This window comes from Lentzea alba, assembly GCF_011067745.1.
In the GTDB taxonomy this organism is placed as follows: Bacteria; Actinomycetota; Actinomycetes; order Mycobacteriales; family Pseudonocardiaceae; genus Lentzea; species Lentzea alba.
In genome coordinates this window covers 1-115,343 of the sequence record NZ_JAAMPJ010000021.1, presented here as the reverse complement: position 1 = coordinate 115,343, position 115,343 = coordinate 1, and the positions used below count along the sequence as shown (strand labels likewise).

Annotated in this window: 98 protein-coding genes (1 of these 98 running past the window's edge); 53 read left to right on the top strand and 45 right to left on the bottom strand. The window is 69.6% G+C overall.

Annotated elements, in window-relative coordinates; all coding sequences use genetic code 11:
• Window positions 1-525: the start of an alpha-amylase family glycosyl hydrolase gene (locus tag G7043_RS46420; protein ID WP_166056000.1), read on the bottom strand. 858 nt of this gene lie to the left of the window's left edge; only the first 525 of its 1,383 coding nucleotides appear in the window; the start codon lies at window positions 523-525; its stop codon lies beyond the left edge, outside the window.
• Window positions 522-3,062 carry an MGH1-like glycoside hydrolase domain-containing protein gene (locus G7043_RS46415; RefSeq protein ID WP_166055998.1) on the bottom strand — a complete coding sequence of 847 codons (2,541 nt, stop codon included), beginning with the start codon at window positions 3,060-3,062 and terminating at the stop codon, window positions 522-524. The genes G7043_RS46420 and G7043_RS46415 overlap by 4 nt, the downstream gene beginning before the upstream one ends.
• A 152-nt stretch (window positions 3,063-3,214) precedes the next feature.
• Here G7043_RS46415 and G7043_RS46410 point away from each other — a divergent pair, with 152 nt between their 5' ends.
• The gene (locus G7043_RS46410; RefSeq protein ID WP_166055996.1) at window positions 3,215-4,093 is read left to right on the top strand and encodes a patatin-like phospholipase family protein; all 879 of its coding nucleotides are present in this window, start codon (window positions 3,215-3,217) and stop codon (window positions 4,091-4,093) included.
• Here the strand turns inward: G7043_RS46410 and G7043_RS46405 are convergent.
• Together G7043_RS46405 and G7043_RS50285 are read right to left on the bottom strand one after the other, a co-directional pair.
• The gene (locus tag G7043_RS46405; protein WP_166055994.1) at window positions 4,087-5,007 is read right to left on the bottom strand and encodes a peptidoglycan-binding protein; all 921 of its coding nucleotides are present in this window, start codon (window positions 5,005-5,007) and stop codon (window positions 4,087-4,089) included. The genes G7043_RS46410 and G7043_RS46405 overlap by 7 nt on opposite strands.
• Before the next feature lie 10 nt (window positions 5,008-5,017).
• Window positions 5,018-5,542 (bottom strand): helix-turn-helix transcriptional regulator, encoded by a 525-nt coding sequence (locus G7043_RS50285; protein ID WP_166055992.1) that lies wholly within the window; start codon window positions 5,540-5,542, stop codon window positions 5,018-5,020.
• A 97-nt stretch (window positions 5,543-5,639) separates the two neighbouring features.
• On the opposite strand from G7043_RS50285, the gene G7043_RS46395 reads away from it, so the two are divergent.
• Entirely contained in the window at window positions 5,640-9,758 is a 4,119-nt protein-coding gene (locus G7043_RS46395; RefSeq protein WP_166055990.1) for an nSTAND1 domain-containing NTPase, read from the top strand.
• Here G7043_RS46395 and G7043_RS46390 read toward each other — a convergent pair.
• Together G7043_RS46390 and G7043_RS46385 are read right to left on the bottom strand one after the other, a co-directional pair.
• Window positions 9,713-10,378, bottom strand: coding sequence for a response regulator (locus tag G7043_RS46390; protein ID WP_166055988.1), 666 nt, complete (start codon window positions 10,376-10,378; stop codon window positions 9,713-9,715). The genes G7043_RS46395 and G7043_RS46390 overlap by 46 nt on opposite strands.
• Window positions 10,375-11,454, bottom strand: coding sequence for a sensor histidine kinase (locus tag G7043_RS46385; protein ID WP_166055986.1), 1,080 nt, complete (start codon window positions 11,452-11,454; stop codon window positions 10,375-10,377). Before G7043_RS46385 ends, G7043_RS46390 begins: the two co-directional genes overlap by 4 nt.
• A gap of 132 nt (window positions 11,455-11,586) precedes the next feature.
• Between G7043_RS46385 and G7043_RS46380 the strand changes: the two genes are divergently transcribed.
• Window positions 11,587-11,898, top strand: coding sequence for a DUF6223 family protein (locus tag G7043_RS46380; RefSeq protein WP_166055984.1), 312 nt, complete (start codon window positions 11,587-11,589; stop codon window positions 11,896-11,898).
• On the opposite strand, the gene G7043_RS46375 is transcribed toward G7043_RS46380, so the two are convergent.
• The 4 genes from G7043_RS46375 to G7043_RS46360 form a co-directional block, all read right to left on the bottom strand.
• The gene (locus G7043_RS46375; RefSeq protein WP_166055982.1) at window positions 11,855-12,994 is read right to left on the bottom strand and encodes an ROK family protein; all 1,140 of its coding nucleotides are present in this window, start codon (window positions 12,992-12,994) and stop codon (window positions 11,855-11,857) included. The genes G7043_RS46380 and G7043_RS46375 overlap by 44 nt on opposite strands.
• A gap of 91 nt (window positions 12,995-13,085) precedes the next feature.
• On the bottom strand, window positions 13,086-14,462 hold the full coding sequence (gene xylB / locus G7043_RS46370) for a xylulokinase (RefSeq protein WP_166055980.1): 1,377 nt from the start codon (window positions 14,460-14,462) through the stop codon (window positions 13,086-13,088).
• Window position 14,463: 1 nt separating this feature from the next.
• Window positions 14,464-15,615 carry a xylose isomerase gene (gene xylA, locus G7043_RS46365; protein ID WP_166056067.1) on the bottom strand — a complete coding sequence of 384 codons (1,152 nt, stop codon included), beginning with the start codon at window positions 15,613-15,615 and terminating at the stop codon, window positions 14,464-14,466.
• A 68-nt stretch (window positions 15,616-15,683) separates the two neighbouring features.
• On the bottom strand, window positions 15,684-16,280 hold the full coding sequence (locus G7043_RS46360) for an SGNH/GDSL hydrolase family protein (RefSeq protein WP_166055978.1): 597 nt from the start codon (window positions 16,278-16,280) through the stop codon (window positions 15,684-15,686).
• Window positions 16,281-16,330: 50 nt separating this feature from the next.
• On the opposite strand from G7043_RS46360, the gene G7043_RS46355 reads away from it, so the two are divergent.
• On the top strand, window positions 16,331-16,963 hold the full coding sequence (locus G7043_RS46355) for a hypothetical protein (protein WP_166055975.1): 633 nt from the start codon (window positions 16,331-16,333) through the stop codon (window positions 16,961-16,963).
• Here the strand turns inward: G7043_RS46355 and G7043_RS46350 are convergent.
• Window positions 16,960-18,321, bottom strand: coding sequence for an aspartate aminotransferase family protein (locus tag G7043_RS46350; protein ID WP_166055973.1), 1,362 nt, complete (start codon window positions 18,319-18,321; stop codon window positions 16,960-16,962). The genes G7043_RS46355 and G7043_RS46350 overlap by 4 nt on opposite strands.
• A 60-nt stretch (window positions 18,322-18,381) precedes the next feature.
• Window positions 18,382-18,864 (bottom strand): Lrp/AsnC family transcriptional regulator, encoded by a 483-nt coding sequence (locus tag G7043_RS46345; protein ID WP_198680641.1) that lies wholly within the window; start codon window positions 18,862-18,864, stop codon window positions 18,382-18,384.
• Between the two features lie 126 nt (window positions 18,865-18,990).
• Here G7043_RS46345 and G7043_RS46340 point away from each other — a divergent pair, with 126 nt between their 5' ends.
• Window positions 18,991-20,436, top strand: coding sequence for an aminobutyraldehyde dehydrogenase (locus tag G7043_RS46340; protein WP_166055969.1), 1,446 nt, complete (start codon window positions 18,991-18,993; stop codon window positions 20,434-20,436).
• 204 nt (window positions 20,437-20,640) lie between these two features.
• Here the strand turns inward: G7043_RS46340 and G7043_RS46335 are convergent, their stop codons facing one another.
• Together G7043_RS46335 and G7043_RS46330 are read right to left on the bottom strand one after the other, a co-directional pair.
• Complete coding sequence (locus G7043_RS46335) at window positions 20,641-22,260, bottom strand: amidohydrolase (RefSeq protein ID WP_166055967.1); 1,620 nt, start codon at window positions 22,258-22,260, stop codon at window positions 20,641-20,643.
• Entirely contained in the window at window positions 22,257-23,738 is a 1,482-nt protein-coding gene (locus G7043_RS46330; RefSeq protein WP_166055965.1) for an APC family permease, read from the bottom strand. Before G7043_RS46330 ends, G7043_RS46335 begins: the two co-directional genes overlap by 4 nt.
• Window positions 23,739-24,151: 413 nt before the next feature.
• Here G7043_RS46330 and fusA point away from each other — a divergent pair, with 413 nt between their 5' ends.
• On the top strand, window positions 24,152-26,137 hold the full coding sequence (gene fusA, locus G7043_RS46325; protein ID WP_166055962.1) for an elongation factor G: 1,986 nt from the start codon (window positions 24,152-24,154) through the stop codon (window positions 26,135-26,137).
• 52 nt (window positions 26,138-26,189) lie between these two features.
• Window positions 26,190-26,951, top strand: a complete 762-nt coding sequence (locus tag G7043_RS46320) for an endonuclease/exonuclease/phosphatase family protein (protein ID WP_313888434.1) — start codon at window positions 26,190-26,192, stop codon at window positions 26,949-26,951.
• Here the strand turns inward: G7043_RS46320 and G7043_RS46315 are convergent.
• A complete protein-coding gene (locus G7043_RS46315) occupies window positions 26,941-28,398 on the bottom strand; it encodes a PA domain-containing protein (protein ID WP_166055957.1) in 1,458 nt (485 codons plus the stop codon). The genes G7043_RS46320 and G7043_RS46315 overlap by 11 nt on opposite strands.
• 108 nt (window positions 28,399-28,506) lie before the next feature.
• Between G7043_RS46315 and G7043_RS46310 the strand changes: the two genes are divergently transcribed.
• Window positions 28,507-29,115, top strand: coding sequence for a hypothetical protein (locus G7043_RS46310; RefSeq protein WP_390829795.1), 609 nt, complete (start codon window positions 28,507-28,509; stop codon window positions 29,113-29,115).
• Between the two features lie 22 nt (window positions 29,116-29,137).
• Window positions 29,138-31,435, top strand: a complete 2,298-nt coding sequence (locus G7043_RS46305; protein ID WP_313888433.1) for a GH92 family glycosyl hydrolase — start codon at window positions 29,138-29,140, stop codon at window positions 31,433-31,435.
• Here the strand turns inward: G7043_RS46305 and G7043_RS46300 are convergent.
• Window positions 31,418-32,908 (bottom strand): MFS transporter, encoded by a 1,491-nt coding sequence (locus G7043_RS46300; RefSeq protein ID WP_313888432.1) that lies wholly within the window; start codon window positions 32,906-32,908, stop codon window positions 31,418-31,420. The genes G7043_RS46305 and G7043_RS46300 overlap by 18 nt on opposite strands.
• A 206-nt stretch (window positions 32,909-33,114) precedes the next feature.
• On the opposite strand from G7043_RS46300, the gene G7043_RS50280 reads away from it, so the two are divergent.
• Genes G7043_RS50280 through G7043_RS46270 form a run of 6 tightly spaced genes read left to right on the top strand, consistent with a single transcriptional unit; the run spans window position 33,115 to window position 39,757 of the window.
• Entirely contained in the window at window positions 33,115-34,248 is a 1,134-nt protein-coding gene (locus tag G7043_RS50280) for a zinc-dependent alcohol dehydrogenase (RefSeq protein WP_166055953.1), read from the top strand.
• A complete protein-coding gene (locus tag G7043_RS46290) occupies window positions 34,238-35,155 on the top strand; it encodes an NAD-dependent epimerase/dehydratase family protein (RefSeq protein WP_166055951.1) in 918 nt (305 codons plus the stop codon). The genes G7043_RS50280 and G7043_RS46290 overlap by 11 nt, the downstream gene beginning before the upstream one ends.
• Window positions 35,156-35,164: 9 nt before the next feature.
• Window positions 35,165-36,760 (top strand): carbamoyltransferase family protein, encoded by a 1,596-nt coding sequence (locus G7043_RS46285; protein ID WP_166055949.1) that lies wholly within the window; start codon window positions 35,165-35,167, stop codon window positions 36,758-36,760.
• On the top strand, window positions 36,757-37,656 hold the full coding sequence (locus tag G7043_RS46280; RefSeq protein ID WP_166055946.1) for a glycosyltransferase: 900 nt from the start codon (window positions 36,757-36,759) through the stop codon (window positions 37,654-37,656). Before G7043_RS46285 ends, G7043_RS46280 begins: the two co-directional genes overlap by 4 nt.
• The gene (locus tag G7043_RS46275; protein ID WP_313888431.1) at window positions 37,653-38,540 is read left to right on the top strand and encodes a glycosyltransferase family 9 protein; all 888 of its coding nucleotides are present in this window, start codon (window positions 37,653-37,655) and stop codon (window positions 38,538-38,540) included. Before G7043_RS46280 ends, G7043_RS46275 begins: the two co-directional genes overlap by 4 nt.
• Window positions 38,492-39,757 carry a UDP-glucose dehydrogenase family protein gene (locus tag G7043_RS46270; RefSeq protein WP_166055943.1) on the top strand — a complete coding sequence of 422 codons (1,266 nt, stop codon included), beginning with the start codon at window positions 38,492-38,494 and terminating at the stop codon, window positions 39,755-39,757. Before G7043_RS46275 ends, G7043_RS46270 begins: the two co-directional genes overlap by 49 nt.
• Window positions 39,758-39,773: 16 nt before the next feature.
• Here G7043_RS46270 and G7043_RS46265 read toward each other — a convergent pair whose 3' ends face one another.
• Window positions 39,774-41,126 (bottom strand): aldehyde dehydrogenase family protein, encoded by a 1,353-nt coding sequence (locus G7043_RS46265; RefSeq protein ID WP_166055941.1) that lies wholly within the window; start codon window positions 41,124-41,126, stop codon window positions 39,774-39,776.
• Between the two features lie 45 nt (window positions 41,127-41,171).
• Between G7043_RS46265 and G7043_RS46260 the strand changes: the two genes are divergently transcribed.
• The 10 genes from G7043_RS46260 to G7043_RS46215 are packed head-to-tail and all read left to right on the top strand — an operon-like array spanning window position 41,172 to window position 49,216.
• Entirely contained in the window at window positions 41,172-41,567 is a 396-nt protein-coding gene (locus G7043_RS46260) for a ChaB family protein (protein ID WP_166055939.1), read from the top strand.
• A complete protein-coding gene (locus G7043_RS46255; protein WP_166055937.1) occupies window positions 41,564-42,556 on the top strand; it encodes an NAD-dependent epimerase/dehydratase family protein in 993 nt (330 codons plus the stop codon). The genes G7043_RS46260 and G7043_RS46255 overlap by 4 nt, the downstream gene beginning before the upstream one ends.
• A gap of 52 nt (window positions 42,557-42,608) precedes the next feature.
• Window positions 42,609-43,124, top strand: coding sequence for a D-glycero-alpha-D-manno-heptose-1,7-bisphosphate 7-phosphatase (locus G7043_RS46250; RefSeq protein WP_166055935.1), 516 nt, complete (start codon window positions 42,609-42,611; stop codon window positions 43,122-43,124).
• On the top strand, window positions 43,121-44,095 hold the full coding sequence (locus G7043_RS46245) for a glycosyltransferase family 9 protein (RefSeq protein ID WP_166055933.1): 975 nt from the start codon (window positions 43,121-43,123) through the stop codon (window positions 44,093-44,095). The genes G7043_RS46250 and G7043_RS46245 overlap by 4 nt, the downstream gene beginning before the upstream one ends.
• The gene (locus G7043_RS46240) at window positions 44,092-44,952 is read left to right on the top strand and encodes a glycosyltransferase (RefSeq protein ID WP_166055931.1); all 861 of its coding nucleotides are present in this window, start codon (window positions 44,092-44,094) and stop codon (window positions 44,950-44,952) included. Before G7043_RS46245 ends, G7043_RS46240 begins: the two co-directional genes overlap by 4 nt.
• Window positions 44,949-46,148 carry a glycosyltransferase gene (locus G7043_RS46235; RefSeq protein WP_166055929.1) on the top strand — a complete coding sequence of 400 codons (1,200 nt, stop codon included), beginning with the start codon at window positions 44,949-44,951 and terminating at the stop codon, window positions 46,146-46,148. Before G7043_RS46240 ends, G7043_RS46235 begins: the two co-directional genes overlap by 4 nt.
• 2 nt (window positions 46,149-46,150) lie before the next feature.
• Entirely contained in the window at window positions 46,151-46,720 is a 570-nt protein-coding gene (locus tag G7043_RS46230) for a D-sedoheptulose-7-phosphate isomerase (RefSeq protein WP_390829816.1), read from the top strand.
• Complete coding sequence (rfaE2, locus tag G7043_RS46225; protein ID WP_166055925.1) at window positions 46,717-47,991, top strand: D-glycero-beta-D-manno-heptose 1-phosphate adenylyltransferase; 1,275 nt, start codon at window positions 46,717-46,719, stop codon at window positions 47,989-47,991. The genes G7043_RS46230 and rfaE2 overlap by 4 nt, the downstream gene beginning before the upstream one ends.
• Entirely contained in the window at window positions 47,991-48,662 is a 672-nt protein-coding gene (locus G7043_RS46220; protein ID WP_166055923.1) for an SDR family oxidoreductase, read from the top strand. Before rfaE2 ends, G7043_RS46220 begins: the two co-directional genes overlap by 1 nt.
• Window positions 48,659-49,216, top strand: coding sequence for a phosphatase PAP2 family protein (locus tag G7043_RS46215; RefSeq protein WP_313888430.1), 558 nt, complete (start codon window positions 48,659-48,661; stop codon window positions 49,214-49,216). The genes G7043_RS46220 and G7043_RS46215 overlap by 4 nt, the downstream gene beginning before the upstream one ends.
• Here G7043_RS46215 and G7043_RS46210 read toward each other — a convergent pair.
• From G7043_RS46210 to G7043_RS46200, 3 genes are read right to left on the bottom strand one after another with little or no spacing between them, the layout of a single operon-like run.
• Complete coding sequence (locus G7043_RS46210; RefSeq protein WP_166055919.1) at window positions 49,126-49,722, bottom strand: flavodoxin family protein; 597 nt, start codon at window positions 49,720-49,722, stop codon at window positions 49,126-49,128. The genes G7043_RS46215 and G7043_RS46210 overlap by 91 nt on opposite strands.
• A complete protein-coding gene (locus tag G7043_RS46205) occupies window positions 49,722-50,516 on the bottom strand; it encodes an SDR family oxidoreductase (protein ID WP_166055918.1) in 795 nt (264 codons plus the stop codon). Before G7043_RS46205 ends, G7043_RS46210 begins: the two co-directional genes overlap by 1 nt.
• Window positions 50,513-51,661, bottom strand: a complete 1,149-nt coding sequence (locus tag G7043_RS46200; RefSeq protein WP_166055916.1) for a cytochrome P450 — start codon at window positions 51,659-51,661, stop codon at window positions 50,513-50,515. Before G7043_RS46200 ends, G7043_RS46205 begins: the two co-directional genes overlap by 4 nt.
• Window positions 51,662-51,741: 80 nt before the next feature.
• Here G7043_RS46200 and G7043_RS46195 point away from each other — a divergent pair, with 80 nt between their 5' ends.
• From G7043_RS46195 to G7043_RS49140, 4 genes are all read left to right on the top strand, one after another.
• Window positions 51,742-52,068, top strand: coding sequence for a plasmid stabilization protein (locus G7043_RS46195; protein ID WP_166055914.1), 327 nt, complete (start codon window positions 51,742-51,744; stop codon window positions 52,066-52,068).
• Window positions 52,069-52,078: 10 nt separating this feature from the next.
• A complete protein-coding gene (locus G7043_RS46190) occupies window positions 52,079-52,729 on the top strand; it encodes a hypothetical protein (RefSeq protein ID WP_166055912.1) in 651 nt (216 codons plus the stop codon).
• Between the two features lie 10 nt (window positions 52,730-52,739).
• Window positions 52,740-53,294: a hemerythrin domain-containing protein gene (locus tag G7043_RS46185; protein ID WP_166055910.1), complete on the top strand. Its 555-nt coding sequence runs from the start codon at window positions 52,740-52,742 to the stop codon at window positions 53,292-53,294.
• Window positions 53,295-53,528: 234 nt separating this feature from the next.
• Complete coding sequence (locus tag G7043_RS49140) at window positions 53,529-54,887, top strand: alpha-lytic protease prodomain-containing protein (RefSeq protein ID WP_166055908.1); 1,359 nt, start codon at window positions 53,529-53,531, stop codon at window positions 54,885-54,887.
• Here the strand turns inward: G7043_RS49140 and G7043_RS46175 are convergent.
• Together G7043_RS46175 and G7043_RS46170 are read right to left on the bottom strand one after the other, a co-directional pair.
• A complete protein-coding gene (locus G7043_RS46175; RefSeq protein WP_166056059.1) occupies window positions 54,871-56,088 on the bottom strand; it encodes an MFS transporter in 1,218 nt (405 codons plus the stop codon). The two genes, G7043_RS49140 and G7043_RS46175, sit on opposite strands and share 17 nt — an antisense overlap.
• 84 nt (window positions 56,089-56,172) lie before the next feature.
• Window positions 56,173-56,346: a DUF3040 domain-containing protein gene (locus G7043_RS46170; protein WP_166055906.1), complete on the bottom strand. Its 174-nt coding sequence runs from the start codon at window positions 56,344-56,346 to the stop codon at window positions 56,173-56,175.
• A 138-nt stretch (window positions 56,347-56,484) separates the two neighbouring features.
• Between G7043_RS46170 and tal the strand changes: the two genes are divergently transcribed.
• Both tal and G7043_RS46160 read left to right on the top strand, forming a co-directional pair.
• The gene (gene tal / locus G7043_RS46165) at window positions 56,485-57,582 is read left to right on the top strand and encodes a transaldolase (protein WP_166055904.1); all 1,098 of its coding nucleotides are present in this window, start codon (window positions 56,485-56,487) and stop codon (window positions 57,580-57,582) included.
• Between the two features lie 3 nt (window positions 57,583-57,585).
• Window positions 57,586-59,415 carry a transketolase gene (locus G7043_RS46160; protein WP_166055902.1) on the top strand — a complete coding sequence of 610 codons (1,830 nt, stop codon included), beginning with the start codon at window positions 57,586-57,588 and terminating at the stop codon, window positions 59,413-59,415.
• A 281-nt stretch (window positions 59,416-59,696) separates the two neighbouring features.
• Here G7043_RS46160 and tsaA read toward each other — a convergent pair whose 3' ends face one another.
• Window positions 59,697-60,092, bottom strand: a complete 396-nt coding sequence (gene tsaA / locus G7043_RS46155; RefSeq protein WP_207312636.1) for a tRNA (N6-threonylcarbamoyladenosine(37)-N6)-methyltransferase TrmO — start codon at window positions 60,090-60,092, stop codon at window positions 59,697-59,699.
• Window positions 60,092-61,498: a protein adenylyltransferase SelO gene (locus tag G7043_RS46150; protein ID WP_313888429.1), complete on the bottom strand. Its 1,407-nt coding sequence runs from the start codon at window positions 61,496-61,498 to the stop codon at window positions 60,092-60,094. The genes tsaA and G7043_RS46150 overlap by 1 nt, the downstream gene beginning before the upstream one ends.
• Window positions 61,499-61,645: 147 nt before the next feature.
• Here G7043_RS46150 and G7043_RS46145 point away from each other — a divergent pair, with 147 nt between their 5' ends.
• The 3 genes from G7043_RS46145 to G7043_RS46135 all read left to right on the top strand — a co-directional run bounded on the left by G7043_RS46145 (window position 61,646) and on the right by G7043_RS46135 (window position 63,086).
• On the top strand, window positions 61,646-62,092 hold the full coding sequence (locus G7043_RS46145; RefSeq protein ID WP_166055898.1) for a hypothetical protein: 447 nt from the start codon (window positions 61,646-61,648) through the stop codon (window positions 62,090-62,092).
• The gene (locus G7043_RS46140) at window positions 62,082-62,366 is read left to right on the top strand and encodes a hypothetical protein (protein ID WP_166055896.1); all 285 of its coding nucleotides are present in this window, start codon (window positions 62,082-62,084) and stop codon (window positions 62,364-62,366) included. The genes G7043_RS46145 and G7043_RS46140 overlap by 11 nt, the downstream gene beginning before the upstream one ends.
• A 129-nt stretch (window positions 62,367-62,495) precedes the next feature.
• Complete coding sequence (locus G7043_RS46135; protein ID WP_166055894.1) at window positions 62,496-63,086, top strand: hypothetical protein; 591 nt, start codon at window positions 62,496-62,498, stop codon at window positions 63,084-63,086.
• Here the strand turns inward: G7043_RS46135 and G7043_RS46130 are convergent.
• Window positions 63,043-63,435 (bottom strand): HNH endonuclease, encoded by a 393-nt coding sequence (locus G7043_RS46130; RefSeq protein WP_313888428.1) that lies wholly within the window; start codon window positions 63,433-63,435, stop codon window positions 63,043-63,045. The two genes, G7043_RS46135 and G7043_RS46130, sit on opposite strands and share 44 nt — an antisense overlap.
• Complete coding sequence (locus G7043_RS46125; protein WP_166055892.1) at window positions 63,419-64,348, bottom strand: LysR family transcriptional regulator; 930 nt, start codon at window positions 64,346-64,348, stop codon at window positions 63,419-63,421. The genes G7043_RS46130 and G7043_RS46125 overlap by 17 nt, the downstream gene beginning before the upstream one ends.
• A gap of 70 nt (window positions 64,349-64,418) precedes the next feature.
• Here G7043_RS46125 and G7043_RS46120 point away from each other — a divergent pair, with 70 nt between their 5' ends.
• The 4 genes from G7043_RS46120 (at window position 64,419) to G7043_RS46105 (ending at window position 66,684) form a co-directional block, all read left to right on the top strand.
• Window positions 64,419-65,438, top strand: a complete 1,020-nt coding sequence (locus G7043_RS46120; protein WP_313888427.1) for a TDT family transporter — start codon at window positions 64,419-64,421, stop codon at window positions 65,436-65,438.
• Window positions 65,439-65,462: 24 nt separating this feature from the next.
• Entirely contained in the window at window positions 65,463-65,684 is a 222-nt protein-coding gene (locus G7043_RS46115; protein ID WP_166055888.1) for a nuclear transport factor 2 family protein, read from the top strand.
• A gap of 52 nt (window positions 65,685-65,736) precedes the next feature.
• Complete coding sequence (locus G7043_RS46110) at window positions 65,737-66,126, top strand: hypothetical protein (RefSeq protein ID WP_166055886.1); 390 nt, start codon at window positions 65,737-65,739, stop codon at window positions 66,124-66,126.
• A gap of 90 nt (window positions 66,127-66,216) precedes the next feature.
• Window positions 66,217-66,684 (top strand): DUF6292 family protein, encoded by a 468-nt coding sequence (locus tag G7043_RS46105; RefSeq protein WP_166055884.1) that lies wholly within the window; start codon window positions 66,217-66,219, stop codon window positions 66,682-66,684.
• Window positions 66,685-66,745: 61 nt separating this feature from the next.
• Here the strand turns inward: G7043_RS46105 and G7043_RS46100 are convergent, their stop codons facing one another.
• Together G7043_RS46100 and G7043_RS46095 are read right to left on the bottom strand one after the other, a co-directional pair.
• On the bottom strand, window positions 66,746-67,186 hold the full coding sequence (locus tag G7043_RS46100) for a hypothetical protein (RefSeq protein WP_166055881.1): 441 nt from the start codon (window positions 67,184-67,186) through the stop codon (window positions 66,746-66,748).
• Window positions 67,187-67,226: 40 nt separating this feature from the next.
• Complete coding sequence (locus G7043_RS46095) at window positions 67,227-68,819, bottom strand: PucR family transcriptional regulator (protein WP_166055879.1); 1,593 nt, start codon at window positions 68,817-68,819, stop codon at window positions 67,227-67,229.
• A gap of 146 nt (window positions 68,820-68,965) precedes the next feature.
• Here G7043_RS46095 and G7043_RS46090 point away from each other — a divergent pair, with 146 nt between their 5' ends.
• Window positions 68,966-69,901 (top strand): alpha/beta hydrolase, encoded by a 936-nt coding sequence (locus tag G7043_RS46090; protein WP_166055877.1) that lies wholly within the window; start codon window positions 68,966-68,968, stop codon window positions 69,899-69,901.
• A 2-nt stretch (window positions 69,902-69,903) separates the two neighbouring features.
• On the opposite strand, the gene G7043_RS46085 is transcribed toward G7043_RS46090, so the two are convergent.
• The 7 genes from G7043_RS46085 to G7043_RS46055 form a co-directional block, all read right to left on the bottom strand.
• Window positions 69,904-70,731 carry a hydrolase gene (locus G7043_RS46085; RefSeq protein ID WP_166055875.1) on the bottom strand — a complete coding sequence of 276 codons (828 nt, stop codon included), beginning with the start codon at window positions 70,729-70,731 and terminating at the stop codon, window positions 69,904-69,906.
• 43 nt (window positions 70,732-70,774) lie between these two features.
• Window positions 70,775-71,185, bottom strand: a complete 411-nt coding sequence (locus G7043_RS46080) for a hypothetical protein (RefSeq protein ID WP_166055873.1) — start codon at window positions 71,183-71,185, stop codon at window positions 70,775-70,777.
• 4 nt (window positions 71,186-71,189) lie between these two features.
• Entirely contained in the window at window positions 71,190-72,041 is an 852-nt protein-coding gene (locus tag G7043_RS46075) for a universal stress protein (RefSeq protein WP_166055871.1), read from the bottom strand.
• Window positions 72,042-72,095: 54 nt separating this feature from the next.
• Window positions 72,096-75,425, bottom strand: coding sequence for a CARDB domain-containing protein (locus tag G7043_RS46070; RefSeq protein WP_166055868.1), 3,330 nt, complete (start codon window positions 75,423-75,425; stop codon window positions 72,096-72,098).
• A 25-nt stretch (window positions 75,426-75,450) separates the two neighbouring features.
• The gene (locus G7043_RS46065; RefSeq protein ID WP_313888426.1) at window positions 75,451-78,957 is read right to left on the bottom strand and encodes a discoidin domain-containing protein; all 3,507 of its coding nucleotides are present in this window, start codon (window positions 78,955-78,957) and stop codon (window positions 75,451-75,453) included.
• 362 nt (window positions 78,958-79,319) lie between these two features.
• The gene (locus G7043_RS46060) at window positions 79,320-80,576 is read right to left on the bottom strand and encodes an alpha/beta hydrolase family protein (RefSeq protein ID WP_166055864.1); all 1,257 of its coding nucleotides are present in this window, start codon (window positions 80,574-80,576) and stop codon (window positions 79,320-79,322) included.
• 24 nt (window positions 80,577-80,600) lie between these two features.
• On the bottom strand, window positions 80,601-83,669 hold the full coding sequence (locus G7043_RS46055; RefSeq protein WP_166055862.1) for a S8 family peptidase: 3,069 nt from the start codon (window positions 83,667-83,669) through the stop codon (window positions 80,601-80,603).
• Between the two features lie 103 nt (window positions 83,670-83,772).
• On the opposite strand from G7043_RS46055, the gene G7043_RS46050 reads away from it, so the two are divergent.
• On the top strand, window positions 83,773-84,363 hold the full coding sequence (locus G7043_RS46050) for a TetR/AcrR family transcriptional regulator (RefSeq protein ID WP_166055860.1): 591 nt from the start codon (window positions 83,773-83,775) through the stop codon (window positions 84,361-84,363).
• A gap of 6 nt (window positions 84,364-84,369) precedes the next feature.
• Here G7043_RS46050 and G7043_RS46045 read toward each other — a convergent pair whose 3' ends face one another.
• Window positions 84,370-85,614 carry a cytochrome P450 gene (locus G7043_RS46045; protein WP_166055858.1) on the bottom strand — a complete coding sequence of 415 codons (1,245 nt, stop codon included), beginning with the start codon at window positions 85,612-85,614 and terminating at the stop codon, window positions 84,370-84,372.
• A 111-nt stretch (window positions 85,615-85,725) separates the two neighbouring features.
• Window positions 85,726-86,142 carry a VOC family protein gene (locus G7043_RS46040; protein ID WP_166055855.1) on the bottom strand — a complete coding sequence of 139 codons (417 nt, stop codon included), beginning with the start codon at window positions 86,140-86,142 and terminating at the stop codon, window positions 85,726-85,728.
• Window positions 86,143-86,235: 93 nt separating this feature from the next.
• Here G7043_RS46040 and G7043_RS46035 point away from each other — a divergent pair, with 93 nt between their 5' ends.
• Window positions 86,236-86,880: a GntR family transcriptional regulator gene (locus G7043_RS46035; RefSeq protein ID WP_166056053.1), complete on the top strand. Its 645-nt coding sequence runs from the start codon at window positions 86,236-86,238 to the stop codon at window positions 86,878-86,880.
• Window positions 86,881-87,018: 138 nt separating this feature from the next.
• On the opposite strand, the gene G7043_RS46030 is transcribed toward G7043_RS46035, so the two are convergent.
• From G7043_RS46030 to G7043_RS46015, 4 genes are all read right to left on the bottom strand, one after another.
• A complete protein-coding gene (locus G7043_RS46030) occupies window positions 87,019-87,624 on the bottom strand; it encodes a response regulator transcription factor (protein WP_166055853.1) in 606 nt (201 codons plus the stop codon).
• Complete coding sequence (locus G7043_RS46025; RefSeq protein ID WP_207312634.1) at window positions 87,621-88,685, bottom strand: sensor histidine kinase; 1,065 nt, start codon at window positions 88,683-88,685, stop codon at window positions 87,621-87,623. Before G7043_RS46025 ends, G7043_RS46030 begins: the two co-directional genes overlap by 4 nt.
• Window positions 88,686-88,690: 5 nt before the next feature.
• Window positions 88,691-89,113, bottom strand: a complete 423-nt coding sequence (locus G7043_RS46020; protein ID WP_166055851.1) for a hypothetical protein — start codon at window positions 89,111-89,113, stop codon at window positions 88,691-88,693.
• A 79-nt stretch (window positions 89,114-89,192) separates the two neighbouring features.
• A complete protein-coding gene (locus G7043_RS46015; protein ID WP_166055849.1) occupies window positions 89,193-89,588 on the bottom strand; it encodes an ATP-binding protein in 396 nt (131 codons plus the stop codon).
• A gap of 92 nt (window positions 89,589-89,680) precedes the next feature.
• On the opposite strand from G7043_RS46015, the gene G7043_RS46010 reads away from it, so the two are divergent.
• The 4 genes from G7043_RS46010 (at window position 89,681) to G7043_RS45995 (ending at window position 96,775) form a co-directional block, all read left to right on the top strand.
• Window positions 89,681-90,964 (top strand): hemolysin family protein, encoded by a 1,284-nt coding sequence (locus G7043_RS46010; protein ID WP_166055847.1) that lies wholly within the window; start codon window positions 89,681-89,683, stop codon window positions 90,962-90,964.
• A gap of 65 nt (window positions 90,965-91,029) precedes the next feature.
• Window positions 91,030-91,968, top strand: a complete 939-nt coding sequence (locus G7043_RS46005; RefSeq protein ID WP_166055845.1) for a sigma-70 family RNA polymerase sigma factor — start codon at window positions 91,030-91,032, stop codon at window positions 91,966-91,968.
• A 163-nt stretch (window positions 91,969-92,131) separates the two neighbouring features.
• Window positions 92,132-93,943 (top strand): S8 family peptidase, encoded by a 1,812-nt coding sequence (locus G7043_RS46000; RefSeq protein ID WP_166055843.1) that lies wholly within the window; start codon window positions 92,132-92,134, stop codon window positions 93,941-93,943.
• Window positions 93,944-94,012: 69 nt separating this feature from the next.
• Window positions 94,013-96,775, top strand: a complete 2,763-nt coding sequence (locus tag G7043_RS45995) for an AAA domain-containing protein (RefSeq protein ID WP_166055841.1) — start codon at window positions 94,013-94,015, stop codon at window positions 96,773-96,775.
• A gap of 132 nt (window positions 96,776-96,907) precedes the next feature.
• Here G7043_RS45995 and G7043_RS45990 read toward each other — a convergent pair whose 3' ends face one another.
• Both G7043_RS45990 and G7043_RS45985 read right to left on the bottom strand, forming a co-directional pair.
• Complete coding sequence (locus G7043_RS45990; protein WP_166055839.1) at window positions 96,908-98,398, bottom strand: alpha/beta hydrolase; 1,491 nt, start codon at window positions 98,396-98,398, stop codon at window positions 96,908-96,910.
• A 36-nt stretch (window positions 98,399-98,434) separates the two neighbouring features.
• Window positions 98,435-99,919, bottom strand: a complete 1,485-nt coding sequence (locus G7043_RS45985; RefSeq protein WP_166055837.1) for an alpha/beta hydrolase — start codon at window positions 99,917-99,919, stop codon at window positions 98,435-98,437.
• A gap of 421 nt (window positions 99,920-100,340) precedes the next feature.
• Between G7043_RS45985 and G7043_RS45980 the strand changes: the two genes are divergently transcribed.
• From G7043_RS45980 to G7043_RS45965, 4 genes are all read left to right on the top strand, one after another.
• Window positions 100,341-101,324, top strand: coding sequence for a ribose-phosphate diphosphokinase (locus tag G7043_RS45980; RefSeq protein ID WP_166056049.1), 984 nt, complete (start codon window positions 100,341-100,343; stop codon window positions 101,322-101,324).
• A 40-nt stretch (window positions 101,325-101,364) separates the two neighbouring features.
• On the top strand, window positions 101,365-102,117 hold the full coding sequence (locus G7043_RS45975) for a DUF427 domain-containing protein (protein WP_166055834.1): 753 nt from the start codon (window positions 101,365-101,367) through the stop codon (window positions 102,115-102,117).
• Between the two features lie 73 nt (window positions 102,118-102,190).
• Window positions 102,191-102,817 (top strand): TetR/AcrR family transcriptional regulator, encoded by a 627-nt coding sequence (locus G7043_RS45970; protein WP_166055832.1) that lies wholly within the window; start codon window positions 102,191-102,193, stop codon window positions 102,815-102,817.
• A complete protein-coding gene (locus G7043_RS45965; RefSeq protein ID WP_166055830.1) occupies window positions 102,814-104,361 on the top strand; it encodes an MDR family MFS transporter in 1,548 nt (515 codons plus the stop codon). The genes G7043_RS45970 and G7043_RS45965 overlap by 4 nt, the downstream gene beginning before the upstream one ends.
• Before the next feature lie 50 nt (window positions 104,362-104,411).
• Here the strand turns inward: G7043_RS45965 and G7043_RS45960 are convergent, their stop codons facing one another.
• Window positions 104,412-104,819, bottom strand: a complete 408-nt coding sequence (locus G7043_RS45960) for a hypothetical protein (RefSeq protein WP_166055828.1) — start codon at window positions 104,817-104,819, stop codon at window positions 104,412-104,414.
• A gap of 29 nt (window positions 104,820-104,848) precedes the next feature.
• Window positions 104,849-110,758 carry a golvesin C-terminal-like domain-containing protein gene (locus G7043_RS45955; protein ID WP_166055826.1) on the bottom strand — a complete coding sequence of 1,970 codons (5,910 nt, stop codon included), beginning with the start codon at window positions 110,756-110,758 and terminating at the stop codon, window positions 104,849-104,851.
• A gap of 292 nt (window positions 110,759-111,050) precedes the next feature.
• Here G7043_RS45955 and G7043_RS45950 point away from each other — a divergent pair, with 292 nt between their 5' ends.
• The 4 genes from G7043_RS45950 to G7043_RS45935 all read left to right on the top strand — a co-directional run bounded on the left by G7043_RS45950 (window position 111,051) and on the right by G7043_RS45935 (window position 114,845).
• On the top strand, window positions 111,051-112,064 hold the full coding sequence (locus G7043_RS45950; protein ID WP_166055825.1) for a hypothetical protein: 1,014 nt from the start codon (window positions 111,051-111,053) through the stop codon (window positions 112,062-112,064).
• Window positions 112,065-112,150: 86 nt separating this feature from the next.
• On the top strand, window positions 112,151-113,359 hold the full coding sequence (locus tag G7043_RS45945; protein ID WP_166055823.1) for a serine hydrolase domain-containing protein: 1,209 nt from the start codon (window positions 112,151-112,153) through the stop codon (window positions 113,357-113,359).
• Window positions 113,356-114,219, top strand: a complete 864-nt coding sequence (locus G7043_RS45940) for a sensor histidine kinase (RefSeq protein ID WP_166055820.1) — start codon at window positions 113,356-113,358, stop codon at window positions 114,217-114,219. The genes G7043_RS45945 and G7043_RS45940 overlap by 4 nt, the downstream gene beginning before the upstream one ends.
• The gene (locus G7043_RS45935; RefSeq protein WP_166055818.1) at window positions 114,216-114,845 is read left to right on the top strand and encodes a response regulator; all 630 of its coding nucleotides are present in this window, start codon (window positions 114,216-114,218) and stop codon (window positions 114,843-114,845) included. The genes G7043_RS45940 and G7043_RS45935 overlap by 4 nt, the downstream gene beginning before the upstream one ends.
• Window positions 114,846-115,343: the final 498 nt, after the last annotated feature.

Genomic DNA, 115,343 nt, shown 5'->3' with positions numbered 1-115,343 from the left:
GAACGCGTCGAGCTGCACGACGTCCGGCCACGCGGGGAAGTACGGGTCGCGCCCGAGTTCGATTTCGCCGTTCTCCTTGCGCACGAAGAACTCCGGGTGCTCCACCACCCACGGATGGTCCGGTGCCACGTGGTTCGGCACGTAGTCGAGGATCAACCGCACGCCGCGCGCGGCCAGTTCGGCGCGGGCCTTCGCGAGACCCTCGTCGCCGCCGAACTCCTCGGCCACGACGTAGCGGTGCACGCAGTACGGCGACCCGGCGACGTCCTCCGGCCGCAGGTCCGGCAGCGCCTCGCGGAACGACGCCCGCAGGCCCGGTTGCGCGTTCGCCATCGCCAGCCCCAGCAGGCTGCGTTCCCACACGCCCATCAGCCACACCGCGTCGACCCCGGCAGGGGTGACCGCGTGCCAGGCGGACGCGGGCACGTCGCCGAGGGTGATCTCGCGACCGGCCTGGTGGGACAGCTCGGTCAGCCACACGGCGGTGTTGATCTCGTAGACGACCGGTTGCTGTGGCCAGCTCATCGCGTCACCTCCCGCGGCAGCAGGGCGACCAGCGCTGTCCACCCGGTCTGATGGCTCGCGCCGATGCCCGCGCCGTTGTCCCCGTGCAGGTACTCGTAGAACAACGGCAGGTCGCGCCAGTGCGGGTCCCGGTACCTCATCTGTCCACCGTGGACCGGACGTCCGTCCACGCCGAACAGGAACGCGTCCAACAGCCGTTCGCCGATGTCCTGCGCCACCTCGCGGAGGTTCAGTTGCCGTCCGGAGCCGGTCGGGCACTCGACGGTGAACCCGTCGCCGAAGTACTCGTGCAGGTGCCGCAACGCCCTGATGAACAGCACGTTGATCGGGAACCACACGGGTCCGCGCCAGTTGGAGTTGCCGCCGAACATGCCGCTGTCGGACTCGGCCGGCAGGTAGCCGACGCGGTGCTCGACCCCGTCGACAGTGAGCGCGTACGGGTGCTCGGCGTGCCAGCGGGACAGCGAGCGGATCCCGTGCGGGCTCAGGAACTCCGCGGGGTCGAGCATTCGCGCGAGGATCCGGCGCAACCGGCTCTCGTCGAACAACGAGAACAGCACCGGACCGCTCGCGTCCGCCTGTGCGCCGTGCCCCCACAACGCCGCCCGCACGGCCGGATGCCGGTCGAGGAACTCGCGCATGCCGTCGACCAGCTCGGGATGCTCCTGCCGCACGTCCGGCCCGAGCACCGTCGCGGCGGCGAGCGGCAGCAACCCGACGGCGGAGCGGACCTTCAACGCCGTGGAGCTCCCGTCCGGATGCCGCAGCACGTCGTGGAAGAAGCCGTCCTCCTCGTCCCACAACCCGCTGCCGACGTGACCGGTGGCCGCCGCGATCCACGCGAGGTTCTCCAGCAGTGTGGCGGCCTGCTCCACCTCACCGAGTTCGAGCGCCATCTGGATGAGGTTCTGGCAGTACAGGGCCATCCACGCGGTGCCGTCGGCCTGGTCGATCCGCCCGCCGGTGGGCAGGGGAGCGCTGCGGTCGAACACCCCGATGTTGTCCAGCCCGAGAAACCCGCCCTGGAACAGGTTGCGGCCGTCGGCGTCCTTGCGGTTGAGCCACCAGCCGAACGCGCGCAGCAGCGGCGGGAACACGCGCGCCAGGAACTCCTTGTCGCGGTCGTACTGGTAGACGAACCACGCGGCCCACGCGTGCGCCGGCGGGTTCACGTCGCTGAAGTTCCACTCGTAGGCTGGAATCTGGCCGTTGGGGTGCAGGTAACGGCGGCCGAGCAACAGTTCTATCTGCTGTTTGGCGAGCTCCGGGTCGACGATCACCAGCGGCACCGCGTGGAAGGCCAGGTCCCACGCGGCGAACCACGGGTACTCCCACTTGTCGGGCATGACGATGACGTCCTCGGCGATGAGGTGCCGCCAGTTCTGGTCGCCCTCCAGAGGATCCGTGCCCCGTTCGGTCAGCCAGCGCTCGACGTCGAACGCGTAGTACTGCTGCGACCACAGCAGCCCCGCGAGCGCCTGCCGGCACACCAGCCGTTCGTCACTGCGCGGATCGCCGCCGAGCACCTCGTCGTAGAAGTCGTCGGCCTCGTCCCGCCTGGTGGTGATCGTCGCGTCGAAGTCCGCGAACGGGTCGTGGAGGCTGTGGTCGCTGAGCCGGACCCTGACCTGGGCACTGCGCCCTGCGGGGATGCGGAGTTCGTGGTGCGCGGCGGCTTTCGTGCCGACGCCGTCCGGGGCGACCGCGGTGAGATCACCGTGCAGCACAGCGCGTTCGATGCCGTCCTTCACGTACGGGGTGACGTTGGGCGAGCCGAACACGTGCTCGTTGTCGGTCTCGTTCTCCGTCACGAGGATCGGGGCCGGCGGCGAGACGTACCACCACCTGGCGCCCAGATCCGGGTGCTCGGCGCGGACGGTCCCCGGCTCGCAGGTGTGCAGCGTCGGCACGCGGACATCGCCCGCCCACGACCACGTGTGCCGGAACCACAGCGTGGGCAACAGGTGCAGCGTGGCGTCCTCCGGGCCGCGGTTGTGGGCCGTGACGCGCATCAGCACGTCCTCGGGACCTGCTTTCGCGTACTCCACCACGACGTCGAAGTAGCGGTCGTCGTCGAACACGCCCGTGTCGAGCAGTTCGTACTCGGGGTCCTGCCGCGTGCGTGCGGCGTTGACTGCGACGAGTTCCTCGTACGGAAATTTCGCCTGCGGGTACTTGTAGAGCATCCGCAGGTACGAGGAAGTCGGTGTGGCGTCGAGGTAGTAGTAACACTCCTTCACGTCCTCGCCGTGGTTGCCCTCGCCGTTGGTGAGCCCGAACAACCGCTCCTTGAGGATCGTGTCGGCGCCGTTCCACAACGCCAGCGCGAGGCAGACGCGCTGCCGGTCGTCGCTGAACCCGGCCAGCCCGTCCTCACCCCACCGGTACGCCCGATACCTGGCCTGGTCGTGGGTGAACTCCGTCCAGGCGTTGTCGCCACCTTCGCGGACCGTGCCCCACTGCCGTTCGCTCAGATACGGTCCCCACTTCCGCCACGGACCGGCTTCCTGCAGCCTCTGCTTCTCCGCACTGACCACGTCGCCCACCTCTCGTCGCTCGAAAGCCCAGGCTGGCTGGGAGTTCGGGCGTGCCGGTTCACCTCGCGCGGATGGTTCGCAGGCCCGCGCCCACCCGTGCCGGAGGAGTTGGCCCCTCGCGCGGCCGGGCGCCGGGCGAGCAGGATGAGCGCATGGCGACTGCGTTCGTGCTCGCAGGCGGTGGGAGCTTGGGCGCGACAGAGGTCGGCATGCTGGCCGCGCTCGTCGAGGCCGACGTCCACCCGGACTTCGTCGTCGGCACCTCGGTGGGCGCGGCCAACGCCGTGTGGTTCGCCCAGCATCCGTCCGATGTGGACTCTCTGGCCGACATCTGGGTGTCGTTGAAGCGAACCGACGTCTTCCCGATCCGCCCGGTGCGCGGACTGCTGGGCCTGCTGGGGTTCCGCGACCACCTGGTGCCTCAGTCGGGGTTGCGGCGGCTGCTGGAACGTTCGCTGGGCTCGGTGGACCTGACCGGCACGGTGGTTCCCGTCCACGTCGGTGCGACGGACGTGTTGTCCGGTGAGGAAGTCCTGCTGTCCAGCGGAAACGCGGTCGACGCCGTGCTGGCCTCGACCGCGATCCCAGCGGTGTTCCCGCCGTTGCACCTCGGTGGCCGCTACCTGGTGGACGGCGGCGCGGTGAACAACACTCCGGTGTCGCACGCCGTCGATCTCGGCGCCGATCGCGTGTGGGTGCTGCCGACCGGCTACGCGTGCGCGCTGACCTCACCGCCGCGCAGTGCGATCGGGATCGCGCTGCAGGCGTTGACGTTGCTGGTCAACCACCGGCTGGAGCTGGACGTCGAACGTTATCGGGACCAGGTCGAGCTGCGGGTGGTACCGCCGCTCTGCCCGTTGCGGGTGTCGCCCGGCGACTTCAGCAGGGCACGGGAGCTGATCGATGCCGCGTTCGCGAGCACCCGTGAGTGGCTGGCGGCGGGCTGTCCGGCCGGTGCCGTGCATCAGGTCTGCGGGTCGGCGCCCCGGAAGCCGTTCGGTTCCGGGGCGCCACCTGTCGTCGGTCAGTAGAAGCAGCCGGTCCTCGGCAGCGAGGACGGCGCCGGCGGCGTGCGGCCGTCGTAGATCGCGAGCAGGAAGTTCTGCGGGCAGTACGACGTTCCGCTGATCTTGATCGCGAAGTGCAGGTGCGGGCCGGTCGAGTTGCCGGTGTTGCCGGTCGTGCCCACGCGGTCGCCCGCCCTCACGGCGGCACCGTTCGCGACCGACCACGACAAGAAGTGGCAGTAGATGTAGTCGACGCCGCTCTTGACGATCCGCACGCCGTTGCCGCAGCCGCTGGGCTCGTTGATGCGGTAGGCGGTGCCGGTGACGGCCGCGTACGCAGGAACGTTGTTCACCGGCAGGTCGATGGCGGGATAGTCGTGGTGCGGGTCGTCGTACTCGCTGCGCGGCAGGGCGCTCTTGGCCAGCGGCAGGCTGTAGGAGCCGCCACCACCGCCGCCACCGCTCCCGCCGACCAGGGTCTGCCAGGTGTTCGGGCCGACGACGCCATCGGCGGTGAGGCCCTTCGAGCTCTGGAACGCGACCGCGGCGTTGTGGGTGCCGCCGCCGAAGTCGCCGTCCTCGGCGAGGCCGTAGCCGTAGCGGTTGAGCTGGACCTGGGCGGCCCGGACCGCGTTGCTGTTGGTGCCGCGCTGGACGCTGACGATCAGCTTCGGCCAGGTGTTCGGGCCGATCTCGCCGTCCGCGGACAGGCCGTTGGCGCTCTGGAACTGCTTGACCGCGGACTCGGTGGCCGGGCCGAACTCGCCGTCGGCGCCGATGTTGTAGCCGCGGTGGCGCAGCAGGTGCTGGGCCGTCAGCACGTTCGAGCCGGACTGGCCTTCCTTGACGTTCGGCCACGCGGGCAGGGCGGCCTGAGCGGGGCTGACGACACCTATCAGCACCCCGAACGAGATCAGGGCGGCAACGAGGATTCTCATGCCCAGCACGCTAGGAACGCACCAGCAGCGGGCGCCCTAGTCGCGAGACCAGTTGCGTGCGGTCGCGACAACCGAACTTCCGCAGCAGGTTCGAGACGTGGTACTTGACCGCGCTCACCGTGATGAACATGGCGGCTGCGATCTCCGCGTTCTCCCGCCCCTCGGCGACCAGCCGCAACGTCTCCCGTTCGCGATCGGTCAGCGACGCGGGCGGGGGAGGGGGCAGCAGCGTCGACACGAGCCGGGGCGACACCCAGCCGCCGAACCGGTGCACGTCGTGGATCGCCCGCACCATGTCGTCCAGCGGGTCGTCGGCGAGTACGAGCCCTGTCACGCCGGCTCTCACGAGGTCGTCGACGGCGTGCACGAACGGCAGCACCGCGACGGTTCGAGGACCGAGGGCGTCCGCGGCGTCGGTGACGGTCACGTCGGCGGGAGTGCCTGGGACAGCCCACGACAGGGCGGCGAGGCGCGAGGAGATCTGGTCGGCCAGCAAGGCGCTGCGCAGCGAGAGCGCGACATGGATTTTCCGCACGGTGCGAAACCGTCCGTCCAGGACCGTATTTCTCCGTATCGGCTGCGTATAACGCCTGGTCGTTGTTACCGTTCCGCCGATCTTGGGGGGAGGGCGCGTGGAGTTCCGGGTACTCGGTCCGCTCGTCGTCATGGCGGAGAACGGCGAGACGCCGTTGCGCTCGGCGAAGCAACGGATCCTGCTGGCGATGCTGCTGCGGCACGCGAACACGCCCGTCTCGTCCCAGCGGTTGATCGAGGTGCTGTGGGAGGTCCCGCCGGCATCCGCGCAGGAGAACGTCCGGCTGTACGTCTACCAGCTCAAGCGCGCGCTCGGCCTCGGCGAGCGGATCACCCGCAAACCGGCGGGGTACGAGCTCACGATCCTCGCCGGCGAACTGGACGCCGACCGGTTCGAGCAGCTGACCGAGGACGGCGAACAGGCGCTCGCGCACGGCGACCCGGCCAAGGCGGCCGACCTGCTGACCGAGGCGCTGGGCAAGTGGCGCGGACCGGCCTACCCGGACCTGCCCGGCCAGTTCGCCGCCAGACTCGACGAGACACGGCTGCGCGCGACCGAAGCGCGGGTGACCGCCGAGCTGGCGTTGGGCCGGCACGCCGAGGTCATCGGTGAGCTGGCTGAGTTGGCCGAGGCCAACCCGTACCGGGAACCCTTGCACGCCAAGCTGATGACCGCCCTGTACGGGGTGAACCGGCAGGCCGAGGCGCTGGAGGTGTTCCGCCGCACGCGTGACCGGCTGGTCGCGGACCTCGGCATCGAACCCGGCCCCGACCTGCGCGGACTGCACGAGACCATGCTGCGGGGCGAGCAGCTGGACGAACCCGTGCCGCCCAGGACCACCCGCGGCGACTGCCCGTACCGCGGCCTGATGGCCTACCAGCCGGAGCACCACCCGTGGTTCTTCGGCCGCGACCACCTGATCGAACTGGTCACCCGCCGGATCGAGCGCTATCCCGTCGTGGGCGTGTTCGGTGCGTCCGGCAGCGGGAAGTCCTCGCTGCTCAGAGCAGGTGTCGTCGGCAGGCTCCCTGCTGTGTGGCGGCTGGTGGTGATCACCCCGACCGCGCACCCGATGGCAGCGCTCACCACCGCGTTGGCGTCGATCACCGGCAAGAAGGCTGACCTGGGCGAAGACCCAGCGGCGTTCGACGTTGGCGTGCGCAACGCGCTCGCTTGTGGTCCGGACGACGTGCGAGTACTGCTCGTCGTGGATCAGCTGGAAGAGCTGTTCACCTTGTGCGCCGATGAAAGTGAGCGCTCACAGTTCCTCGCGGTGTTGCTGGACGCGGCCCAGGGACCGCATCGGCGCACACGGGTCGTGCTCGGCATCAGAGCGGACTTCCTCGCCCACGTGACACAGCACCCCGGACTGGTGACGGCGCTGGCCGACGAGGCGACCGTGCTGGTCGGGCCGCCGTCCACCGCCGACCTGCGGGACATCGTGCTGCGGCCGGCCGCGATGAGCGGTCTGTCCGTCACGGCCGACCTGCTCGCCACCATCCTCGCCGACGTGGATGCCGAGCCCGGCGCGCTGCCGTTGCTGTCGCACGCGCTCGTCGAGACATGGCAACGGTCCGGTGCGGAACTGACGCTGGCCGCGTACCGGGCCGGCGGCGGGGTGCACGGCGCGATCGCCCAGACTGCCGAGCGCGCCTACGACGAACTCGGCGAGTCCGAACAGCAGGCCATGCGCCGGGTCCTGGTGCGTCTCACCGCGTTCGGCGACGGCACCGAAGACACCCGCAGGCCGATCCGCCGTGCGGAGCTCGACGGCATCGCCGAGCCTGCCGTGATCGACGGTGTGCTCGCCCGGCTGGTCGCCGAACGGTTGATCGTGCTCGACGAGGACACCGCCGAGATCGCGCACGAAGCCCTGATCCGGGCGTGGCCGCGGTTGCAGCGCTGGCTTTCCGACGGCCGCTCGACCCTGCTGGTCCACCGCAGGCTCACGGCGGCCGCCCACACGTGGACCGAGCTCGACCAGGACGACGGCGCGCTCTACCGGGGTTCGCAGCTGATCACCGCCTCAGCCTGGGCCCAGGACCACCCCGGTGAGCTGAACGCGGCCGAGGAGTCGTTCCTGCGCGCGAGCCGGGACCGGGACGAGGCCGAGCAGGTGACGGTGAAGCGCCGCAACAGGTTGCTCACCAAGCTCGTCGCGATCATGGGCGTGCTGCTGGTGCTCGCCGCGGGCGGTGGTGGCGTCGCGTGGTGGCAGTCGCGCGAAGCCCAGCTGCGCCAACGGGTCGACCGGGCACATCAGCTCGCGTTGTCCGCGCGTGGCCTCGTCGACACGGCACCCGACCTGGCAGGGCAGCTCGCGATCTCGGCGTTCCGGCTGCACGAGGACGACGACACCCGAGGCGCGCTGCTCAGCACCGCCTCCGCACCCCGGCGCCGCGTCGACCTGAACACCGACGGCCCGCCCGTGCTGGACGTGAGCGTGTCGCACAAGGGTGACGTGATCGCGACCGCGGACCGGGACGGCAATGTCACGTTGTGGGAGCCAAAGACGCGCGAACGAACGCTGTTGTTGTCCGACCACAATGGACTGACCGACGGCGGCTACGCCCGTCAGGTCGAGTTCAGCGCGGACGACAGGTTCATCGCCTCGAACGCCACCATGCCGACGCTGGCCGGCAGTCCCGGTGACGTGGTGATCTGGGATCTCTCGACGCGCAAACCCGTGTTCTCGCAACGGTTCGCGGTGCTCACCACCGGCCTCGCATTCCACCCTGAGGGAACGTCCTTCGCGGTCGGTGTCGCGGGCGGTGACGTCGAGGTGTGGGACGTCGGCGCGAAGACCCGCCGGGTGTTGAAGGGCCACGCGCACGAGGTGAACTCGCTGGCGTTCAGCCCGGACGGCGCGCTGCTCGTCACCGCGAACGACAAGGAGCACCCGCTGGTGTGGGACGCCGGGTCCGGGGCGAAGGTCGGCGAAATCCCGTCGCTGGGGGTCGGCACCGTCGGTTTCGACGGTCCCGCGAAGATCACCACGGCGACCCTCCGCAACGGCGTGAGCTTCTGGGACGTGACCGGAAAGCTGTTGTCCGCGCTGCCGAAGCAGGGCCCGTACGCGTGGGAGGCGTCCGCGCCGGTCGGCGGCCGGATGGCGGTGGCGGACGAGGACGGCCTGATCACGATCTGGGACATCCGCACCGGCCGGCCGATCACGACCTACCGCGACCGCGGCCGCACCGAGTCCAGGTCGCTCGCGCTGGGCCGGGACGGCACGCTGCTGGTGTCCGGTGGTTTCGGCCGGACCGTCGCGGTGCGCGAGGACGCCGTGCCCGCGTTCACCGGACACGCCGGCGACGTCAACGACATCGACGTCTTCGGGGACACGGTCGCGTCCGCCGGTGACGACGGAACCGTGCGGCTGTGGGGACTCGACGGCACCGCTCTGGCCACTTTGGACGGTCATCCGGACCGGGTCGAGGCCGTGTCGTTCAGCCCGGACGGCGCGCGGCTGGCCGCGCTGACCCGCGACCACACCATCACGATCTGGGACGTGGCGCGGCGCGCGCGGCTGTCGTCGTTCTCCTACAGCGGTTTGGGCGCGTCGACCGACATCGCCTTCCAACCGGACGGGCGCGGGATCGTCGCGGCGTCGCTCGGGCGGTTCCGCTGGTCGTTGCCCGACCTCGTGCGGGGCTCGTTCTCCGGCGGCCCGTACATCGCGAGCGCAGTGGAGTTCACGCCGGACGGCAGGCTGCTGATCTCCACCGATCCGGCCGGTGGCGCGATGCTGTGGAACATGGCCACCGACAGGCTGGAACGGCGCGTCAGCACCGGTCAGGGCGACGTGCGCGACGTGGCGATCAGCCCGGACGGCACGCGGTTCGCCACGGCGGGCGCGAACCGGACGGTGAAGGTCTGGGACGTGGCCACGGGCGCCGAGCTGATGACGTTGAGCGGCCACTCCGCGCCGGTCGTGACGCTGGCGTTCAGCCCGTCCGGTGACGCGCTGGCGTCCGGGGGAGAGGACCACTCGGTCGTCGTGTGGAACCTCGGCACGCACACCGGCGCCACCCTGACCGGGCACACGGGGCCGGTGCAGGCCGTGGCGTTCACCCGCGACGACGAACTGGTGTCCGGTGCGAACGACTCGCGGATCATCCGCTGGTCTCTGTCCGTTGTGGACGCCGAGAAGCGGATCTGCGCGGAGACCTATCCGCGTTCCGAGGTGTGCGGGACGACCAGGCCCGACTCGTAGGCGATGACGACGAGCTGGGCGCGGTCGCGCGCGTACAGCTTGGTCATCGCGCGGTTGACGTGGGTCTTCGCCGTGAGCGGGCTGATCACCATGCTCGCGGCGATCTCGTCGTTCGACAGGCCTCGCGCGACCAGGACGACGGCCTCGCGCTCGCGGTTGGTGAGCTGGGCCAGGTCACTGCTGGGTTTGAGCGGCTGGCTCACGTACCGGTCGATCAGCCGGCGGGTGATCGACGGGGCGAGCAGCGCGTCGCCGCGGGCCGCGACCCGGACGGCGTGCAGGAAGTCCTCCGGCTGGACGTCCTTGACCAGGAACCCCGCCGCGCCGGCTTTCAGGGCGTGGAAGACGTACTCGTCCAGGCCGTAGTTGGTGAGGATCACGACGTGGGTTTGTGACAGGGCGGGGTCGGCGGCGATGCGCCTGGTCGCCTCGATGCCGTCGACCTCCGGCATCTGGATGTCGACCAGGGCGATGTCCGGGAGGTGTTTGCGGGCTTCTTGCAGGCCTTCCGCGCCGTTCGCGGCCTCCGCCACCACCTCGATGTCGTCCTCCGCGTCGAGCAGCGCGCGGAAACCGCTGCGGATCAGGGGCTGGTCGTCGACCAGCAGGACGCGGATCACGGCTGTGCCACGGGGAGTTCGGCCTGGACGGTGAAGCCGCCTTCGTCGCGGGGTGCGGCTTTCAGGCTGCCGCCGAGTGCGGTGACGCGTTCACGCATGCCGAGCAGTCCTACTCCGGGATCGCCGCTGGGGATTGCCGTGCCGTCGTCGTCGACGCGGATGAGCAGCGCGTCCGGCCGGTAGTCGATGCTGATCTTCGCGGTCGCGGCGGCGGCGTGCCTGGCGATGTTGGTCAACGACTCCTGCACGATCCGGTACGCGGTTCGTGCCACCGCGGCGGGGACGTCCTTGTGCTGCCCCTCGATCGTGAGCTGGGCGTCGAGGCCGGTGGCTCGTGCGCGTTGGACGAGGTCCGGGACGTCGTCGAGGCCGTGCGGTGGGTTCTTGTCGTCGTCTCTGAGCGCTTCCAGCGTCGCGCGCAGCTCTCGGGCCGCTTCTCGTCCCGCGTCGCGGATCGCCACCAGGGATTCGGGGACCTGCTCGCCGCGCTTCTGGGCCAGGTGGACCGCGACCTCGGCCTGCAGCTTGATCACCGAGATCTGGTGGGTGAGCGAGTCGTGCAGTTCGCGGGCGATGTGCAGGCGTTCCTCGTTGGCCCGCCTCCGAGCGGCTTCTTCCTTGGTGCGCTCGGCTTCGTCGGCTCGTCTTTCCGCCTGCCGCAGCGCTTCTCCGGCGGCCGCGGCGGCGATGAGCCAGGCGATCTGCAGGACGTCCCGGGTCTGCGCGAACGCCTCGACGGTCGTGAGGTCGCGCGGCGAGAGGAGCGCGGCGAGCGGGAGTGCGGCGATCATCAGCACCGAACCGACGAGCGTGACGATCCGGTGGCCCGCCCGCATCGTCGAGTAGACGGCGAACAGGAACGCGATCACCGGCACGTCGGCGCCGGTCGCCTGGTAGCCCAGCGCGAGGAGTCCCGTGGCGACCAGCACGGCTGTCGGCGCTGTTCTGCGCGCGGCCAGTGCGAGCCCGCTCGCGGCCAGGAGGAGGTAACCCGTCGTGGTGGCGGGCTGCCCGGCCAGCACGAGGCTCGCCGCCACTCCGGCGGCGATCGCCCAGTCCAGCCAGCGCCTGCTCATACGTGCACCTTAAACCGATGGTCGTACTGGTAGATCGTGCGCTGGGAGGACCTTCCGGGTACTGCCGGCGCAGTAGTCGCTGTCTGCGCTCGCACGACGACCTGCGGCGCGCGCTTGACCAAGCTTGTGCCCATGTTCCTTTCTGCATACGAAATGACGGCGGGGCGTGCGTGGTCCCTGGTGGGCGCGGTGCTCGGCTTGGTGGGTGTGGTGTTCGGCGTGCTGGCGCTGCGGCGTCTTCGGGGTGCCGTGGTAGCCGTTGCCGGTGGCTTGGCCGGGATGGTGATCGGCGCGCTGGTCGTGGTGATGGCGAAGGGCGGTCCCGGCACCGGCTACGGCATCGTCGGCGGATATCTCTCGCTCGTGGTGGGCGTGGCCGCGTTGGTGCTGGGCGTTGTGGCTATGCGAAAAGGCGTTCGGGCTGCTGCACGGCGCGCCGGGTGATGAGCCCCGCCGCACCCCGCACCACGGCGAACTCGCCGAGCGGGGACGCCGTCAGCCGCGTGTGCCGTTCCCCGCCCGCGAGCACCCTGCTGTCCATTTCGGACTGAACGGCGGCTCTGAGATGTTCGTGCAGCACGGCATAGCTGCCGCCGAGCACGACCGTCGGCACGTCGAAGAGGTTCATCAGCGTCGCCAGCCCGACCCCGAGCGCCTTGCCGGCTTCGTGCACGGACTTCTTGGCTTTGGGGTCGCCCGCTTCGAGTGCTTTGTGGAGCGAGTCGAGCCTGCGCCTGCCTGCCTCGCGCAGGATGACGTCGAGCCCCGCGTACCGCTCCACACACCCGCGGCTGCCGCAGGTGCACTTGATGCCGTCGCGTTCGATCACCACGTGCCCGAGCTCGCCCGCGAACCCGCTGGCACCCCGGTAAACCTCACCGTTGAGCACGACGCCCGCACCGATGCCGACGTCCGCGGACACGTGCACGAAGTCCTCACCCGCCAGGTGCCTGGGCCACAGGTGGGCCAGCGCGGCGAGGTTCGCCTCGTTGTCCAGCTCGACGTCCAGGTTCAGCCTGCGGCTCAGACCTCGTGCCAGTGGCGCGCCGACGAGTGCGGGCAGGTTCGGCGCCCTGACCACGACGCCGTCGTGCACGACCCCGGGAATCGCGAGCCCGGCGCCGAGCAGCGTGCGTTCGCCGGCGATCTCGCGAATCAGCGCGGCGACCCGGTCGAGCACCTCGTCCTCGGTGGCCTTGCGCATGTCGGCGGGCACGAGATGGCGGCGAATGGTCTCGCCGTCGAGCCCGAGCGTCTCGACGGCGAGGTGGCTGACGTTGATCTCCGCGCCGACCGCGACCGGTCCGTCGGGGTGGAAGCGCAGCGGCTTGGACGGCCTGCCGACGCTCGGCGACGTGGCGGGCTCCTCGAGGAGGATTCCGTTGGCCAGCAACGGCTCGGTGAGGTTGGACAGGGTCGCCTTGGTCAGGCCGGTGCGGGCCGCGAGGTCGGCCCGCGAGCCGGGGCGGTCGACCAGGGCGAGCAGGACCGTCCGCAGGTTGCCCAGGCGAACCTGGCGCAGGTGGTCGACGGTGGTCATCGCGCCCAGTATCGCTGGGTGGGCACGCCGGGTCGCGTGCTGCCTCCAACCGCGGTCGGAGGCAGCACGAACCCTGCCGGTCGCCGACCAGTCATCGGCTCAGGTACCGCTCTGCCGCTTCCCCGTACCGCGCCCGGATCTCCGGCACCGCGTCCGCCTCGTGACGAGTGCTCTCCGCCAGCGTCCACTCCGGCGGCGCCGAGTCGCCGGTGAGCGTCCAGGCCGCCTGCCGAGCAGCGCCGTCCGCCACGTACTCACCCGGTGCGGGAACCGTCACGGGCACGCCGAACACCACGGGCGCGATCTCCCGCACCGCCGGAGACGCCGCCGCCCCGCCCACGAGCCGCACACCGCTGACGTCCGCACCCTGCGCGGCGAGTGCGTCCAGCCCGACGGCGAGACCGCACAACATGCCCTCCACAGCGGCACGGGCGATGTTCGCCGGGGTTGCGTTGGTCAGCGTCAGGCCGTGCAGTGCTCCCGTCGCATCCGGCAGGTTCGGCGTCCGTTCGCCCTCGAAGTAAGGCACCAGGACGACACCTTCGGCTCCGGGCTTGGCGGACAGCGCCAGCGCGCTCAGCCGCGCCAGGTCCACGCCCAGCATGCGGGCGGTGGCGTCCAGCACGCGGGCGGCGTTCAAGGTGCACGCCAGCGGCAGGTAGCGGCCCGTGGCGTCGGCGAACCCCGCCACGATGCCGGACGCATCCGCCGCGCGCACGTCACTGGTCGCCGTGACGACGCCGGAAGTGCCCAGTGACACCACGACGCCGCCGCCCACGCCGAGCATCGCCGCCGCGTTGTCGCCGGCTCCCGCGCCGAGCCGCACCGGGCCGGAAACGGACTCCGACGGGCCGAGCACGCGCGGCAGCACCACGTCGGACCGGCCCAGGCCGAGCGAGACCAGGTCCGGCACGTACTCGCCTGCCACCGAGTCGAAGTAGCCGGTGCCGGACGCGTCCGAGCGGTCGGTGACCAGGTCGGCCAGGTCACCAGTGCCGCGCAGCCGCCACGTCAGCCAGTCGTGCGGCAGGCAGACGGCGGCGGTGCGCTTGGCGTTGGCCGGTTCGTGCTGGGCGAGCCAGCGCAGCTTGGTGATCGTGAACGACGCGACCGGCACCAGGCCGATGCGCGACGCCCACGACGAAGCGCCCAGCTCGTCGGTGAGGGCGGCCGCCGCGGCCGCGGACCTGGTGTCGTTCCACAGCAACGCCTCCCGCACGACGTCGCCGTCCTCGTCGAGGCACACCATGCCGTGCTGCTGGCCCGCCACGCTGAGCGCCGCGACGTCGTCGAGCCCGCCGGCGTCGGACAACGCGGACTGCAGCGCGGTCCACCAGTGCGACGGGTGCACCTCGGTGCCGTCCGGGTGAGCCGCGCGGCCCTCCCGGACGAGCTTGCCGGTCTCCGCCTCGCGCACCACGACCTTGCACGACTGCGTCGAGGAGTCGACGCCCGCGACGAGCGTCATGTCAGCGCGCTCCGGCGAGGTGCTCGAGCGCGAGCTGGTTCAGGCGCACGAAACCGTAGCCGCGTTCGCCGGCCTTGTCCGGGTCGAAGCTGTCGTCGTTGATCAGGTCCTCGTAGGACTCGCCGGCACCGAGCGTCGGCTTGCCCAGGTCGGCGACACCGGCGATGGCCAGCGCCTCCTGCACCTCGGGGTCGGCCCGGAACGCCTTCGCGCGGTCGCGCAGCAGCAGGTAGGTGGCCATGTTCGCGCGAGCCGAGTCCCAGACGCCGGTGATGTCCTCGGTCCGCGACGGCTTGTAGTCGAAGTGCCGCGGCCCGTCGTAGCCCGCGGTCTCCAGCAGGTCGACCAGCGCGAACGCGTTCATCAGGTCGCCGTGCCCGAACACCAGGTCCTGGTCGTACTTGATGCTGCGCTGCCCGTTGAGGTCGATGTGGAAGAGCTTGTCGTGCCACAACGCCTGCGCGATGCCGTGCACGAAGTTCAGCCCGGCCATCTGCTCGTGCCCGACCTCGGGGTTGAGCCCGACCAGGTCGGGGCGGTCCAGCGTCGTGATGAACGCCAGCGCGTGCCCGACCGTGGGCAGCAGAATGTCGCCGCGCGGCTCGTTCGGCTTCGGCTCGAGGGCGAACCGCAGGTCGTAGCCCCGGTCCGTGACGAACTGGGTCAGCAGGTTCATGGCCTCGCGGTACCGGTCGAGCGCCGCGCGGACGTCCTTCGCCGTGTCGTACTCCGAGCCCTCGCGCCCGCCCCACAGCACGTAGGTCTGCGCGCCGAGCTCAGCCGCCAGCTCGATGTTGCGCAGCACCTTCTTCAACGCGAACCGCCGCACCCCGCGGTCGTTGCTGGTGAAGCCGCCGTCCTTGAACACCGGGTGGCTGAACAGGTTCGTCGTGACCATCGGGATGACGAGCCCGGTCTCCTGCAGCGCGCCCTGGAGCCGGCCGATCTGCTTCTCGCGCTCGGTGGCCGCGAACCCGAACAGGTCGTCGTCGTGGAACGACAACCCGTACGCACCCAGCTCGGCCAGCCGGTGCACCGCCTCGACGACGTCCAGCTCAGGCCGCGTGGCCTCGCCGAACGGGTCGCGACCCTGCCAGCCCACGGTCCAGAGACCGAAGGAGAACTTGTCCGCCGGAGTGGGCGCGCTCATCATCCACCTCATTCGTTCAATGCTTGAACTTAATGCGGACAGTACGACGCCCGGCCCGTGATCGCAATCGGTCAGGCGTGGTTCCGCGCGGCGACCGCCTCGACCGCGGGAGCGAGCGCCGCGGCGATGGCGCGGTACCCGGCGCCGGACGGGTGGAAGCGGTCCGGCGCGAAGAGCGACGGATCGGCGGCGAACTGCGGTGAGACGACCTGCTCGACGTGTGCGACCACGCCGCCCGCCCGGATGACGGCCTGCTGCTGCGCCAGGGCGTAGTCGCGGCTGACCGTCGACACGATGTCGCGCAGCGCGGGCGGCACGTGCGCGACGACGCTCAGGTCCGGCGCCGTGGCGACGACGACTCCGGCACCCGCGCGGCGCAGGTCCGCGACCGCGTCGTGCAGCTGCTGCGCGCCGATGTGCGCGGGGACGAACCGAGTCAGGTCGTTCGCGCCGATCACGATCACGGCGACGTCCACCCCGCTCGCCACCGCGGCCCGCACCTGCGTGCTCAGTCCGGACGAGCGGGCACCGGGTACGGCGTGCACCCTCAGGTCGACCTCGTGGCCGGCCGCACGCAGGCGCGCGGCGAGCAGCGGGCCGAGGGTGTCCTCACGACGTGTGCTGCCGACGCCCGCCGCGATGGAGTCACCGAGCAAACGCAGACGCATGCCCGTAAAACGGCGAGCGTCGTGGCGGTGTTCCGGGTGAGACTGTGACGGTGGACGAGCTGCTGGGGTGGTGCGTGGTCGCGAACGTGGCCGCCACCGATCTGAAGCACTTCTCGCAGGGCACGAAAATGTGGGTGCTGCCGCCGCAGTGGGGTGACGGCGGGCAGGACGTCATCGTGGTCGGCCGGCACCGCGGCAGCCCGGGGCCGGTGTCCCAGATGGTCGTGCCGCGCGTGCACCTGACGAACTTCCGGGTGCGCGGGATCTACCAGCCGACCGTGCACCGCCAGCTCACCAAGGAGTTTCAACGGCGGGTGCCGAGCCAGTGGGAGTCGCGGGAGGAAGCGGAGAAGGTCGTCGAGTGGTGGGCTCACGAGGCGACCATCTACGCGGGAGTGCGCCGACCGCTGAAGCGCGCCGACTTCTACTACCGGCTCGCGGACGTGCTGCCGGGACGCGTTCTCCAGCAGTGGGCCGTCCAGGACGTCATGAACCCCAAGCTCTCGTTCGAACTCGGTGAGGTGTTCCGCGACCAGCAGGAGGTGGACGCGGTCCACGAGCTGCGCGAACTCCTGGACACCATCGAGACCGCCGGTGTGGCCAACTGGCTGAACAACGAGCTGTGGCCGGTGGTCGGGGCGGTCGCGGACAAGATCCAGGCGCTCCTGAGCCGCGCCCACTAGACCAGCTTCCAGGCGCCCTCCAGCGTGTGCCGGATGATCTGCTCCATCTCGTCGAAGTGGGACTGGTCGCAGATCAGCGGTGGGGAGAGCTGGATGACCGGCTCGGCGCGGTCGTCGGCACGGCAGTACAGACCGCTGTCGAACAGGGTCGTGGACACGTGTCCCTTGAGGATGCGTTCGGACTCCTCCGCGGTGAAGGTCGTCCTGGTCGCCTTGTCCTTGACCAGTTCGATGCCGTAGAAGAAGCCCGCGCCGCGGACGTCGCCGACGATCGGCAGGTCGAGCAGCTTGTCCAAAGTGGACTTGAAAGCGTCCTGTTCGGACAGCACGTGGCCGTAGAGGTCGTCCCGTTCGATCAGGTCGAGGTTGGCGAGCGCCACCGCGCACGACACCGGATGTCCGCCGTAGGTGGAGCCGTGCATGAACACCGTGCCGTCCTTGCGGAACGGTTCCATCAGCCGCTCGTCGATCAGAACGGCGCCGAGCGGTGCGTAGCCGGAGGTGAGCCCCTTGGCGGTGGTGATCATGTCGGGCTGGTACCCGTAGCGCTGGGCGCCGAACGTGTGCCCGAGGCGGCCGATCGCGCAGACCACCTCGTCGGACACCAGCAGCACGTCGTGCCGGTCGCAGATCTCGCGCACCCGCTGGAAGTAACCGGGGGGCGGAGGGAAGCAGCCGCCGGTGTTCTGCACCGGTTCGAGGAACACGGCGGCCACGGTGTCCGCGCCCTCGAACAGGATGGCCTGCTCGATCTGGTCCGCGGCCCACCTGCCGAACGCCTCGTAGTCGCCGGCGTGCTCGGGCGCGCGGTAGAAGTTGGTGTTGGGGACCCGGATCGTGCTGGGCACGAGCGGTTCGAAGTCCTTCTTCAGGCCGGGCAGGCCGGTGATCGACAGGGCGCCCTGCGAGGTGCCGTGGTAGGCGAGCGACCGGCTGACGACCTTGTGCTTGGTCGGCTTGCCGGTGAGCTTGAAGTACTGCTTCGCGAGCTTCCACGCCGTTTCGACCGACTCGCCGCCGCTGACGGTGAAGAAGACCCGGTTGAGCGCGCCCGGCGCCTCCGCGACCAGTCGTTCGGCCAGCTCGATCGCCCTGGGATGGGCGGCCGACCACAGCGGGAAGTAGGCGAGCTCCCGCGTCTGCCGCGCGGCGGCCTCGGCGAGCTCCTCGCGTCCGTGGCCCACCTGCACGGTGAACAGACCGGCGAGCCCGTCGAGGTACCGCCTGCCGTCGGTGTCCCAGACGTACACGCCCTCGCCGCGCTCGATGACCGGCACGGCGTGGTCGTCGTCGGCGGCGGAGTGACGAGTGAAGTGCAACCAGAGATTGTCAAGCGGCATGCCACGTTTATCGCACATGGCGAGCGCGATTACAAGGGAATCAGTAGCTCAAGTGGTAAAGAGCAACGAAATCCGCAGTCAGCGGGTGCCCCACTGGTAGGACTGCTTGCGCAGGGACAGGTAGACGAGCACCTCGGTGTCGGCCACGCCCGGAAGCGTGCGCACGCGACGGGAGATCAGATCGAGCAGGGCGGCGTCGTCCTCGCACACGACCTCGCACAGCACGTCGAACCGACCGGCGCAGATCACGACGTACGCGACCTCGTCGATCTCGGCGAGTGCGTCGGCCACCGGCTCGATGGGGCCCTGCACGTTGACCGCGACGAGCGCCTGCCGGAACAATCCGACCTGCAGTGGGTCGGTGACCGCGACGATCTGGATGACGCCGGCGTCCGACAGGCGTTGCACCCGCTGGCGCACGGCGGCCTCGGACAGCCCCACTGCCTTGCCGATCGTCGCGTACGCCCGCCGGCCGTCCTGCTGGAGCTGCTCGATGATCGCCTTCGACACGTCGTCGATGATCAGCTGGTTGCGGTCGTCCGCAGGGCTCGTCCTCTTCACGGGCACAGTATGACCACGCGCGATCACTGGTCGCACCATCGCAATACGTCTGCGGTTCCGGTAGCTTGAGCGCATCTTGGCCACTAAATCCGTTGCCAACTCGCTCGATTACCGAGGAGAAGTACCGTGACCGACAGGCTGGAACTACGCAACTTCGTCGGCGGCGAGCACACCGGCACGGTCGAGGGCAGGCGCGCGGACCTGATCGACCCCGCCAGCGGTGAGACGTTCGGCAGCGCCCCGGTCTCCGGCGCCGAGGACGTCGACCACGCCTGCCGGACCGCCGCCGCGGCGTTCGAGACGTGGCGGGACGTGCCGCCGGCCGGGCGGCAACGGGCGCTGCTGGCGTTCGCCGACCTGGTGGAGGAACACGCCGACGACCTGGTGCGGGCCGAGAGCCGCAACACCGGCAAGCCGCTCGGGCTGGCCGCGAGCGAGGAACTGCCGGCCGCGGTGGACCACCTCCGGTTCTTCGCCGGTGCCGCCCGCGTGCTCGAGGGCAAGGCCGCCGCCGAGTACCTGCCCGGTCACACGAGCTTCGTCCGGCGCGAGCCGATCGGCGTCGTCGGTCAGGTCACGCCGTGGAACTACCCGCTGCTGATGGCGGTCTGGAAGATCGCTCCCGCACTCGCGGCGGGCAACACGATCGTGCTCAAGCCGTCCGACACGACCCCGGTGACCACGCTGCGGCTGGCCGAGCTCGCGGCCGAGGTCCTGCCGGCCGGGGTGTTCAACGTCGTGTGCGGCGGCCCGGAGACCGGGCGTGCGCTGGTCGAGCACGAGATCCCGCAGCTCGTGGCGATCACCGGCTCGGTGCGCGCGGGCAGTGCCGTGGCGTCCTCGGCCGCCCGCGACCTCAAGCGCGTGCACCTGGAACTGGGCGGCAAGGCGCCGGTCGTGGTCTTCGACGACGCCGATGTCGAGGCCGCTGCCGCCGGGATCGCCACGGCGGGGTATTTCAACGCGGGCCAGGACTGCACGGCCGCCACCCGTGTGCTCGTCGGACCGCGCGTCCACGACGACTTCGTGGCCGCACTCACCGAACAGGCCAAACGCACGACCACCACGTACGAGAAGGGCGCCGAGGACCCCGACGCGCTAGTTCCACCGGTGAACAACGCCAGGCAACTCGCCCACGTCACCGGGTTCCTCGACCGCGTCCCGGGCCACGCCGAGATCACCGCGGGCGGCCGCCGCCAGGGTGACCGGGGCTTCTTCGTCGAACCGACCGTCGTCGCGGGACTGCGGCAGGACGACGAGATGGTGCAGCGGGAGATCTTCGGTCCGGTGATCACCGTGCAGCGGTTCACCGGCGAGGACCAAGCGGTCACCTGGGCCAACGGCGTGGACTACGGCCTCGCGTCCAGCGTGTGGACCCGCGACTTCGGGACCGCGATGCGGATGAGCAAGCGGCTGGACTTCGGGTGCGTGTGGATCAACGCGCACATTCCGCTCGTGGCCGAGATGCCGCACGGAGGCTTCAAGAAGTCCGGCTACGGCAAGGACCTTTCGCTGTACGGGTTCGAGGAGTACACCCGAGTCAAGCACGTCATGGCCAACATCGAGTCCTGAGAGGACAGACGCCGTGAGCCGCTACGGCGCCCAGTTCGGGGCGCCAGCTGCTCGACTCGATCCGCCGGATCTGCCTGGAACTACCGGTCGTCGATGTCGGCGCTGTCCGCGATCGCCCGCCGCCCCCACTCTCGAACCGTCCCCATGAGTGATGAGGGGAGCTTTCATAAACCTCAGGTTTATGAAAGCTCCCCTCATCAAGGTTCAGCGGGCGAGGGTTTCGGCGGCCCGATGCGCCACTGCGCCGTCGACGACGGTGAGCGCGATCGGGGCTTCGGCCAGCTCGTCGGGATCGGCCCGCAGCGGGTCGACGGTGAACGCGGTGAGGTCGGCACGTCCGCCGACCGCGATCCGGCCGCCACCGGGTTCGCCCGCGGCCAGGGCGGCGTGGGAGGTGTAGCCCTCCAGGGCCATCCGGGCGGTCAGCCCCTGCGTCGGCCCCACGGGTGGCACGTCCGGTTCGAGGGCCGGGCGGCGCAGGATCGCCTCCGCGAGGCCATGACGTGCGTCGAACGGCGCGACCGGCCAGTCCGAGCCGAGCACGACCGGCACGCCGGCGTCACGCAGGTCGCGGCAGCGCCAGGCGCGGTCCGCCCGCCTCGTTCCCAGGCGCACCGACCAGTTGTCGGTGTGGTCGGCCTTCGTGAAGTGGCTGCAGTGCGTGGGTTGCATGCTCGCCACCACGCCCTGCCGGAGGAACCGGCCGATCAGCGTGCCCGGCAACGTCTCGACGTGCTCGACGCGGTGAGGAGTGAAAGCTGACTGCTCGATCCCGTCGAGCGCGTCCAGGACGTGCCGCACCGCGGCGTCGCCGATGGCGTGGGTCGCGGTCGGGACGCCCGCCCCGGCGAGCTTGCGCAGGGCCGCGGTGTAGTCGTGGACGTCGGGCCACAGCGCGGACGTCGACTCTCCCAGCGCGTCCGGCGCCTCCAGCCAGGCGGTGCCGTTGTCGATCGTCCCGTCGAGCATGAACTTGACCGCGCCGACCTGCCAGCGGCGCCCGCCGCGGCCTTGCAACGCCACCAGCTCGGCGATGCCGTCGGAGTCCACGCCGGGGTCGCACCAGGGGGCGAACCGCAACCGCAGCGGCAGGTCGCCGAGTTCCTCCGCGGCGGCGAGGACGTCCTGGCTGTCGCCGAGCAGGTCCATGACGTGGCCACCGGTGAGCCCGGTGGCGGCCATCTCGGCCAGCAGCCCGTGCAGCCTGGCCGCACGGGCCGCGACCGGCTCCACCGGGGCGTGGCGGAGCACGAGCTCCATGGCCGCCGACTCGTGCAGCAGCCCGGTCGGGCGCCCGTCCGCGTCGCAGACCACGGTCGAACGCTGGTCGAACTCCCTGGGCCCGGCCACGCCCGCGATGCGCAGCGCGGCCGGGGTCACGAGCGCCGAGTGCGCGTCGAAGAGCCGGACGAACGCCGGCCTGCCACCCACCGCGTCCTCGATCAGGGCGCTGGTGAGAGGTCTGCCGCCGAACACGTTCGGGTCGAGGCCCCAAGCCTGCACCCAGGCGTCGGGGGCGCGGGTGCCGGCGGCCTCGGCGAGCCGCCGGTGGACCTCCTCCGGTGCCCGCACGCCGGACAGGTCGACGTCGGCGGTCAGCTCCAGTCCGGACACCGGGTGGAAGTGACCGTCGACCAGGCCTGGTGTCAGCACGGCCCGGCCGAGATCGACGACCTCGGTGCCCGGACCGCGCCAGTCCCGCACGTCCCGCCTGGTGCCGACCGCGCGGATCACCCCGCCGGTCACGGCGACCGCCTCCACCGGACGGTCACCGCCAGCCAACGTGTGCACGGTGTCGGCGCACAGGACGAGGTCCGCGTTCACGCGGCGACCTCCTGTGCGGCCGCGGGTTCCGCACCCTCACCGACACGCGCGTACGTCTCCGGTCGCTGGTTGCGCAGCCAGACGGCGAGCACAGCACCCACCAGCAGGGTCGCCGGGACGATTCCGACCAGCACGACGTTGACGCTCGCCGGTGCGTTGGTGAGCAACCCGACGTTGCTGATCAGGACGTACGTCGCCACGGCCAGCAGCACAGCGGACACGACCGCCGCGGTCAACGCCGCCGGCGTGCTCGCCGCCTTGTTGCGCCGCGTGAAGTACACCGCGCACGAGAAGGCGGTGAGCGCCTGCAACACCACGATGCCGACGACACCGGGCGTGTTGACCCACAGCAGGAGGCCGGTGACCGGGTCGGCGCCGGCGACCGCGAACCCGATGATCACGACGACCGCGAGGATCGTCTGCACGACGCTCGCCCGGTACGGCGACCCGAACCGCGGGTGGACCCGGCCGATCCAGGCGGGCAGCACCCCGTCCTGGGCGAGGGAGTGGGTGTAGCGGGTGATGGCGTTGTGGAACGCGATCTGCGAGGCGTAGACGCTGGAGATCACGAGCAGGCGCATCAGCGTGGCCGCCCACGGTCCGACGTAGGTCTCGGTGGCCGCGAAGAACAGTCCGGGGATGTTGGCACTGGCCGCGCCGACGACCTGGTCGCTGCCGAACCCGATCACCACCGACCAGAGGACGAAGCAGTAGAACAGCGCCATGAACCCGACGGCGAAGTAGGTGGCACGGGGGATGGTGCGTTCCGGGTCGCGGGCTTCCCGGCGGTAGAGGGCGGTGGACTCGAAGCCCATGAACGCGGCGAACGCGAAGGCGAGCACGCCGCCCATGCCGGGCGTGAACGCCGCGGCCGGAGCGAAGGACGCACCGTCCACACCGGACGCACCGCCACGCGTGAGGATGCCGATCGCCATCAGCAGCAGGATTCCCGACTCCAGGATCAACAGGACGCCGAGCACCTTCGCGCCGACGTCGATGCCCAGCCAGGCGATCACCAACACCAGGCCGAGGGCCACGAGCGCGATCACCGGCCACGGCACGGTCACCCCGAAGAGGTCGGTCAGCGTCGCCCGCGTCTGCGCGGCGAACAGGCCGTAGACCCCGATCTGCAAGGTGTTGTAGGAGACCAACGCCAGCAGCGCGGCCGCGAGCCCCCAGCCGCGGCCGAGTCCTTTCGCGATGTAGGCGTAGAACGCGCCGCCGCCGCTGACGTACCTGGTCATGCGGGTGAACGCGATCGCGAAGATGATCAGCACCGCACCCGCGGCCAGGTAGGCGACCGGGGCGCCGACGCCACCGATCATGAGTCCCAGCGGGGCGACGCCGGCCATGACGGTCAGCGGAGCGGCGGCCGCGACGACCATGAAGACGAGGCCGCCGGTGCCGAGGACACCGCGTTTGAGCTGTCGTTCCGGCACGGGGGCGCTGTGGTCGGCCGGTGATGAGAGTCGGGTCATGGCGCGCCCTTTCCGGGGGTGTCTGCGGTCGCTCGGGGCTGTGCGATTGCCGAATCATTGGCCAGCGGACCCTTTGAGTCAAGGTTTTCGTAGTGAAACAGGCGCTTCGACACGCAAACGGTAGATGCATCGTGCATCTGCAACGGAAATAGTTGTCGGCTCAAATCGCTGTCGTGCGAGCGTTCGCGTGTCTACACTCCACGATCAACATCACTGAGCGAGCGACGAGAGGAGACCGGCCATGCGCACCGCAGCCGTCCTCCCGTCCCGTTTCGACGTGATCCTCGTGTCTTCGCACCCCGGCTGCCCGCTGCGCGCCGGGCACCGGAGTGTCTGACGAGCCTCCAGTCGGAGAGCTCGTCGGCTCATCGCGCTGACCTGTAGTCCTTTCGCACCCGAAAAGGCACTGAGCCATGCGCACGATCACCCTGAACGCCGTCCGCAACCTGGGCATCCTCGCCCACGTCGACGCCGGCAAGACCACGCTCACCGAACGCGTCCTGTTCGCCACCGGCACCACCTACAAGCGCGGCGAGGTGCACGACGGCACGACCGTCACGGACTTCGACCCGCAGGAGCGCGACCGCGGCATCACGATCTTCTCCGCGGCCGTCAGCTGCACGTGGGACGGGCACCGGATCAACCTCATCGACACGCCTGGGCACGTCGACTTCTCCGACGAGGTCGAACGGGCGCTGCGCGTGCTGGACGGGGCTGTCGCGGTGTTCGACGGGGTCGTGGGCGTCGAACCGCAGAGCGAGTCGGTGTGGCGGCAGGCCGACCGCCACGGCGTGCCGCGGATCGCGTTCGTCAACAAGCTCGACCGGGCGGGCGCGGACCTCGACACCGCGGTGGAGTCCATCCGGACGCGGCTGAACACCGTTCCGTTGGTGGTGCAGCTGCCGATCGGCGCCGAGGACGGGTTCGTCGGCGTCGTCGACCTGGTCCGCATGCGTGCGCTGACCTGGGAAGACTCGTTGGAGGAAGGTCCGGTACCGGAAACGCTGATGGCAGAGGCACAACGACGTCGTCGCCTCCTGGAGGAGACGGTGGCGGAGCTGCACCCGGAAGCGATCGAGGAGTTCTTCGCTGGAGGTTTGTCCGATGAGACGTTGCGGAAGGCACTGCGGGAACTGACCCGGCAGGGCGCCGGAACGGTCGTGCTGTGCGGCTCGGCGTACCGGAACCGGGGCGTCGAACCGTTGCTGGACGCGGTGATCGCGTACCTGCCGTCCCCTGTGGACGTTCCGCCGGTGCGCGGCGTCGACGGCGAGGAACGGCGGCCGGATCCGGACGCGCCGTTCGCGGCGTTGGTGTTCAAGGTGAACGCCACCGCCAACGGGCGGTTGACGTACGTTCGCGTGTACTCCGGGACCCTCCACAAAGGAGAGACGGTCAGTGTGGAGGGACGGGCCGAGCGCATCGGCCGGATCCTGCGCGTCCAGGCCGATCGGCACACGCCGGTCGACCAGGCCACCGCGGGCGACATCGTGGCACTGGTGGGGCTGAAGTCGGCACGCACGGGGACAACTCTTTGCGCGCCAACGGCTCCGCTGCTGCTGGAACCACCGGTGTCGGCTGATCCCGTCGTGTCGGTGGCGGTGGAAACGAAGACCAGCGCGGACAACGCCCGGCTCACCGACGCGTTGGCGCACCTGGTCGACGAGGACCCGTCGCTGCAGGTCAAGACCGACCCCGAGACCGGGCAGACGGTGTTGTCCGGCCTCGGTGAGCTGCACCTGGAGGTCGCGGTGGAGAAGGCGCGCACGAACCACCGCGTCGAGATCACCATGGGACGGCCTCGCGTCTCCTACCGCGAAACCCTCGCGGCGGGCGTCACGGGGTTCGTCTACCGGCACGTGAAGCAGGACGGAGGTTCCGGACAGTTCGCGCACGTCGTCATCAGCACCGAACCGCTGGAGACCGGGTTCGAGTTCCGCTCGGCGGTCACCGGCGGGCGGGTGCCGCAGGAGTTCGTCCGCGCGGTCGAACAGGGCTGCCGGGACGCGCTGGCCGAGGGACCGCTCGGCCACCCGGTGACCGGGCTGCGGGTGACGCTCACCGACGGGTCCACGCACGTCAAGGACTCCTCGGAGATGGCGTTCCGCACGGCCGGGCGGCTGGGCCTGCGCGAGGCCCTGAAGGCGGGCGCGATGACGTTGCTCGAACCGATCGCCGAGGTCACGGTCACCGTGCCGGACGACTACCTCGGTGGTGTGCTCGGTGACCTGGCCGCGCGCCGGGGCCGGATCCTCGGTTCCGCCGCCCGGACGGGCACGACCGTGGTGACGGCGAGCGTGCCGCTGGCGGAGATGTTCGGGTACGTGACGAGGTTGCGCAGCCGGACGCAAGGCCGCGGCTCGTTCACCAGCCGTCCCACCGGTTACGCGCCGGCATAGGTGAACGCAGGGCCGCCGTGGTGCACGGCGGCCCTGTGCCATGATCGGCAGGGTGGATCCCCTGCGCGTCATGTCGTTCAACCTGCGCTACGCCTCGAACACCGAGCCGAACTCGTGGGCGGCGAGGCGCCCGGTCATGGCCCAGCTCCTGCTCAACGAGCGCCCAACCTTGTTAGGCACGCAGGAAGGCCTTTTCGGGCAACTGCTCGACATCGCGCACGACCTGCCGGACCGCTACGACTGGATCGGCCTCGGCCGCGCGGGTGGCAGCCACGACGAGTTCATGACGATCTTCTTCGACACGCTCCGGCTGGAGCCGCTCGAGTTCGACCACCACTGGCTGTCCGCCACCCCGAACGTCGTGGGTTCGAGGTCCTGGGGCAACCAGGTGATCCGCATGGTCACCTGGGTCCGGTTCGCGGATCGCCTGACGGGCAGGCAGTTCGTGGCCGTCAACACCCACTTCGACCACGAGTCGGAGAACTCCCGGCTGCGCAGCGCCGAGTTCGTCCGCGACCGGATCAACGCGATGACGCTGCCGGTCGTGCTCACCGGCGACTTCAACGCCCCGGCCGCCTCGCCCACCTACTGCACCCTGACCAACGGCCTGACCGACACGTGGCTGGCCGGGCCGCGGATCACGCCCGCCTACGGGACGTTCCACGGCTACGGCCCGCTCGTGCCGGACGGCCCGCGCATCGACTGGATCCTCACCCGCGGCGCCACGATCCAGGCCGCCGCGATCAACACCTATCGGCAGGACGGCCAGTGGCCGTCCGACCACCTGCCGGTCCAGGCGTCGATCACCTTCTAGGCGCCCACTCGGGCGGCAGTTCGTGCGAACAGGTGGGGGCGCCGGCGGCACGTGCACGCCTGAGGTCCAGGTAGGGCCCGGCGATCTGGTCTCGCGGCACCGGTCCGAGCGCGGTGATGGCGTCGCCCGCGGCCAGCACCTGGCGCCGCATGCGTTCGTGGTCGACGGCCTCGGCGCCGAACGCGGGTGCCCAGAGCGTCCACGGTCCGGAGATCATCGCCATCGTCGGCACCAGGTGCGAGTGGAAGTGCGTGCCGATGCCGCCGAACGAGCACTGCGGTGGCACGCGGCCGGGCACTGGCACATCGCTGCCGGGCAACACAAAGGTGCGATCCACCGCACGTCCGGCCAACGCCGTTGAGGCGGCCTGGGAGAGCACCGGACTGCCGGCGAACCAGCCCGACAGCTCGGCGGCACCCGTCGGCTGCAGGGATCCGGCGCTGGGCAGGAACTCCCGCGTGCCGAGGTGTTCCAGGACGAACGCGAACGCCACGGAACCCCGGTCGTACTCGCCGTCGAGCGCGCGGGCGCGGAACTCGCTGCCCTCCGCCGGTCGGTGCAGGTGGCCGGTCGCGAAGACGAACTCCAGCGTTCTGGGCCGGCACCGCAGCGGCTGGCGGGCGAAGTGCTCGGCCAGCGCGAGGAGTCCGACCGTGCCGTTCTCCTGCACCCACCCCACACCGTCGGTGTTGGTGTCGATGACGATCCGTTCGCTGCTCAACCCCGGCAGAGTGGCGATCAACGAACGTGTCGATGCCGGGAAACGCCCTGCCAGCACGCCGATCGTCGTGCGTTCGCCGATCTGCAGCTTCAAGGCCGCGTCGGCGCCGACGAACACGCCGGGCACGCGGTAGTGCGTGCCCAGATGTGGATCCCAGTAGCCGCGCATCTGCTCGTGCGGGAACGGGAAGGCGACGATCAGCCCCGCGGCTCCGGCGATGCCCGCGTCGACCATGTCCTGGTTGAGCACGGGTTCGGCGAAGTAGCCGCGGTCGACGGCGGGGAAGTCGCGCAGCACGACCTTGCCGCGGGCGTTGGCGGCGGTGATCGGCGTGCCGGCGGGGAGCTTGACCAGTTCGCCGGAACGCAGGCCTGGGGCGGAGTAGGGTATCGGGGCGGCGACCGGCACGACACCGTGGGAGATCAGCAAGCCGGGGCCGGGCTGCCAGCGCACGATGGGGAAGCGTTCGGAGCGCACGGACATGCCGGAGAGGTGCTGCACCCGGTGTTCCAGCCAGGAGATCAGCCGGTGGTGCGCCGGGCTGCCGGTGGCTCGCACGCCGAAACCGGCCACCTGGGCGTTGAGGTCGCGGAGTGTGGAGACGGAGGCGAACGTCCGGTCGTCGACGGTGGGGGAGCAGTCCGGTGACGCGGTGGCCGGACTGGTCAGCTGGGCGGCGAAAACCGTTACGGCAGCTATGGATCCAAGCCATCTGGCAGGGCGCACGAGGCACACTGTGACCCTCGTGAGGGGGCCTCACAATCCGCTGTCCAGGTAGTTCGCGTCAACGGTGAACGCGAATGGTTCAGACCATTATCCGCTACGGTCCGCCAGATGCGCTTGAATTCGACGCTCGGCCGCGTCGCGGTGATCGCGTACGCGCTGATGTTCACCCTCGGCTCGACGACCGCCGCGAACGCCTCGCGCGGCAGCGAGTGCGGGACTCCGTCCATCGACCGGTTGCAGCAGTGGATCGCCAGTGGCGAAGGTGTCACCGAGCCCGCGACCGGCAGCATCCTCGTGCCGACGAACAGGCACGACTACATGGCGAAGATCAAGTTTCTCGCCGACGACTGGGCCGTCATGGTCGTGTGGCTGGGCAACAAGTTCGAGGCCCAGGCCGACCTCAGCAAGTCGCGCGGCTTCTGGATGACCTACCGCGCCACCAGCGACCTGTACGTCCAGCTGCGGCCCGCGTCGCACTGGAGCGGCGGCGACAAGTGGGTCACGAAGATCCCGTCCACGCGCGGCAAGCTGGTGCGGAAGTTCTTCAGCTTCAACCCTGACAAGTGGACGACTTTGCCCGAACTGGGCAAGCCCGCCTACCCGCTCGCGGAGGCGCTCGACGACGCCCGTGGCCTGGTGTTCGTCGGCAAGACGAAGAACGACCTGGAGTTCCGGGGGCTGAAGATCGACGGCTATCGGCCACTTTGCGTTCACTGAAAACAGGTTAGGGTCCCGGGACGTGAGAGCGCTCGCGATCTTGCTGGTCACTGTCCTCACCGCCGCGCTGGCGACTCCCGCGTGCGCGGCGGTGAGAGACGACACCCGGTACGTCGACCCGTTGATCGGCTCGGCGGGCGGCGGCAACACCTATCCGGGTGCGGTGCGGCCGTTCGGGATGATCTCGTGGAGCCCGACGTCGACCCGAGGCGACCAGACGAACACGGGTGCCGCCAACGGATACGCCTACGACGCCACGCGGGTGCGCGGCTTCAGCCTCACCCACGTCAACGGCGCGGGCTGCCATCCCGGCGCGGCGGGCGATGTGCCGATCATGCCGCACGTCGGCGCGATCACCACCTCACCGACCTCGGACACCAAGGACCAGGTCTACGCCAGCGACTTCGCGCACGCCGACGAGATCGCCGAGCCGGGCCGGTACCGGGTGGGCCTGAAGTCCGGCGCGAAAGCGGACCTGTCCGTGACGACCCGTGCGGGCATCGGCGAGTTCACCTACCCGGCGGAGAACACGGGATCGCTGCTGTTCCGGGCCTCGAACTCGCTCAACGGCAGCGAGGACGCCGAGATCACGATCGACCCGGCCGGCAACTCCGTCTCCGGCTCGGTGCTCACCGGGGCGTTCTGCGGCAGGCGCGCGAACGGTGGGGTGAACAACCAGAAGACCTACTACCGCCTGTACTTCACGGCGTCGTTCGACCGGCCGATCACCGCGTACGGCACGTGGGTGAACAGTGAAGTCCGACCGGGAGCGACGTTTGCGAGTGGTGGCGAGGGCTACCTGACCGGAAGTGCCCGCGCCGGCAAGGGTTCCGGCGGTTATGTGTCCTTTGCGGACAGTTCGGTCCGGATGCGCGTCGGCATTTCTTACACCAGTGCGCAAGCCGCCCAGCGCAACCTCGCGGCGGAGATCCCCCAGTGGGCGACGGTGGCCGGGGTGGCGGCGGACGCCCGCCAGGCCTGGGCGAAGCAGCTGCGCGCGGTCGAGGTCGACGGCGGCACCGCCGACGAGCGGACGATCTTCTACACCGCGCTCTACCACGCGTTTCTGCAACCGAACGTGGCCAGCGACGTCGACGGCACCTACCTGGGCAGCGACCGGCAGGTCCGCCGGCTCGCACCGGGCCAGCTCGCCCAGTACGGCAACTTCTCCGGCTGGGACCAGTACCGCGCCCACACCCAGCTCCTGGCGTTCCTCGAACCACGCGTGGCGAGCGACTACGCCCAGTCGTTGCTGAACCTCGCCTGGCAGAACGGCGGCGTCTGGGACCGCTGGGTGCACGTGAACGGCCCGACCCACGTGATGACGGGTGACCCGTCCGCACCGGCGATCGCGGGCATGTACGCGATGGGCGCCAAGGGCTTCAACGTGCGCGCGGCCTACGACTCGCTGCTGCGCCAGGCCACCGTCCCGCACCCGGACGGCCTGTCCGACAAGGGCTGCCCAGGCCAGTGCGAGGGTCAGCGCCCCAACCTCGCCGAGTACCTGCGCCTCGGCTACGCCCCGCAGGACAACTGCCACTGCTGGGGCGGCGCCGCCGAAACGCTGGAAGACGCCGTCGCCGACCAGGCACTCGCGGATCTCGCGCAACGCCTGGGCCGGCCCAGCGAGGAGTTGCGCAAGCGCGCGGGCTGGTGGCGCAACACGTTCAACCCGGCCACCGGCTACCAGCAGGCGCGCAAAGCCGACGGCACCTGGGTCACGCCGTTCAACCCGGCCTCGGACCAGGGCTTCGCGCAGGGCAGCAGCGCCACCTACACGTGGATGGTCCCGCACGACGTCGCCGGGCTGGCCGAGGTGATGGGCGGCAAGGACACCGCCGCCACCAGGCTCGACGCGTTCTTCCACCGCCCGGACGGCTCGTGGGCGACCGGCGGCGACCCGCTGAGGTACTACCCGACGAACGAGCCCGGCATCCACACCCCGTGGATCTACAACGAGCTCGGCCGCCCGCACCAGACCCAGGAAACCGTGCGGGCGATGGCGAAACTCGTCTACCGCACCGGACCCAACGGCCTGCCCGGCAACGACGACCTCGGCACGATGTCGGCCTGGTACGTCTTCGCGGCGCTCGGTCTGTACCCGCGCACGCCCAGCAGTGCCGAGCTGCACCTCTCCAGCCCGATGTTCCCCAAGGCCCGGATTGTCCAGCGCAACCTCACGATCTTCGCGCCAGGCGCCCCGGACATCTACGTCCAGGGCGCCAGGTGGAACGGCCGGAAGGTGGAGCAGCCGTGGCTGCCCGAGGAGTTCGTGCAGCGCGGCGGTGTCCTGCGGGTCGAGCTAAGTGGAGAACGGTGAGGCTGCGCCCTCGGCACGGGTGCGGCCACGCCGGGCGGTGGAGGACAACGGCATGGCGATGTCCTCCAGCGACTTGTTCTCCGCGTCCACCGCGAGGAACCGCGCGACCAAACCGCCCGTGATCATCACGACCGCGCCGACCAGGTACCCGATGAACAACCGGACGGGGTGCTCGCCGGTGCCGATCAGCGCGCCGTAGATCACCGGGCCGAGCGCGCCGAAGCACTGGGCGATGGCGAAGAAGACACCGATCGCCTTCGCCCTCACCTCCAGCGGGAAGATCTCGCTGACCGTGAGGTAGGCGGCCGACGCGCCGGCCGAGGCGAAGAAGAAGATCACGCACCACGCGATGGTCTGCGTGATCGCGTTCAACGCACCGGCGTAGAACAGCACGGCCGTGACGCCGAGCAGCGCGCCGGAGATCGCGTAGGTCAGGAACAGCATGCGGCGGCGGCCGATGGTGTCGAAGAGGTGGCCGATGGTGAACGGCCCGACGAGGTTGCCCACCGCGAACGCGATCAGGTAGAGCGGCGTGGACTCCGACGAGACGCCGTAGAACTTGCCCAGCACCAACGTGTAGGTGAAGAAGATCGCGTTGTAGAGGAACGACTGCGTGATCATCAGCGTGGCGCCCAGGACGGCGCGACTCGGATATTCGCGGAACAGCACGCGGGCCAGCGCCAGGTAGCCGATCTCCTCCGCGGGCTTGACCTCGATGGCCTTCTTCTCGTCGACCGGCGGCAGTTTCGCGCCGGACTCCTCCTCGACCTCGCGTTCGATGCCGCTGATCGTCTTCTCGGCGGCTTCGGTGCGGCCGTGCATGATCTGCCAGCGCGGGCTTTCCGGCAGGTGCCGGCGCACCACCAGGATCACCAGGCCCAGCACCGGTCCGATGAGGAACCCGAGCCGCCAGCCCAGTGACAGCTCGACGTGGTTGAGCAGGATGTACGAACCGAGCGTGCCGAGCACCGCGCCCGCCCAGTAGGTGCCGTTGACCGCGATGTCGACGCGGCCCCGGTAGCGGGCGGGGATGAGCTCGTCGATCGCGGAGTTGATCGCCGCGTACTCGCCGCCGATGCCCATGCCGGCGATGAACCTGGTCAGGTACAGGAAGACCAGCCAGCCGGGGCCGTTGCCCAGCGTCAGCGCGGTCAGGCCGGAACCGATCAGGTAGACGGCCAGCGTCAGCATGAACAGGTTGCGGCGGCCGAGCTTGTCGGAGAGGTGGCCGAAGAACAGGGCGCCGACGACCTCGCCGAGCAGGTAGACCGTGGCGAGCAGGCCCACGGCGGTGGAGGAGAGCCCGAGCGTCTCCGGTTTGGTCAGCGTGTCGGCGATCGCGCTGGCGACCGTGATCTCCAGGCCGTCCAGGATCCAGGCGACGCCCAGTGCCACGACCATGCGGGTGTGGAACGGTGACCACGGCAGCCTGTCGATGCGCGCTGGAATCAGCGTGCGTACGCCAGTGTCCACTTTCAACCCCCTCGCCGTCACGCCCGTGCGAAGTGCGTGGTCCCCATACGTCGGAGATGCGACCCGTGAAAAGCAATACCCGGCGTTCTTGAAATGAAACTCGATGCCAATATGAGCAGTTTGTCTGATTTCTTGGAATGGTCGTTTGTTTGCGTCGACCCTGCGGGGGAACCAGCCACTGACGGGAGGAGAAGGAGGAGAAGAACGTGAAGGCAGTTGTGTGGCACGGGACCGGCGACATCAGGCTGGACGAGGTCGACGATCCGCGGGTTCAGGAACCGACCGACGCGGTCATCCGGATCACCCGCAGCGCGATCTGCGGCACCGATCTGCACATGGTGCGCGGCACGATGCCGGGCATGGTCGAGGGCACGGTGCTCGGTCATGAAGCCGTCGGCGTCGTCGAGGAGGTCGGCGCGGCCGTGCGGGGATTCACGCCCGGCGACCGGGTGGTCGTGACCTCGACGATCGGGTGCGGCACCTGTTCCTACTGCCGTGCCGGGTATTTCGCCCAGTGCGACACCGCCAACCCGAACGGACCGGCCGCCGGGACGTGCTTCTTCGGCGGTCCGAAGGCGACCGGTCCGATCAACGGGCTGCAGGCCGAGCGAGCGCGGATCCCGCACGCCATGACGACACTGGTGCGCGTGCCGGACGAGGTCAGCGACGACCAGGCGATCCTGGTGTCCGACATCTTCCCGACCGCGTGGTTCGGCGCCCGGCTGGCCGAGGTCGGCGCCGGTGACACCGTGCTGGTGCTGGGCGCGGGCGTGGTCGGCCAGTTCGCGATCGCGTCGGCGAAACGGCAGGGCGCGGGACGGGTGATCGTGGTCGACGGAGTCCAGTCCAGGCTGGACAAAGCTCGCGCGCAGAACGCGGAGATCGTCAATTTCAACGAGGAGGATCCCGTCGAGGTCGTGAAGGAGCTGACCGGCGGGATCGGGCCGGACCGGGTGATCGAGGCGGTCGGGGTCGACGCCGAACGACCGGGGGAGCGCACCGGCGAGCAGTGGAAGCCGGGAGACGCGCCGCGGCAGGCGTTGGACTGGGCGGTCGAACTGGTCGCGAAGGCCGGCTCGATCGGGATCATCGGCGTCTACCCGCCGGGGTTCGACGACTTCCCCCTCGGCACGGCGATGAACAAGAACCTGACGCTGCGGATGGGCAACTGCAACCACCGCCGTTACGTCCCGCGGCTGCTGGACCTCGTGCAGACCGGCGTGGTCGACCCAACGGCGTTCATCACCCGGCACGAGAAGCCCACAGCCGCGATCGACGCCTACCGGTCGTTCGACCTGCGGGAGGACGGCTGGCTGAAGACGGTTCTCGATGTCGCGTGACCGGGTGGTGGTGACGGGCGGCGCGGGCTTCGTCGGTTCGCACGTCTGCGAGGCATTCCTGCGCGACGGCGCGCGGGTCGTGTGCGTGGACTCGTTCCGCACCGGCTCGCGCGCCAACGTGCCGGACGGCGTGGAAGTGGTCGTCGCCGACGTGTCCGAACCGCTCGACCTGCTCGGGCCCGTCGATCTCGTCCTGCACCTGGCGTGCCCGGCCTCGCCCGCCGACTACCTGCGGATGCCGGTGGACACGTTGCGCGCGGGCGGGTTCGGCACCTACCACGTGCTGGACCTGGCCCGCCGCAAGGCAGCCCGCGTCGTCATCGCCTCCACCAGCGAGGTCTACGGCGATCCGGAGGAACATCCGCAGCGGGAGTCGTACTGGGGGCACGTGAACCCGATCGGGCCGCGCAGCGTCTACGACGAGGCCAAGCGGTTCGGCGAGGCGATGACCGTGGCGTTCCGCGCCGAACACGGGGTGGACGCCGGGATCGTGCGGATCTTCAACACCTACGGGCCCAGGATGCGCGCGCACGACGGCCGGATGATCCCCACGTTCCTCCGGCAGGCGTTGGCGGGCGAACCGCTGACGGTGCACGGCGACGGGCTCCAGACCCGGTCGCTCTGCTACGTCGACGACCTCGTGCGCGGCCTGCTCGCGATGGCGCGCGGTGATCATCCCGGCCCGATCAACCTCGGCAACCCCGCCGAGGTCACCGTGCTCGACGTCGCCCACAAGACGATCGAGGTCACCGGCAGCCCGTCGGTCGTCCGCCACGTCGAGCCGATGACGGACGACCCTCGGCGGCGCCGGCCGGACATCGGTCTGGCGCGGCAGGTGCTCGGGTGGCAGCCGCTGGTCGGGCTGGAAGAGGGACTCCGTTCGTTTGCCCGGCAGTTCGCCGGGTAGCCGCACCTCATGCGAGTTCTCGGGATCAACGCGGTGTTCCACGACCCGGCCGCCGCCCTGGTGGTGGACGGCGAGATCGTGGCGGCCGCGGAGGAGGAACGGTTCTCCCGCCGCAAGCACGGCAAGCGGCCGGTGCCGTTCTCGGCCTGGGAACAGCCGGAACTGTCCGCGCGCTGGTGCCTCGAGCAGGCCGGTCTGACCGCCGCGGACCTCGACGCGGTGGCGTACTCGTACGACCCGTCCTTGGTGGACGCCGAGTACGCGCCGTGGGAAGAACTTCGCACCACCTATGCGCGCCAGGCACCGCGGTTCCTGGCGACCTCGCTGCCCGGCCTCGATCCCGAGATCGTGCGGTTCGTGCCGCACCACGTCGCGCACGCCGCGTCCACCGGGCTCGCGGCTCCGTTCGGCGGCAACTGCGCGGTGCTGGTGGCGGACGGCCGCGGCGAGTGCGGTTCGCACCTCGCCGGGCGGTACGTCGACCAGACGCTGACGACCCTCGCCTCCCAACGGCTGCCGCACTCGCTCGGTCTGATGTACGAGGAGCTGACCGAGCACCTGGGCTTTCTGCGGTCCAGCGACGAGTACAAGGTCATGGCGCTGGCGTCGCACGCCAAACCGGTGCACCTGGACCTGATGCGTGAACACGTGCTGGTCCACGACGGCGGTTTCGAGATCCGGCCGATGGACTGGAGCACGCTCGCCAAGCAACGCGGCAAGGACGAGGAACTGACCCAGGAACACGCCGAGCTGGCCGCGAGCGTGCAGGTGCGGCTCGAAGAGGTCCTGCTGGAACTGGTGCGGTGGCTGCACGACCGCACCGGCGAAACCCGCCTCACGATGGCCGGCGGCGTGGCGCTGAACTGCGTGGCGAACACCCGGATCTTCGCGGAAGGGCCGTTCGACGAGGTGTGGGTGCAGCCCGCCGCGGGGGACGCCGGCACAGCGCTGGGCGCGGCGCTGCACGTCAGCACGAGCCGGCTCGCGGCGATGCCGGGCGCCGACCTCGGCCGGGGCTTCTCCGACGAGGAGATCGAGTCGGTGCTGCGGACCGCCGCGGTGCCGTTCGACCGACCCGCGGACATCGCGGTCGAGGTGGCCGAGGCGCTCGCCGCGAACAAGATCGTGGCGTGGTTCCAGGGGCGCAGCGAGTACGGACCGCGCGCTCTCGGCCGCCGCTCGCTGTTCGCGAACCCGTGCTTCGCCGAGAACCTGACCCGGCTGAACGACGTCAAGGGCCGCGAGCAGTTCCGCCCGGTCGCCCCGATGGTGCTCGCCGATCGTGCCGCTGACGTCTTCACCCGCGGCCCGATTCCCAGCCCGTACATGCTCTTCGTGCACGACGTCCGTCCCGAGTGGACCGACCGCATCCCGGCCGTGGTGCACGTGGACGGCACCGCGCGAGCCCAGACCGTCGCGGACGATCCGTTGCTGGAACGGATGTTGCACGAGTTCGAGGCACGGACCGGGGTACCGGTGGTGGTCAACACCAGCCTCAACACCGCCGGCCGTCCGATGGTCGACACTCCGCGCGACGCCCTGGAGTGCTTCGGCTCGTCACCCGTCGACCTGCTCGCCATCGGCCCGTACGCGGTGCGCCGATGAGCTACTCCGTCGTGATCCCCACCGTCGGCCGCCCGAACCTCGACGACCTGCTGGACGCGCTGGTCGAGGGCGACGGCCCGGACCCGTGCGAGATCATCGTCGTGGACGACCGCGAGACCGGCCTCGGCCCGGCCGCGGCGCGCAACACCGGCTGGCGCGAGGCCCGCGGCGACTGGGTGGCGTTTCTCGACGACGACGTGGTGGTCGCCCCTGACTGGAAAGCCCGGCTGTGCGCGGATCTCGCGGACCTGCCCGTCGACGTCGGTGCGAGCCAGGCCAGGATCGTCGTGCCGCTGCCGGGAGATCGCCGCCCGACCGACGCCGAACGCGGCACCGCCGGCCTCGCCACCGCTGACTGGATCACCGCCGACATGGCGTACCGGCGGGAGGCCCTGGCCCGGGCGGGAGGTTTCGACGAACGATTCCCGCGTGCCTACCGCGAGGACGCCGAACTGGCGTTGCGCGTGCAGGACCTCGGCTACCGGATCGTGCGCGGCGCCAGGGTCACGACGCACCCGGTGAAGCCCGCGACGTTCCTGACGAGCGTGGACCAGCAGCGCGGCAACGCCGACGACGCGTTGATGCGGCGGCTGGTGGGTGCGCGGTGGCGTTCGCGCATCGGCGGGCAGCCCGGACGTTTTCGCACCCACGCGGTGACCACGGCGGCGGGCCTGGGATCTGTCCTGTGTGGACTGATGGGGTGGCGGCGGGCAGCGGTCGGGCTGGGCGTGCTCTGGGCCGGGTTGACCGGGTGGTTCGCGGCGACGCGGATCGCGCCGGGACCGCGGACGCCCGACGAGGTGGCGCGGATGGTGGTGACGAGCGCGCTGATCCCGCCCGCCGCCTGTGTGCACCGGGTGCGCGGCGAAGTGCGGCACCGGGGAGTGCGGCCGTGAGGATCCTGGTGCTCAGGGCGCTCGGGCTGGGCGACCTGCTGACGGCGGTGCCCGCGTTGCGCGGTCTGCGGGCGATGTTCCCGCGGGCGGAGATCACCCTCGCGGCGCCCGCCTGGCTCGCGGACGCGGTGGACCGGATCGACGCGGTCGATCACCTGCTGCCGACGGAAGCGTTGGCGCCGATCGAGTTCGAACAGCCGGACCTCGCGGTGAACCTGCACGGGAAGGGACCGCAGAGCGTCGAGAGACTGCTCGCGACGGACCCGCGCAGGTTGATCACGTACGGCCAGGAGACGCTGCGCTGGCCGGAGGAACAGCACGAACTGCTGCGGTGGTGCAACCTCCTGGAGCGCAACGGCATCCCGTGCGACATCGGCGATCTGCGGTTGCCGGCCGTCGGCCCCAGGACCGGCCGGATCGTGATCCATCCTGGGGCGAGCACCGAGGCCAGGAGGTGGCCGGCCGAGAGATATGCCGCCGTGGCACGGGCGTTGGGACCCGAAGTCGTCGTCACCGCCGGGCCGGGGGAGTACGACCTCGCCCGCCGGATCACACCCGATCCCGTGGCAGGCACGCTGTCCGAACTCATGGATCTCGTCGCCACCGCCAGGCTCGTCATCTGCGGTGACACCGGCATCGCGCACGTCGCCACGGCCTACAGCACGCCGTCGATTCTGCTGTTCGGACCGGTGTCCCCACACATCTGGGGCCCGCTGAAGGGCCCGCACACGGTGCTGTGGCACGGCGACACAGGTGACACGTTCGCCGGCGAACCAGATCCCGGCCTGCTCCGGATCACCGTGGCAGAGGTCCTCGACGCAGTGGGAGGTGTGCTGTGCAAGCCAGACGGATCGGCGTCATCGGCGCGGGCTACGTCGGCCTGACCACGGCCGCCTGCTTCGCCCACCTCGGCCACCGGGTGATCTGCGCGGAGGTCGACGAAGCCAAGGTCGAGGCGCTGAGCGCGGGCGAGGTGTCGCTGCACGAACCGGGCCTGCGCGAGCTGGTCGTCGAAGGTCTCGGCAGTGGCCTGCTGAGGTTCGTCCACGGAAGCGGACTGTCCGATGTGGACTTCACGTTCGTCTGCGTGCCCACGCCGACCGGTGCCGACGGCGCCGCCGACCTGTCCGCCGTCGAGGAAGTGCTGAGCACCGCGCCTCCCGGTGTAGTGCTGAAGTCGACGGTGCCGGTCGGAACCGCCGTGCGGTACCCCGGCGTCGTGTCGAACCCGGAGTTCCTGCGGGAAGGCCACGCCGTCGAGGACTTCCTGAGGCCCCAACGGATCGTGGTCGGTGCACGGGATGAACGCGCGGCGCACGAGGTCGCCGAGCTGTACGCGTCGCTCAACGCGCCGACCGTGCTCACCGACAACACGAGTGCCGAGCTGGTGAAGTACGCGAGCAACGGCTTCCTGGCGGTGAAACTGTCGTACGTCAACACGGTCGCGGAGCTGTGCGAGCACCTCGGCGCCGACGTCGACGGCGTCACCGAGGGCATGCGGCTCGACGACCGGATCGGGGGATCGTGCCTCGCGCCGGGACCGGGCTGGGGCGGTTCCTGCCTGCCCAAGGACACCCTCGCGCTGCTCGCGACGGCCAGGGCCGCGGGGGTCGAGTTCGCGACGCTGGAAGGTGCCGTCAGCACCAACTGGCACCAGCCGCACCGGGTGGTCGACCGGCTGCGCGCCGAGGTGGGCCCGCTCGACGGCAGCAGGATCGGGTTGCTGGGACTGACGTTCAAGGCGGGCACCAACGACCTGCGCGACTCGCCGGCACTCGCGGTCGCCCAGCTGCTCGCCCAGGAAGGCGCCGAGCTGAGCGCCTACGACCCGTGCGTCCGCGAGGACCTGCAGAACATCGCCGTCAAACCGGCCGCGGCCGAGGCGGCGGCCGGCGCGGACGCCCTGGTCGTGCTGACCGAGTGGCCGGAGTTCGCCGAGCTGGACTGGCCGGACCTGGCCGGCCATGTGGCCCGTCCGTTGATCTTCGACACCCGGAACGTGCTACCGGAGGACAAGGTCGAGGAGGCCGGCTTCCGCCTGATCAGAACCGGCCGCCCAGGTGAGCCATGGGGGGCACATTCATGGACCTCACGTCCATGAATGTGCCCCCCATGGCTCACGGGCGGGCGTTGGGGACGCCTAGGTGGACCACCTTGGTCGTGGTCATCTCGTCGAGCAGCTCTGGGCCGTAGCCGAAGCCGGAACCCGACGCTCCGCGCGGCTGGGCGGCACCTCCGGGCGCTCCGCCGAACACGGCGTTGACCTTCACCGTGCCGACCGGCAGTGCCCGCCAGGCTCGCTGCGCGTGCTCCATCGAGCTGGTCAGCACGGTGGCGGCCAGGCCGTAGTCGCCGGAACAAGCCTCGGCCAGGCCCTCGTCGAACGACGACACCAGTTGCACGGGTGCGACCGGGCCGAAGGTCTCCTCGCACATGATCCGCATCGCTCCGGAGCACTCCGCCAGCACCGTCGCCGGGTAGTAGGCGCCCCGGCCTTCCGGGATCTCACCGCCGACCAACGCCCACGCGCCCGCCGTGACCGCGGCGGACACCTGGTCGTGCACGAACGAACGGTGCCGGGTGTCCACCAACGGCTGCGGGTCGGTGTTCCACGAACGGGCCTCGGCGCACAACGCTTCCAGGAACGCCGGGGCGATCGTCTTGTGCACGTAGATCCGCTCAACCGAGGTGCAGAGCTGGCCCGCGTTGGTGAAGGCCCCCAGCGCCGCCTGCCCCGCCGCCCAGATCGGGTCCACGTCGTCGTCGATCAGCAACGGGTCGTTGCCTCCGTTCTCCAGCAACAGTTTCGCGGTCGAGGTACGCGCGATCATCCGTCCGGTGGCGGTGCTGCCGACATGAGCAACGACATCGACGTCCGGCGAGCTCACCAGCGCGCCACCCACCTCGCCGTCGCCCACCAACGTCTTCAGCACGCCGGACGGGAAGCACGGCTGGAGCAGCGTCGCCAGCAGCAGACCCGTGTGCGGACAACGCTCACTCGGCTTGTGCACCACGGAGTTCCCGGTGACCAGAGCCGCTCCGAGCAGACCGCACGCCACCGCGACCGGGTCGTTCCACGGGGTCAGCGCCACGACGACACCGCGCGGTTCGGGAACCATGAAGTCGACGGCGGAACCGAGCAGTGACCGTCCACCATGGACCGGACCGAGCTCGGCGTACTGTTCCAGCGTCGCCGCGCCCGCCAGCACACCCTCGCGGGCCGAGGCGTACGGCCGGCCCGTCTCGGTCTCCACCACGGTCGCGAGGTCGTTTGCCCGTTCTCGCAACGACAACGCGGCGGCCCGGACAGCGGCGCCGCGATCGGTTGCCGGCGTGGCCGCCCACCCCGGCTGAGCGGAGCAGGCCGCCGACAGGGCGTCTTCGACGTCGGACGGGGTCGCGGTGGGGAGCCAACCGACGAGCTGCGAATCGCGCGGGCTGTGGACGTCGATGGCGTGCATGGCGGTCATAGCTCGCGGGTACCCGTCACCGCAGGTCGAAACCCTGGAGGAGCCATGCCCGGACGGCAGGAACTGCCCAGCACGGTGGCCCGGTCATCGAAGAAGGCGCAGCGGACGTGGATCAAGGCCCACGACTCGGCCGTTGAGACCTACGGGGAAGGTGAACGGGCGCACCGCACCGCGTTCTCCGCGCTGAAGCACAGCTTCGAGAAGGTCGGCGACCACTGGGAAGCCAAGCAGGAGAAGGGCCCGTCGGACGATCAGGCCGAACGCAGCACGCCGGTCGAAGGTGAGACGGCGGGTGGCGTGGACGCCAACGCCAGCAAGGAACATCTTTACGACATCGCGAAGCGGCTGAAGATCGAGGGGCGGTCGCGGATGACCAAGGACGAGCTCGTCGGCGCCATCCAGAAGGCGAACAACCGCGAGACCGCGCGAGCGCGATCATGAAGGTCGTGGTCACCGGCGCGACCGGCAACGTCGGCACGGCCCTGCTCCGCAGACTCGCCGAGGAGCCCGACATCCAGGTGCACGGCATCTCCCGCCGCCCGCCCGCCGCGGGGCCGCCCTACCAGGGCCTCGACTGGACACCGGTCGACATCGGTCAGCCGGGCGCGGAGGAGCTGCTGGCCGTCGCGTTCGAGAACGCCGACGCGGTGGTGCACCTCGCCTGGCTCATCCAGCCGTCCCACGACGAACGCGAGCTGTACCGGACGAACGTCGCCGGCTCGTCGCGCGTGTTCAGCGCCGCGGCCGAGGCGGAGGTGCCGCACCTGGTCCACATGTCGTCGGTCGGCGCGTACTCGCCGACCCGCAAGGATCACCGCGTGGACGAGTCGTGGCCGGTCAGGGGTGTGACGTCGTCCTTCTACAGCAGGCACAAGGCCGCTGTGGAGCACATGCTGAACCAGTTCGAGGCGCGGATGCTGATCTCCCGGCCGCGACCGGGGCTGATCCTGCAGTCCGACGCCGGTGCCGAGATCCACGACTACTTCCTCGGCAGTTTGGTGCCGAAAGCCCTGCTGCGGCACCGGATTCCGATCTTGCCGCTGCCGCGGAACCTCGTCCTGCAGTTCGTCCACGCGAACGACGTCGCCGACGCGCTGGTTCGTATTTTGAGGAAGCGGTCGCACGGACCGATGAACCTCGTCGCCGAACCCGTCGTCACTCCCCGTGCCCTCGCGGACGTTCTCGGCGGCCGGCACGTGCCGGTCCCGGCGTGGCTGTTGCGTCAGATCGCGAACGTGTCCTGGAGGCTGAGGCTGCAGCCCACCCCGCCGGGATGGGTCGATCTGGCTCTGACGGCGCCGCTGCTGGACGCGACGCGAGCGCGGACGGAACTCGGCTGGGAACCGGCGGTCGACGCACAGGAGGCGCTTCAGGCCCTGGTGCGTGGAATCGGGCAGGGGAAGGGCGTCCCGGCCAGCCCGGTGCTGTGAAGCGCTTCGCGGAGTAGCGTTTCAAGGCATCTTTCTCGGCTAAATCTCCTCTATGGACCAGGCCTTCGACGCGGTGCTGTTCGATCGGGACGGCACGCTCGTGCAAGACGTGCCGTACAACGGCGATCCCGCCCGCGTCACACCGATGCCCGGCGCCCGCGAGGTGCTGGACGACCTGCGCGCGCACGGATTTCGCACCGGCGTGGTGAGCAACCAGTCGGGCATCGGTCGCGGTCTGCTCACCGCGGAGCAGGTCGCGGCGGTGAACGTGCGGGTCGAGGAGCTGCTGGGCAGGTTCGGCACCTGGCAGATCTGCCCGCACCACCCCGATGACGACTGCGCGTGCCGCAAACCCGCGCCGGGACTGGTGCTCGCGGCGTGTGCGGCGCTGGGTGTCGCCCCGGAACGAACGTTGGTGGTGGGAGACATCGGGGCGGACGTGGACGCGGCGGTGGCCGCCGGTGCCGTGCCCGTGCTGGTGCCCACCGGCGTGACGCTGCCGGAAGAGGTCGAGCGGGCGCCGCGCACCGCCCGTGACCTGCTGGGTGTGCTGGAGCTGGTCCGGTGAGGACCCTGGTGGCGCGACTCGACGGCGACGGCGACGTGCTGCTCGCGGGCCCGGCGGTGCGCGCGGCCGCGACGGCCGGCGAGGTCGTGTTCCTCTGCGGTCCGGGCGGGGTGCGGGCGGCGGAACTGCTGCCGGGCGTCACCCGGATCATCGAGTGGGAGTGCCCGTGGATCGTCCACCCGGGACCGGATGTCCGCGCCATCGACATCGAGACCGTCACCGCGCTGCTGCACGGCATTCGCCCTGACGTGGCATTGATCCTCACGTCGTTCCACCAGAGCCCGTTGCCGCTGGCCCTGCTGCTGCGGCTGGCGGGCGTGCCCAAGATCGTCGCGCGGTCGATCGACTATCCCGGCTCGCTGCTGGACGTGCGGCTGCGCGACGACCCCTCGATTCCGGAGGCGGAACGCGCGCTGGAGGTCGCCCTAGCAGCGGGATTCCAGCTGTCCGACAGCCGGCTCGCCGTTGTGGAGCCGCCGAAGACCGAACTGGACCATCCGTACGTGGTGGTGCACCCAGGTGCGACGGCGCCCGCCCGCACCTGGTCGCCCGATCGCTGGGCGAAGGCCGTGGTCGCGCTGACCGCGGCCGGGCACCGCGTGGTCGTGACCGGAGGCCCGGCGGAAGCCGCGCTGACCGAGCACGTCGCAGGCGCGTGCGGAACCGATTTGGGCGGGCGCACCAGCTTTCGCGAACTGGCCGGGGTGCTGGCGGGAGCCGACGCGGTCGTCGTCGGCAACACCGGACCGGCGCATCTCGCGGCCGCCGTCGGCACGCCGGTCGTGTCGCTGTTCGCCCCGGTGGTTCCCGCTGCCCGATGGGCGCCGCACGGCAAACACGTGCTGCTCGGCGATCAGAACGCGCCCTGTCGTGACACGCGGGCCCGCGAATGTCCCGTGTCCGGCCACCCCTGCCTCGACCAGGTCGACCCGGCCGAGGTCGTGGCGGCCGTCGCCGAGGTGACGGCATGAGGATTCTGCTGTGGCACGTGCACGGTTCGTGGACGCATTCGTTCGTCCAGGGCGGGCACGAGTACCTGATCCCCGGTCCGCCGCACGGCATCGGGCTGGCCGGCAGGCCGTGGCGGGCCGACGAGGTTCGGCTGTCCGAAGTGGATGCCGATGTCGCTGTCGTGCAACGGCTGGAGGAACTGTCGCAGGTTCCGGCCGGCATTCCGCTGGTGTACCTGGAACACAACACGCCCAGTCGGCCGGCGGAACAACATCCGCTGGCCGACTGGGACGGAACGTTGGTGCACGTCACGCACTTCAACGACCTGATGTGGGACTGCGGCAGCACGAAGACCGTGGTGATCGAGCACGGTGTCGCCGATCCGGGACCGCTGTACACCGGCGAGCTCGCGCGGGCGGCGGCGGTGATCAACGAACCGGTCCGGCGCGGCCGGATCGTCGGTGCCGACCTGCTGCCGCGGTTCGAGCCGATCGACGTGTTCGGCATGGGCACCGAGCAGATCGGCGGCAGGGGAGACCACGACCTCCCGTCGTTGCACCGGGAACTCGCGCGCCGCCGCGTCTACGTGCACACCGCGCGCTGGACGTCGCTCGGGCTCTCGTTGCTGGAGGCCATGCACATCGGCCTGCCGGTGGTCGCGCTGGCCTGCACCGAGGCGATCCGGGCCGTGCCCCCGGAGGTCGGCGCGATCTCCACCGACGTCGAGGAGCTGGTGCGTGCGGCGCGGGACCTGATCGAGGATCCCGCACTCGCACAGGAGAAAGGGCGACGGGCGCGCGACTTCGCGCTGGCCCGCTACGGGCTCGACGCGTTCCTGCGCAACTGGGACGCCTTGCTGAAGGAGGTGATCGGATGAGGATCGCGATGGTGTCAGAACACGCCAGTCCGCTCGCGGCTCTGGGCGGTACCGACGCGGGAGGGCAGAACGTGCACGTGGCTGCCCTGGCGGCCGCGCTCGTGCGGCGAGGTCACGAGGTCGAGGTCTACACCCGGCGCGACGCACGCGGTCTGCCGCGGCGCGCCGACACCTCGGACGGCTACCGGGTCGTGCACGTCCCGGCGGGACCGGCGAAGCCGATTCCGAAGGACGAGCTGCTGCCGCACATGACCGACTTCTCCCGGTTCCTGTTGCGGGACTGGCAGGACTCGCCGCCGGACGTGGTGCACAGCCACTTCTGGATGTCCGGCCTGGCGTCGGTGCTGGCGGTGCGCCGCGACCACATCCCGGTCGTGAACACCTATCACGCCCTCGGCAGGGTGAAACGCCGCTACCAGGGCGCGCGGGACACCAGTCCGGCCGACCGGATCACGATCGAGCGACTGATCGGACACGAGGTGAACGCCGTCGCCGCCACCTGTGACGACGAGGTCGACGAGCTGATCGCCATGGGACTCAGACGGAGCAAGCTCCACGTGGTGCCGTGCGGCGTGGACACCAAGTTCTTCACACCGGCCGGGCCGGTCGCCGAACGATCGGCGGCCCACCGGATCGTGTCGGTCGGCCGGCTGGTGCCGCGCAAGGGTTTCGACGACCTGATCGCGGCGCTGCCGCTCGTGCCGGACGCCGAACTGGTCATCGCGGGAGGCCCGCCGAACCTCCGGACCGACCCCGAGGCTTCCCGGTTGCTGGCGTGCGCGACCGCCTGCGGTGTGGCCGACCGCGTGCGCTTGATCGGACAGGTGGCGCGCATGGACATGCCCGCGCTGTTGCGTTCGGCGGACGTCGTGGCGTGCGTGCCGTGGTACGAACCGTTCGGCATCGTGCCGTTGGAGGCCATGGCCTGTGGCGTTCCTGTCGTCGCGTCGGCGGTCGGTGGGCTGACCGACACCGTGGTCGACGGCGTCACCGGCGTGCTCACCCCGCCGCGTGATCCGCGGGCGCTGGGTCGTGCGCTGCGCAAGCTGCTGGCGGATCGTTCGCGCGGCATGGCGTACGGGATAGCCGGCCAGGACCGGGTGGACGCGCGGTACACGTGGGACGAGGTCGCGGGCCAGACAGAGCACGTCTACCGCAGTGTGTGCGCTTCCGACCGTCTGGTGGTGGCGCCGTGAGCGTGGAAAGCCACCTCGCCGGACTGACCAACACGCTCGACGGTTTACGTGCTCAATCGCAGCGGATCCACCGCTGGGGCACCTCGCTCGCCCGCCTGCTGGCCGACGGCGGCCGGCTGCTCGCGGCCGGCAACGGAGGATCGGCCGCGGAGGCCCAGCACCTCACCGCCGAGCTGGTCGGCCGGTATCGCCACGACCGCGCGCCGTTCTCCGCGCTGGCGTTGTGCGCCGAGACCTCCAGCGTCACCGCGATCGCCAACGACTACGGCTACGACCAGGTGTTCGCCCGCCAGGTGACCGCCCACGCCCGGTCCGGCGACGTGGTGGTCCTGTTGTCCACCAGCGGAAGCAGCCCGAACCTGCTGGAGGCGGCGCACGCCGGTCGGCTGGTGGGCGCGACCGTGTGGGCGCTGACCGGACCGCTGCCGAACCCGTTGGCCTCGCTGGCCGACGACACGCTGGCGTTGCCGGGGGACGCGTGCCACGTGCAGGAAGCGCAACTGGTGGTGGTGCACGCGTTGTGCGAGGCCTTCGAGGCGGCACTGCCCTCGTCACTGCGGAGGGCCTCGTGAAGCTCGTCGTGGTCGGTGACGCGTTGCTCGACGTCGACGTCGAAGGCACCGTCGACCGGCTCTGCCCGGACGCTCCGGCACCGGTGCTGGACGTCGTCGGCGAGCACGCGCGGGCAGGAGGCGCGGCGCTGGCGGCGACGATGGCCGCGCGCGACGGGGTGGACGTCCTGTTGGTCAGCGCGCTGTCCGACGACTCGGTGGGGGAGCGGTTGCGGTCGTTGATCGAGATGCCGCACCTGTTCGGGCACACGGGTTCCGTGCCGGTGAAGACGCGGTTGCGGTGCGACGGGACCTCGTTGGCTCGGATGGACCGCGGTGTGGCCGGGGTGCCGGAGGTCAGCGACGACATGCTGGACGCGGTCCTGTCCGCCGATTTCGTGCTCGCGTCCGACTACGGCGGTGGGCTGCTGCGCGACGAACGGCTGCGGTCGGTGCTGGGGCGCGTCCCGGTGGTGTGGGACCCGCATCCGCGCGGCCGCGCTCCGGTGCCCGGCGTGCGGCTGGCCACCCCGAACCTGAAGGAGGCCAAGGCGTTCAGCGGCAAGGCCGATCCCGTCGAGGCGGCGAGCCGGTTGCTGGCCGCCTGGCAGGCGCGCGCGGTCGTGGTGACGCTGGGCAAGGATGGCGCGGTGGTCCACAGTGGAGGGACACCGGCCGCGATGCCCGCGCCCGCTGTGCGAGTGGCTGACCCTTGTGGCGCCGGGGACCGGTTCGCCGTGACCGCGGCCGTGCGGCTGGCGGGCGGTGCCGCGCCGGACGAAGCGGTCGCCGATGCCGTCAACGCGGCGGCGGAGTTCCTCGCGCGTGGTGGCGTCTCCGGAATGCGCACCCCGCCGGAGTCCACTGTGGAGGAAGTACGACGCAGGGGCGGGACTGTGGTGGCAACCGGCGGATGTTTCGACGTCCTGCACACCGGACACGTGCGGATGCTCACGGCGGCACGGGCGTTGGGCGACTGCCTGGTGGTGTGCCTCAACTCCGACCTGTCGGTGCGCCGGTTGAAGGGCGAGGGACGACCGGTCAACCGCGAGTCCGACCGCGTCGAGGTGTTGCGTGCGCTCGAGTGCGTGGACGACGTGATCGTGTTCGGCGAGGAGACGCCGGAACGCGTCATCGGCGAGGTGAAGCCGGACGTGTGGGTGAAGGGCGGCGACTACAGCGCCGAAATGCTGCCGGAGACCGCCGCCGTGCGGCGCTGGGGCGGGCGGACGGTCGTCGTGCCGTACCACCGAGGTCGATCGACCACCGAGATCCTGTCGAGGAGGGCTTGATGCTGGGGAACGTGCTGGTGACCGGAGGTTCGGCGGGGCTGGGAGCGGCGGTGGTCGACGCGGTGAGGGAAGCCGGGGCGACGCCGTTGGTGCTGGACAAGTCCGCGCCGGACAAGGCCGACTTCGAGCTCGTCGACCTGGCGGACGGGCGGGCCGCCGAAGCCGCGGTGCGTACGCTCGCCGAACGGCACGGAGGGTTCAGCGCGGTCGTGACCGCAGCCGGCATCGACCGGTGCGGCACGCTGGCGGAGGTTCCGGCGGAGGAGTGGGACCAGGTCGTCAAGGTCAACCTGCTCGGCACCGCGGCGGTCGTCCGGGCGGCGTTGCCGTACCTGGAGAACGGCCGGGTGGTGACGATCGCGTCCACCCTCGGGCTCAAGGCCGTCAGCGACGCGACGGCGTACTGCGCCTCGAAGTTCGGCGTCGTCGGGTTCACCCGCGCGCTGGCGGCCGAGACCGCGGGCCGGGTGAAGGTCACCCTGGTCGTCCCCGGCGGGATGCGGACGCACTTCTTCGACGACCGGACCGAGCAGTACCGGCCGATGGACCTGGAGAAGCTGAACCCTCCGGACCGGGTGGCGGCGGCGATCGTGTTCGCTCTCAACCAGCCAGAGGGCTGCGAAATCCGGGAGTTTGTGGTCGCCCACAGCGAGGAACCTTCTTGGCCGTGACAGAAGACGAAGAGCTGGAATCCGAACTACCCACCGGCCGGCCCTCCCGGATCGTGATCGCGGCGAGCGTCACCGCCAGGGGTGGCGCTCTGTGGGTGCCGGTCGCGGGCCTGCTCGCGGTGGCCGGCAAGGGCACGGCGGCGAAGAAGGGGCTGCTCGCCGCGGCCGTCGCGATGCCGATCGGCCATCTCATCAGCGTGGTGGTGCACCGCCGCCGGCCGCAGGCCGCGAACCTGCCGGCGCGGCAGGCGTTGCCGGAACATCCCGACTCGTCGTCGTTCCCCTCCAAACACGCGGTGACGGCGGCCGCGTTCGGCACCGCCACCGCGTTGGAGGACCGTGAAGCCGGCGTGTTCGTGGCGCCGTTGGTGCTTCTCGTCGCCTACAGCCGGCTGCGAACCCGTGTGCACTGGCCGTCGGACGTGCTGGGCGGCCTGGTCATCGGCGCGCTGGTCGCGCTCGCTCAGGCCGGAATCGGGCGCTCCGCCAAGGCCAGGGCGACCGCGTGCAGGTTGGCGGCCATGGTGCGGCCGGTGTTCTCCGACCACTCGTGACCCTCGTCGGTGTCGGCGTAGCTCGGGCCCGGCCCCGGACCGCGGTTCCAGTACGTCCAGGCCTGGCCCGGGATCGTGTAGCCGATGTCGCCGAGCCCGCCGGCGATCTCGCTGATCACGTGGTGCGCGCCATCCTCGTTGCCGGTCACGATCACGCCCGCGACCCGGTTGTAGGCCACCGGGCGGTCCTCGGCGTCGGTCTCGGAGATCATCGCGTCCATCCGTTCCAGCGCCCGTTGCGCGAGCGAGGAGGGGTGGCCGACCCACGTCGGGGTCGCGAAGATCAGGATCTCGGCTTCGAGCAGCGCGGAGTGGATGTGCGGCCAGTCGTCGCCGGGACCGAGGTCGGTCGTGACGCCGGGCGGGATGTCGTGGTCGGCGAGCCGGAACGTGGCCACCTCGACGTCCTTCTTGATCAGCTCGTCGATCACCACGTGGGCGAGCAGGTCGGTGTTGGACTGGTCGGGGGACTTCTTCAGGGTGCAGTTGAGCACCACGGCACGCATCAGGGCTGCCTCCACTTCGCGTCGGCGATCAGTTGACTGGCTTGCGGACCCATCAGGGACATTCCGCCGTCCACGACGAACGACGCTCCGGTCACATAACTGGCGGCCGGAGTGGCCAGGAACGCCACCACGGCCGCGACCTCGTGCGCGCTGCCGGGCCGGCCGAGCGGGACACCGGGCCTGGACTGCGTGCTCGGGTCGACGTCCTCCTGGCCGGTCATCGGCGTGGAGATCTCGCCGGGTGCCACGGAGTTCACCGTGATGTCGTGTTCGGACAGTTCGAGCGCGAGCACCTTGGTCAGGGCGCCGAGTCCCGCTTTCGCGGCGCAGTACGGCGCGGCACCCACGCGGGGCAGGTGCTCGTGGACCGAGGTGATGTTGATGATCCGCCCGCCGCGGCCGGCCGCGATCATGTGCCTGGCGGCCCGCTGGCTGCAGAGGAACGCGCCGTCGAGATCGACCGAGAGCACCTCGCGCCAGGTCTCGAACGACATGTCCATCACCTTCTGGCTGCTGCCGGTGCCCGCGCAGTTCACCAGGACGTCGACACCGCCCAGTTCCTCGGCCAGTTCGTCGACGACGGCGGCCGCGGCGGGCAGGTCGGTGAGGTCCAGCCGCCGGACGGCGCACCTGGCCCCGGCCTCACGCACCTCGTCAGCGGTTTTCGCGGCTCCGTCGGCGTCCTCGTGGTAGGTGATGCCGACGTCGACGCCACCGCCTGCCAGCGCGACGGCGACCGCCTTGCCGATCCCCGAGTCCGACCCCGTCACGACGGCGTAGAGGGGTGCGTTCATGACACGCGGGTGCTCGTCGGGGTCGCCTGCAGGCGGAGACCGAAGTGGTTCAACGTCTTGGGCAGCGGCTCGCTGAGCACGGGGAACGAGAGGTGCTCGCTCAACGCGTCCAGCATGCAGCCCGCGCTCGCCAGCACGAGGTCGCGGCCGGGGCATTCACCGGGTCCGGCGCTGAACGGCACGATCGCCGGGTCGCGCGGCCCGTCCCAGTACTCCGGCGCGTACCGGTCGGCGAACGGCAGCCGGTCGGCGTCGCGGTGGAAGAACGGCGTGAACACCACGAACTCGGTGCCCGTCGGCAGCCAGGTGCCGTGCCAGCGGGTCGGTTTGGTGCTCTCGCGCAGGATCACCGGCGTCGTCGGCCACAACCGGGCCGACTCCAGGATGCCGTGGGCGCCGCGGCCGCCAATGGCCAGCGCACGCATCGTGACGATGCCGGCGGCGTCGAACGCGAACAGCCAGTGCGGCACCTGGTCGGGCAGTGCGGGGTTGTACTCGTTCAGCCTGCGCTGGAAGCGTTCGCGCAGGCCGCGCTGCTGCGGATGCAGGAACGCCCAGTTCGCGTTCTGCCGCAACGCCAACAGGTCGTCGGTGAGCTGCTCGTCGTCGCGGGCGCTGTCGCCGAGCACGATCCGGCGCGCGATCCGCCACCACGCCCGGGTGAACGCGTCCCAGGTCAGCTCGCCGGTGCTCATCACGTGCCGCAGGAGCAGGTCGGCCTCGTCGCGCACGATTGGTTCGACGGTCAGGTTCTCCGGCCGCAGCGCGCGTTCGTTCTGCTCGCGCCGGCGTTCCCTGTCCGCACCTTCGGAGATGAGCACGCCGTGCGGCTGGAAGTGCTTGAGGGCGGCCTTCTTCTCCTTGGTGGCCAGGGCGAACGGCTCGGGTGACTCCCTGAGCAACCTGCCGACGTCGGCGGGGTCGACCAGGACCGCGACACTGCGGCCGGTGATGCGCAGCCGGACGGGCTCCGGGCCGTACCGGTCGCGCAGGTGACGCATCGTGTCGATCGCGGTGCCGTCGGACTGGAGCTTCCCGGCGAGCGCCATGACCCCCGGCCTGCGGACGATGACGCCCTTGGCCAGCGTGGGCAGCAGCACGGTCGCCAGCACTCGGGCGGTGTCGAGTCGAGATGAGATCGCCATACCGACGGCTACCCGGTCACCCGTGTGTGAACCACCCTGACCGGGGGTATTCGCGGGACAGCTCGAACCAGGAGGTCGTGATGCCCGCGGGATCGAACGCGAAACGTGAACGCCAGTACGAACACATCAAGGACTCCGCCCAGGACCGCGGCGCCTCGCCCAAGCGGGCGAAGGAGATCGCCGCGCGCACGGTGAACAAGAACCGTGCCCAGGCCGGTGAGTCCAAGACCGCCAGCCGATCGTCCACGAAGGACATGTCGCCGCAGAAGCGCGGCGGGCAGCGGTCGGGCACGAACGGGCCCAAGGGTCCGACGAAGGAGCAGCTCTACAACGAGGCCAAGAAGAAGAACGTCAAGGGCCGCTCCACCATGACGAAGAAGGAGCTCGCGAACGCACTGGGACGCTGACGTGCCGGAAATGGACAAGGCCTCGGCGCTGACGATCCTCACCACCGAGCACTACACGCTGCAGATGGTGCGCACCGCGAACATCACCGACGCGACCGGCCGGGCCGGCCACCTGCTCTCCACCATCTCCGCGTCGATGATCGCGCTCGGGTTCGTCGCCCAGGTGGTTCCGGTCGAGGTGTTGCTGACGCTGGTGCTGGTCGTCTTCAGCGGCCTGTTCCTGATCGGGCTCGCCACGCTGTTCCGCGCGGTCGAGCTCGTGATCGAGGACGTGCAGGCAGGCCTGGGGATCAACCGGATCCGGCACGTCTACGGCGACCTCGAACCGTCCACGAAGGACGTCTTCGTCCGCCAGATGCACGACGAGCCCGCGGCGGTCGAGGCGGACGCGGGTCAGACCGGCTGGCGCAAGGCCCGGCGCCCGCGTCTGCTCGGCACCGCGCTGACCGTCGCCGGGCTCGTGAACCTCGTCAACGGTCTCGTCGCCGGCGCCGTCGCCGGTGCGGCGGCGGGACTTCTGCACGCCGGCCTCACGTGGTCGATCGTCATCGGCTCCGTGGTGGCCGTCGTCGTGGTCGCCGCGTTCGGCGTGGCGATCGCCCGGATCGGACGACGCGGCGTCGCCCCGATCGGTACCCGTTATCCCAGGAACCAGCAGTAGGAGGACCGCCGTGCAGTACGACGTCGTCGACTTGATCATGCAGGACCACCGCGAGGTGGAGCGCCTGTTCGACGAACTGAAGAACCACCCGGAGAAACGGCCGCTGCTCACCCCGGTGTTGTGCGGCCTGCTCGTCGCGCACAGCCGCGCCGAGGAAGCCGAGATCTACCCGGTCGCCGCCAAGGAGGCGGGGGAGACCGACGAGGTCGAGCACAGCCAGGAGGAGCACGCCCAGGCCGAGCAGTTGCTCGCCAAGCTCCTGGACTGCGAGTACGACTCCCCGCAGTACGAGCAGATGCTGCAGAAGGTCGTCGAGTCGGTCACCCACCACGTGGAGGAAGAGGAGAAGACGGTCCTGCCCGGCATGCGCAAGGGGCTCAGCGCGGAACGCCGCTACCAGCTCGGGGAACGGTTCGCGAGCAGCCGGGCCGAGCATCTCGGCGAGCTGCCCGGGCAGGCCACCCGTGAGGAACTGCTCGTGCAGGCCAAGAACCTCGGGCTGACGAACGCGGCGAGCATGAGCAAGGAACAGCTGAAGCGCGAGCTGCAGAAGGCCGGTTCCTGAGGCTCCTGGCACTCGCGGCGGTGACCGTTGCCGCCACGGCGCGACCGCGCCGTGGCGGCTTCGTGCCCGCCACGAGCTGTGCGCGTGCGGCCGCCGGCTCCCGCTTCGCGAACGCCGCAGGGCGCCCAGCAGCCGATTTAAGATCCGTCCTAGATTCGTCCTGGACGTTTGTTCCACCTTTCCCCGAACATTTCTACGTGGTAGGGAAAGGTGTTCGTGAGAACTGGAGCCAGAGTGGCGAGGATCAGCCTCGCCGTCGCCACCGCCTCGGTGGTCTTGTCCAGCCCGGCCACGGCCGACGTGCCGGTTGACGCGCCGGCCACCGCGACCGCCGTCGCGGTCGTCACGCACGACCCGCACGAGAACGACGCGCCGCTGACGTATGCCCAGCGCACGGCACTGGCGGCGGCGTCCGACCGCGCCGCGTTGCACCCGGCCGACCTGTCTGTGCCGTACGTCGCCAACGGCAAGGTTGTCGCCACTGCCACGCCCACCGCGTCGGCCGAGGCGCTCAGGGTGGGACGTGAGCCCTACACGGTGCCCACGACGGTGCCGGATCTGGGCTCCGACGACGGCACGATCGAAGGCGCTCCGGTGGAGAAGGAGCCGGTCGAGCCGAACCCCGTCGAAGAGGCGGGAGCCGCCGCTCTCTCCACTCAGGCCACCACCGCCCTTGCGCCGAACTTCACCACCGTGAAGTACAGCCTCGCGCAGTTGGAGGCGGCGCGGGACGAGGTGCTGACGTTGACCGACCTGCCCGGCGCCGCGTCCCTGGTGTCGGCCTACGTGGACCCGTCGAACAACCGGGTGCTGGTCGAGTCGTCGACCGCGTCCACCGAGCTGCGCCAGGCACTGGCGGCCAAGTACGGCTCCGACCGGGTCGCGCTGTACCACCGGCCCGACGCGGTCCCGTCGGTGAAGAAGAACCGCGAGAAGGACGCGAGCCCGTTCGCGGGTGGTGGTGGGTTCTACGGCTGCACCTCGTCGTTCGGCTGGGTGCACCAGGGCAAGTCGTACATCCTCACCGCAGGCCACTGCACGTCGCTCAACGAGACGATCTCGAACGCCACCGGCACGATGGGCAAGGTCACCGCGGACAACTGGAACAACAGCAAGGGCTCGGTCAAGTGGAACGGCCAGTCCTACTACTCGGGTGACGCGTCGACCATCAAGATGGCGGCCGGCAAGGCGTCCTCGACCCTGGTCTACAAGGGCGGCCCGAACTCCAACAGCTACCGCGTGGTCACCGACAAGTGGGGGCCGTCCGGCAACGGCGACCGCTACTGCGTGAGCGGCAAGGTCACCGGCGAGATGTGCGGGTTCAAGGTGATCGCCGCCAACATCACCCACAAGTACAGCGACGGTACGGTTCTGAGGAACATGCACAAGACGTACCGCCGCGGCAACTGCACGCGGGGCGGCGACTCGGGTGCCCCGATCTACACCATCCGCAGCGACGGCAGCATCGCCGCGAAGGGTGTGCTGAGCGGGGGCAGCAGCAACACCAGCGGCGACTGCTACGACTACTTCACCGATACCTACCTGGCGGAGAAGGCGTTCGCGGGCGTGCTCCGCGTCAAGGCGCCGAAGTAGTAGTCGAGCTCTCCGGCGTCCCGAAGTCACGGGACGACGGCACCAGAGCGGCCAGGGCGGGCGCGGCGAAGCAGATCACCGAACAGGCGATCAGCACCGCGCCCGCTCCGTACGCCGAGATGGCCGGCGCGATGAGCGCCAGGCCGACCGGTGCGAGGCCGTAGGACAACAGGAAGTCCAAAGAGGACACTCGCGCGAGCTTCGACGGCTCGACCTCGCGCTGGGTCGCGGTGAACCACGGCACGTTGAACAGGTCGAAGCCGAGCCCGGCGATCGCGTACACGGCGATCAAGACGAACGGGTGCACCGGCAGCAGCAGGCACAGCGGCGCGAGCCCGTACAGCGAGAGGCCGACGAGCCCGGTCCACCCGGCGGCGCGGGGCCGCCAGCGGGCCATCAGCACCGCGCCAGCCAGTGCGCCCACCGTGAAGGCGGTCAGTGCGCCCGCGAGCACGGCTTCGGTGCCGTAGCGGTCGCGGCTGACCAGGGGGAGCACCACGCTGGTCGCCGAGTAACCGGTGGCGATCACCGCGGAGAGCGCTCCCAGGCCGGCCAGGAACCACGGATGCCTGCGGGCTTCGCGCACACCCTCCAGGAACTCGGCCACGAAGCCCGCGCCGGAGGACCCCGCCACGCTGCCGGAACCGGCAGGGGACACCAGCGCCGCCACCAGCCACAGCGCGCCGATCCCCAGCAGCAGCCCCTGCGTGTTCACGAACAGCGCGAGCAACGCGGTCAGCCCCGGTGCCGCCAGTGTCGTCACCCGGATCGACATGACCATCGCCGCGTTCGCCTCCTGGCGCCTGCCCGGCTCGACCACCTCGGCGGTCAGTGCCGAGAACGCGGGACGGCACGCGCCCTGGCCCACCCCCATCGCGAGGGCGGCGATCACGGCCGGCGCCAGAGCGTTGCCCACGAAGGCGGCGAGCACCGGCGCGGCAGCGGCGGAGATCAGGCCGGACCACAGGACGACCTGACGGCGGAGGTAGCGGTCGGCCAGCACGCCGCTGATCGGGACCGCGGCGAGGAAACCCGCGGTGCGCGCGGCGAGCAGCACGCCCAGTTCGACGGCGGTCAGCGAGCGGGAGAGCACCGCCAGACCCAGCACGAACGGCAGCGCCCACGTCGCGATGCCCGACGCGGTGGTCGCCGTCCAGAGACGGAGGAACTGGGTGTCGCGCAGTACCGAGGGACTGCGCATCGTGTCGAGGACCACGTCCTGATCGTTGCGCCCGTGGTCGCGTCCGGAACAGGAGTGTCCGTGAGTTGGCCAGAGATTGGCCGGTCAGGTGCGCGGTGGCGGCGGCTTCCGGAAAGCCAGGGTGGCGACGAGGGCGATCGCTCGTTGACGCAGGGTCCGCTGGGGGCCCTCGCTCAGTGAGCGGGCCAGGTCCGGTTCGGCGGTCCGCAACTGTCGCTCGATGTCGATGAGCCGCTGCTGTTCCTCACGACTGAGCATGGCGCGCTCCAGTGTCGATGGGGCCGTCGCAGGGTCCCTACCCAGCGCGTTCGCCGTTCAAACCTCCGGGGTGCTGTGTGTCGGTGAGCCCCGCACGGGTACTCGGCGAAAGGACCCGAAACGAGGGGAGAAACCGCCATGCGCACCGCTCTCCACGGCCTGGCCGAACGGGGCCAAAGTCCGTGGATGGACCAGCTCTCCCGAGAACTGCTGCGCGGGGGTGACCTGGCCGCGCTGGTCGAGGCCGGCGTGCTCGGGGTGACCACGAACCCCACGATCCTCGCGGACGCCATGAGCGCCGGCGACGCCTATGACGCCCAGAAGCGCGACCTTGCCCGGAAAAACGACGAGCACGACCAAGATCCGAAGGAGGTCTTCCTCGCGCTCGCCGCCGAGGACGTCCGCAACGCCTGTGACCTGCTCGCCGGCAAGGGCACGTCACCGCAGGACGGCTGGGTGTCGATGGAGGTCGACCCGAACCTCGCCCACGACACGCAGGCGACCATCGACGAGGCCCGCCGGCTGCACGAGATGATCGACCGGCCGAACCTGTTCGTGAAGATCCCCGGGACGAAGGAGGGACTGCCGGCCATCGAGGAGTCGATCGCGAACGGCATCCCGGTCAACGTCACGCTGTTGTTCTCCCTCGACCGCCATCGGGCGGCCGCCGAGGCGTACGTCCGCGGCCTGCACCGGCTGCGTTCGAACGGCGGCGACCTGCGCAAGGTCGCGTCGGTGGCGTCGTTCTTCGTGTCCAGAGTGGACACTGAAGCCGATGCGCGGCTGGACGCGATGCGCGGGCACGAGGTGCTCAAGGGAAAGCTGGCGATCGCCAACGCCAAGCTCGCCTACCAGCAGTACGTGGAGGTCTTCTCCGGCAAGGGCTGGGAGGAGCTGGCGCGCGCCGGTGCGACGCCGCAGTGGTGCCTGTGGGCGTCGACCTCGACGAAGAACCCGGCCTACCGGGACACGCGCTACGTCGAGGAGCTGATCGGCCCCGAGACGGTGACCACCATGCCGCGCAAGACGATCGAGGCCTTCCTCGACCACGGCCGGGTCGCCGACACGCTCACCCGAGGAGTGGAGGCCGCGCGGGGCGTGCTGGAGCGGTTCGCCGAGATCCGGATCAGCTACCGCGACCTCACCGACACGCTGGAACGCGAGGGCGTGCGGAAGTTCGCCGACTCCTACCAGCAGGCCCTCGACCGCCTGACCGCCCAACCAGCTCGGAGGTGACCTTTGCCGCACAACGACTTCCGTCACGACCTGGCCCAGCAGCTGCGGGTCGACTCGATCCGCACGAGCGACGCGGGCGGGTCCGGCCACCCGACGTCCTCGATGTCGGCGGCCGACCTGATGGCCGTGCTGCTCGACGGCTACCTGAAGCTCGATTACACGAACACCGACAACCCCGCGAACGACCACCTGATCTTCTCGAAGGGGCACGCGTCCCCGCTGTACTACGCGATGCTCAAGGCCGTCGGCGCGATCACCGACGAGGAGCTGCTCACGTTCCGCAGCCTCGGCAGCAGGCTGGAAGGCCACCCGACGCCCCGCATCCCGCCGACCGACGTGGCGACCGGCTCGCTAGGCCAGGGCTTGCCCGTCGGCGTCGGCCTGGCGCTGGCCGGCAAGCAGCTCGACCGGTTGCCGTACCGGGTGTGGGTGCTCTGCGGTGACTCGGAGATGGCCGAGGGCTCGATCTGGGAGGCGTTCCAGCACGCCGGCTGGACCGGGCTCGACAACCTCACCGCGATCGTCGACGTGAACCGGCTCGGCCAGACCCGCGAGACCATGCTCGGCTGGGACCTCGACGGCTACGTGGCCCGCGCGGAGGCGTTCGGGTGGAAGGCCATCGCGATCGACGGCCACGACCTGGACGCCATCGACGCAGGCCTGGCGCAGGCCGTGCAGACCACGGACCGTCCGTCGGTGATCTTCGCCAAGACCCACAAGGGACGCGGCGTGAAGGCCGTGGAGGACAAGCCGGGCAAGCACGGCAAACCGCTGGAGGACCCCGCGGAGGCGATCGAGGAGCTGGGCGGTGCGCAGTCGTTGAGCGTGTCCGTCAAGACGCCCACCCCCGGTGCGCCGCACCGGTTCCCGACCGCCGGGGGCGAGTTGCCGCGCTGGGAACTCGGCGAGGAAGTCGCGACCCGGCAGGCGTACGGTCAGGCGCTCGCCCAGCTGGGCGGACTGCGCGGCGACGTCGTGGTGCTGGACGGCGAGGTGTCGAACTCGACGATGTCCGAGCTGTTCGCTCACGCGCATCCCGACCGCTACTTCGAGATGTTCATCGCCGAACAGCAGATGATCGCCGCCGCCGTGGGCCTGCAGGTGCGCAACTGGGTGGCGTTCGCGTCCACGTTCGGCGCGTTCCTCACCCGTGCGCACGACTTCATCCGGATGGCCGCGGTGTCCCGCGCGGACCTACGGCTGTGCGGCTCGCACGCCGGTGTGTCGATCGGCGAGGACGGGCCGTCGCAGATGGCGCTCGAGGACATCTCGATGTTCCGCTCGATCCACGGCAGCACGGTGCTGCACCCGTCCGACGCCAACCAGACGGCGGCGCTCGTCGCCGAGATGGCCACGCTGCCCGGTGTCTCGTACCTGCGGACGTTGCGCGGGAAGACACCGGTGCGCACGTCGCCGGACGAGAACATCCGCGTCGGCGGTAGCCGGGTGCTGCGCAACAGCGATCACGACGACCTGACGATCGTCGCGTGCGGGATCACGGTCGGTGAGGCCGAGAAGGCAGCCGACGTGCTGGACGGTGAGGGCATCAAGGCCCGCGTGATCGACTGCTACTCGATCAAGCCGATCGACGCGGAGACCCTGGTGCAGAGCGCCGGTGAGACAGGTGCCGTGCTGACCGTCGAGGACCACTGGCCCGAGGGCGGGCTCGGGGACGCCGTGCTCGGCGCGCTCGCCGAGCACCCCACGCGGGTGCGCAAGCTCGCCGTGACCGAGATGCCGGTGTCCGGCAAGCCCGGCGAGCTGCTGCACGCCGCGCACATCGACGCGGAAGCCGTCGTCGCAGCAGCCCGCCAGCTGCTCAAGGCAGGTTGATGAGGGGAGCTTTCATAAACCCCAGGTTTATGAAAGCTCCCCTCATCAACCTCGCGGGGGAGCGGGAGTCAGGTCGGTTCCGGCATCGGCGGCAGTGGATCCGGGTCCGGACCGGGGGGCCGCAGGGGATCCGGATCCGGTCCGGGTGGCTGCGGCTGATCGGGGCCGGTCGGCTGTGGCTGGTCCGGCCCCGGCGTGTTCGGCAGCGGTTCTGGAGGCGGTACTGGCTGGCTCATACGCGGCGGGTACCCGCTTCCGGGCCTGCTCACCAGATTCGCAGGTCAGCGTTCGGTGCCCAGTACGGGTTTGACGTCGACGATCGGGGTGCCGTCGAGCGCTTCCAGGTGGGCCACCCGCACCCGGAACCCGTCGACGGCCACGATCGTGGCGCGGTGCAGGCCGATCGGGTTCGGCCGGTCCGGTGACCGGGTGGAGAACACGCCGGTCTCCGGGCGGTTCGGGTCGCTGCGCGGGTGCACGGCGAGCACGGACCGGTCCGCGCGGTCGAGCCACGTCAGCACGAGGACGTCCTGTCCGGCGGCGAGTTCGGCCATCGCCCGCGCGTACTCCGGTGCGAAGACGAGCCAGGCGTCCGGCGCGCCCTCGTCCGCCTGCTTGGGCGCGGCGGAGCGGTCGGTGAGCGGTGATTCGACGTGGCCGATCGGCTGCAGCTTCATCAGGTCCCGCAGAAGGTCTGGTAGGTGGCGCTGAAGTCCTGCGGCGCCGGGGTCGCGTAGTGCTCCATCCCAGCACGCTCACCACAGGGTTCGCGCACCGCGTCGAGCAGCCGTTCCAGCGGACCGAGATCACCGTCGGCGCCGGCTGCCAGCGCCTCTTCCACGAGGTGGTTGCGCGGGACGTAGACGGGGTTGACCTTGCTCATCGCGTCGGCGTCCGGCCCGAGTTCCCGCCACCGCGCGATCCAGGCGTCGATCCCGGCCAGGTCGAGGAACAACGACCGCGCGGGCTCGGTGTCGCCGTTCGCCGCCTTGCCGAGCTGGTGGAACAACGACGTGAAGTCGACGTGGTCGGTGTGCATGAGCGTGAGCAGGTCCTTGAGCAGCGGCTTCACGTCGCCGGTGACGCCGAGCTTGGCCTGCATGCCGCCGATCCAGGCCCGTTCGAAGTGCTCGTCGAACGTGCCGAGCGTCTCGACCGCCAGTGCGACGGCCTTGTCCTCGTCGTCGGCGAACAGCGGCAACAGGGCCTCGGCGAGCCGGGCGAGGTTCCACTCGGCGATGATCGGCTGGTTGCCGTAGGCGTAGCGGCCGCGGTGGTCGATCGAGCTGTACTTCGTCGTCGGGTCGTAGGCCTCCATGAACGCGCACGGGCCGTAGTCGATGGTCTCGCCGGAGATCGTCATGTTGTCGGTGTTCATGACGCCGTGGATGAAGCCGACGAGCATCCACTGGGCCACCAACGCCGCCTGAGCGGCCACCACCTGCCCGAACAGTTCCAGATAGGTGCTGCCGGGGTAGTGGCGGGCGATGGCGTGGTCGGCGAGGCGGCGCAGCAGGTCGTGGTCGCCGGTGTTGCGGGCGTACTGGAAGCTGCCGACCCGCAGGTGACTCGCGGCCACCCGCGTGAGAACGGCCCCTGCCAGCGGTTCGTCGCGCTGGACGACGGCTCCGGTGGCCACCACGGCCAGCGAGCGGGTCGTCGGGATGCCCAGGGCGTGCATCGCCTCGCTGAGCACGTACTCGCGCAGCATCGGGCCGACCGCCGCCAGCCCGTCGCCGCCGCGGGCGAACGGGGTCCGCCCGGAGCCCTTCAGGTGCAGGTCGCGCAACCGGCCGTCGGCGTCCGTGAGCTCGCCGAGCAACAGGGCCCTGCCGTCGCCGAGCCTGGGGGAGTAGCCGCCGAACTGGTGTCCCGCGTAGGCCTGCGCCACGCCGGGGGCCGCGTTGCCCACGAGAAACGACAAACCGTCGGACGAGCGCAGCCAGGTGGAATCGAGGCCGAGTTCCCTCGCCAGCGGCTCGTTCAGGGCGAGCAGTTCCGGTTCAGCGACCGGTTCGGCCTCCCAGGAGACGGCCATCTCCGGAACCGCATCGGCGAAATCGCTGCCCAGGCTGATGTCCACGCACCCAACGGTACCTGGCGGGCCAAACCGGCTCTGTGGTGCAGGGCCGACAGTCCATTCAGGACTGACAAACCTGATCGGGTGAACCCGGAGGGCGCCGGCGCCACCCCGGCTCTGGCGGCCTGCCGGGGTGGCTACCCTCTGCTCATGCGCCATTCCGCCATCGCGCTGGTTTTCGTGCTGGTCGGGTGCGGTACCGGGACGACGTCCCTGCCCACGATCACCCCCACGCCGACCTCGTCGTCCGTCTCGCCGCTGCCGGCGCTGCAACCCCGGCTCGACGCGATCGGCATGCTGCTCACCGCCTGCCTCCCGCGGCTGCGCGGTGAGCCCGTCGACCGGATGGACAACTGCGCCCACCTGATGCCCGACGTGACAGGCGTCCTCGACGAGGTCGAGAAGCAGTCGGACAAACTGCCGCCCGCGGGCCGCTCCGCCGTCGAACAGACCCGCAAGTCGCTCACGGACATCGCCCCGTGCGAACCGTGGTTCGCGGCCGGCGGGACCAGTGCCGACGCGCAGCTCGACGATCGCTGCGACAAGGCGTGGGACGCGCTCTTCAAGAACTACAACGCTCTGCGGAATGCTGCTTAGCGACGTAAGGCAGATCGGCCGGGTCGCGCTGCCGCTGTACCTGTCGATGGTGGCCGTGTCGGTCAGCGCCCTCGTGAACACGGCGGCGCTCGGCCGGTGCGGAACCGGCGCGCTGGCCGCTTTCGCCGTGACGGTGGCCGTCTACTTTCCCGCGGTGGCAGCGGTTTCCGGTGCCGTGCGCGGCGTCCTGCCGTTCATGAAGACGGACGACCCGGGGTGGGTCGTGCGGGACGGTGCCTGGCTCGCGGTCTTCGTCGGGGTGCTGGGCGGCTGACCGGGCTGTGGGTCGCGCTCGCCGTCGCGAACCTGGCCGTGGCGGTGGGACAGGGCCTCGCGTTTCGGAAAGCAGGCAACCTCTGACCTGACTCCCCACGTCCTCAGGGCACAACCTTGGGGGTAAATCATGCGGAGACTTGTCTTACCGGCGTTGCTGTTGGCCGCGGTGGCCTCGTGCGGAAGGCCCGAGGCCACCGAACCCGGCGTACCGCTGACCACCGCGCCACCGACGACGACCACCACCACGTACATCGATCCGCCGGACACCACGTCGTACGCGCCCGGCTACAACAACGAGGATCTGCAGCGGGCGGCGAACGCCCTCAAGCCCGTGGTGGAGGGCGAGTTCGCGAAGATCTATTCGAGCCTGGCCGTCCGCAACAACGTGCCGATGCTGATCATCCACCGCAAGCCGGACGCGCGGTTCGAAGCCGAGGTCAGGAAGATCGCGCCGGACGTGCGGATCGACTTCCGCGACGCGCGGTACTCCTATGCCGAGCTGATCGAGTACCAGAAGAAGGTCATCCAGGACGACTTCGAGTACTGGAAGGGCCGTGGTGTCAGGCTCTCGTCGGTCGGGCATCACAACGACGGTTCGGGACTTCGCGTGGGTGTGACGAACCTGCCGGAGAACTTCGTGAAGCAGTTGGAAGAGCGTTATCCGGCCATGTCGTTCACCGTGGCGGAAGAGGAGATCCGTCCTCTTCCGGCGAAGTAGTCACGAACTGGGCCGTCAGCTCCGTCGAGATCTCGTAGTGGCGCACGAGGAACGCGCGTTCGTCCAGCTTCTTGCGCCGCAGCCAGCCCGTCACCTCGGCGTTGCACTTGCTGGCGTTGCACGAGCCGCACGCGGGCACCACGTTGCCGAGCGTGTACCGGCCACCGCGCGAGATGGCCTGGACGCAGTCCTTCTGCAGCGAACCCGTTGTGCTGCCGCAATAAGCGCAGCCGGCCCACGAAGTCCGCAACGCGTCCCACTGGGCGTCGGTGAGGTCGTGGGTGACGCGAGCCATGCGCTTCTTGCGCTTGCGCGCGGCGCGAACCTGTTTGCTACCGCCGGTCGGCACGGTTCGTGAGACTACGCGTCGCGATGGTCAACAGGTCGGAGGCGGGGCCTCGGGGTGTCCGGCCGGACGGCCAGACGGCGCGCAACGCCCGGTGCAGGTCCAGGTCGCTGACTTCGATCCGGACCAGCGTGCGGGTCGCGAGGTCGGCCGCCACCGCGTGCACGCTGAGCACGGCCGGGCCGATGCCACCGATCGCGGCGGCCTTGATCGCGGTGGTCGAGGACATCTCCAGCAACGGCCCGGCGGACTCGGTGATGCCCGCCGCCCGGAGCGCGTGTTCCCACGCCTGGCGCGTGCCCGAGCCGGACTCACGGCTGACCAACGGGGTCGCGGCGGCCTTCGCGGCCGTGACGTGGCGGCGTCTGGCCCAGGGATGCGCGGGCGCGACGACCAGCACCAGTTCGTCGTTGGCGACCACTCGGCTCGCCAGACCGGCGGGCACGTCGGTCTGTTCGATGAACCCCAGGTCGGCCCGTTCGGCCAGCACCTGCTCGGCGACGTGCGCCGAGTTGCCCGCGGTCAGCACCGTCGCGGTGTCCGGGCTGACCGTGCGCAACGCGATCAGCCACGCGGGCAGCAGGTACTCGGCCACGGTGAGGCTCGCGGCGATCTTGAGCTGGCTGTGCCGGTCCGCCCGCAGACTGGTGAGGCCGGCGTCGAGGTCGACCGCCCGCGCGAGCACCGGGGCCGCCCATCCGGCGACGAGCTGGCCGGCCGTGGTGAGCCGGGCGCCGCGCGAGGTGCGTTCGAGCAGGACCACGCCGACGCGGGCTTCGAGCAGCCGGAGGCGTTCGCTGGCCGAGGGCTGGGACATGCCGTGCGCTGCCGCCGCCCGGCCGATGCTGCCCAGCTCGGCCACGCTCAGCAGCAGGTCGAAGCTGGTCAGGTCGGTGACCCTGGACGGCAGAGGCATAGGCACAGCCTATGCGTTCATCGATGATCGGCACCTACCGAGGTGGTGCGGGCGCGAGGATTGTCGTGTCGTGACCGCTCTCGCACCTCAACCACACCGTGCCCCCGAGGTGCGACGAGCGGCGCCTTTCGGCCCGAACCTGTTCGCGTCCGTGATGGGGACGGGGATCGTCGCCACCGCCGGTGCCGCCATGCCCGGACTGCACACCGCCGCGACGTTCGTGTGGGCGCTGGACGCCGCGCTGCTGGCGTTCCTCGTCGCCGCCGCCGTCAGGCGCTGGACGTGGGCGACCGTGCGGGACCAGCTCGCGGATCCGGTGATGGCGCAGTTCTGGGGCGCGCCACCGATGGCGTTGATGACCGTCGGCACAGGCGCGTTGCTGCTCGGCCGCGACTGGATCGGGCTGCCCGCCGCGCTGGCGGTCGACTGGACGCTGTGGACGGCCGGAACAGTGCTCGGGCTCGCCACGTCGGTGCTGGTGCCGTTGCGGATGATCGGCAGCGGCGAGCGCGCGTTCGGCGGCTGGCTGATGCCCGTGGTGCCGCCGATGGTGTCCGCCGCGTCCGGCGCTTTGCTGGCGCAGCACCTGGACGGGCCGGCCAGGCAGGCGATGGTGCTCGGGTGCTACGCGCTGTTCGGCGTCAGCCTGTTCGCGACCATGGTGATCGTCCCGCAGATCTGGCAGCGGCTCGTCCAGCACGGGCTGGGCGCGGCGTCGACTGTGCCGACGCTGTGGATCGTGCTCGGACCGCTGGGTCAGTCGATCACGGCCGCCAACCTGCTCGCCGGCGTGCCCGTGCTGCCCGGACAGACCGCGTTCGGCGTCCTGTACGGCACGATCACGTGGGGGTTCGCCCTGCTGTGGGTGGCGCTCGCGGCGACCGTCACCGTGCGGACCGCCCGGCGCGGGCTGCCGTTCGCGTTGACGTGGTGGGGTTTCGTCTTCCCGCTCGGCACGTTGGTGACCGGCACGAGCGCGCTCGCGGTGAGGGTGCCGTCGGCGATGTTCACCGTCGTGGCCGTGGTCTTGTACGGCGCACTTGTGCTCGCTTGGGTCACCGTGGCCGCGCGCACGTTGTTCCAACGTTAGCCACGCGCCTGATGTACTGAGCCGATGGACCGGGTGGTGCGGGACGCGGTGGCGGCTGCCGAGCGGCGGGGCTGGGACGTGCTCAAGCCGTTGCTGCACCCCTACCTCCACTGGACCGAGGGCGGTGTGACCATCCGGGGCCGCACGAAGGTGCTGGCGCATCTCGCGACCGCGTCTCCCGCGGGCCCGCCCGACTCGTACGAGCTGCGCGACGGCCAGATCTCCCGGTGGGTCACCGTCCGCTGATGGTCGTCCGAACGCGGGGTTGACCTGGGTTTCCAGCGGGTAGGCAGACCGCATGGCCAACAGTGCGGGTAGCGCCCGATCCGAGGGGACCGAGGTGACCCTGCGGTCCAAGACGATGTTGCTCGACTTCGCGGGCGAGTGCCAGGTCGAGGGCGCCGGCGACGCGGTCCGGCTGACGGAGTTGTGGCTGACCGCGGACCTGCCGGACGCCGGAGGGGCGGAAGACGGCGGCACCGTGCAACTCGAACTGGACGGTGACGTGCTGACGGCGACGGTCGTGCAGCCCGGCGGGAAGGTCGAGCTGACGGCGCGCGAGCCGGTGCGCTGGTCCGCGTCCGGCGGGGACGTCCAGCCGGTCGACGAGGAGATCGGTTTCGTGCTGGCGGAAGCTCCCGAGTCGACCGTGCTCCTGGTGCGAGGTCTCACCGTACGCATGTCCTGAGAAGGGGTTTGCCGACACCCGGCAGGGGTATCCGACCGGCGCACGACAGGGTGTTCGGCTGACGGAGGCACGGCTGGCATGGACCGCGACATGACCATCGACTTCGACGTTGACCTCGACATCGATCTCGACATCGACTTCGACGACACGGAGGTGCGCCGGGTGCGGCGCTACGTGCGCGAAGTCGTCGCAGGCCTCGGACTGCGGGGCGACAGCTCGTTCGTGGAGACGCAACCGCGGGCCGGGGCGTACGTGGCGCTGGACGGGCGGTTGCCCGACTTCCCCGACCACGACGTGGCACTGCTGTGGAACGAGTGGAACGGCTGGTCGGCGGCGGTGGAGGACCGCATGGGCGAACTGGTCGAGGTCGAGCGCATGAACGGCGACCCGCACCCCTCACCCGCCGCCGTGGTGAGCTGGGTGAAGGGGCTGTTGCACGGCGTCAGTCCGGCGGTTCGCTCGCGTCCTCGGTGGTCTCCTCGGCCGGCACCTCGGGTTCCGGAGTGTCCAGGTCGTTCAGATCAGGTGTACCGGGGGAGTGCGGCGCTTCGGGGTTGAGTGGATCGGTCATGCCGTGCGGTTACCCGTGCGGCACGACCTCGAAGCCTTTCCTTCATGCTCAGTGGATCACGCCCCAGGTGCGCACGACGGGGTCGACGAGGACGCTGACGTGCTTCTCGCCGTCGTAGTGGTGGCAGCGGTGGTGCACCTCGAAACCGTCGCCCGACACCGGAATCCACAGCCTCAGCTCGTGGGAGATGGAGTCGCCGTCGTCCTCGGCGGTGCTGTCGAGCACCTCGGCGACCACCACGGTTCCCTTGGCGCGCAACGCGACGGTCTCCTGCGCGTCGCTGCCCGCCGAGGACCAGATCGCCGCGCAGAAGATCACGGCCACCAGCAGGCCCAGCTCCCACAACACGATCGCCCACCACGGCTCGCCGGAGAAGGCGAGCGCGACCATGCCCGCGACCGTCGCGGCGAGCCCGAACCCTGCGACCACGCGCTGAGCCAGGGCGGATCGCGGACTCGTCAGGGTGACTTCGGCGGGGTTCGTGGTCACCAGCCGATCTTAGAACGCTGATGACCACGAACCGGCCGGATCACGGGCGGAGGTGCCACAGCCGGAGCTGAAGCATTGCCGAGAACCGCGCGTTCGGATCGCTGAGATCGATCTCCCCGACCTCCGACAGCCGCCGCAACCGATACCGGAAGGTGTTGGGGTGCACGAAAACGGCGGCCGAAGCGGCAGCCACGTCCCCGAACGCGTCCAGCCACGCGTTGAGCGTCTCCACCAGGCAGCTGTTGTGCTTGCGGTCGTAGGCGATCAGCCGTGCGACGGGTCCGGACAGAGTGTCGCCGCGCTCTGCGATGAGGTCCGAGAGCTCCAGCAGCAGTCCTTCGCTGTGCACATCGGACACTCGCGCCACCTCGTGCTGCGCTCGGCCGGCTCTGAGCACGCGCAGCACGAGATCGGCGCCCGCCCTCGAGCGGGACAGCTCCAACCCGTCCGCCACCTGGCCGACGCCGACGAGCACGTGGTCGCCGATGCGGTCGCGGAAGTCGGTGGCGATGCGCAGCGCCCGGTCCTCCGACGCCGCGGGCAGGATCGCGTAGGCGACGTCGCCGATCAACGCGGCGGCGGCGCGCGGGTGGACGGCGGTCAGGTGCATGGCGAACGCGTCGGCGATCTGCTGTCGTTCGGCCAGCAGGCGGGCGTGGGCGGCGGGATCGTCGCCGTGCGAGTGGGCCGACGCCAGCGCGAGCACCACGCAGGACTGGTCGGCGAGCCCGAGTCGCCGCACCGCTTCCGCCGCCCCGGCGCCACCCTCCACGGCGGTGCTGACCAGGTCCGCGCGGAGCCGGCGTTCGACGTCGGCCCCCGCCCGCTGGCGCATCATGTGCAGCGCCACCAGTTTGGCCGCGTCGCAGAACGCCTGTGATCGGTCTGCCGGCAGTGGTTCGCGGACCGCGGCCCAGATGGAACCGAGGAACTCGTCGCCCGCCCGGACCGCCACCGCGACCCTCGGGAGGCACAGCGTGCCGTCGTCGTCAGGCAGACCCTCGATGTAGACGGGCTGGTCGCTGCGGTAGAGCTGCTGGAACACCCCGCGTGCCTCCAGCAGCTGCGAGTAGCGCGCGGGGACCTGCCGGCCGAGGATCGTCTCGACGCGCGACGGGTCGGCCTCGTCCTGGCGGCCGGAGAACGCGAGGACGCGCGAACTGCGGTCCTCGATCGTCACCGGCGCGGCGATCAACGACGCCACGGCGTTGGCCAGGGCGAACAGGTCGCCGGCCGGCACGCCGCCGAGCGTCTCGGACGGGTCCACCTCGCCCTCGGCCGGCAGTGACCGCAGCATCGCGGCCAGCTGCGTCCACGACGCCCCCGGCGCCAGTCCGAGTAGCGCCACCCCGGACCGGTCGACGGCCTCGACGATCTCGTCGGTCACGCCGACCGGGCCGCGGACGACGAGTGCCGCGGCGCCGCTCTTGCCCAGTTCGTCGAGGATCTCCGCCGGTTCCCGCACGCCGACGCCCAGGACCAGTGCGGACGGTGGCGGCGCCTGGTCGTCGTGCGGGTCGTGGATCACCACGCCGCCGATGTCGACGGCCCGGCCCGGATCGCCCCGGACCAGGTCGATCAGCGTGGTGCCGAGGTCGTCCAGGACTCGGGCGAGGCCAGTTCGCGGACTCATGCCATCACCCTGCCAACCGTCTACAGAGGAAACCAGCGAGGCCGGCGAACCTCAGTTTGTTCCCGGTGATGGGTGAGGCGTCAATTACATTGTGCACGATTTAATCGTGCACTAGCTTTATGGCATCCGACCCCGAAGGAGCAGCCATGAAGCGCCCAGTCCTCGAGCCCGCCGCCGCCGAGTTCGCCGCCGCCACCGCCCAGCCGCCGTTCCTGTTCGAGATCGCCCCGGAAGAGGGCCGGAAGGCCGTTGACGAGGTGCAGTCGAGCGCGATCGACAAGCCCGAGATCGACGAGCAGTGGGTCGAGCTCGACGGCTTCAAGGTCCGCGTGGTCAAGCCGGCCGGAACCGAAGGCCCGCTTCCCGTCATCCTCTACATCCACGGCGCCGGCTGGGTGTTCGGCAACGCCCACACCCACGACCGCCTGGTCCGCGAGCTCGCGGTCGGTGCCGGGGCGGCCGTGGTCTTCCCCGAGTACTCGCTCTCGCCCGAGGCCCGCTACCCGGTCGCGATCAACCAGAACTACGCCGCCGCGCAGTGGATCCTCGGCAACGGCAACGAGTACGGCCTGGACAGCAGCCGCATCGCGGTCGCCGGAGACTCGGTCGGCGGCAACATGGCGGCGGCGTTGACGTTGCAGGCCAAGGAACGCGGTGACGTAGCGCTGAAGGCCCAGGTCCTCTTTTACCCGGTGACCGACGCGTCCTTCGACACGGACTCGTACGTGCAGTTCGCCGAGGGCTACTTCCTGCGCCGCGACGGCATGCAGTGGTTCTGGGACCAGTACACGACGAACCCGCAGGAGCGCGCCGAGATCACCGCGTCCCCGCTGCGCGCCACCAAGGACCAGCTCGAAGGCCTGCCGCAGGCGCTGGTGATCACCGCCGAGGCCGACGTGCTGCGCGACGAGGGCGAGGCCTACGCGGACAAGCTGCGCGAGGCCGGCGTGCCCGTCACCGCCGTCCGGTACGCGGGCGCGATCCACGACTTCGTGATGCTGAACGCGCTGCGCGGCACGCACGCCGCCGAGGCCGCGATCAACCAGGCCGTGGCGTTCCTGCGGCAGGCCCTCGCGAGCTGACGTCAGCCGAGGTGGTCGTTCGCCCCGCTGACCCAGGCGATGTAGCGGTCGGCGGAGCGGCGTACCGCTCCCTTGGCGTCGACCAGGACCGAGGCGCCGAGCAGTGAGTAGAGGCGTTCGTACGCATGGGGTTCCAGCCGGTCCGCGATCCGCCGCACCAGTCCGGCGGAGAGCGGGATCTTGTTCGGGTAGCTGCGCATGAACGTCACCCAGCCGGTCGCGGGCACCGGCACGATGGTGTCCCCGACGAGCAGGGTGCCGTTCCCCTCGGCGCCGGCGGCGACGTGCGCGACAGCGGCGCCGGGGAAGTGCCCGCCGGCCTCGACGAGGGTGACGCCGGGCAGGACCTCCTCGGTACCGGACCACTCGCGGATCACCGGGTCCTCCCGCTGGACCCAGTGCCGGTCAGCCGAGTGCACCAGAACCGGGACGCGGCCGAGTTCGTGACTGAGGCTCACCTGCGAGCCGTACATGTGCGGATGGCTCGCCACGATCACCGCGGCGCCGCCCAGTTCGGCGATCTTGTCGAGCAACGCCCGATCGAGGTGGTTGGGCGGGTCCCAGAGCAGGTTGCCCTGCGGCGTCTGCACCAGGTACGTCCACTGGCCGATGCCGAACTCAGGTTCGCGGTGCAGCCGGTGAATGCCCGGCTCCACCTCTTGATGCACCAGTTCGTAGTCGTCCGCGCTCAGCTTCTCCAGCGTCGTCCACACCTGACCTGACTCCGGCACCCACTGTCGTTCGTCGGTGCAGATCCGGCAGTCCGCCTCCGGAGGTCGTTCGCTGTCGGGGTGTTCGACACCGCAGGTGCCACAGATCCAGATCGTCATGATCGAAGTCTGCGACCTTCAGCTAGGTCGAGGTCAAACTCGCTCAGGGATTGATGCGCAGCGTCTTGCTCACGTGGAACGGCGTGCCCTGCTGACAGGTCGTCATCGCACCCGGATCGGCCTTTCCGCTCACCTCCACCTCGGCGCCCGCCACCGCGATCGCGGGATCGGCGCCGAGCAGCAGGTACTGCTGGCCGGACGCGGCCAGGATCAGGCACCCCGCCTCGGCCCCCGCCGACACCGTGCCCCGCACCGTCGTCACGCCCGGATCCAACGCCCGCGAAGGTGTGGTGGTCGTGGTGAGCGGCACGGACGAGGGTGGGAGCGGGGCCGGAATGCTCGGCGTGGACGTGTCGGTGGTCGGCGTGCTCGATCCCGGTGTCAGCGGTGGTGAGTTCTGCCCTCCACATGCCGTGAGCACCAAACACATCAACAGCACGGGCAACCCGCGCATCACGTCACCTCCGATGGACCACTGCGACCGGGCACGGCGCGTGGTGGAGCACAGCGTGGCTCACTGAACCCAGGATTGCACGCTTCACCGCCCCACGGCCGTGGCTGCCCACGGCCACGAGAGCAGCACCTTCGGCCGCCTGGAGCAACGCGCGTGCGGGGGCGTTGAAGGCGACGTCCTGCGCCACGTGCACCTCGGGGTGGCGGGCGATGTGGGGCGCCAGCTGTTCGTCGAGGAGTTTCGCCAGGTCCGCGCGGACGTGGTCCACGTCCGGTTCGGGCAGCTCGGCCCAGCCGACGTCGTTCCAGGCGTGGACGGCGAACAGTTCGCGGCCGTGCCGGGAGGCGAACGCGAAGGCGAACTCGATGGCGTCCGTGGACGTCTCGGAACCGTCGACGCCCACGACGACGCGGCCGTCCACGGGGCCGGAACGGGTGACGACGACGGGGCGTCCGCCGATCGACACGAGTCCGGCGGCGGTGGAGCCGAGCACCATCTCCGCGATGCCGGTGCGGCCGGACGAACCGAGCACCAGCAGCTCGCCGGACTCCTCGGCGAGCACGTCGACCGGGCGGCCGAGACGCACGGCCGTGGAGAGCTGGAGGTCCGGCCAGTCCTGCCTGATCTCGGCGGCGAGCTCGGCGAGGTGGTCCTCGGCGGAACGGCGCATGGTTTCCTCGGTGACGAACTCCGGGATCGGCGCGGCCGTCGGGGTGAAAACGGGTTCGGGCAGCGGTGCGCGGACGGCGTGCACGACCTGGAGGGCCGCGCCGCAGCGGGACGCGTCTTCGGCACCCCAGCGCACGGCCCGGCGGGCGAGATCGGAACCGTCGAAGCCGACCACGACAGTGGACATGAGAAACCACCTCCAGCCAGGGCATACCCGGCTGGAGGTGGTTCTAAATATCAGCTAGTCGATGACGAACTGCGAACCGGGCTCGATCAGGACGTCGCCGTCCCGCGAGTTGGTGATCGTCACGTTCGTCAGCCTGGCCGAACCGCGTGCCTGGGCCATCGCGAGGATGCCGGAGCCGTTGTTCGACCGGTCGATGCGCACGTTGGTGATCTGCACGTCCGGCATCCCGCTGCCACCACCCTTGAACTGGATCCCGTCGAAGGTGGAGTCGAGGATCTCGGTGTCGCGGATGACGACACCGGGGATGGCGAGGTTCTGGGAGAACAGCGTGATGGCGCCGAACTCCTGCGCCTCACCCCAGAACGCGCCGCCCGTGCGGTAGAGGGCGTTGTTGGCGAGCGTCGTCGTCCCGCCGAACGGCAGCGGGTCGTGGTCGGTCGCCAGCATGATGCCCGGGTAGTTGGCCGTGTCGGAGACGACGTTGTTCTCCGCGCGGTTGTTCGCACCTCCGTAGATGGCGATTCCGTTGGCGCGCCACGGCAACGCGATCGTGTTGTTGAGGAACGCGTTGCCGCTGCCGACGTCCACGTTCTGGTCCTTCACGTACTTCGACGCCCACACCGCGAGCGCGTCGTCGCCGGTGGTGCGGAACGACGAGTTGAACACCGTGGAGTTGCGGGTGCCGTTGGTGAAGTTGATGCCGTCGGCGTAGGTGTCGCGGATGCGCATGCCGGTGAACTGCAGGCCGTCGCCGGGGTTCCAGCGGTCGGGCAGGTTGGTGTAGTCGCGGCCGACCCAGACACCGACGTTGGCGTGCTCGATCCACACGTTGGTGATCCTGGTGTTCTTGCCGAACCGGCCGTTCAGGCCGACGCCGCCCTCGGCGTTGCCGTCACCGCCGCGGATCCGGCCGGAACCGAAGATCGCGATGTCGGAGATCTGCGTGTTGTCGTCGATGTCGAACCCGAAGTTGCCCTCGTGCGGGTGGTTGATCGTGCCGGCGTCCTGTGGCTGGGTCAGCGAGAACAGCTGCGAGTGCCACATGCCGGCGCCGCGGATCGTGACGTCGCGGATGCCGACCTGGTTGTGCTGACCGCTGTTGAACAGGGTCAGGATCTTCTTCTCCTGGCGGAACCTGCCCTCCGGGATCCAGACGCAGGGGATCTCCCCGTTCTGGTCGGCCGTCACGGCACGCTGCAGGGCGTCCGCGTCGTCCGTCTGGTCGTTCGCCGTGGCGCCGTACTGCGTGATGGACACGCACTCGGCGGGCTTCTGCGCGGCGGGTGCGACCTGCTCCAGGTCGATCAGGTCGATGACGTAGAACTGCGCGTTGTCACCGGAGTCGCGCTGCAGCTTGAACCTCGTGCCCGCCGGGTAGGAGTTCGCGAGCAGCTGGGAGGTCTCGTCGAACAACCTGCGGGCGTCGCCGCCCGGCCGGTTCGTGAGGCCCTCGGGGTCGTCGGTGGTGCCGTAGAGCCAGCTGTGCCGTGACGACAGGGTCAGCTTCTGCACGAACTGGTCGTTCGCGTACAGGCTGATCGTCGCCTCCTGGCCACCGCCGGCGGCCGCGTCCGGGATCGAGTTGCGGACGACGATCGAGTTCGTGCCGACCGTCGAGGTGATCTCCACGAACTGACCCTGCGAGTCCAGTCGCACCGACTTGCGGCCGCTCGACTCGCTGCCGAAGTTGGTGTGCCCGAAGGTGCGCTTCGCGTCCGCCTGCAGCAGCGTGCCCTGGTAGCGGCCGTTTTCGGCTTCGTAGCTCGTGAACGGCACCGAAGCGCCGCGTCCGACCACAATGGACTGAGTCGCGGTGTTGTTGTTCTCGTTGGTCTCGGCGACCTGACCGGTTGCGTCGGCGGTCGCCGTGGCCGTCGCGCCGCCGTTCGTGGCGGTCCACGAGCCGACGGTGACGGTCACGGTCTGACCGGCGTTGATCGCTCCGGTGTTGGCGGTCAGCGTGCTTCCGCCGACGGCCACGCGGGTCACCGAAGCGCCCGCGGCCGAGGTGCCGCGGTTGTGGACCTGCACGGCGAACGTCACCGGCTGGCCTGCCGCGGGTGACGACGGGTTCGGCGTGATCCCGGTGATCTGCAGGTCCGGTCCCGGTGCCTGGCCGACGACCAGGGGAGACCCGGAGGTGAAGGTGTTGTTGCCCTCGTTGGTCTCCGCGACCTGGTTGGCCGGATCCACGGTGGCCGCGGCCGCGTAGGACCCGGCACCCCGCCGACCGGCGTCGACGCTGACGGCGGCGGTGGCTCCGGGGGCGAGCCCGCCGACCTGGGCGGTGCCCACGACGGTGCCGGCGAGCGTGACGGTCAGCGTGGTCGCGCCGGACGCCACGGTGCCGCCGTTGCGCACGGTGGCGGTGAGCCTGATCGAGTCAGCCTCGCTCGGGTTCTGCGGTGTCCACGTCAGGTTCGTGACGGTCAGGTCGGGAGCCGGTGCGGCGGCGCCGAACACCTGGAACTCGGCGACCTGGCCGCCGGGCGCGCCGGTGTTCGAGTAGAAGTGCAGCCGCACGTCCGACACCCGGCCGGTGACCGGGATGGTGACGCTGTTGCCGTTCGCCGGGTCGAACCGGTGGTCGGCGCGCGCCTTCAGGGTGCCGAACGCCGTCGCGCTCGCTTCCCTGCCCAGCACTTCGAAGTTCTGCGTGCGCGCACCCCAGATCGGGTCCGGGTTGAGCTTCACGACGACCGAGGTGACGTCCGCGTTGGCGCCCAGCTTCGCGGTCAGGTGACCGGGCAAGCCGCCGGACTCCCAGTACGTGCCGGTGTTGCCGTCGACGGCGTTGGCCGCGACGAAGTCGTGCACGTGCCCGGATTCCTCGACAGGCTTGCCCTGGGCCAGGTTGTCGCCGTTCGGCGGCGGGTCGACCGGGCCGGACTCGCCGTGCACCTCGAACTCGCTGAGCTGACCCGCGGGCCACGCGGTGTTCGCCGTGATCGTGACGCGCACGTACCTCGTGCTGGTCGCCGCGAAGTCCAGCGTCACCGTGTTGTTGGAGGCGGGCGAGAACACCTTGCCGCTGGCCGCGGAGATGTCGGTGAACTGCGAACCGTTGGAACTTCCCTGTACGGCAAGTGTTTGCGTGCGCTGCTCCCAGTTCGAGGGCAGTCGCAGCACGACCTTGCCGACGTCCCGCGCGGCGCCCAGGTCGGCCTGGATCCACTGCGGGAACACGTTGTTCGTGCTCTCCCAGTAGCTGCCCTGGTTGCCGTCACCGGCGTTCCCGGCGCCGTATGGGCCGTTGGTGCTCGACGCGGTGAGGGTGGCGGACAGCCGGACGACCGCCGCTCCCGCCGTTGGTGTCAATCCGAAGAGGGCCAGTGCGGTTACGAGCGCAGCGCTCACCGCACGCCTCAACAGCGTGTTCTTCATTGAATTGTCCTTCGCGGCAGGGAAATCAGTTGATGGTGATCTTGAAGGTGGACGTGGTGTTCTTGATGTCCTGGAAGTTGTTGCTGAACCTGAGGCCGTTGAACGTGACCTCGCCGACCGCGGGCCCCTGACCCGGTTCCGGCATTTCGTTGGCCCACAGTCCGAAGCCGGACTTGGCGTCGAACTTGTCGCCGGACTTGCGCGCACCCGAGATGCTCACGTTGGACAGCACGGTGTCCTGGAAGATGTTCTCGGCGGCGCCGTTGTACTTGGTCTGGAACATGATTCCGCTGTACGTCGGATCGATGATCTCGACGTCGTTCACCCGGATCCCGGTGTACTTCTTCGAGGCCGAGAACATCCAGATCGCGCCGAACGTCTGCGCGCCCCAGAAATGGCCACCGGACCGCACCAGCGTGAGTCCGCTGAACGTCGTCGGCTCCGGTCCGAAGTCCTCCATCGGGTAACCGAAGTCGAGCGAGCTGATCGTCACGGCGGAGTAGGTCAGCGTGTCCGCCACGTAGATGTTGCGGAACGTGTTGAGATTGCCCCCGTAGACCGCGAGACCCGCCGCGCGCCAGGGAGTCAGCACCGAGAGGTTCTCGAAGACGTTGTTCTGCTGGCCGCTGCCACCGCTGTCGGTGGCGGCGAACAGTGCGAACGCGTCGTCACCGGTCGACCGCGCCTCGATGTTCGAGACCCGGTTGCCCGCCGACCCGTTGGTCATGTTGAGACCGTCGGCGTACAGGTCGCGGACGCGGCTGTCCCTGATGACGTTGTTGTCGACGTTGTTGCCCCAGAACAGGCACATCATGTGCTCGACCCAGATGTTCTCGATGGTCATGTTCTGCACGCCGGCGAAGTTGAACACCTTGCCCGGACCGTCGATGCGGGTGGTGTAGTTGCCGAACACGGCGAACCCGCTGAACGTCGAGCCGCTCGCGGACGACTGCGCGTCGAACCCGATGTCGGTGTTCTCCTGGCTCGTCGGAGCCTGGAACCTGGTGAACCACGGTCCGGCGCCGACCACGCGGATCGCCTTGCCGTAGACGGTGAACTTCTGCTGCGTCTGGTAGGTGCCCGCGGGCAGGTAGACGCCGACCAACGTGCCGGTGGTGTCCATCCGCACCCGGTCGAGCGCGGTCTGCACGTCCTGGTGGGAGAACCCGGGGGGCACGGCATACCGTGCGGCGTCCGGGTTTCCGGCGGTGCGGACGTCCTCGAAGTTCACGAAGTCGATCGCGTAGTTCGTGGTGTTGGCCGCGTCCTTCTGCAGCTTGATCTTCGTGCCCGCCGGGAACGTCGAGTTGAGCATCACGTTGGCCTCGTCGTAGATGTGCCGAGGGCCGCCCGCTCCCGGCGAGTTGCCCGGGCTGGCCTCGTTGCCGTAGAGCCACATGTACTTCGAGGTCAGGTCGATGGCCTTGTGGAACTGGCCGTTGACGTAGACGTTGAGGTTCGAGGTGATGCCACCGCCGCCCGCGCTGTCCGGGATGGAGAAGCGGGTGACGAGGGTGTTGGTGGGTGCTGAGGTCGTGAACTCGACCGACTGGCCGGTGCCGTTCAGCGTGACGGCACGGCGGCCGGACGCCTCACCCGCGAGGTCGCCGATCGTCCTGTTCGGACCGAGGACCTGCGCGCCGCCGCCGATGGTGGCGTCCTCGGCCTCGACGTGCTGCCACGGAACGCTCGCGCCGCGGCCGATGAACAACGACTGCTCGCTGGTGTTGTTGCCCTGCTTGGCCGGGATCTCGTTGCCGTCGTTCGCGATCGTCGTGCGGACCGTGTACCGGCCGTCGGCCGCCTGCCAGGTGCCGAGGTTGACCGCGGCGGTCGTGGTGCCCGCGTTGATCGTGCCGGTGTGGCTGCCGGTCAGCGTGCGGACGGTCTGGCCGTTGCTCAGGATCGTGACCGTGATCCCGTGCGCTCCGGCGGCGCTGTTGACGGTGCCCTGGTTCTTGATCGCCACCGAGAACGTGGTGTTCTGGCCGTTGCCCGGGTTGCTCGGCGACCAGCTGGGCACCGCGACCAGGTCGGAACTCGGCACCGAGGTGACCACGAGCGGGTCGGGGTGCAGGCGGGCGTTGTTGGTCTCGTCCTGCTCGGCCACCTTCTTGGTCTCGTCGGCCTTGGCCGTGTACTGGTAGGAGCCCTCGGTCCGAGCTGCGATCGTGGTGCTGACGTTGGCCTGGGCGCTTGCCGGCAGTGCGCCGACCTGAGCGGTGCCAACGCTCGTGGTGCCGAGGAAGAACGTCACGTCTGTTGCCGCCGACGCGGCCGTGCCGGCGTTGCGGACGGTGGCGGTCAGCGTGATCTGGTCGGTCTCGACGGGGTTGGCCGGCGTGAACGACGTGCCGGTGACGGTGAGGTCGGGGTTCGGGGCAGGGGTGCCGAACACCTGGATCTCCGCCACCTGGGCGCCGGGCGCGCCGGTGTTGGACGTGAACCGCAGCTGCACGTCGGCGACCCTGGCGCTGAGGCCGATCATGACGCTGTTGCCGCTCGCCGGATCCCAGCGGTAGTCGCGTCCGGCGACCAGGCTCGTGAAACCGGTGGCGTTCTGCTCGCGGCCGAGGACCTCGACGTGCTGCGTGCGCGCGCCCCAGACCGGGTCGGGGTTGAGCTTGACCGCGAGCGAGCTGAGGTCCGCGTTCGATCCGAGTTGGACGGTCAGGGTGCCGGGGAACCCGTTGGACTCCCAGTAGGTGCCGAGGTTGCCGTCGTTGGCGTTGGCGGCGACGAAGTCGTGCACGTTGTGGTTCGCCGTGACGGGCTTGCCCTGGGCGAGGTTCGTGCCGGTGGCGCCCTCGCGCGTCACGGAGGTGCTGGCGGGGGACTGGTTGCCCGCCGCGTCCTTCGCGATCACGTGGTAGGTCACCCGCAGGCCGTCGGGCTGGCTGTCGGTGTAGGTCGTGCCGGTGACCGTGGTGCGCAGGCTGCCGTTGACGAAGACGTCGTAGCCGGTGACGCCGACGTTGTCCGTGCTCGCGTTCCAGGTCAGCCGGATCTGGCCGGACTGCGGCTGGGTGAGGGCGAGCCCGGACGGTGCCGACGGCGCCTGCGTGTCACCGCCGGTCGGGCCCTGCACCTCGAACTCGCCGATCTGGCCCGCGGGCCAGCCGGTGTTCGCGGTGATCCGCAGCCGCACGTACCGCGTGGTGACGGCGGTGAAGTCGATGGTGACGGTGTTGTTCGCGGCCGGGGTGAACTCATATCCCTTGGAGGCCACCAGATCGGTGAAGTTCTGGCCGTCGGTGCTGCCCTGCACGGCGAGGGTCTGGGTGCGGGCGCCCCAGTTCGCGGTGGGAAGCTTCAGGACTACCCGGTCGGTCTTCAGCGCGGCCCCGAGATCGGCCTGGATCCACTGCGGGAACGCGTTGTTCGCGCTCTCCCAGTACGTGCCCTGGTTGCCGTCGCCGGCGTTGCCCGGCCCGTAGTTCTGGTTGGTGCTGCTGGCGGTGTAGGTCGCCGGCAGCGGCGCGGCTTGTGCGACAGGGGAGACGGTCAGGCTCGCCGCGGCGAGGGCTGTCACGGCTATCGGGGCTAGCAGGGAGCGAACGCGTGTCGTCGGTGACATGGCGTGCTTGGCCCTTCTCGGTGGGGACGCGAGGGGGTATGGCGCGCCTCACCGTAGAAGTGCCCAGCAGATTATCGCAATATGTCGACGTGATTGCGCAAATTTGCGACATCTGCCTCTGAACAGGAAAGACGTGTCCCGGTTCGGGTATCTGAACCCGGTCTTCGTCGCGGCACGGGCAGCCACCAGCGGCTGGTTGTCGCGGCGTGCGGGAAGTTCGCGCCCGAACGTCCCGAATAAATTCATTCGATCTCGATAGGCCCGCTTGCGGGGGCTTGCTCTGACCTTGCACGACTTTCGCAAGCCTTGCGCAAACCTCAGAGCTTCGCGAACAACCTTCTGGCTCGGTTCAGCAGATCCAGCCTGTGCTCACGCTGCCGGAGGGAGTGGCCCTCGCCGGGATAGACGACGAGTTCGGAGTGCTGCACGGCCTGGTGCAGCAGTTCGGCTTGCTCCACCGGAACGTTGGTGTCCTCGGCGCCGTGCACGATCAACAGCGGTGTGCCGATCCGGTCCGCATAGGTGAGCGGGCTGTGGTCCGGGCCGTCCCCGAGCGCGGCCTCGAACCTGCCCCACTCGCCCTTCGCGATCTGCCTGGGCCAGTCGGAGATGCCCGCACCCACCAGCGCCGCCTTGAACCTCCGCGTTCGTGTGGTCGCCCAAGCGGCCATGAACCCGCCGTGGCTCCAGCCGGAGATGCCGAGCCGGTCCGGGTCCGCGACGCCCTGGTCGACCAGCAGGTCGATGCCCGTTTCGATGTCGTGCCATTCCTCCTGGCCGACGCGCTTCGCCACCGCGGTCGCGAACTCGTGGCCGCGACCCAGGCTTCCTCGCGGGTTGGGCAGGAAGGTCGCGATCCCCTGATGCGCGAACCACTGCGCCGACGGCACCCACTGCAGCTGGAGCTCGTCGGCCCATCGGTCGTAGGGCCCGCCGTGGACCAGCGTGACCATCGGAAACGGCCCGTCCGCGCGGGTCTTGCCGACCGGGAGCACCAGCAGGCCGTCGAGGTCGAGCCCGTCCTCAGCCTGGTAGCGCAGGCGTTCCTGGGCGCCCCACGCGATGCCTTCGAGTTGGCCGACCTGGGGCCGGTGCGCGCCCGTGATGCGGCCCAGCAGGCCTTGGCCGAGGCGGTGGAACTCGGTGTCCAGGCCGGTCGCGACCACCATGATCGGCGCGTTGCCGTCGTCCTGGACGAGTTCGGTGGGGCAGGCCTGGAGTCCCTCGGTGAGGTTGCGGTGGCGCTGGTCGAACACCGCTTTGCCGCCCTGCAGGTGCGGTGGGGTGAGAGCCAGGTAGACGACCTCGTCGCCCCACCACACGGGACTTCCGGCTTCGGCCGACGTCGGGCCCAGGTCGGTGATCCTCCCGTTCTCGACGACGTGCAGGGCGGGTTCGAGCAGGCCGGGGTCGATTTTCGGCGACGACCAGGTGATCACCGCGAGCCGGCCGTCGGGGTGCCGGGCGACCTCCGCGACGTGCCGGCCCGGGATGCGCACTTCGGTTGGCAGGGCCGGATTCGGGGTCCGCGGTGGGCAGTGGTCGAGCACCAGTTCGTCAGTCAGCTCCCGCACATGACCATTCTGGCAGCTGGTCCGTCAGCGGAGCAGGTACGCGTTGACGATGGTCTGCTCCACGGTCTGGCCGCTGCCGGACGCCTTGGCGCGCAAGGAGACCGACTTCGCGTCCTGTGGGTGCGCGAGCAGCACCCGGCGGCCGGTGATGGGGGTGCCGCGCCACGTCTTGCCGCCGTCGTAGGACACCTCGACGGACGTGACCCGCACCGAGCCGGTTTGCGACTGGGTGGAGATCGGCACCGCGAGCATCCGGCCGGCGCGGGCGGTGCCGTCGTCGTCGAGTTGCGGGGTGAAGCGGATGACGCTCAGCGGCAACGCGGTCTGCTCGGGCGTGGTGTCGCTGCGGAACGTCCAGACGCCGGACACCTTGCTGCTCAACGCGGTGTCGCGGGTCGCCGTGGTTTCCAGGCGGTAGTTCGCGGCACCCGGTTGGACGTCGAGCATCGCCCAGCCCGCCTCGGTCGTCTCGATCGCCTTCATGTTGTCGCGGTACAGCGTGGTTTTGGCCTCGGTGACGGGGCTGTAGCCCGCGTTGCCCGCGTTGTCGCCGTACAGCGGCACGGTGACGCGGATGAAATCGCCGGTGCGGAACGTGTGCGGGATGTCGCGCGTCTCGGGCAGCGCCGGGCCGAACACCGCGCGGTTGAACGGTTCCACGTAGGACCTGCCCGGCCGGTAGTGCCGCAGCGGGCCGGCCAGCGCGCCGATGTTGCCGTTCTCGTCGAACAGGTTGAACCTGCGCGACCAGTCGCCGCCCTCACCGCCGTAGTACTCGGTGCGCGGCCCGGCGGCCAGATTGTCCAGCGAGCCGTAGCCCCAGTCGGCGCGGCCCTCGGGTGCCGAGGTGTGGCCGATGCTGGCGGTCTGGCCCTGCTTGAGAGCGGGCATGTCGACGCGGACGGAAGCGAGGTCCTTCCTGGCGACCGTCCTGGTCAGACCCTTCGGCGCGGATCCCTTCTGGTACCAGGCGAGTCCGTAGAAGTCCGGGCCCGCGGTCCAGAAGGTGGCGGTCCTGCCGGTGACCTCGGGGGAGTCCGGGCCGAGGCTCGCGACGCCGAGGTGGTCGGTCACGCCGCCGACCGAGAAGTTGCCGATGGTGTAGCTGGTGCCGTTGACGACCCGTTCGAAACCGGTCTGCAGCAACGAGAGTCGCGCGGGGACCGGGAGCGTCACCTGGACCGGTTTGGCCTGCCGGGCGTCCAGGTCGATCGTGGTCGAGCCGGTGACGGTGAGGTTCGGATAGTTGATCACGTCGTGGCTGCCGCTCGACGACATGACGCTGCCGGTCAGGAGGTAGCGGCCCTTCGCGAGGCGGGCGACGCCGGTGTCGCTGTTCGGCCACACGCGGGCGCCGGTGTCGACGTTGATCAGGAACGCGAAGGTCGTGCTCGTCCGGGCGCCGGACCGTTCGATCCCGGTGATCTTGACGTCGTAGCTCTCGGGCTCCAGGTCGACGACGACGGCCGTGCGCACGCCGTTCGCGACGATCGCGCCGCCCATCACGCCACCGGCCGGCTGCTTCGCGATGTCCGCCGTGACCGTGGCTGTCGCGGAGCCACCCGCAGGCACGGTGAGTCTGGCGGGGGAGACGCTGAACAGCGTGCCGTTCGTCTCGGCGGTCAGGTCGAGGGTGACGGGTTCGGAGCCCGCGTTCGAGTAGGTGATCTCCTTGGTCAGCGCGGGTTCGCCGGTGTGCGGCCACTGGTGCGCGCCGAAGCTGAGGCTGGTCGGGTTCGAGGTCACGTTCTGCCTGATCAGCTTGGCGACGTCGACGCGGCCCGAGCCCTGTTCGAACGGGCTCAGCTCGGCGGTGGGCGTGGTGCTGCCGGTGAGGCGGGCCTTGAGCTGGGAGCCGGTCAGGTCTGGGTGCTGCTGACGCACCAGGGCCGCGGCGCCGGCGACGTGCGGGGTGGCCATCGAGGTGCCGTCGAGCGAGGTGTAGCCGTCGGCGACCGGCGGGCCGATCCTGCCGGCGGAGTGCAGGGCGGCGACGATGCCGACGCCCGGCGCGGTGAGGTCCGGCTTGAGCGTGCCGGCCTTGGTCGGGCCGCGGCTGGAGAACTCCGCGATCCGGTTGTCGTCGTCGACCGCGCCGACGGTGAGGGCCGCGTCGGCGGTGCCTGGCGAGCCGACGGTGGTGACGTCGGGGCCGCTGTTGCCGGCGGCGATCACGAACAACGTGCCCTTCTCGGACAGTCGGTTGACGGCCTCTTCGAGGGGTTCGATCTCGGGCGTGTCGTAGCCGCCGAGGCTCATGTTGACGATCTGGGCGCCCTGCTCGACGGCCCACTCCATGCCGGCGATGATCCCGCTGTCCTGGCCGGAACCGTTGTCGCCCAGCACCTTCACGTCGAGGATGCGCGCGTCCGGAGCGACGCCGCGGTACTTGCCGCCGCTCTTCGCGCCCGTGCCCGCGATGATCGACGCGACGTGCGTGCCGTGACCGTAGTGATCGGCCGCGTCCGGTGAGGTGGTGAAGTTGCGCTCGCCGATCTCGCGGTCCTGCAGGTCCGGGTGGGACTGGTCGACGCCCGTGTCGAGGACGGCGACCGTGGTGCCCTTGCCGGTGAAGCCCGCCTGGTAGGCGGCGGGGGCGTTGATCTGGGCGACGCTGCGGTCGAGGTCGGCCTGGCGCTGGGCGTCGAGCCAGATCTTCTTGGCGCCGGACGCCGACAGGCCGCCCACGAGCGGCGTTGTGGCGGCATCGAACGCCACGCCGTTGATGCTGCGCAGCTGGATGCCGGACTGGGTGCTCAGCGTGCCCGCGGGGTAGGTGACGATCACGGGCAGGGCTCCGCCGTACGTGGCGAGCTCGGTGACGTCGAACAGACGCTCGTCGAGGCGGCCGTTCGCGATCAACGGCAACGCGTCGTGCGGCACCACGTACTCGTGGCCCTGTGCGGTGTACGTCGTGAACACGATGTGCTCACGGCCGGGAGCCGGTCTGACTGCCCGTTGGCCGGTGAGCACCTGGTCTCCCGTGATCAGGGTGATCGTCGGTGCGGTCTTTGCTGCTCGTGGGGGAGCGGCTTGGGCGTGGCCGGCGGTGAGCAGGGCACCGGCCAGCACGACGACTCCGAGTAGGCGCACCGGTCCTCCGTAGGTCTGTGAGAGCGTTCTCACGGACCGTAGTGAGGTGCTCACTCGGGTGACAAGGTCTACACCAATTTCCGGTACGCTTTACTCTTCCGCCATGACCGGCCTGCGTGAACGCAAGAAAGCGGCGACCAGGGAAGCACTGGGCGATGCCGCGTGGAGCCTGTGCGTCGAGCACGGCCCGGACAGCGTCACGGTGGAACAGATCGCGCGGGCGGCCGGCGTGTCGTTGCGGACGTTCTTCAACTACTTCTCCTCGAAGGAGGAAGCGATCGTCGCCGGTGACGCGGCCACGGCGGTCGCGTTCCTGCACGCGTTCGCGGCGCGGCCGCCCGACGAGCCGGTGCTGGTCGCGCTGCGGGAGACGTTGCACTCGATCTACCTGCTGCAGGTGGACCTGGACCGGCTTCGTCAGCTGCGTGAGCTGCGCCGGCACCCGGCACTGGTGCCGCACTTCCTCGCTGCCTACTCCGCACGTGAGCAGGAGCTGGCCGCGGCGATCGCGGTCCGCTGCGGCGCCGACCCGGCGGTGGACCCCTACCCGGCGGTCGCGGCCTCGGCGATCCTCTCGTCGATGCGCGCGGTCGTGCAGTGGTGGCTCGACACGCCCGAGGCCTGGGAGCGGCACACGCTCGCCGAGCTGGTCGGAGGGATGATCGACCAGCTCGGCGCCGGTTTCACCAGGTGAGCGCGTTCACCAGGTGACGGGCAGGGCGTGCACGCCGTAGATCGACATGTCGGTCCGCAGCGGCACCTCGTCCGCGGGCACGGCGAGTTCGAGCGTCGGCAGCCTGCGCAGCAGCTCGGTGAAGCCGACCGTCATCTCCACGCGCGCCAACTGCTGGCCGAGGCACTGGTGGATGCCGTGCCCGAACGCCACGTGGTGGCCGCGCGGCCGGTCGACGAGCAGCGCGTGCGGGTCGGCGTACTCCTTCGCGTCGCGGTTGACCGAGGGCACCGACACCACGACGGTCTCGCCGGCGCGGATGGTGACCCCGCCGATCGTGACGTCCTCCTTGGCGTGCCGGGAGACGCCCATGCTGATGATCGACAGGTAGCGCAGCAGCTCCTCGACCGCGTTCTCGGTCAGCTCGGGGTGCTCGCGGAGCTTGGCGAACTCCTCCGGGTGCTCGAGCAGCGCGAACGTGCCGAGCGCCAGCATGTTCGCCGTCGTCTCGTGGCCGGCCACGAGCAGCAGGTTGGCGATGCCGGTGAGCTCGTCCGTGTCGAGGTCGGTGTCGTTCACGAGCCCGGACAACAGGTCGTCGCCGGGGTTCAGCTGCTTCTCGCGGACCAGCGACCGCATGAAGAGACGCTGTTCGGTGGTGTTCTTGATCTGCTCGTCGACCGTGGTGGTGAGGTTGAGCAGCTTGGCCGTGCGGGTCTGGAACTCCTCGCGGTCGCCGTAGTCGACGCCCAGCAGCTCGCAGATCACCAGTGACGGCACCGGCAGCGCGAAGTCGTGCACGAGGTCGGCCGGCGGTCCCTTCTCGATCATCGCGTCGAGCCGGTCGGTGACGATCTCGTGGATGCGCGGCGTCAGGTCCCGCATCCGCCGCACGGTGAACTGGCCGGTCAGCAGCTTGCGGTAACGGGTGTGCTCGGGGGCGTCCATGAAGACGAACGACCCGGCCTGGCGCTCCGGCGGGAACATCTCCGCGTGCAGCTCCGGCGAGATGAGCGCACGAGCACGCGGGCTGTTGATCCGGTCCGCGCTCATCGTCGGCTCGGCGAGCACCGCCCGTGCCTCCTCGTGCCCGGTGACGAGCCAGACGGTCTCGCCCTTGTGCTCGATCCGGTGAATGCCCCCGTGCCCGCTCAACTCGGTCAGCGCGCCGGCCGGGTCGAACGGGCACCCCGCGGACTTCTCGGTGAGTTCGGCGGGCAGCTGCGGGCGGATGAGCGCCTGAGCGCTGCGCTGTCGCTCGGCCGTGGTCATGGCCATCTCCCTGTCTGACCCGGCGTGACCGGGCCATGGCTCGACGTCATCACCACGCTACCGAAACTTGCGCGACGTGCAAGATTTTTGCCCTTGATTGGGGCTGGCCTTTTAGGCGGCGAACACCTGGGAGTCGTCCGCGAACGCCTTGAACTCCAGCGCGTTCCCGGCCGGGTCCAGCAGGAACATCGTCCACTGCTCACCGCGCTCGCCCTTGAACCGCACGTACGGCTCGATGACGAACTTGGTGTCCGCGTCCTGCAGCTTGGTGGCGAGCGCGTGGAAGTCGTCGACGGACAGCACCAGGCCGAAGTGGGGGACCGGCACGTCGTGGCCGTCGACGGGGTTGCTGACCCGTTCGGTCTTCGGGGCGAGGTGCGTGACGAACTGGTGGCCGTGCAGGTTCCAGTCGATCCACGTGTCGGAGCTGCGGCCCTGCTCCAGGCCGAGCGTCTCGCCGTAGAAGCGGCGGGCCTCGGCGAGATCGTTGACGGGCATGGCGAGGTGGAAGCGGGGGATGTTCGGCATGTAGGAATGTTAACATTGAGACAAGCGGTTCGAGCAAGATCGTGACGTTGTGTGCTTGTTAACATCGCGCTTGTTAACATTGGTGCCGTGACCCTGGGACCGGCCCGCCGAAGGGGCCTGAGCAATGAGGTCGCGGACGTGATCCGCGAGGCGATCTTCGACGGCCGCTACCCGCCGGGCGCCGCCCTGCGCGAGGTGGAGCTCTCCGAAGCCCTGGAGGTCAGCCGCGGCCCGGTCCGCGAGGCGCTGCGCTCCCTGGAGGGCGAGGGCCTGGTCCGCACCGAGTGGCACCGCGGCACCACGGTCACCGTGCTGTCCTCGCAGGACGTGGCCGAGCTCGACAGCCTGCGCGAAGCCCTGGAAAACCTGGCCGTCCGCCGCGTGGTGGCCGCGGACGCGTCCCTGGAGGCGATGGCCGACGCCGCGGCCGCGATGGACCGCGCCTCGACACCGCACGAGATGGTGCGCTGCGACATCGCCTTCCACGACGCGGTGTTCGCGGCCGCTGATCACTCACGGCTGGTTCAGGCGTGGCAGGCGATCCGGTCGCAGGTGCACCTGTTCCTGATCACGCGGGTGAACGTGAGCACGGCCGGCTACCTGGAACAGATCCGCTCGGAGCACCGCGACCTGGTGGCGGCGCTGCGGCTCGGGAACGTCGAGGGGGCGCTGAAGCTGTTCGCGGAGCACCGCAGGCACGCGCTCGACCTGCTCACCGTGCCCGACGGCGCGAACTGAGGGCGCTCCACGGCGCGTCGTGCCTCGACACGCCGTCGCCAGAGTGCACGCGGGGAGCTTTCGTTCGCTCTGACAGTACGAAAGGGCCCCGCGTGCCATCAACGACGAGCGGGTTTCGGGTGCGGCGGTAGGGCTGTGTCAGAGCCAGCCGTGCTCGTGGGCCAGTTGGAACGCCTCGCCGCGGTTGGCGACACCGAGCTTCGCCACCGCGGCCGACAGGTGGTTGCGCACGGTCCCGGCGGACAACGAGGTGCGCGAGGCGATCTCGGCGACCGGAGTGCCGAACTCGCTCAACCGCAACACTTCCAGCTCCCGCTGCGTCAGCGGGCACGGCGGGGCGGCCAGCGCGTCGGCGGCCAGTGCCGGGTCGACCCAGCGGGAACCGGCGTGCACGCGGCGGATCACGTCGGCCAGCGTGCCGCCGGGGGATCCTTTGGGCAGGAAGCCCTTCGCGCCCGCGTGCAGGGCCTGTTGCAGGTGCGGCGGCCTGCCGCGGCCGGTCAGGATCACCACCGCGCACGACGGCAGCACGCGCGCGAGTTCCGCGGTCACCTCCAGGCCGTCCACGAACGGCATCTGGAGGTCCACCACGGCGACGTCCGGGCGGTGGGCCAGCGCGGCCTCGACGGCGGCGCGGCCGTCGCCGGCGCGCGCCACCACCTCGAGGTCCGGTTCCAGGTCCAGCAGGGCCGCGAGCGCGTCGCGGATGAGCTCCTCGTCGTCGGCCAGCAGCACTCTGATCACGCGGGCACCACTACCTGCAGGGTGAACTCGTCGGCGGCGCGTTCGACGGAGACCTGGCCGCCCACGGAGACGAGTCGTTCGGTCATGCCGCGGATGCCGTTGCCCTCGCGCGAAGGGCCTGGGCCGGCGCCGTCGTTCGTGACGGTCATCCGCACCTCCCCTTCGGCCACCGCGACGTCGATCATGCACCACGTCGCGTGGCTGTGCCGCAGCACGTTGGTGCACGCCTCACGCAGCGCCAGGGCGAGCTGCGTGGCGCCCTCCCCGTGAACGGGAACGGTCGAGACGGTGCATCGGATTCCTGCTTCCTGCATGACGTTGCGGACCGCCTCCAGCTGTTCGGGCAGGTTCACCGCGCGGTAGCCGTGCACCGCGTCGCGCACCTCCGCCAACGCCGACGAGGCCAGCCGTTGCGCCTCGAAGGACTCCGCCGCCGACCGCTCGGGATCGGACGACGCGAGCCGCCCGGCCAGTTCGGACTTCAGCGCGATCACGGTCAGCCGGTGGCCCAGCAGGTCGTGCACGTCGCGGGCGAACCGCAGCCGTTCCTCGCTCACCGCCAGCTCGGCCTGTGCTTCGCGGCCGGCCCTGGCCTGCGCCAGCAGGCCGGCGAACCACATCGGCAGCCCGGCCATCGCGATGATCGTCGCGCCGACCGCGGCCGCGATCATCTGGTAGGTCGTCTGCTGATGGGCGACGAAGAAGCCCACCAGCCCGGACAGCACGACGGTGCCGAGCGCCGCCAGCCACCGCCACACCCCGCTCAGCAGTAGGGGAGCGAAGCCGGCGGCCCCGCCGCCGATCCACGCCCACGTCGACAGCTCCTCCGGGCCCACCGGTGCCACCAGCGGGATCGAGATCGCGACGGCGGCGAGCAGCACCCAGAGCTTCGCCTCCCGCAGCGCCACCGCGTACGCGACGGCCAGCACCAGCAGGCCCAGCACCCCGAACCAGCGCAGCCAGGACGGCTCGCGCAGCACGGCGATCAGCGGCACGATCAGCGTGCTCGCCCACAGCAGGTGCAGCGCTCCGCGCAGCGCGGTGTGCGGCAGATCGTTCATCGCCATCAGGGTAGAGGCCACACCAGCAGGATGGAGACGGCGATGACCAGGTCGAACACCCCGCAGAACTCCGACCACCACCGAGGCACGACGGCGTTGCGCACGTGGTGCACGAGGTCCCACACGGCGTGCGCGGCCCACCCGAAAACGATCAGCCCGACCCCGTAGAACGTGAACGGGGCCATCAGGAGCACCGCGGCAGTCAGCGCCACGTACAGGCCGAACACGATGAGCTGCACCCGCGGCGCCCGCCATCCCCAGAACAGGTACGCCGCCTGGACCAGCAGCAGCGTCCACGCGGGCGGAACGACAGGTGCCTGCCAGAAGTCGAACGTGATCACGAGCGCGAGGACCATCGGCCAGCGGTTCAGCACGGCCCGGACCACCGGGCGTCGAACCAGCTGCCGCACTGCGGAATGAGTTGTCATGCATCAAGAGTCGGAGAGACCCGCAGCAAGGCCCATCCGTGCGGTGTCATGACTTTTCTGTGCGAAACGCACGGACGAACTATGCGTTGATCTCGGCCCAGACGGTCTTGCCGCCGGCGAACTCGCGTGTGCCCCAGCAACGAGAGAGATTGGCGACCAGGATCAGGCCTCGTCCACGGCAGTCACCGAGCCGTGACTCGCCGAGCTGAGGAAGCTCGGCCGGTGTGTGGTCGTCGACCTCGACCCGTATGAAGTCGGTGTGTCGTTGGACCCGCACGGCACGCGGCCCTTCGGCGTGCTCGTACGAGTTGCTGGCCAGTTCCGTGCACACGAGCAACACGTCGAGCCGGAGGTCCTCCGGCAAATCTCTCAACAGAGCCCCGACCCACGAGCGCATCGCGGAGAGGTCCGGTACGTCCTCCGGCAGGGTGTGCAGGGTCCTCGCGGAGGCGCTCAGCACCTCGGGAGCATCCATCTAGATCCCCACCTCGTTCGGTACAGGCCCTCCTGGCTGCTCAAGATGGCCGTCAGCGTGCGAATTACCACTACGCGTGCTACCCCAAACGTGTGGATGGCTACGGCTTCAACCTCGCGCTGGTCGCGGTCTTGGTTTTGCTCAACGCGGCGTTCGCCGGCAGCGAGATGGCGTTGGTGTCACTGCGCGAAGGCCAGCTACGGTCGTTGGAACGCGAAGGGCATCGCACGCTCGTGCGCCTGGCACGTGATCCGAACAGGTATTTCGCGACAATTCAGATCGGCATCACGCTGTCCGGATTCCTGGCTTCGGCGACTGCGGCCGTTTCTCTCGCGCAGCCCATCGTGCCGTTGCTGGAATTTCTCGGTGGGGCCGCAAACGGGGTCGCGATCGCACTTGTGACCGTTGTGCTCACGTTTGTCACTCTGGTGTTCGGGGAACTGGCGCCGAAACGTCTGGCGATGCAGTACGCGGTGCGCTGGGCGAAGATCGTCGCACGTCCGCTGGATCTCCTGTCGGCGATCTCACGGCCCGTCGTGTGGCTGCTCAGCAAGGCGACTGACCTCGTGGTGCGCGTTTTCGGCGGCGACCCGAACGTCGAAGAGGAACAGATGTCTGCCGAGGAACTGCGCGATCTCGTTGAGGTGCAACAACATTTGAACCCGGAACAGCGCGAGATCATGACCGGCGCGCTGGAGATCCACGAACGACGGCTGCGCGAGGTGCTGGTGCCACGCCGTTCGGTCACTGTCGTGGAAGCAGGTTTGGACACCGCCACCGCGCGGGAAATCTTGGCGGGGTCGGGACATTCTCGGGCGCCGGTGACGAAGGACGGTCACCTGGACGACGTGATCGGCCTGGTGCATCTGCGGGATCTGCTCGACGACGCGGTGGAACTGGTGGACGTGGCACGTCCGCCGATGGTGCTGCCGGACTCGGTGCGGGTCGCGGACGCGTTGCGGCGCATGAAGGCCGAGCGCGAGCAGATGGCGCTCGTGGTGGACGAGCACGGCGCGGTCGACGGCATCGTGACGCTGGAGGACCTGCTCGAGGAGATCGTCGGCGAGATCTACGACGAGACCGACCCGGACGTGACCGCGGTGAGGACCGCGCCGGACGGCACGATCGCGCTGCCCGGCACGTTCCCGGTGCACGACCTGGCGGACGTCGGCGTCGAGCTGCGGGACCCACCGCCCGGCCCGTACTCGACGATCGCCGGTCTCGTGCTGGTGCTCCTCGGCCGCATCCCGGACGAACCCGGTGACGTGGTGGAGGTCTCCGGCTGGAAGGTCGAGGTGCTGGCCGTCGAACACCACGCGATCACCAGGGTGAGGTTGAGGTCACAGCCAGAACCGCGGAATGACCAAGGCCTCTGAACCGTTACACATGAGGCAGCCACTTTCGGCTGCCACTCCTGCCAACGGAAACGGGGGGATTTGTCATGCCTGCAGATCTGAAGAACCGCGCGTCCGGCCAGCAGGACGCGGACTCGGTCGGCCAGTACCTGCGCGATGTCGGGCGCACGCCGCTGCTCACGGCGGCGGAGGAGGTCGACCTGTCCAGGCGCATCGAGGCCGGGGTCTACGCGGCGCACCTGCTCGAGAGCGGTGACACGACGCGTGAGCCGCGGCTGTTGCGTCGGATCGTCGCCCAGGGTGAGCGTGCCAAGGACCACATGATCCGCGCGAACCTGCGTCTGGTCGTGTCGGTCGCGAAGAAACACTCGTTCCGCGGCCTGCCGTTCGGGGACGTGGTCCAGGAGGGCAACCTCGGCCTGATCCGCGCCGTCGAGAAGTTCGACTACGCCAAGGGCTACAAGTTCTCCACCTACGCCATGTGGTGGATCCGTCAGGCGATCGAACGGGGTCTGGCCGAGCAGACTCGCACGGTCCGCCTGCCGGTGCACGTCGTGGAAGAGGTCAACAAGCTCAAGAAGATCGGCCAGAAACTGTCCGCGTCGCTCGGGCGCGAGGCCACGGTCGAGGAGATCGCCGCCGAGGCCAAGGTGTCGCCGACGCGCGTGCAGGACCTGCGCGACGCGGCCCGTTCCTGCGTGTCGCTGGAGACGCCGGTCGGCGACGAGGGCGACTCGGTGCTGGGCGACCTGATCCAGGACACCGACGGCGTGTCGGCGCCGGATCTCGTGGAACAGCAGGAGTTCACCGAGGGCGTTCGGTCCCTCTTGGACGTCCTTCCCGAACGGCAGGGCCGGATCATGCGCCTGCGGTACGGCTTGGAGGACGGTCGTGCGCGCACGCTCCAGGAGGTCGCCGAGGAGCTCGGTCTGACCCGCGAGCGGATCCGCCAGTTGGAGAAGCAGTCGCTCGCCCAGCTGAAGCAGACGGGCGACCCGGAGGAACTTTTCGCGCTCGCCGGCTGACACAACAGACGAAAGTCGCTTGTTCTGGTCGTTGTCGCAACTAAAGACTCATCACGTCCGATAACGGACTACCGCTGTTTCGCAACCGCGTGTGAACGCATCTCTTGGGCCGTCGAGGGCCGGCCCGCGTTCGCACGCGGTTCCCTGCGATCAAGGAGCAGTGATGAGACAACGCACCCTGCGCACGCTCGGTGTGGCGGCAATCGCCGCCGTTGGAAGTGTGTTAGCGCTCCCACAGGCTGTCGCCGCACAGCCGGAGGGACCGATCGTCGCGGAGAGCGCGCCGAACGCGGTCCAGGACAGCTACATCGTGGTGCTCAAGAACACCATGACGAGCTCGGAGGTCGGCGGCCGCGCCGGCGACCTCGCGTCGCGGTACGCCGCCAAGATCGGCTTCACCTACCGCGCCGCGTTCAAGGGCTTCTCGGCCTCCATGACGAAGCAGCAGGCGAAGCGCCTCGCCGCCGACCCCGCGGTGGCCTATGTGGAGCAGGACCGGACCGTGCAGGTGCTGGCGGACCAGCTCAACCCGCCGTCGTGGGGCCTGGACCGGGTCGACCAGGCTGATCTGCCGCTGAACAGCAAGTACAGCTACAGCACGGACGCCTCGAACGTCACCGCGTACGTGATCGACACGGGCATCAACTACAACCACGCCGACTTCGGCGGGCGCGCGTCGTTCGGGTTCGACGCGTTCACCGACGGTCAGAACGGCAAGGACTGCCAGGGCCACGGCACGCACGTGTCCGGCACGGTCGGCGGTGCCACGTACGGCGTGGCGAAGAACGTGAAGCTCAAGGCCGTCCGCGTGCTCAACTGCGCCGGTGGCGGCTCGGTCTCGACCGAGGCGGCGGGCGTCGACTGGGTCACCGCGAACGCCGTGCTGCCGGCGGTCGCGAACATGAGCCTCTACACCGGAAACGTGAACGAGCCGAGCCGGGTGCTCGACGACGCCGTCCGCGCGTCCATCGGCCGCGGCATCACCTACGTCGTGGCGGCGGGCAACTTCAACGACGACTCCTGCAAGTACTCGCCGCAGCGCGTCACCGAGACGATCAACGTCATGGCGACGGCCCGCACGGACGCCCGCGCGTCGTTCTCCTCGTACGGCACGTGCAGCGACCTGTTCGCGCCCGGCCAGGACATCGTTTCCGCGTCGTACAACAACAACACGGGCTCTGCCACGATGAGCGGCACGTCCATGGCGTCCCCGCACGTCGCGGGCGCGGCGGCGTTGTACCTCGCCGACAACCCCGCCAAGACCCCGGCCGAGGTGCACGCGGCGATCATCGCCCAGGCCACCCCGAACAAGGTCACCAACCCCGGTGCCAACTCCGCCAACCGGTTGCTGCGCACCAACACCGGCGGCGTCCCGGGTGTCTCGGTCACCAACCCGGGCAACCAGACGACCGCGCTGAACGGCACGGCGAACCTGCAGCTGTCCGCGTCCGGTGGCACCGCGCCGTACACGTGGTCGGCGACCGGTCTGCCGACCGGCCTGTCGATCTCCGCAACGGGTCTGATCTCCGGTACCGCGACCACCGCGGGCACCTACAACGTGACCGCGACGGCCACCGCGTCCGCCGGTGGTTCGGGCAGCACGTCGTTCACCTGGACGGTCGGCTCGGCCACCTGTGCCAAGCAGACCAACGGCACGGACGTCGCGATCCCGGACAACTCGACGGTGACGTCGACGATCACGTTCTCGGGCTGCACCGGCACCGCGTCGGCGTCCAGCCAGGTCGAGGTGCACATCAAGCACACCTACAAGGGCGACCTGATCGTCAACCTGCTCGCGCCGGACGGCACCGCCTACCTGCTGCACAACCGTGCGGGCGGTAGCGCGGACAACATCGACCAGACCTTCACGGTCAACCTGTCGTCGGAGACGCGCAACGGCACCTGGACGCTCCAGGTCCGTGACGCGGCCACCGCCGACGTCGGCACCATCGACACGTGGAGCCTGACGCTCTAACGCTTGACGCTCTAACGGTTTCGACGCGGCGCCCATCTGGTCATCGGTCTCGATGGCACGATGGGCGCCGTGAACGTTCCGGCCGTCCTGCGCACCCTGGCCCGCTTGAGCGCCGCCGAGCAGCCGCAGAAGGTCCAGCTCGACCTCACCAAGACCGCCGGTCTGCTGTGGCTCGGCGACCACGAGCCGTCCTGGCGCGCGATCACGCAGACCCAGGACGTGCTGCAGCGGCAGCCGGTGCCGTGGAAGGCGCCCTGGCAGGCCCGTGATCAGGCCGCGCACCTCGCCGCGTTCGACGCGTTGCACCAGGAGGACCGGCTGCTGCGGCTGGGCTGGGCGTTTCTCGCCGGGCCCGCGGAGATCGGCGGGCAACGTCGGCGCGTGTGTCTGCCACTGGTCTCACGGCCCGTGCGACTACACAGCGGCGTTGGGGCGAACTACGCGTTCCACATCGCTGGTGACGCCGGTGTGTTCCCGTTGATCGACGACTGGGCACGGACCGCCGAACGGGAGGCCGCGCTCGCGCCGACCGAGGAGTGGATCACCGAGACGCTGCGGCAGGCGGGGTTCTCGGACGTGCCGATCGTGCACGACGATCCTCGTCTCCTCATCTCCGGCAGCCAGCTCGCTGTGTCGATGGGGGCAGGGCTGCACGCGGGCGAGCCCGTGGTGACGACCGAGCACGGCGCGGCACTCGTCGAATGGGCGACTGCCGCGGACGTTGACCACACCGCGTTCGCCGCGCTCTACGGGGCGGGTGAAACGGCCGTTGACACCGTTGCGCCGATCAGTTCCACGTTGCCGTTGAGCCACAGTCAGGAACGCGCCGTTGAGCACGCACGGCGCGCGCGGATCACCGTGGTCGGTGGACCACCTGGGTCCGGCAAGACACATACCCTCGCGGCGTTGGCCTTGGACGCCGTGGCCGCCGGTCGGTCCGTGTTGCTCGCGAGCCGCACACGCAACGCCGCGGACGTGCTCGGCGCCGCGTTGCGTCGGGCCGGTGGTCCGGTGCCCGCGCTGTTCGGCGACTCGGAGCTGCGGCAGGAGATGGCGCGCGAGCTGAGCGACGGGCTCGACGCGGTGAGCAAGCCCGATCGGTTGAAGGAACTCGATCGCGCGCGGCGTGCCGCGGTGGCGAGCCTCGAGCGCGTCGAACGCACCGTCACCGCCTCTCTGAACGACGAACTGCTGGCTGCTGAGGCTCGTCGGCATCAGGCTTTGATGCCCGGACATCGTGCGGTCGCGCCCAAGGCGTTCGACGCCGGGGTGAATTTCGTTGAGCTGCAAGGGTTGTTGCAGCCGCGCACCGGGCTCCTCAGTGGACTCCGCACCCGGTGGGCGGTGACCAAGGCGCGCAAGCTGACCGGCGCTGGGGAGGTTTCGCCGGAGGACCTGGCGGCCGCGATCGAGGCGGCTGAGCAGACCGCGGCGTTGGTGCGGGTCGAGACGAGCGGGACCACGTTCGCCGAGCTGAGGCCGTTGCTGGCCGAGCAGGACACGGCGAGCCGGCAAGCGACAGCGTTGTGGCTCAAGGAGTTCGCGGTCAGCCGTCGCGGCGCGGGCGCGCGCAGGGCGGTGGCGGCGCTCGCGAAGGCGTTGCGGTCGGGCCGGGCGGCACGACGGCGCGGGCTGGCCGAGATCGACAGCGCGGACCTGGTGGCGGCGCTGCCGTTGTGGGTGGGGACGCTGTCCGACGTGGAGGACATCCTGCCGCCGGTGCCGGGCATGTTCGACCTGGTGATCATCGACGAGGCGAGCCACGTCGACCAGCCGCTGGCCGCGCCCGCGTTGCTGCGCGGACGGTCCGCGGTGATCGGCGGCGATCCCCGGCAGCTGCGGCACGTGTCGTTCGTGAGCGATCAGGCCGTGCGGGCGGCGGTCGAGGCGGAGGGCACGCAGCACCTGCGCGACCGGCTGGACGTGCCGAAGGTGAGCCTGTTCGACGCGGCGGCGGCGACGGCCGGCGTGCACTGGCTCGACGAGCACCACCGCTGCGCGCCGCACCTGATCGGGTTCGCGGCGGCCGAGTTCTACGACGGCAGGATCGCGCTGCTCACCACGCACCCGGCGATCGCGGACGTCGACTGCATCGACACCGAGCTCGTGCCGGGCGAGCGCACCCCGAAGGGCGTCAACCAGGCCGAGGTCGACGCCGTCCTGGCCCACGTGCGCAAACGGATCGCCGCCGGCGTGCGGTCGATCGGCGTCGTGACACCGTTCCGCGCCCAGGCCGACGCGCTGGAGGAGGCGTTGCTGAGCGGGCTGACGCTGGACGAGATCAGGGTCGGCGGCGTCCGCGCGGGCACGGTGCACGGCGTGCAGGGCGGCGAGTTCGACGAGGTCGTGATCAGCCTCGCCGCCGACGCCAAACCGGGCGCGTGGCGGTTCGTGAACGACCGCAACCTGCTCGCCGTGCTGACCACCCGCGCTCGCGGTCAGGTGCACGTGATCACGTCGGTCGCCGAGCCGCCCGGCCTGATCGGCCAGTACCTGCGGCACGCGGAGGTCGCACCCACGGAGACCGCCGGTGCCGAACCCGAGGACGCGTGGACGGCTCGCCTGGCGCAGGAGCTGCGCACCGCCGGGCTGACCGTGCGGACGGGCTACCCGGTGGGGCAGTGGCGGGTGGACCTCGTGGTGGGGGAGAAAGAAGACGCGGTGGCGGTCGAGACGCGCCCGCACCCCGACGGGGCACGGGCACATCTCGCCCGCTGGCGTGCGCTCACCCACGCGGGGTGGCGCGTGCACGACGCGTTCGGCAGCCGGTTCGGCCACGATCCCGCCCGCGCCGCCGTCGAACTGGCCCAGGAACTGCCGCCAGGGCTCTGACGGCATCTGCAAGTACCACCAACCCTTGATCAAACCGCCCACAACTACACCCAACCTGTTCGGTGATTGGCGAACAGGTTGGGTGTAGTTACGAGCCTGTTGATGGTGCGTTGGTGGTACTTGCAGACGTTTTTAGCGACGAGTGGGCTGGAAGAGCGGTTCCGCGGCTGCCACAGTGGGCAGGAACGGGTTCGGATTGGCCGGGCACACCGTGCCGACAGGCGGCAACGTGCCGTTGAGCAGGTATGCGTTCGTGTGGTCGGACGCGCACTTGCTCACGCCGTACGCCGTGTGTCCCCAACCCGCGTAGGAGAGCAGGCGGCTGCCGGCGAGCTGGCGGTTCACGGCCTGTGCGCCGCGATAGTCCGTGACGCCGTCGAAGTAGTTGCCCACCACCAGAACCGGTGCGTTCGTGCGGGTGTGCCACGGGCCGGTGTAGCGGTCCTGGTTCACCGGCCAGTTCGCGCACGCCGCGTTGCCCCACCACCACGCCGGGCCGAACTCCGAACCCGCTTCGGCGTAACGGGCAATCGCCCGGTACGCACTGAAGTCCCGCGGGTACTCGGTGTCCGCGCACACGTTGCCGTTGTAGGCGTCGAAACCGTTGGGGTAATCCGGTTCCGCCGCAACGGAAACACCCGCAGCGCCGGCGGCCGCGTCGGACAGCTGGTCGAAGAGCACCGCCGCGTCCGGCCAGTCGCTCGGCGAGTACATCGCGCCGAGCGCGGCGCCGACCACCGCGTCGTAGGTGTAGAGCTGGTCACCGAGCTGGATCGGCTTGGCCCGCACCGACTTCAGCAGCGCGGCCCAGCGCTTCTCCGACTGCGGGCCGAACACGCACGCCGCCTCGTCGCAGTTGCGCAGGAACTCGCGGAACTCCTCCTTGGTCGCGATCCGGTCGGACTCGATCTGCCGTCCGCTCGACCACAGTTCCGGGTTGAGCACGCCGTCGACGACCAGCGCGCGGATGTTGTTCGGGAACATGTTCGCGTAGGTCGCGCCGAGGAACGAGCCGTACGAGAAGCCCAGGTACGAGATCTTGCGGTCACCGACGGCGCGGCGCAGCAGGTCCATGTCCCGTGCGACGTCCGCGGTGCTCATGTGCCGGGTGATCGGCTGGTCGTCCTGGCACTCCGGGCCGAGCGAGCGGTAGCGGTCGAAGTACGGCCGCTCCTGCGCCGCCTGGTACGGGAAGCCGGGAACGCCCTCGAAGAACTTGTCGAGGTCCGCCTCGCTCGCGAAGCAGTGCAACGGGTCCGACCGGCCGATCCCGCGCGGGTCGAAGCCGACGATGTCGAACCGGCCCTCCAGGTTCGCCGACAGCCTGTTGCCCGCCCGGAACGCGAAGTCCACGCCGGACCCGCCCGGTCCGCCGGGGTTGAGGAACAACGACCCGATCCGGCGAGCCTGGTCCGTCGCGGGTTTGCGCGCCAGTGCGACGGAGGTGGTCGCGCCGCGCGGGTTGTCGTAGTCCAGCGGCACCTTGACCGAGGCGCACTCGAAACCGGGTTGTTCCGGTCCGCACGCCTGCCAGTTGATTCGCGGCACCCCGTTGTCGGCCAGCGCGACGGGTGCACCGGTGACCATGAGCGCGGCTGCCGCCACGAGCACGGTGATACGCATGGACAAGCTCCCCTCTTGTCAGCTGAGTGGCCATTCCTACCGGTTGGCGACAGGGCCCGTCGACCTCCGAAAGTCGCGTTCGGCCAACTGGGACGCGAGGTCGGAGAACGGGTTCGGGTTCGCCGGGCACACGGTTCCGGCCGGTGGCAACGCGCCGTTGAGCAGGTATTCGTGGATGTAGTCGATGGCGCACTGATTGCGCCGGTACGCGATGTGGCCCCAACCCGCGTACGCCAGCAAACGGCTGTTCGGCAACTGCGCGGCAACGGCTTGTGCTCCTGCGAAGTCCGTTCCGGTGTCGTAGTAGGTGCCCACCACCAGTACGGGCGCGGAAGTGCGGGCACGCCACGGTCCGGTGTAGCGGTCCTCGTTCACCGGCCAGTCCGCGCACGCGCTGCTGCTCCACCACCAGTAGGGCCCGAACTCCGAACCCGCCGCGGCGTACCGGGAGATCGCCCGGTACGCGCCGAAGGTGCGCGGGAACTCGATGTCCGCGCACATGTTGCCGAGGTTCGCGTCGAAGAAGTTGTCGTACACCGGCTCAGCGGCGGCCAACGTGCCCGCGGACGCGTCGGACAGCTGGTCCAGCAGGGAGGCCACGTCGGTCCAGCGCTCGGACGCGTATCCGGCGAAGAGACCCGCCTCGATCACACGGTCGTAGGTCCACACCTCACCGTTGAGCGTGATCGGCTTGGCGCGCGCCGATGCCAGCAACGCCTCCCACCGCTGCTCCGACTGCGGGCCGAACGCGCACGCGGCCTCGTCGCAGAGCCGGAAGAACTCGTCGAGGACCTTGCGGGCCGCGACCCGGTCCGACTCGATCTGCCGCCCGCTCGACCACTGCTCCGGGTTGAGCACGCTGTCGATCGCGAGCGCGCGGATGTTGTCCGGGAACATGTTCGCGTACGTCGTGCCGAGGAACGAGCCGTACGAGTGGCCGAAGTAGGTGATCTTGCGGTCGCCCAGCGCGCGGCGCAGCAGGTCCATGTCGCGTGCGACGTCCGCGGTGCTCATGTGCCGTGCGATCGGCTTGTCGCACTTGGTGGCCAGCGAGCGGTACCTGTCGAAGAAGGGGCGCTCCTGCGCCGCCTCGTACGGGAAGATCGGCCCGGCCGCCAGGAACTGCGCCCGTTCCTGGTCGTTCGCGAAGCACCGCAACGGATCCGACCTGCCGATCCCGCGCGGGTCGAAGCCCACGACGTCGAACCGGCCTTGCGTGCCCGCCGACATCTTGTTCCCGAAGTACCAGGTGGCCTCGATCCCGGACGCGCCGGGCCCGCCGGGGTTGAACAGCAACGACCCGATGCGCCGCGCCTTGTCGGTGGCGGGCTTGCGCGTCAACGCCACCGTGGTCGTCGCACCGCCTGGGCGGTCGTGGTCGAGCGGCACGGTGAACGTCGCGCACTCGAAGTCAGGACGCTCCGGCCCGCACGTGGACCACTCGATCGACGGAGTCGCGTGGGCCACCGGTAGGGGAACGACCAAGAGCGCCAGCACGGCGCCGAGCAGGGGAAGACGCATGCGGTCTTCCTATCCGCTGTCAATCCGGCCGTCGATGCTTTTGGCGAACTCCCAACCTGTCGGCCAGCTGGTCGTGGATGGGAGTGCTCATCACGACCGGGCTCGGTGGGGGCGCTGACGGTGTCGGTCCGGGCGCGTCCTGTTCTTCAGGCATGGGTGGAGGGTAGGCATGCTCATTGACGCCTCCAGCACGCTGATCAAGAAATCACACTCGACATACCCCAAGAGGTGAATCTGAATCAGCCGATCTATACCCAGGGTGCGAGTCCGTACCTGGTATGTGACCACCTGTGTGGTGCCCGATGTGATTACTTCAATTTCCCCCGCAACGTGGAATCTCATCGGGCGGACACGACGTTGCCTGATCTCGCCGCAATGCTGAACGATCGGGCTCATCGCCGGACGGATGTGGAGCGTGACGATGGTCAGCGGCAAACCGGGCGTAGCCAAACGGCAGCTCATCCTGCTCACCGGCAGGGCGCACCCGGAACTGGCGGAGGCGGTGGCCAAGCACCTCGGTACCGCGATCACCCCGCAGGCGGCCTACGACTTCGCGAGCGGCGAGATCTTCGTGCGGTTCGAGGAATCGGTGCGCGGCGCGGACGCGTTCGTGATGCAGAGCCACACGGCGCCGGTCAACGACTGGCTGATCGAACAGCTGCTGATGGTCGACGCCCTCAAGCGCGCCTCGGCCAAGCGGATCACCGCGGTGGTGCCCTCGTACCCGTACGCGCGGCAGGACCGCAAGTACGCCGGACGTGAACCCATTTCGGCTCGGCTCGTCGCGAACATGTTCAAAACCGCCGGCGCCGACCGCATCGTGACCGTCGACCTGCACACCGCGCAGGCGCAGGGCTTCTTCGACGGCCCGGTGGACCACCTGCACGCGATGTGGCTGCTCACCGACCACGTCCGCGCGCACTACCAGGGCGAGAACCTCGCGATCGTCTCGCCGGACGCGGGCCGCACCCGGCTCGCCGAGAAGTGGGCCGACCTGCTGGGCGGCTGCCCGATCGCGTTCATCCACAAGACGCGGGACCCGTTGCGGCCCAACGAGATCATGGCCAACCGAGTTGTGGGTGACGTCGAGGGACGCACGTGCATCGTGGTCGACGACATGATCGACACGGCGATGACGAGCACGACGGCGGCGCGGCAGCTGCTGGAGCAGGGTGCGAAGGACGTCGTTCTCGTCGCCACGCACGGTGTGCTGTCGGGCGACGCCTACGACCGGCTCGTCGCGAGCAAGGCGCGCGAGGTGATCCTCACCGACACCCTGCCGATCCCGCACGAGAAGCGGTTCCCCGGCCTGACCGTGCTGAGCATCGCGCCGCTGCTCGCGCGGGCGATCCAGGAGGTCTTCGAGGACGGGTCGGTGACCAGCCTGTTCGACGGGAACGCCTGACCGGGGAAGTCTGCCCGGCCGCGCCGCGTTGTGCTGTGACATGGGTAACGAGCAGCGTGGTTCGGTGCGCGTCGAGCACTCGGCGAAGCGGGTGCGCACGTACTTCGGTGGCGAGCTGGTCGCGGACACGACCTCGCCGCGGTTGGTCTGGGAGATCCCGTACTACCCGGCCTACTACCTGCCGCTTTCGTCCGTCCGCGCCGAGCTGAAGCCGACGGGGGAGGTCAAGCACTCGCCGAGCAGGGGTGACGGCGTGATCCACGACGTCGTCACGGCGGGAGGCACGGCCGAGGGCGCGGCGCTGGTCTACGCGGACTCACCGATCGAGGAACTGCGGGACCTCGTCCGGTTCGAGTTCGCGGCGATGCAGGAGTGGCTCGAAGAGGACGAGCCCATCTACGTGCACCCCCGTGACCCGTACAAGCGCGTGGACGTACTGGGCAGCTCACGGCACGTGCGGGTGGCGCTGGACGGGGTGACGCTGGCGGCGTCGTCGCAGCCGCGCATCCTGTTCGAGACGAGCCTTCCACCGCGGTACTACCTGCCCTTGAGCGATGTTCGATTCGATCTGCTCAGGCCGTCGGACACGCAGACGCAGTGTCCCTACAAGGGCACGGCCACGTACTGGTCGGTCGAGGTGAACGGCGTTGTGCACGAGGACCTCGTGTGGATCTACCGGTCACCGCTGCCGGAGAGCCAGAAGGTCGCCGGGCTCGCGTGCTTCTACAGCGAGCGCGTCGACCTCTTCGTCGACGGCGAACTCCAGGCGAAGCCGAAGACGCCCTGGTCGTAGCCACTCTCCGCGAGACGCACTTCACAATCTGCAAACTTGCAGTGACTGCAAAACGATCCTGTACTCTTCCCGTGTGAACCAGCCGGGGGAGAGCCTGCGCGACCGCAAGAAGCGCCGCACGCGTGCCGCGCTCGAGCGGGCGACCGTGCGTCTTTCCGCCGAGAGGGGCTACGACCACGTCACCGTTGAGGAGATCGCCGCCGAGGCCGACGTCTCGGTGCGCACCTTCTTCAACTACTTCGCGAGCAAGGACGAGGCGCTGATCGGCGCGGACCCCGAGGCGGGTCCGCGCATGGCCGAGCGCGTCCTGGCCGCGCCGGACGAGGTCTCGCCGTTCGAGGCGTACCGGCGGTCGGTGCTCGCCGAGATCACCGACGAGCTGAACAACGCCCGCGACCTGTGGCTGCTGCGCAAGGAAGTCCTGATGCAGCGGCCGGACCTGCTGGTCCGCGCGTTCGCCAACAGCGCGCAGTACGAGCAGCTGCTCGCGGACGCGGTGGGGCGGCGAGCCGGGCTGCCCGAGGCGCACCTGTACCCGCGCCTGCTGGTGGCGGCCGGCAGCGCCGCGTTCCGCTGCGCGGTAACTCGCTGGGCCGTCGACGACGACGTCGCGTTGGGTGACCTGGTCAGCGAAGCGTTCGACCTGTTCGGCACCGGGCTGGCTCACGTGCCGAAGCACCACCACGAAGGGGGATCATGAGCACCGAGACCGAAGCGGCACCAATCCACAGCAGACGCGACGTCGTGCAGGCCATGTGGGGCCTGATGATGGGCATGTTCGTCTCGATCCTGGCCGGCACCATCGTCTCGACCGCGCTGCCGCGGATCGTCGCCGAGCTGAAGGGCTCGCAGTCGATCTTCGCGTGGATCGTCACCGTCGAGCTGCTCGCGATGACGGCGACCGTGCCGTTGTGGGGCAAGCTCGCCGACCTCTACAACCGCAAGCTGCTGATCCAGGCGTCGCTGAGCCTGTTCGTCGCCGGCTCGCTGATCGCGGGCTTCTCGCAGAACATCGAGATGCTCATCGTCAGCCGCATCGTGCAGGGCCTGGGCGCCGGTGGCGTCACGGCGCTCGCCACGGTCGTGATGGCCGCGATGATCCCGCCGCGTGAGCTCGGCAAGTACTCGGGCATGTTCGGCGCCGTGTTCGGCGTCGGCACCGTCGCGGGCCCGCTGATCGGCGGCCTGCTCGTCGACACCTCGTGGCTGGGCTGGCGCTGGTGCTTCTTCATCGGCATCCCGTTCACCCTCGCCGCGATGTACCTGCTCCAGCGCACCCTGCACCTGCCGGTCGTGGTGAAGCGGGAAACGAAGATCGACTACCTGGGTGCGGTCCTGATCGTGTCCGGCGTCTCGACGCTGCTGATCTGGTCGTCGCTCGCCGGGCAGAAGTTCGAGTGGGCGTCGGGCTGGACCGCGGGCCTGGTGACGCTGGGCGTCCTGCTGCTGGCGGCGGCCGTCCGCGTCGAGGCCACCGCGCACGACCCGATCGTGCCGCTGTCGATCTTCCGCAACCGCACGGTCTCGCTGGCCACCATCGCCAGCGCGCTGGTCGGCGTCGCGATGTTCGGCGGCACGGTGTTCCTCTCGCAGTACTTCCAGCTGGCGCTCGGCAAGACGCCGACCCAGGCTGGTCTGCTCGGCCTGCCGCTGATCTTCGGCCTGCTGATCTCGTCGACCGTCGCCGGTCAGATGATCACGAAGTACGGCAGGTGGAAGGCCTTCCTGGTGTCCGGTGGCGTGATCATGGTCGGCGGCATGTTGCTGCTGTCCACGATTTCCGCCCAGACCACCGTGTTCATGGTGTCCGTGCACATGTTCGTGCTCGGCGTCGGCGTCGGCCTGATGATGCAGAACCTGGTGCTGGCCGCGCAGAACGACGTGCCGGCCAAGGACCTGGGCGCCACCACGTCGACCCTGACGTTCTTCCGCTCACTGGGCGGCGCGATCGGTGTCTCGGCGCTGGGCGCGGTGCTGGCGAGCAAGGTCTCGTCGCTCGCCGCCGAGAAGTTCGGCCCGCTGGGCGGCGACGGTGGCAGCCAGGTGCCGGACATCTCGGTGCTGCCGCCGGAGGTCAAGGCCGTGATCGCCGACATCTACGCGACGGCGACCGCGGAGATCTTCCTGGTGGGCGCGCCGTTCGCGGTGCTGGCCATGCTGGCGGTGATGTTCATCAAGGAGAAGCCGCTCAAGGAGCAGAGCGGCGACGACCGGCTGGCAGCGGAGATGGCCGCGGGTCACTGACCGTCTGTGACGGCGAGGGCTCCCTGCTCACGAGCAGGGAGCCCTCGCCGTCACCAGGGTTCGGCCTCGTCACGGTTCAACGGAACCGAGGCCTGCAGCACGAAGTAGGCGTGTCGGGCCTGCTCGGCGGTGGCTCGGGTCAGCGTCCCCAGCTCGTCCTGGTGCACGTGCAGCGTGTGCCGCCGGATCGAGGTGCCCGTGGGCCTGCGGCCGGTGAACTCGGTCTGCGACACGACGAGGTTGCACACCACCACGCCGTCGCCGATGTCGTCACCTACCTGCAGCCAGACGAACGCGGACTCGTTGATCTCGTAGTCCTCGCCGTCACGCCAGGCCCGCCCGGTGTACCCGCGCGATTTGGCGATCTCGCGCAGCTCCGCCAGCCGTTCGCGAGTCAGGGTGCGCAGATCGGGATCATCCGCCCGCAGCAGGTTCGCCAGCCATCGGCGAATGCTCATGAACTCTTCCGTCCTCGTCATCGGTGCCGTCACCAGAAGCCCCACAGCGGAATCTCCTCGTTGTACCCGATCCTGCCCTGTCCAGCGCGGTCCAGGAGGTTGTACAGCCGCTGGTTGCCCTGGATCACGGTCATCGTGCCGTCGGAGTTGCGGTTGATCTTGATTTGCTCATCCGGGTTGCGCGGGTTCCTGGCGATGTCGAGCAGTTCGCTGTCGGACGCGTTGGGCACGTTGCTGTCCGGTCGTGGCGTGGCGTCGCCGTACTTGAGCTGCCCCGAGTCGAACATCTCCTTCAAGGTCTGCAGGTTGAAGTTCTTGGGCGTCGGCCCGGCTGACTTGTCCTTCTTGCCCGAGTCCGGGGTCTTGTCGCCCTTGCGGATCTTGGTGAGCTTGCTGATGCCCTTGCCGCCCGCGATCACCTCGATGATCGAGAACGCGCCGCGGCCGATCGCCTCGCCGTAGTTGCCCTGGTTCCAGTCGTCGACGATCGGTTCGGTGATCCCCTCCCAGAGCAGGCCGCCTGCCGCGCCGGGGTCGTCCCACGCGAGGCTCGCGAAGTCCGCGATGCCCTGACCGCAGGTGAAGATGGCCGAGACGCAGTCCCACGTGTCGCCGATCAGGCTGCCGGCGCCCTCGATGATGCCGACCGAGAACCCGCCGACCTGGCCGAAGAAGTTCCACGTCGCCACACCCGCGTCGGCGATGGCACCGCCGGTCGCCGACGCCGCGTCGCCGATCGCGCTCCCGGTGTCGCAGATCCAGTCCCACGCCCAGCAGTGGCCGTCGAGCTCTACGCGGCTGATCGGGTTGCCGCCGGTGAACGCGTAACGGTTGCCTGTCCACGGACTGGTGCCGAGGTTGAGGTCCGCGAGCGCGCCGTTGTACTGGTCGCGCGTGACAAACCGGTTCAGGCCGGGGTCGTAGTCGCGGAACCCCATGTCGTAGCCGTTGGTGGTGCTGTCCCACCGCTTGCCGTTGAACCGATAGAAGTTGTACGGCTCCTTGTCCGGTTGCTGTGCGTCCGGCTTGTCGATGCCGGTGAACGACTCCTTGTCGTCCTTGCCGTAGGCGGTGTAGCCGTAGGTGGCCTTGGAGTCACCCTTCTCGTCGGTCAGCAGCTCGACGTCGGTGTGCGGGTTGTAGCCGTACTGGGCGTTCTCCGTCGTCCCGTCGTCCTCGTGGGTCGTCTGCGACAGCCGGCGACCGTCGAGGCTGTACTGGTAGGACTTCTCGAGCTTCCCGCCGGACTCCTCGGTGAGCACCTCGGACGACAGACCCAGGTAACCGAACTCGGTCGTCTTGTCCGTCTCGGTGCGTGTGGTGGTGCGGTCGAGCGGGTCGTAGGCGAACGTCACGGTCGTCCGGTCCGCGCTGCCCTGCTTGGGCTTCTGGTGCTCGACGATGCGATCGAACCCGTCGTAGCGGTACTTCTCGACGAGTTTTCCGTTCGCCGTCACCTTGTCCAGCCGGCCGAACGGGTCGTAGCTGTGCGTCGCGGTCTGCTGGTCCACAGTGGACGTGGTGAGGCGGTTTCGGTCATAGGTGAACTTCGCGGTCTTGCCCTCGACCGTCTGCTCGACGACGTTGCCGTTCGCGTCGTGCACGTACGACTCGGTCTCCAGCTCCTGACCCGACAGGTCGGACTTCGTCGACTTTCGCAGGCGGTTGACCGGGTCGAACCCGTACGCCAGCACGCGGTCGAGGTACGCCGAGGTGTTGTCGGCGTTCATCGTCTTGGCGATGTCCTTGGTGCGCTGGCCGTTCGCGTCGTACTCGAGCGTGTGCTCGTTGACGAGCGTGCCGTCCGGTTTCTTCTCGGTGTAATGACGCTGCTTGCCGTCGAGGAAGTACTCGTAGGACACGCTGTTGCCGTTCGCCTTCGTCTCGGTGAGCGGCAGTTCACGCTTGTCATAGGTGAACGTGGCGACCTGAGGAGTGGCACCCGGCGTCTTGCCGGTCGTCGTGACCTTCGCCAGCAGACTGCGCACGTCGTACTCGTAGACCGCGCTCTGACGGTCGTGATCCTTGGTCTTGACGTTGCCGTCGTCGTCGTAGGTGTAGGAGGTCGTCCGGCCGGCGGTGCCGATCTCCTGCACCTTCTTGATCTGGTCGAGTCCGGTGTACTCGACGACATAACGGGAGACCTTGGCGCCTGCACTGCTGTCGGTCATCTCACGCAGCTTGTCGTTGGCGTCGTAGGTGAAACCGAACTGCTTCTGCTCGGTGTCGGTCTCCCCGCTACCGTCGCGGACCAGCTTCACCGCGTCGGCGACCACAGTGCCGTTCGCGCGGCCGGACAGCGTGATCCGCTTGACCGCGTCCTCGGTGTAGCCGTAGCTGCCGAGGGAGACCCACTGCCCGGTTTGCTGGGTCTGGTCGATCGTCCTGGTCTCCGCGCCGCCGTCGTGCTCGACGGTGTACGTGGCGTTCGTGGCGGTCGCCGACCTGGCGTAGCGGACGAACACCTCGTACGTGCCGTTGCGGGGCACGTCGGCGCGCCAGGTGAAGGAGTCCTCGCTCGCACCGGCGGAGTGCGTGCGGTAGTCGTAACCTTCGTGATCGCCGCCGGAGCCGGCGGTCGCCCACTCGCCCTTGACCTCGGTCGCGGGGTCGGAGTTGTCGACGAGCAGCACGTCCTTGCCCACCGGCACACCGTCGTCCTTGCGCGACGCGAGTTTGCCGTCCTGGTAGTAGGTCCACTCCATGGTCCGGGTCGAGGAACCGCCCGCCGCGGTCTGCGTGCGCTTGGTCTGTTTGCCCATCGCGTCGTAGTCGTACTCGGTGCGGATCTGCCACGGGTCGGTGCTCGATCGCAGCCAGCCGTTGTCGAAGTACGAGTTGATGGTGACGTTGCGGACGGTCTGGCCCGCGGACGGTGGTGTGCTCGTCTCGACCAGGTTGCCGATCTCGTCGTAGCCGTACAACGTGCGGTCCGGCGTCTTGACCCGCTCGTCGTCCTTGTCGAACGGCGCCAGGCGTTCCTTGACCCGGTTGAGCTCGTCGTACACGAGCTCGTCGATGAAGTCGTCGGCGTCGTCCTGAGTGTCGACGCCCTTGGGTGAGATCGTTTTGGTGCGGTTGCCGACCTTGTCGTACTCGAACTTCGTGACGCGCTGCACGCCGTCGGCGTGCGGCACGCTGATCTCGGTGACCGCCGCGCGCTCGTCGAGTCGCATCGTGGTGCGGTTGCCGTCCTGGTCGACCGTGGCCACGACGTTGTTGTCGCGGTCGTAGTCGGTCGTCGTGGTGTTGCCGGCGGCGTCGATCGTCTTGCGGACGCGATGGTTCAGGTCGAGCTCGGCGCGGATCTTCTTGCCGAGCGGGCTCACCGTGGCCACCACGTTGCCCACGACGTCGTACTCGACGGTCGACGTCTTGCCGTCGGAGTTGGTGGTGGAGATCAGGCGGTTGAGCTTGTCGTAGCCGTACCTCGTGGCGAAGTCGTCCGGGTTGTCCCTGGTGAGGGTGCCTTTGGGGGACACGCCACGCACCAGGTTGCCGACCGGGTCGTACTCGAAGGTGCTGACCTTCGCCTCACTGGTGGCAGTGTCCTTCGGCGCCGTCACGGCCGACACGCGGTCCATCGCGTCGTACACGGCTGTTGTCACAGCGCCGTTAGACGCGGTGCTCGACAGGACGTTGTCGTTCTGGTCGTAGCGCGGGCCGGGTGTCACGGTGAACCGGCCCGTGTCCGCGTCCACGGGCGTCTTGGAACCGGCCGGACGGCTGAAGACGTCGTAGGTGTAGGTGCTGGTCTTCTGCCGGGCGTCGGTGCTGGACACGACGTTGCCCACCGAGTCGTAGCTGACCGTGGTCGCGCAGCCCAGCGGGTCGACGGTCCGGCGTGGATAGCCGACCGGGTCGTAGTCGGAGAACGTCGTCTTGTGATCGTTGGCGTCGGTCGACGTCAGGAGCTGGCCGAACTCGTCGTAGGTGTACTTGGTGACGAAGCCCTTGGGGTCCGTCACCGAGATGAGGTTGCCCCTGTCGTCCTGATCGAACGTCCACTTGCGACCTTCGGCGCTCGTCTTCGTCGCCAGCTCCGCGGTGTGCCCGTCGAGGCCGGTGCGGTAGGTCAGTTTCGTCGGGGCCGTGTTGTGCACGGCGGCCTCGGCGTCCTTGATCTCCAGTGGGTACCCGGTCTTCTGGTCGTAGGACCACGTGCTGGTGGCACCGTTGTGCTCGCGCAGCAGGCGAACGTTGTTGTCGGCGTCCCAGGCGAGATCGGTGACCTCGTTCTTGGCGTTGGTGTGCTTGACCGGCCGGCCGAAGCCGTCCATGACGAGCTTGGTGCTGTTGCCGTTGGCGTCGATGACCGTCGAGTTGATCGACGACTCGCCGCCGGTCGCGTAGTCGAACGTGGTGCTGTTGCCGCGCCGGTCGACGAACGACTGCGCGCGGTGGCGGCGCACCCGGTCGGACGGGTCGGTGAAGTACTTCACCTGGGTGCCGTGGCCGAGCGCGTCGTTGATCCGCACCAGCTTCGCGTCGTGGTCGGACGGATCGGCGTAGAAGAGGCCGTACACCTTCTGTCCCGGCGTGCCGGCGCCGTCGACCACCTCGCGGAGTTGGCCCTTGTCGCTGTAGGCGAACGTGATACGGCGGCCGCTCACGTCGGTGATCGATCGGACCTGGTCGATGATCGAGGTGTTGAGCAGGTCGTGGCCGAGCACCTTGACGTCACCGACGAACGAGAAGAAGTCGTCGCCTCGCTGGTAGTAGTCCAGTGAGAGAACACGACGTCCGGTCGCGTCGGTGATCTCGGTGAGCACGCCGGTGTTGCGGTTGCCGTGTGAGGAACGGGCGTAGGTGAACTTCAGCTCGTTGCCGTTCTTGTCGCGCAACGCTGTCTGATAGCCGTCCCCGTCGAAGAACGTCTCGGTGCTGTCCGGCCGCGTCATGACCCAGGTGCGCGACTTGTCGTCACTTTCGGTGCGACGCAGGTGCAGATGCACGCCCGCGGGATTGTCGTAGGTCCACCGCTTCTTGTCGTTCGAGCCGTTCTTGTTGAGCTCGAACAGGTGACTCGTGCCGTCCCCGTCGACCAGGGTGATCTTGGACGGATACCGCGGATCGCCCAGCAGCGGTACGTGGAACTGCAGTGGCGAACCGAGCCGGTGCAGGCTGGAGGTCGTGAGCGACCAGCCGTTGCCGAGGTAGGAGTTCGAGTTGTCGAGGCTGTTGTAGGTCAGCCGCACGAACGAGCTGAAACCCCGGCCCGGGTTCGACAACGCGTTGAGCCCGATGACCGCGTTGCCGGAGTACTGGTTGACGTTCGCGGTCCAGCCACCGCCTGCCGTGACGCCGTTGTACTGGTAGAACTTCTCCAGCCCGAGCTGGTCGGACGTCGGGTGTTCCGCGGTGACCGGCTGGCTCAGCGGTGGCACCTGGTCGGTCTCCGACAGCCACTTGCCGGTGTCGCGGGAGCGCAGGTCCCAGGCCAGGACGAACTCGTCGCGCTGGTTGCCCAGATCGACCTCGACGGGCGCTTTGACGCGGGCGTTCACCGTGATCTTCTGACCGGGCGCGACGTCGCCCGGCAACGCGGTCTCCACGCGGTTCGACGGGCGGGTGTAGTCCGTGCCGTCCGGCAGTTTCCAGTGGTAGGAGAGGACGAACGCCGACTTCGGCCATGGTTTCGCGGTGGTGTTCGTCAGCTCGACCGCGACCAGGTGCTCCTCGCCCGGGATCATCCGCTGCGGTGTGAGCGGTGCCGAGTACGTGGGCGAACTGTCGTCAGCCGCCTGCGGTTGTCTCGGTGCGGGTGCGCTCGCGGCCGTTTTCGCGGCGACGAGCGGCGGTGGTGGTACGCAGGTCACCCGCGTGGTGAGCTCAGCGCGTGCTGGTGCCGCGGCGGCTGTCGCCGGTGTGATCGCGGGCAGCGTCGCGATCAGCGACAAAACCGTCGCGAAGATGCCGAAGTGCCGGACTTTTGCCATTGCAGGTCCCCCTGGTGCTCCAGGGAGAGCCATGCCGCGGGCGCATCTCGCCGCGCCACGGGTGGATGTCTCGAGCCCGGCCCCCACAACCGAGCGACTGTCACACGGCTCCCCCAAGCCATGCCTCCGACGATATTGGATGATTCGGGGTGAACCGAATCTGCCATTCGGCCCAATTCGCGCATCCGTCGTTGCGCGAGCGCGTCCAGAGCGAGCACGATCGGACGCCGGGGCGTCGTGGGGGAATCGTCCACTCTGGACACTGTCGCGCCCCGGACATGGGGGTGGGGAAGTGTTTCGCAGATTTGTCGCAGGTTTTGTCGCGCTCGCGACGTGCGTGGTGGTCGCTCCAGCGGCAGTGGCGACAGGGCTGGATCCGTTGCCACTGGCCGGTTTCGGCCAGATTCTCGTGGATGATGCGCGCCAGCGGGTTTACCTGACTGGTGGTGCGTCGTCGAACACCGTGGTGGCACTGGATTCTCGTGGCCGCGTGGTGAAGAAGGCCGACGGCCAGTTCGGCGCCACGGGGCTGGTCCTGAGCGCGGACGGGAAGACGTTGTTCGCGGCACTGGCGACGGGGGACGCCATTTCGGCGATCAGCACCGAGACGTTCAAGGAGACCGCGCGTTATCCGACTGGACCGCAGACTTGCCCGGTGCACCTGGCGCGCACCGGCGGCATCCTGTGGTTCGGCTACGGCTGTGCGGACGCGTGGACGGGCGGTGTCGGCAGACTCGATCCGGCCGCGACCGCGCCGGTGAGCTTGAACGAGCAGGGTGAGGCCCTCTTCCAGAACGCGCCGCTCGTGCGCGCCGCGGGTGACACCGTGGTGGCGGGCCAGCTCGCCACCAGTCTGTCGAGCACCTGGGTCTACCGGGCGGAGAACGGCGCACTGACCCGGATCGTCAACGGTGAGGTGGCCGGGAGCAACCTGACCGATCTCTCGCTCACCGCCACGGGTTCGACGCTCTTCACCGCGGCGGGATCACGTGCTCAGGTCCAGGCCTTCGCGACCGAGTCGCTGGCGGCTCAGGGTGCCTACGACAGTGGGCATTCCGCGAACGCTGTGACCATCTCGAAGGAGTCGACGCACGTGGCGACTGGGGCGTACACGTCGCGCCCGAAGGCCGTTTCGGTCTACCGGCTCGGGCAGACGACGGCGGTGCGGTCGTACGAACTCGACGGCTACGTCCTCGCCGATCGCGGGCTGGCCTTCTCGGCGGACGAGAAGAGTCTGTACGCGGTGGTGCAGGGTGCGAACGACCCGCGGCCACGGCTGGTCGTGCTCAGCCGTCCGTTCGACTGAGGTTCGGGGACCCCTGACTTTCGTCGGGGGTCCGGCCTGTCTTTCGGGTCGGGAATCTTGCGGCCGCGCTCCTTAGGTTTTCTCCCATGAACATCATCTTGGGGGCGGCGCTCGCGTTGTTCGTTTCCTCTTACACGGCCGAGGCTTCGCATCCGGGGGTGGCGGTGGCGATCACCAAGGGGGATCAGGTGATCGCGGTCGAGGGGTACGGCCACGACTCGACGGGCGCGCCGATCACGGCGGACACGAAGATGGCGATCGCGTCGGTCAGCAAGTCCTTCACGGCGCTGGCCGTCCGGCAGCTCGCCGACGCGGGCAAGATCGACCTGGACCGGCCGGTGTTCGACTCCCGCGTCACGCCGCGCCAGCTGCTCGCGCACAAGTCCGGGATCAGCGATCGCACGTTGCCGGAGAAGAGCCTGCCGCAGCCGGACAGTCCCGCCGGTGCGGTGGAGCGGGCCCAGGACGTGCTGCGCTCCGCCGTACCCGACGGTCAGTTCCGTTACACCAACACGAACTACCACCTGGCCGCGCGGCTGGTCGAGCAGGCGTCTGGGGAGGAGTTCAACTCCTACCTGCGCAAGCACGTCTTCGAGCCGTTGGGCATGCGGGACACCGTGGGGATCGGCGTGACGCCACGCGATCTGCCGCCGGACTACCGCAAGGGTTACGGGTACGCCTACGGGTTCTCGGTTCCGCTGACCGAGCCGGACCGGTTCGTCGGCGGGTCGGACGGCGTGATCAGCACCGCCGCGGACATGGCGAAGTGGCTGGCGGCGCAACCGAAACTCGCGCCGCAGGACGGCATGGGCTGGCGCGCCGACCCGCAGGGACAGTTGCGGCACAACGGCATCTGGTTCACCGCCACGGCCGGACAGCTGCTGACGTCGTCCGGTTACGGGATCGCGGTCATGTCCAACAGCGGGCTCACGCTCGGCAACGAGGGCACGTACCTGCTGGAGAACGGGATCGCCGACGTCCTCGACGGCAAGACGCCTGCCGAGTCGTCGTACCGGCTGCTGATCGACCTGGTGCTGGCGGCGCTCACGCTGTTGTCGGTGGGACTTGGTGTCCGTGCGCTGCGGCGGCCGAGGAAGCTGCACAAGGCGTGGCAGGTGCTCAGGTTCGTGCCGTTGGGCGTGCTGTTGGCGATGCCGACGTTGTTGGGGCTGCTGTACAGCGGGCGGGACATCACTTTCTTCCAGTTGGCGCACTATTCGTTGCCACTTGTGGTGTGGTTGGGCGTGTCCAGCGCGATGAACATCAGTGTGGCGGTCGTGAGGTGGGTGCGATGAGGATCGTGGCGCTCGCGGCCTGTGTCGCCACCGCTTTCGGCATGTCGTTCTTCATGACCGGGACCGTGCCGCCGTGGACGGTCGCGGTGTGCGCGGTGGTGTTCGTGGTCGCCTTCCTGCTCGGTCGCCGGATGGCGCCAGGCTGGCCCGTGATCCTGTTCGTCGCGGCGGGCCTCATCAACCTCACCGGGCTCATCGTCGTGGGTCTGGCGGCGGCACTGCCGTGGGTCCTCGGCCGGGTGGCGGGTCAGCAGGCCGCGCTGGCCGCGGCCTCCGTCGAGGCAGCTCACCTGCGCGAACGCACGCGGATCGCGCACGAGGTCCACGACACGCTGGGCCACGAGCTCAGCCTGCTGGCGCTGCAGGCGGGCGCGCTGGAGATGAACCTGCCCGCCGAGCACCAGGCGGCCGCCGCCCAGCTGAGGACGACCGCTTCCGGTGCCACCGAACGGCTGGCGGATCTGGTGTTCCTGCTGCGTGACGGTGATCCGCCCGCGGCGGCGGACCTGAGGGACCTCGTGGACCGCGCGGTGGCGGCGGGGCTGCGGGTCGAGTTCACCGTGGACGGACCTGTGCCGTCCTCTGTGGAGCGAACCGTGCACCGGGTGGTTCAGGAGGCGTTGACGAACGCCGCCAAGCACGCGCCCAAGTCCGTCGTGTCGTTGCGGGTGGCGTCGGCAGAGGGCAGCACCGTCGTGGAGGCGGGCAACGACACCGGACTGCGCCGGGGCACGGGCAGCCGGCTGGGTCTGATCGCGTTGCGCGAACGGGTGCGGCTCGCCGGGGGTACGCTCCGGATCAGCCGGAGCGACGGCAGGTTCGAGCTGGTCGCGACGTTGCCGCACTCGGGGGACCTGTGATTCGCGTTCTGCTCGCTGACGACGAGACGATGGTGCGCGCGGGTGTGCGCGCCATCCTCGGCTCCGACCCCGCTCTCGAAGTGGTGGCGGAGGCGTCCGACGGTCGCGAGGCGATCGACCTGGCGTTGAAGCACCGGCCGGACGTCGTGCTGCTGGACGTCCGGATGCCTCGCCTCGACGGGCTGGAGGCAGCCCGCGAACTGGCACGGCTCGGGTTCGGCGTGGCGATGCTGACGACCTTCAACGACGACGGCTACCTGGAACAGGCGCTGGACGGCGGCGCCCGCGGCTTCCTGCTGAAGTCGGGGGATCCGCGCGAGCTGATCGCGGGCGTGCACGCGCTGGCGTCCGGCGGCGCCTACCTGGCACCCAAGGTGGCGGCGCGGATGATCACGCGGTTCCGCGGGGGCCGGGTCAGCGAGGCCCGTTCCCGCGTGGCGTTGCTGACCGCGAGGGAACGCGACGTGCTGGCGTTGCTGGGCCAGGGCCTCTCCAACGCGCAGATCGCCAGGCGCCTCGACCTCGTCGAGGGCACCGTCAAGGGCCACGTGAGCGCCATCCTGACCCGCCTGGGAGCCGAGAACCGCGTCCAAGCGGCCATAGTCGCCCACGAAGCGGCCCTCTAACCCCGCTCGCCTCCTGCCACGCGGGGCCCCTTCGTACTGTCAGAGCGAACGAAAGGTCCCCGCGTGTCCAAAAATGTGGCTGGTGGGGGCCTTGTGGGTGAGCGGGTGTTGGAGTGGGAAGTGGCTGCGGCCTCCTGTCACGCGGGGGCCTTGCGTCCTGTGTAGTAGTACGAAAGGGCCCCGCGTGTCGAAAAATGTGGCTGGTGGGGGCCTTGTGGGTGAATGGGTGTTGGAGTGGGAAGTGGCCGTGACCTCCTGTCACGCGGGGGCCTTGCGTCCTGTGTAGTAGTACGGAAGGGCCCCGCGTGTCGGAAGATGTGGCTGGTGGGGGGTGTGTGGGTGAATGGCGCTGCGACACGGGCGGCACTTGATTAGGGCGTGTCCTGCGGATCTTTCTCATGATCGTGTGCAGATGATGATGTGTGGTCGGACGTGGTGAGCTGACGGACAAGGCCTGGGCTGCGATCGCGCCGTTGCTGCCCGCGCAGAACGGGCAGC

What these genes read in the sequence shown, in the direction of transcription:
- G7043_RS46015 (WP_166055849.1), bottom strand. Translation starts at nt 89,588, where the DNA reads ATGGATGCTCCCGAGGTGCTGAGCGCCTCCGCGAGGACCCTGCACACC.
- G7043_RS46110 (WP_166055886.1), top strand. Translation starts at nt 65,737, where the DNA reads ATGGCCAACAGTGCGGGTAGCGCCCGATCCGAGGGGACCGAGGTGACC.
- G7043_RS46350 (WP_166055973.1), bottom strand. Translation starts at nt 18,321, where the DNA reads ATGTGCGATAAACGTGGCATGCCGCTTGACAATCTCTGGTTGCACTTC.
- G7043_RS46190 (WP_166055912.1), top strand. Translation starts at nt 52,079, where the DNA reads ATGGACAAGGCCTCGGCGCTGACGATCCTCACCACCGAGCACTACACG.
- G7043_RS46195 (WP_166055914.1), top strand. Translation starts at nt 51,742, where the DNA reads ATGCCCGCGGGATCGAACGCGAAACGTGAACGCCAGTACGAACACATC.
- G7043_RS46240 (WP_166055931.1), top strand. Translation starts at nt 44,092, where the DNA reads ATGAGGATTCTGCTGTGGCACGTGCACGGTTCGTGGACGCATTCGTTC.
- G7043_RS45945 (WP_166055823.1), top strand. Translation starts at nt 112,151, where the DNA reads ATGAACATCATCTTGGGGGCGGCGCTCGCGTTGTTCGTTTCCTCTTAC.
- G7043_RS46210 (WP_166055919.1), bottom strand. Translation starts at nt 49,722, where the DNA reads ATGCGTGCCGTGGTGCTCAACTGCACCCTGAAGAAGTCCCCCGACCAG.
- G7043_RS46005 (WP_166055845.1), top strand. Translation starts at nt 91,030, where the DNA reads ATGCCTGCAGATCTGAAGAACCGCGCGTCCGGCCAGCAGGACGCGGAC.
- G7043_RS46265 (WP_166055941.1), bottom strand. Translation starts at nt 41,126, where the DNA reads ATGACCGCCATGCACGCCATCGACGTCCACAGCCCGCGCGATTCGCAG.
- G7043_RS46050 (WP_166055860.1), top strand. Translation starts at nt 83,773, where the DNA reads ATGACCGGCCTGCGTGAACGCAAGAAAGCGGCGACCAGGGAAGCACTG.
- G7043_RS46220 (WP_166055923.1), top strand. Translation starts at nt 47,991, where the DNA reads ATGCTGGGGAACGTGCTGGTGACCGGAGGTTCGGCGGGGCTGGGAGCG.
- xylA (WP_166056067.1), bottom strand. Translation starts at nt 15,615, where the DNA reads ATGATGAGCGCGCCCACTCCGGCGGACAAGTTCTCCTTCGGTCTCTGG.
- G7043_RS46000 (WP_166055843.1), top strand. Translation starts at nt 92,132, where the DNA reads ATGAGACAACGCACCCTGCGCACGCTCGGTGTGGCGGCAATCGCCGCC.
- G7043_RS46020 (WP_166055851.1), bottom strand. Translation starts at nt 89,113, where the DNA reads ATGACAACTCATTCCGCAGTGCGGCAGCTGGTTCGACGCCCGGTGGTC.
- G7043_RS46285 (WP_166055949.1), top strand. Translation starts at nt 35,165, where the DNA reads ATGCGAGTTCTCGGGATCAACGCGGTGTTCCACGACCCGGCCGCCGCC.
- G7043_RS46310 (WP_390829795.1), top strand. Translation starts at nt 28,507, where the DNA reads ATGCGCTTGAATTCGACGCTCGGCCGCGTCGCGGTGATCGCGTACGCG.
- G7043_RS45975 (WP_166055834.1), top strand. Translation starts at nt 101,365, where the DNA reads ATGGGTAACGAGCAGCGTGGTTCGGTGCGCGTCGAGCACTCGGCGAAG.
- G7043_RS46115 (WP_166055888.1), top strand. Translation starts at nt 65,463, where the DNA reads ATGGACCGGGTGGTGCGGGACGCGGTGGCGGCTGCCGAGCGGCGGGGC.
- G7043_RS46025 (WP_207312634.1), bottom strand. Translation starts at nt 88,685, where the DNA reads ATGAACGATCTGCCGCACACCGCGCTGCGCGGAGCGCTGCACCTGCTG.
- xylB (WP_166055980.1), bottom strand. Translation starts at nt 14,462, where the DNA reads ATGACGCTCGTCGCGGGCGTCGACTCCTCGACGCAGTCGTGCAAGGTC.
- G7043_RS46140 (WP_166055896.1), top strand. Translation starts at nt 62,082, where the DNA reads ATGCTGCTTAGCGACGTAAGGCAGATCGGCCGGGTCGCGCTGCCGCTG.
- G7043_RS46380 (WP_166055984.1), top strand. Translation starts at nt 11,587, where the DNA reads ATGTTCCTTTCTGCATACGAAATGACGGCGGGGCGTGCGTGGTCCCTG.
- G7043_RS46075 (WP_166055871.1), bottom strand. Translation starts at nt 72,041, where the DNA reads ATGTCCACTGTCGTGGTCGGCTTCGACGGTTCCGATCTCGCCCGCCGG.
- G7043_RS45985 (WP_166055837.1), bottom strand. Translation starts at nt 99,919, where the DNA reads ATGCGTCTTCCCCTGCTCGGCGCCGTGCTGGCGCTCTTGGTCGTTCCC.
- tal (WP_166055904.1), top strand. Translation starts at nt 56,485, where the DNA reads ATGCGCACCGCTCTCCACGGCCTGGCCGAACGGGGCCAAAGTCCGTGG.
- G7043_RS46045 (WP_166055858.1), bottom strand. Translation starts at nt 85,614, where the DNA reads ATGACCACGGCCGAGCGACAGCGCAGCGCTCAGGCGCTCATCCGCCCG.
- G7043_RS46125 (WP_166055892.1), bottom strand. Translation starts at nt 64,348, where the DNA reads ATGCCTCTGCCGTCCAGGGTCACCGACCTGACCAGCTTCGACCTGCTG.
- G7043_RS45940 (WP_166055820.1), top strand. Translation starts at nt 113,356, where the DNA reads ATGAGGATCGTGGCGCTCGCGGCCTGTGTCGCCACCGCTTTCGGCATG.
- G7043_RS46235 (WP_166055929.1), top strand. Translation starts at nt 44,949, where the DNA reads ATGAGGATCGCGATGGTGTCAGAACACGCCAGTCCGCTCGCGGCTCTG.
- G7043_RS46105 (WP_166055884.1), top strand. Translation starts at nt 66,217, where the DNA reads ATGACCATCGACTTCGACGTTGACCTCGACATCGATCTCGACATCGAC.
- G7043_RS46200 (WP_166055916.1), bottom strand. Translation starts at nt 51,661, where the DNA reads ATGGCGATCTCATCTCGACTCGACACCGCCCGAGTGCTGGCGACCGTG.
- G7043_RS46260 (WP_166055939.1), top strand. Translation starts at nt 41,172, where the DNA reads ATGCCCGGACGGCAGGAACTGCCCAGCACGGTGGCCCGGTCATCGAAG.
- G7043_RS46170 (WP_166055906.1), bottom strand. Translation starts at nt 56,346, where the DNA reads ATGCTCAGTCGTGAGGAACAGCAGCGGCTCATCGACATCGAGCGACAG.
- G7043_RS46135 (WP_166055894.1), top strand. Translation starts at nt 62,496, where the DNA reads ATGCGGAGACTTGTCTTACCGGCGTTGCTGTTGGCCGCGGTGGCCTCG.
- G7043_RS46410 (WP_166055996.1), top strand. Translation starts at nt 3,215, where the DNA reads ATGGCGACTGCGTTCGTGCTCGCAGGCGGTGGGAGCTTGGGCGCGACA.
- G7043_RS45990 (WP_166055839.1), bottom strand. Translation starts at nt 98,398, where the DNA reads ATGCGTATCACCGTGCTCGTGGCGGCAGCCGCGCTCATGGTCACCGGT.
- G7043_RS45955 (WP_166055826.1), bottom strand. Translation starts at nt 110,758, where the DNA reads ATGGCAAAAGTCCGGCACTTCGGCATCTTCGCGACGGTTTTGTCGCTG.
- G7043_RS46385 (WP_166055986.1), bottom strand. Translation starts at nt 11,454, where the DNA reads ATGAGCAGGCGCTGGCTGGACTGGGCGATCGCCGCCGGAGTGGCGGCG.
- G7043_RS46205 (WP_166055918.1), bottom strand. Translation starts at nt 50,516, where the DNA reads ATGAACGCACCCCTCTACGCCGTCGTGACGGGGTCGGACTCGGGGATC.
- G7043_RS45960 (WP_166055828.1), bottom strand. Translation starts at nt 104,819, where the DNA reads ATGAGCATTCGCCGATGGCTGGCGAACCTGCTGCGGGCGGATGATCCC.
- G7043_RS46040 (WP_166055855.1), bottom strand. Translation starts at nt 86,142, where the DNA reads ATGCCGAACATCCCCCGCTTCCACCTCGCCATGCCCGTCAACGATCTC.
- G7043_RS46280 (WP_166055946.1), top strand. Translation starts at nt 36,757, where the DNA reads ATGAGCTACTCCGTCGTGATCCCCACCGTCGGCCGCCCGAACCTCGAC.
- G7043_RS46070 (WP_166055868.1), bottom strand. Translation starts at nt 75,425, where the DNA reads ATGAAGAACACGCTGTTGAGGCGTGCGGTGAGCGCTGCGCTCGTAACC.
- G7043_RS46085 (WP_166055875.1), bottom strand. Translation starts at nt 70,731, where the DNA reads ATGACGATCTGGATCTGTGGCACCTGCGGTGTCGAACACCCCGACAGC.
- G7043_RS45980 (WP_166056049.1), top strand. Translation starts at nt 100,341, where the DNA reads ATGGTCAGCGGCAAACCGGGCGTAGCCAAACGGCAGCTCATCCTGCTC.
- G7043_RS46095 (WP_166055879.1), bottom strand. Translation starts at nt 68,819, where the DNA reads ATGAGTCCGCGAACTGGCCTCGCCCGAGTCCTGGACGACCTCGGCACC.
- G7043_RS46250 (WP_166055935.1), top strand. Translation starts at nt 42,609, where the DNA reads ATGGACCAGGCCTTCGACGCGGTGCTGTTCGATCGGGACGGCACGCTC.
- G7043_RS46330 (WP_166055965.1), bottom strand. Translation starts at nt 23,738, where the DNA reads ATGACCCGACTCTCATCACCGGCCGACCACAGCGCCCCCGTGCCGGAA.
- G7043_RS46405 (WP_166055994.1), bottom strand. Translation starts at nt 5,007, where the DNA reads ATGAGAATCCTCGTTGCCGCCCTGATCTCGTTCGGGGTGCTGATAGGT.
- G7043_RS46090 (WP_166055877.1), top strand. Translation starts at nt 68,966, where the DNA reads ATGAAGCGCCCAGTCCTCGAGCCCGCCGCCGCCGAGTTCGCCGCCGCC.
- G7043_RS46175 (WP_166056059.1), bottom strand. Translation starts at nt 56,088, where the DNA reads ATGCGCAGTCCCTCGGTACTGCGCGACACCCAGTTCCTCCGTCTCTGG.
- tsaA (WP_207312636.1), bottom strand. Translation starts at nt 60,092, where the DNA reads ATGAAGCTGCAGCCGATCGGCCACGTCGAATCACCGCTCACCGACCGC.
- G7043_RS46360 (WP_166055978.1), bottom strand. Translation starts at nt 16,280, where the DNA reads ATGCGTCTGCGTTTGCTCGGTGACTCCATCGCGGCGGGCGTCGGCAGC.
- G7043_RS46255 (WP_166055937.1), top strand. Translation starts at nt 41,564, where the DNA reads ATGAAGGTCGTGGTCACCGGCGCGACCGGCAACGTCGGCACGGCCCTG.
- G7043_RS46080 (WP_166055873.1), bottom strand. Translation starts at nt 71,185, where the DNA reads ATGCGCGGGTTGCCCGTGCTGTTGATGTGTTTGGTGCTCACGGCATGT.
- fusA (WP_166055962.1), top strand. Translation starts at nt 24,152, where the DNA reads ATGCGCACGATCACCCTGAACGCCGTCCGCAACCTGGGCATCCTCGCC.
- G7043_RS46290 (WP_166055951.1), top strand. Translation starts at nt 34,238, where the DNA reads ATGTCGCGTGACCGGGTGGTGGTGACGGGCGGCGCGGGCTTCGTCGGT.
- G7043_RS45965 (WP_166055830.1), top strand. Translation starts at nt 102,814, where the DNA reads ATGAGCACCGAGACCGAAGCGGCACCAATCCACAGCAGACGCGACGTC.
- G7043_RS46145 (WP_166055898.1), top strand. Translation starts at nt 61,646, where the DNA reads ATGCGCCATTCCGCCATCGCGCTGGTTTTCGTGCTGGTCGGGTGCGGT.
- G7043_RS46375 (WP_166055982.1), bottom strand. Translation starts at nt 12,994, where the DNA reads ATGACCACCGTCGACCACCTGCGCCAGGTTCGCCTGGGCAACCTGCGG.